Source organism: Haloarcula montana (genome assembly GCF_035666295.1).
Lineage (GTDB): Archaea > Halobacteriota > Halobacteria > Halobacteriales > Haloarculaceae > Haloarcula > Haloarcula montana.
Window position 1 is genome coordinate 1,443,950 of the sequence record NZ_CP142027.1, and the last position, 111,056, is coordinate 1,555,005.

The 111,056-nt window shown below is 65.7% G+C and carries 116 protein-coding genes, 2 tRNA genes and 2 pseudogenes (2 of these 120 running past the window's edge); 45 read left to right on the forward strand and 75 right to left on the reverse strand.

Going from position 1 to position 111,056, the window contains the following annotated elements; translation table 11 throughout:
* The 3 genes from VJ109_RS07470 to VJ109_RS07480 all read right to left on the reverse strand — a co-directional run.
* Window positions 1–916 carry the 5' portion of an MFS transporter gene (locus VJ109_RS07470; protein WP_324760233.1) on the reverse strand. The gene continues 359 nt to the left of window position 1, outside the view, so 916 of the gene's 1,275 nt are visible here — the first part of the coding sequence; the start codon lies at window positions 914–916; its stop codon lies off the left edge, out of view.
* 49 nt (window positions 917–965) lie between these two features.
* Window positions 966–1,358, reverse strand: a complete 393-nt coding sequence (locus VJ109_RS07475) for a DUF7473 family protein (RefSeq protein ID WP_324760235.1) — start codon at window positions 1,356–1,358, stop codon at window positions 966–968.
* A 101-nt stretch (window positions 1,359–1,459) separates the two neighbouring features.
* Window positions 1,460–2,023 (reverse strand): TATA-box-binding protein, encoded by a 564-nt coding sequence (locus VJ109_RS07480; RefSeq protein WP_276178855.1) that lies wholly within the window; start codon window positions 2,021–2,023, stop codon window positions 1,460–1,462.
* A 138-nt stretch (window positions 2,024–2,161) separates the two neighbouring features.
* Between VJ109_RS07480 and VJ109_RS07485 the strand changes: the two genes are divergently transcribed.
* Entirely contained in the window at window positions 2,162–3,223 is a 1,062-nt protein-coding gene (locus VJ109_RS07485; RefSeq protein ID WP_324760238.1) for a methyltransferase domain-containing protein, read from the forward strand.
* Window positions 3,224–3,276: 53 nt separating this feature from the next.
* The gene (locus VJ109_RS07490) at window positions 3,277–3,432 is read left to right on the forward strand and encodes a rubrerythrin-like domain-containing protein (protein ID WP_324760239.1); all 156 of its coding nucleotides are present in this window, start codon (window positions 3,277–3,279) and stop codon (window positions 3,430–3,432) included.
* A gap of 1 nt (window position 3,433) precedes the next feature.
* Here VJ109_RS07490 and VJ109_RS07495 read toward each other — a convergent pair whose 3' ends face one another.
* From VJ109_RS07495 to VJ109_RS07525, 7 genes are all read right to left on the reverse strand, one after another.
* Window positions 3,434–3,970, reverse strand: coding sequence for a GTP-dependent dephospho-CoA kinase family protein (locus tag VJ109_RS07495; RefSeq protein ID WP_324760240.1), 537 nt, complete (start codon window positions 3,968–3,970; stop codon window positions 3,434–3,436).
* Window position 3,971: 1 nt separating this feature from the next.
* Window positions 3,972–4,169: a transcription elongation factor subunit Spt4 gene (spt4, locus tag VJ109_RS07500; protein WP_324760243.1), complete on the reverse strand. Its 198-nt coding sequence runs from the start codon at window positions 4,167–4,169 to the stop codon at window positions 3,972–3,974.
* Window positions 4,169–4,747 carry a DNA-directed RNA polymerase gene (locus VJ109_RS07505; RefSeq protein ID WP_324760245.1) on the reverse strand — a complete coding sequence of 193 codons (579 nt, stop codon included), beginning with the start codon at window positions 4,745–4,747 and terminating at the stop codon, window positions 4,169–4,171. Before VJ109_RS07505 ends, spt4 begins: the two co-directional genes overlap by 1 nt.
* 3 nt (window positions 4,748–4,750) lie before the next feature.
* Window positions 4,751–5,146, reverse strand: a complete 396-nt coding sequence (locus tag VJ109_RS07510) for a PIN domain-containing protein (protein WP_324760247.1) — start codon at window positions 5,144–5,146, stop codon at window positions 4,751–4,753.
* Entirely contained in the window at window positions 5,146–6,375 is a 1,230-nt protein-coding gene (locus VJ109_RS07515; RefSeq protein ID WP_324760249.1) for a translation initiation factor IF-2 subunit gamma, read from the reverse strand. Before VJ109_RS07515 ends, VJ109_RS07510 begins: the two co-directional genes overlap by 1 nt.
* A gap of 109 nt (window positions 6,376–6,484) precedes the next feature.
* On the reverse strand, window positions 6,485–6,805 hold the full coding sequence (locus VJ109_RS07520) for a zinc ribbon domain-containing protein (RefSeq protein ID WP_324760250.1): 321 nt from the start codon (window positions 6,803–6,805) through the stop codon (window positions 6,485–6,487).
* A 61-nt stretch (window positions 6,806–6,866) separates the two neighbouring features.
* Window positions 6,867–7,268 carry a response regulator gene (locus VJ109_RS07525; protein ID WP_324760252.1) on the reverse strand — a complete coding sequence of 134 codons (402 nt, stop codon included), beginning with the start codon at window positions 7,266–7,268 and terminating at the stop codon, window positions 6,867–6,869.
* A gap of 203 nt (window positions 7,269–7,471) precedes the next feature.
* Here VJ109_RS07525 and VJ109_RS07530 point away from each other — a divergent pair, with 203 nt between their 5' ends.
* The gene (locus VJ109_RS07530; RefSeq protein ID WP_324760254.1) at window positions 7,472–8,422 is read left to right on the forward strand and encodes a DUF5787 family protein; all 951 of its coding nucleotides are present in this window, start codon (window positions 7,472–7,474) and stop codon (window positions 8,420–8,422) included.
* Window positions 8,423–8,431: 9 nt separating this feature from the next.
* Here VJ109_RS07530 and VJ109_RS07535 read toward each other — a convergent pair whose 3' ends face one another.
* The 4 genes from VJ109_RS07535 to VJ109_RS07550 form a co-directional block, all read right to left on the reverse strand.
* A complete protein-coding gene (locus VJ109_RS07535; protein WP_324760256.1) occupies window positions 8,432–8,737 on the reverse strand; it encodes a hypothetical protein in 306 nt (101 codons plus the stop codon).
* Between the two features lie 81 nt (window positions 8,738–8,818).
* Window positions 8,819–9,691, reverse strand: a complete 873-nt coding sequence (locus VJ109_RS07540) for an MBL fold metallo-hydrolase (RefSeq protein WP_324760258.1) — start codon at window positions 9,689–9,691, stop codon at window positions 8,819–8,821.
* A gap of 89 nt (window positions 9,692–9,780) precedes the next feature.
* Window positions 9,781–10,056, reverse strand: coding sequence for a hypothetical protein (locus VJ109_RS07545; RefSeq protein WP_324760260.1), 276 nt, complete (start codon window positions 10,054–10,056; stop codon window positions 9,781–9,783).
* A 41-nt stretch (window positions 10,057–10,097) separates the two neighbouring features.
* Entirely contained in the window at window positions 10,098–11,435 is a 1,338-nt protein-coding gene (locus tag VJ109_RS07550; protein ID WP_324760262.1) for an ATP-binding protein, read from the reverse strand.
* Between the two features lie 118 nt (window positions 11,436–11,553).
* Here VJ109_RS07550 and VJ109_RS07555 point away from each other — a divergent pair, with 118 nt between their 5' ends.
* From VJ109_RS07555 to VJ109_RS07565, 3 genes are all read left to right on the forward strand, one after another.
* On the forward strand, window positions 11,554–13,116 hold the full coding sequence (locus tag VJ109_RS07555; RefSeq protein ID WP_324760317.1) for a YegP family protein: 1,563 nt from the start codon (window positions 11,554–11,556) through the stop codon (window positions 13,114–13,116).
* 64 nt (window positions 13,117–13,180) lie between these two features.
* Window positions 13,181–13,648, forward strand: coding sequence for a pyridoxamine 5'-phosphate oxidase family protein (locus tag VJ109_RS07560; RefSeq protein ID WP_324760264.1), 468 nt, complete (start codon window positions 13,181–13,183; stop codon window positions 13,646–13,648).
* Window positions 13,649–13,741: 93 nt separating this feature from the next.
* Entirely contained in the window at window positions 13,742–14,875 is a 1,134-nt protein-coding gene (locus VJ109_RS07565) for a thiolase family protein (RefSeq protein WP_324760266.1), read from the forward strand.
* Between the two features lie 27 nt (window positions 14,876–14,902).
* On the opposite strand, the gene VJ109_RS07570 is transcribed toward VJ109_RS07565, so the two are convergent.
* Window positions 14,903–15,949, reverse strand: coding sequence for a helix-turn-helix domain-containing protein (locus tag VJ109_RS07570; protein ID WP_324760267.1), 1,047 nt, complete (start codon window positions 15,947–15,949; stop codon window positions 14,903–14,905).
* Window positions 15,950–16,075: 126 nt separating this feature from the next.
* Here VJ109_RS07570 and VJ109_RS07575 point away from each other — a divergent pair, with 126 nt between their 5' ends.
* Complete coding sequence (locus VJ109_RS07575; protein ID WP_324760269.1) at window positions 16,076–16,492, forward strand: PaaI family thioesterase; 417 nt, start codon at window positions 16,076–16,078, stop codon at window positions 16,490–16,492.
* Here VJ109_RS07575 and VJ109_RS07580 read toward each other — a convergent pair.
* The 3 genes from VJ109_RS07580 to leuS form a co-directional block, all read right to left on the reverse strand.
* Window positions 16,489–18,435: a cation:proton antiporter domain-containing protein gene (locus tag VJ109_RS07580; protein ID WP_324760271.1), complete on the reverse strand. Its 1,947-nt coding sequence runs from the start codon at window positions 18,433–18,435 to the stop codon at window positions 16,489–16,491. The two genes, VJ109_RS07575 and VJ109_RS07580, sit on opposite strands and share 4 nt — an antisense overlap.
* Before the next feature lie 81 nt (window positions 18,436–18,516).
* On the reverse strand, window positions 18,517–19,422 hold the full coding sequence (locus VJ109_RS07585) for an MBL fold metallo-hydrolase (RefSeq protein ID WP_324760274.1): 906 nt from the start codon (window positions 19,420–19,422) through the stop codon (window positions 18,517–18,519).
* Between the two features lie 44 nt (window positions 19,423–19,466).
* Window positions 19,467–22,163: a leucine--tRNA ligase gene (leuS, locus tag VJ109_RS07590; RefSeq protein WP_324760276.1), complete on the reverse strand. Its 2,697-nt coding sequence runs from the start codon at window positions 22,161–22,163 to the stop codon at window positions 19,467–19,469.
* A 149-nt stretch (window positions 22,164–22,312) separates the two neighbouring features.
* Here leuS and VJ109_RS07595 point away from each other — a divergent pair, with 149 nt between their 5' ends.
* The 4 genes from VJ109_RS07595 to VJ109_RS07610 all read left to right on the forward strand — a co-directional run bounded on the left by VJ109_RS07595 (window position 22,313) and on the right by VJ109_RS07610 (window position 27,500).
* Window positions 22,313–24,691, forward strand: a complete 2,379-nt coding sequence (locus tag VJ109_RS07595; RefSeq protein ID WP_324760278.1) for an ATP-dependent DNA helicase — start codon at window positions 22,313–22,315, stop codon at window positions 24,689–24,691.
* Window positions 24,691–25,179 carry a KEOPS complex subunit Cgi121 gene (gene cgi121 / locus VJ109_RS07600; protein WP_324760280.1) on the forward strand — a complete coding sequence of 163 codons (489 nt, stop codon included), beginning with the start codon at window positions 24,691–24,693 and terminating at the stop codon, window positions 25,177–25,179. The genes VJ109_RS07595 and cgi121 overlap by 1 nt, the downstream gene beginning before the upstream one ends.
* A gap of 99 nt (window positions 25,180–25,278) precedes the next feature.
* Complete coding sequence (locus VJ109_RS07605) at window positions 25,279–26,592, forward strand: oxidoreductase (RefSeq protein ID WP_324760282.1); 1,314 nt, start codon at window positions 25,279–25,281, stop codon at window positions 26,590–26,592.
* Between the two features lie 65 nt (window positions 26,593–26,657).
* A complete protein-coding gene (locus tag VJ109_RS07610; RefSeq protein ID WP_324760284.1) occupies window positions 26,658–27,500 on the forward strand; it encodes an alpha/beta fold hydrolase in 843 nt (280 codons plus the stop codon).
* Here the strand turns inward: VJ109_RS07610 and VJ109_RS07615 are convergent.
* The gene (locus VJ109_RS07615; protein WP_324760318.1) at window positions 27,497–28,051 is read right to left on the reverse strand and encodes a MaoC family dehydratase; all 555 of its coding nucleotides are present in this window, start codon (window positions 28,049–28,051) and stop codon (window positions 27,497–27,499) included. The two genes, VJ109_RS07610 and VJ109_RS07615, sit on opposite strands and share 4 nt — an antisense overlap.
* A gap of 297 nt (window positions 28,052–28,348) precedes the next feature.
* Here VJ109_RS07615 and VJ109_RS07620 point away from each other — a divergent pair, with 297 nt between their 5' ends.
* The 5 genes and pseudogenes from VJ109_RS07620 (at window position 28,349) to VJ109_RS07640 (ending at window position 31,650) form a co-directional block, all read left to right on the forward strand.
* Window positions 28,349–28,645 carry an AbrB/MazE/SpoVT family DNA-binding domain-containing protein gene (locus tag VJ109_RS07620; protein ID WP_324760286.1) on the forward strand — a complete coding sequence of 99 codons (297 nt, stop codon included), beginning with the start codon at window positions 28,349–28,351 and terminating at the stop codon, window positions 28,643–28,645.
* A 5-nt stretch (window positions 28,646–28,650) separates the two neighbouring features.
* Window positions 28,651–29,202 (forward strand): hypothetical protein, encoded by a 552-nt coding sequence (locus tag VJ109_RS07625; protein ID WP_324760289.1) that lies wholly within the window; start codon window positions 28,651–28,653, stop codon window positions 29,200–29,202.
* A 43-nt stretch (window positions 29,203–29,245) separates the two neighbouring features.
* Window positions 29,246–29,797, forward strand: coding sequence for a poly(R)-hydroxyalkanoic acid synthase subunit PhaE (locus VJ109_RS07630; protein WP_324760290.1), 552 nt, complete (start codon window positions 29,246–29,248; stop codon window positions 29,795–29,797).
* A pseudogene (gene phaC / locus VJ109_RS07635) lies at window positions 29,784–31,169 on the forward strand (class III poly(R)-hydroxyalkanoic acid synthase subunit PhaC); the annotation flags it as partial. The gene VJ109_RS07630 and the pseudogene phaC, both read left to right, overlap by 14 nt.
* 40 nt (window positions 31,170–31,209) lie before the next feature.
* Window positions 31,210–31,650, forward strand: coding sequence for a TIGR00725 family protein (locus VJ109_RS07640; RefSeq protein ID WP_324760292.1), 441 nt, complete (start codon window positions 31,210–31,212; stop codon window positions 31,648–31,650).
* Here VJ109_RS07640 and VJ109_RS07645 read toward each other — a convergent pair.
* From VJ109_RS07645 to VJ109_RS07660, 4 genes are all read right to left on the reverse strand, one after another.
* Window positions 31,639–31,863 carry a hypothetical protein gene (locus VJ109_RS07645; RefSeq protein ID WP_324760293.1) on the reverse strand — a complete coding sequence of 75 codons (225 nt, stop codon included), beginning with the start codon at window positions 31,861–31,863 and terminating at the stop codon, window positions 31,639–31,641. The two genes, VJ109_RS07640 and VJ109_RS07645, sit on opposite strands and share 12 nt — an antisense overlap.
* A 48-nt stretch (window positions 31,864–31,911) precedes the next feature.
* A complete protein-coding gene (locus tag VJ109_RS07650; protein WP_324760295.1) occupies window positions 31,912–33,459 on the reverse strand; it encodes a glutamate-cysteine ligase family protein in 1,548 nt (515 codons plus the stop codon).
* 52 nt (window positions 33,460–33,511) lie between these two features.
* Window positions 33,512–34,081, reverse strand: coding sequence for a mechanosensitive ion channel family protein (locus VJ109_RS07655; protein ID WP_324760296.1), 570 nt, complete (start codon window positions 34,079–34,081; stop codon window positions 33,512–33,514).
* A 95-nt stretch (window positions 34,082–34,176) separates the two neighbouring features.
* Window positions 34,177–34,671 (reverse strand): DUF7858 family protein, encoded by a 495-nt coding sequence (locus VJ109_RS07660; RefSeq protein WP_324760299.1) that lies wholly within the window; start codon window positions 34,669–34,671, stop codon window positions 34,177–34,179.
* A 174-nt stretch (window positions 34,672–34,845) separates the two neighbouring features.
* On the opposite strand from VJ109_RS07660, the gene VJ109_RS07665 reads away from it, so the two are divergent.
* The gene (locus VJ109_RS07665) at window positions 34,846–35,706 is read left to right on the forward strand and encodes a transcription initiation factor IIB (RefSeq protein ID WP_324760301.1); all 861 of its coding nucleotides are present in this window, start codon (window positions 34,846–34,848) and stop codon (window positions 35,704–35,706) included.
* On the opposite strand, the gene VJ109_RS07670 is transcribed toward VJ109_RS07665, so the two are convergent.
* From VJ109_RS07670 to VJ109_RS07705, 8 genes are all read right to left on the reverse strand, one after another.
* Window positions 35,685–36,350 (reverse strand): MinD/ParA family ATP-binding protein, encoded by a 666-nt coding sequence (locus VJ109_RS07670; RefSeq protein ID WP_276178786.1) that lies wholly within the window; start codon window positions 36,348–36,350, stop codon window positions 35,685–35,687. The two genes, VJ109_RS07665 and VJ109_RS07670, sit on opposite strands and share 22 nt — an antisense overlap.
* Window positions 36,347–36,979: a DUF7857 domain-containing protein gene (locus VJ109_RS07675; protein ID WP_324760302.1), complete on the reverse strand. Its 633-nt coding sequence runs from the start codon at window positions 36,977–36,979 to the stop codon at window positions 36,347–36,349. Before VJ109_RS07675 ends, VJ109_RS07670 begins: the two co-directional genes overlap by 4 nt.
* A gap of 33 nt (window positions 36,980–37,012) precedes the next feature.
* Window positions 37,013–37,822 (reverse strand): DUF7856 family protein, encoded by an 810-nt coding sequence (locus tag VJ109_RS07680; RefSeq protein ID WP_324760303.1) that lies wholly within the window; start codon window positions 37,820–37,822, stop codon window positions 37,013–37,015.
* On the reverse strand, window positions 37,819–38,154 hold the full coding sequence (locus VJ109_RS07685) for a DUF7855 family protein (protein ID WP_324760305.1): 336 nt from the start codon (window positions 38,152–38,154) through the stop codon (window positions 37,819–37,821). Before VJ109_RS07685 ends, VJ109_RS07680 begins: the two co-directional genes overlap by 4 nt.
* Window positions 38,155–38,199: 45 nt before the next feature.
* Window positions 38,200–38,784 carry a DUF7504 family protein gene (locus VJ109_RS07690; protein WP_324760306.1) on the reverse strand — a complete coding sequence of 195 codons (585 nt, stop codon included), beginning with the start codon at window positions 38,782–38,784 and terminating at the stop codon, window positions 38,200–38,202.
* Between the two features lie 51 nt (window positions 38,785–38,835).
* Complete coding sequence (locus tag VJ109_RS07695; RefSeq protein WP_324760307.1) at window positions 38,836–39,108, reverse strand: DUF7854 family protein; 273 nt, start codon at window positions 39,106–39,108, stop codon at window positions 38,836–38,838.
* Window positions 39,108–41,819 (reverse strand): AAA family ATPase, encoded by a 2,712-nt coding sequence (locus VJ109_RS07700; protein WP_324760309.1) that lies wholly within the window; start codon window positions 41,817–41,819, stop codon window positions 39,108–39,110. Before VJ109_RS07700 ends, VJ109_RS07695 begins: the two co-directional genes overlap by 1 nt.
* Before the next feature lie 133 nt (window positions 41,820–41,952).
* The gene (locus tag VJ109_RS07705) at window positions 41,953–43,131 is read right to left on the reverse strand and encodes an AGE family epimerase/isomerase (RefSeq protein WP_324760311.1); all 1,179 of its coding nucleotides are present in this window, start codon (window positions 43,129–43,131) and stop codon (window positions 41,953–41,955) included.
* Window positions 43,132–43,218: 87 nt separating this feature from the next.
* Between VJ109_RS07705 and VJ109_RS07710 the strand changes: the two genes are divergently transcribed.
* On the forward strand, window positions 43,219–43,746 hold the full coding sequence (locus tag VJ109_RS07710) for a P-loop nucleotide/nucleoside kinase family protein (protein WP_324760312.1): 528 nt from the start codon (window positions 43,219–43,221) through the stop codon (window positions 43,744–43,746).
* Between the two features lie 32 nt (window positions 43,747–43,778).
* On the opposite strand, the gene VJ109_RS07715 is transcribed toward VJ109_RS07710, so the two are convergent.
* From VJ109_RS07715 to VJ109_RS07730, 4 genes are all read right to left on the reverse strand, one after another.
* Window positions 43,779–43,851: transfer RNA gene (locus VJ109_RS07715), tRNA-Pro, on the reverse strand.
* Between the two features lie 56 nt (window positions 43,852–43,907).
* Window positions 43,908–45,767, reverse strand: coding sequence for an SLC13 family permease (locus VJ109_RS07720; RefSeq protein WP_324760319.1), 1,860 nt, complete (start codon window positions 45,765–45,767; stop codon window positions 43,908–43,910).
* 63 nt (window positions 45,768–45,830) lie between these two features.
* Window positions 45,831–47,270, reverse strand: a complete 1,440-nt coding sequence (locus tag VJ109_RS07725) for an ICP22 family protein (protein ID WP_324755773.1) — start codon at window positions 47,268–47,270, stop codon at window positions 45,831–45,833.
* 59 nt (window positions 47,271–47,329) lie between these two features.
* Window positions 47,330–49,426: a DEAD/DEAH box helicase gene (locus VJ109_RS07730; protein WP_324755774.1), complete on the reverse strand. Its 2,097-nt coding sequence runs from the start codon at window positions 49,424–49,426 to the stop codon at window positions 47,330–47,332.
* 86 nt (window positions 49,427–49,512) lie between these two features.
* Here VJ109_RS07730 and VJ109_RS07735 point away from each other — a divergent pair, with 86 nt between their 5' ends.
* Complete coding sequence (locus VJ109_RS07735) at window positions 49,513–50,703, forward strand: CBS domain-containing protein (protein WP_324755775.1); 1,191 nt, start codon at window positions 49,513–49,515, stop codon at window positions 50,701–50,703.
* Here VJ109_RS07735 and VJ109_RS07740 read toward each other — a convergent pair.
* Complete coding sequence (locus tag VJ109_RS07740; RefSeq protein WP_324755776.1) at window positions 50,655–51,560, reverse strand: HNH endonuclease; 906 nt, start codon at window positions 51,558–51,560, stop codon at window positions 50,655–50,657. The genes VJ109_RS07735 and VJ109_RS07740 overlap by 49 nt on opposite strands.
* Window positions 51,561–51,838: 278 nt before the next feature.
* Here VJ109_RS07740 and VJ109_RS07745 point away from each other — a divergent pair, with 278 nt between their 5' ends.
* Window positions 51,839–52,291: a DUF5814 domain-containing protein gene (locus VJ109_RS07745; RefSeq protein ID WP_324755777.1), complete on the forward strand. Its 453-nt coding sequence runs from the start codon at window positions 51,839–51,841 to the stop codon at window positions 52,289–52,291.
* Here the strand turns inward: VJ109_RS07745 and VJ109_RS07750 are convergent.
* Window positions 52,286–52,717 (reverse strand): DUF8146 domain-containing protein, encoded by a 432-nt coding sequence (locus tag VJ109_RS07750; protein ID WP_324755778.1) that lies wholly within the window; start codon window positions 52,715–52,717, stop codon window positions 52,286–52,288. The genes VJ109_RS07745 and VJ109_RS07750 overlap by 6 nt on opposite strands.
* A gap of 119 nt (window positions 52,718–52,836) precedes the next feature.
* Between VJ109_RS07750 and VJ109_RS07755 the strand changes: the two genes are divergently transcribed.
* A complete protein-coding gene (locus VJ109_RS07755; protein WP_324755779.1) occupies window positions 52,837–53,253 on the forward strand; it encodes a VOC family protein in 417 nt (138 codons plus the stop codon).
* 12 nt (window positions 53,254–53,265) lie between these two features.
* Here the strand turns inward: VJ109_RS07755 and VJ109_RS07760 are convergent, their stop codons facing one another.
* Both VJ109_RS07760 and VJ109_RS07765 read right to left on the reverse strand, forming a co-directional pair.
* Window positions 53,266–53,877: an RPA family protein gene (locus tag VJ109_RS07760; RefSeq protein WP_324755780.1), complete on the reverse strand. Its 612-nt coding sequence runs from the start codon at window positions 53,875–53,877 to the stop codon at window positions 53,266–53,268.
* Window positions 53,878–54,816 (reverse strand): replication factor A, encoded by a 939-nt coding sequence (locus VJ109_RS07765; protein WP_324755781.1) that lies wholly within the window; start codon window positions 54,814–54,816, stop codon window positions 53,878–53,880. It lies immediately after the preceding gene.
* Between the two features lie 163 nt (window positions 54,817–54,979).
* Between VJ109_RS07765 and VJ109_RS07770 the strand changes: the two genes are divergently transcribed.
* Genes VJ109_RS07770 through VJ109_RS07780 form a run of 3 tightly spaced genes read left to right on the forward strand, consistent with a single transcriptional unit; the run spans window position 54,980 to window position 56,570 of the window.
* Entirely contained in the window at window positions 54,980–55,270 is a 291-nt protein-coding gene (locus tag VJ109_RS07770) for a DUF7091 family protein (protein WP_276178750.1), read from the forward strand.
* A 38-nt stretch (window positions 55,271–55,308) separates the two neighbouring features.
* A complete protein-coding gene (locus VJ109_RS07775; RefSeq protein ID WP_324755782.1) occupies window positions 55,309–56,301 on the forward strand; it encodes a mannose-1-phosphate guanylyltransferase in 993 nt (330 codons plus the stop codon).
* Window positions 56,302–56,342: 41 nt separating this feature from the next.
* Window positions 56,343–56,570: a hypothetical protein gene (locus tag VJ109_RS07780; RefSeq protein WP_324755783.1), complete on the forward strand. Its 228-nt coding sequence runs from the start codon at window positions 56,343–56,345 to the stop codon at window positions 56,568–56,570.
* On the opposite strand, the gene VJ109_RS07785 is transcribed toward VJ109_RS07780, so the two are convergent.
* Window positions 56,567–57,349 (reverse strand): SDR family oxidoreductase, encoded by a 783-nt coding sequence (locus tag VJ109_RS07785; protein WP_324755784.1) that lies wholly within the window; start codon window positions 57,347–57,349, stop codon window positions 56,567–56,569. The genes VJ109_RS07780 and VJ109_RS07785 overlap by 4 nt on opposite strands.
* Before the next feature lie 47 nt (window positions 57,350–57,396).
* Complete coding sequence (locus tag VJ109_RS07790; protein ID WP_324755785.1) at window positions 57,397–57,849, reverse strand: TRAM domain-containing protein; 453 nt, start codon at window positions 57,847–57,849, stop codon at window positions 57,397–57,399.
* A gap of 166 nt (window positions 57,850–58,015) precedes the next feature.
* Here VJ109_RS07790 and VJ109_RS07795 point away from each other — a divergent pair, with 166 nt between their 5' ends.
* Window positions 58,016–59,398 carry an ABC transporter substrate-binding protein gene (locus tag VJ109_RS07795; RefSeq protein WP_324755786.1) on the forward strand — a complete coding sequence of 461 codons (1,383 nt, stop codon included), beginning with the start codon at window positions 58,016–58,018 and terminating at the stop codon, window positions 59,396–59,398.
* A 207-nt stretch (window positions 59,399–59,605) separates the two neighbouring features.
* Here VJ109_RS07795 and VJ109_RS07800 read toward each other — a convergent pair whose 3' ends face one another.
* The 9 genes and pseudogenes from VJ109_RS07800 to VJ109_RS07835 form a co-directional block, all read right to left on the reverse strand.
* Window positions 59,606–61,321, reverse strand: coding sequence for a type IV pilin N-terminal domain-containing protein (locus VJ109_RS07800; RefSeq protein WP_324755788.1), 1,716 nt, complete (start codon window positions 61,319–61,321; stop codon window positions 59,606–59,608).
* A gap of 411 nt (window positions 61,322–61,732) precedes the next feature.
* A pseudogene (locus VJ109_RS19610) lies at window positions 61,733–61,846 on the reverse strand (hypothetical protein); the annotation flags it as partial.
* 105 nt (window positions 61,847–61,951) lie between these two features.
* Window positions 61,952–62,125, reverse strand: a complete 174-nt coding sequence (locus VJ109_RS07805) for a hypothetical protein (RefSeq protein WP_324755790.1) — start codon at window positions 62,123–62,125, stop codon at window positions 61,952–61,954.
* A gap of 455 nt (window positions 62,126–62,580) precedes the next feature.
* Window positions 62,581–62,841: an HNH endonuclease gene (locus VJ109_RS07810; RefSeq protein ID WP_324755792.1), complete on the reverse strand. Its 261-nt coding sequence runs from the start codon at window positions 62,839–62,841 to the stop codon at window positions 62,581–62,583.
* A gap of 183 nt (window positions 62,842–63,024) precedes the next feature.
* Window positions 63,025–63,128, reverse strand: a tRNA-Arg gene (locus VJ109_RS07815).
* 42 nt (window positions 63,129–63,170) lie between these two features.
* On the reverse strand, window positions 63,171–63,467 hold the full coding sequence (locus VJ109_RS07820) for a hypothetical protein (RefSeq protein WP_324755794.1): 297 nt from the start codon (window positions 63,465–63,467) through the stop codon (window positions 63,171–63,173).
* Window positions 63,467–64,567 carry a DUF373 family protein gene (locus tag VJ109_RS07825; RefSeq protein WP_276178736.1) on the reverse strand — a complete coding sequence of 367 codons (1,101 nt, stop codon included), beginning with the start codon at window positions 64,565–64,567 and terminating at the stop codon, window positions 63,467–63,469. The genes VJ109_RS07820 and VJ109_RS07825 overlap by 1 nt, the downstream gene beginning before the upstream one ends.
* 23 nt (window positions 64,568–64,590) lie before the next feature.
* Entirely contained in the window at window positions 64,591–65,103 is a 513-nt protein-coding gene (locus VJ109_RS07830) for a phosphate-starvation-inducible PsiE family protein (RefSeq protein ID WP_324755795.1), read from the reverse strand.
* A gap of 37 nt (window positions 65,104–65,140) precedes the next feature.
* A complete protein-coding gene (locus VJ109_RS07835; RefSeq protein ID WP_324755796.1) occupies window positions 65,141–66,466 on the reverse strand; it encodes an MFS transporter in 1,326 nt (441 codons plus the stop codon).
* Between the two features lie 104 nt (window positions 66,467–66,570).
* On the opposite strand from VJ109_RS07835, the gene VJ109_RS07840 reads away from it, so the two are divergent.
* On the forward strand, window positions 66,571–67,599 hold the full coding sequence (locus tag VJ109_RS07840; protein ID WP_324755798.1) for a radical SAM protein: 1,029 nt from the start codon (window positions 66,571–66,573) through the stop codon (window positions 67,597–67,599).
* Window positions 67,600–67,652: 53 nt separating this feature from the next.
* Here VJ109_RS07840 and VJ109_RS07845 read toward each other — a convergent pair whose 3' ends face one another.
* From VJ109_RS07845 to VJ109_RS07855, 3 genes are all read right to left on the reverse strand, one after another.
* Complete coding sequence (locus tag VJ109_RS07845; RefSeq protein WP_324755800.1) at window positions 67,653–68,537, reverse strand: winged helix-turn-helix domain-containing protein; 885 nt, start codon at window positions 68,535–68,537, stop codon at window positions 67,653–67,655.
* Between the two features lie 92 nt (window positions 68,538–68,629).
* The gene (locus VJ109_RS07850; protein WP_324755802.1) at window positions 68,630–68,950 is read right to left on the reverse strand and encodes a zinc ribbon domain-containing protein; all 321 of its coding nucleotides are present in this window, start codon (window positions 68,948–68,950) and stop codon (window positions 68,630–68,632) included.
* Between the two features lie 56 nt (window positions 68,951–69,006).
* A complete protein-coding gene (locus VJ109_RS07855; protein ID WP_324755804.1) occupies window positions 69,007–69,378 on the reverse strand; it encodes a YccF domain-containing protein in 372 nt (123 codons plus the stop codon).
* Window positions 69,379–69,493: 115 nt separating this feature from the next.
* Here VJ109_RS07855 and VJ109_RS07860 point away from each other — a divergent pair, with 115 nt between their 5' ends.
* Window positions 69,494–70,222 carry a class I SAM-dependent methyltransferase gene (locus VJ109_RS07860; protein WP_324755806.1) on the forward strand — a complete coding sequence of 243 codons (729 nt, stop codon included), beginning with the start codon at window positions 69,494–69,496 and terminating at the stop codon, window positions 70,220–70,222.
* 62 nt (window positions 70,223–70,284) lie between these two features.
* Here the strand turns inward: VJ109_RS07860 and VJ109_RS07865 are convergent, their stop codons facing one another.
* Together VJ109_RS07865 and VJ109_RS07870 are read right to left on the reverse strand one after the other, a co-directional pair.
* The gene (locus tag VJ109_RS07865) at window positions 70,285–71,373 is read right to left on the reverse strand and encodes an aminopeptidase (protein WP_324755807.1); all 1,089 of its coding nucleotides are present in this window, start codon (window positions 71,371–71,373) and stop codon (window positions 70,285–70,287) included.
* Window positions 71,374–71,412: 39 nt separating this feature from the next.
* Window positions 71,413–71,538, reverse strand: a complete 126-nt coding sequence (locus VJ109_RS07870; protein ID WP_276178717.1) for a DUF7859 family protein — start codon at window positions 71,536–71,538, stop codon at window positions 71,413–71,415.
* Between the two features lie 160 nt (window positions 71,539–71,698).
* On the opposite strand from VJ109_RS07870, the gene VJ109_RS07875 reads away from it, so the two are divergent.
* Window positions 71,699–72,385 (forward strand): ArsR/SmtB family transcription factor, encoded by a 687-nt coding sequence (locus tag VJ109_RS07875; protein ID WP_324755808.1) that lies wholly within the window; start codon window positions 71,699–71,701, stop codon window positions 72,383–72,385.
* Between the two features lie 121 nt (window positions 72,386–72,506).
* Here VJ109_RS07875 and VJ109_RS07880 read toward each other — a convergent pair whose 3' ends face one another.
* On the reverse strand, window positions 72,507–73,016 hold the full coding sequence (locus VJ109_RS07880) for a metallophosphoesterase (protein ID WP_324755810.1): 510 nt from the start codon (window positions 73,014–73,016) through the stop codon (window positions 72,507–72,509).
* 67 nt (window positions 73,017–73,083) lie between these two features.
* On the opposite strand from VJ109_RS07880, the gene VJ109_RS07885 reads away from it, so the two are divergent.
* Window positions 73,084–74,067, forward strand: a complete 984-nt coding sequence (locus VJ109_RS07885) for a cation diffusion facilitator family transporter (RefSeq protein WP_324755811.1) — start codon at window positions 73,084–73,086, stop codon at window positions 74,065–74,067.
* Here the strand turns inward: VJ109_RS07885 and VJ109_RS07890 are convergent.
* On the reverse strand, window positions 74,055–74,801 hold the full coding sequence (locus VJ109_RS07890; protein WP_324755813.1) for a hypothetical protein: 747 nt from the start codon (window positions 74,799–74,801) through the stop codon (window positions 74,055–74,057). The two genes, VJ109_RS07885 and VJ109_RS07890, sit on opposite strands and share 13 nt — an antisense overlap.
* A gap of 76 nt (window positions 74,802–74,877) precedes the next feature.
* Between VJ109_RS07890 and VJ109_RS07895 the strand changes: the two genes are divergently transcribed.
* Window positions 74,878–77,073: an ATP-dependent DNA helicase gene (locus VJ109_RS07895; RefSeq protein WP_324755814.1), complete on the forward strand. Its 2,196-nt coding sequence runs from the start codon at window positions 74,878–74,880 to the stop codon at window positions 77,071–77,073.
* A gap of 59 nt (window positions 77,074–77,132) precedes the next feature.
* Window positions 77,133–77,765, forward strand: coding sequence for an HD domain-containing protein (locus VJ109_RS07900; RefSeq protein WP_324755816.1), 633 nt, complete (start codon window positions 77,133–77,135; stop codon window positions 77,763–77,765).
* Here VJ109_RS07900 and VJ109_RS07905 read toward each other — a convergent pair.
* Entirely contained in the window at window positions 77,762–78,241 is a 480-nt protein-coding gene (locus tag VJ109_RS07905; protein WP_324755817.1) for a cupin domain-containing protein, read from the reverse strand. The genes VJ109_RS07900 and VJ109_RS07905 overlap by 4 nt on opposite strands.
* A gap of 104 nt (window positions 78,242–78,345) precedes the next feature.
* Here VJ109_RS07905 and serB point away from each other — a divergent pair, with 104 nt between their 5' ends.
* On the forward strand, window positions 78,346–78,978 hold the full coding sequence (gene serB, locus VJ109_RS07910) for a phosphoserine phosphatase SerB (protein WP_324755819.1): 633 nt from the start codon (window positions 78,346–78,348) through the stop codon (window positions 78,976–78,978).
* A gap of 11 nt (window positions 78,979–78,989) precedes the next feature.
* Here the strand turns inward: serB and VJ109_RS07915 are convergent, their stop codons facing one another.
* The 4 genes from VJ109_RS07915 to VJ109_RS07930 form a co-directional block, all read right to left on the reverse strand.
* Complete coding sequence (locus VJ109_RS07915) at window positions 78,990–79,175, reverse strand: hypothetical protein (protein WP_324755821.1); 186 nt, start codon at window positions 79,173–79,175, stop codon at window positions 78,990–78,992.
* Between the two features lie 279 nt (window positions 79,176–79,454).
* Window positions 79,455–80,756, reverse strand: coding sequence for an O-acetylhomoserine aminocarboxypropyltransferase/cysteine synthase family protein (locus VJ109_RS07920; protein ID WP_324755823.1), 1,302 nt, complete (start codon window positions 80,754–80,756; stop codon window positions 79,455–79,457).
* A 147-nt stretch (window positions 80,757–80,903) separates the two neighbouring features.
* Complete coding sequence (locus VJ109_RS07925; RefSeq protein WP_324755825.1) at window positions 80,904–82,802, reverse strand: hybrid sensor histidine kinase/response regulator; 1,899 nt, start codon at window positions 82,800–82,802, stop codon at window positions 80,904–80,906.
* Window positions 82,803–82,850: 48 nt separating this feature from the next.
* Window positions 82,851–84,398, reverse strand: coding sequence for a DNA-directed DNA polymerase II small subunit (locus VJ109_RS07930; protein ID WP_324755827.1), 1,548 nt, complete (start codon window positions 84,396–84,398; stop codon window positions 82,851–82,853).
* 81 nt (window positions 84,399–84,479) lie between these two features.
* Between VJ109_RS07930 and VJ109_RS07935 the strand changes: the two genes are divergently transcribed.
* Window positions 84,480–85,100 (forward strand): S26 family signal peptidase, encoded by a 621-nt coding sequence (locus VJ109_RS07935; RefSeq protein ID WP_324755829.1) that lies wholly within the window; start codon window positions 84,480–84,482, stop codon window positions 85,098–85,100.
* 71 nt (window positions 85,101–85,171) lie between these two features.
* Window positions 85,172–85,816 carry a S26 family signal peptidase gene (locus VJ109_RS07940; protein WP_324755830.1) on the forward strand — a complete coding sequence of 215 codons (645 nt, stop codon included), beginning with the start codon at window positions 85,172–85,174 and terminating at the stop codon, window positions 85,814–85,816.
* Window positions 85,817–85,819: 3 nt separating this feature from the next.
* On the opposite strand, the gene VJ109_RS07945 is transcribed toward VJ109_RS07940, so the two are convergent.
* Window positions 85,820–87,394, reverse strand: a complete 1,575-nt coding sequence (locus VJ109_RS07945; RefSeq protein WP_324755832.1) for a Cdc6/Cdc18 family protein — start codon at window positions 87,392–87,394, stop codon at window positions 85,820–85,822.
* A gap of 839 nt (window positions 87,395–88,233) precedes the next feature.
* Between VJ109_RS07945 and VJ109_RS07950 the strand changes: the two genes are divergently transcribed.
* From VJ109_RS07950 to VJ109_RS07965, 4 genes are all read left to right on the forward strand, one after another.
* On the forward strand, window positions 88,234–88,875 hold the full coding sequence (locus VJ109_RS07950) for an Era-like GTP-binding protein (RefSeq protein ID WP_276178682.1): 642 nt from the start codon (window positions 88,234–88,236) through the stop codon (window positions 88,873–88,875).
* A gap of 4 nt (window positions 88,876–88,879) precedes the next feature.
* Window positions 88,880–89,263 (forward strand): DUF2073 domain-containing protein, encoded by a 384-nt coding sequence (locus tag VJ109_RS07955; RefSeq protein ID WP_276178680.1) that lies wholly within the window; start codon window positions 88,880–88,882, stop codon window positions 89,261–89,263.
* The gene (locus tag VJ109_RS07960; RefSeq protein ID WP_324755834.1) at window positions 89,263–89,940 is read left to right on the forward strand and encodes an OapC/ArvC family zinc-ribbon domain-containing protein; all 678 of its coding nucleotides are present in this window, start codon (window positions 89,263–89,265) and stop codon (window positions 89,938–89,940) included. Before VJ109_RS07955 ends, VJ109_RS07960 begins: the two co-directional genes overlap by 1 nt.
* A gap of 83 nt (window positions 89,941–90,023) precedes the next feature.
* On the forward strand, window positions 90,024–90,179 hold the full coding sequence (locus VJ109_RS07965) for a hypothetical protein (protein ID WP_324755836.1): 156 nt from the start codon (window positions 90,024–90,026) through the stop codon (window positions 90,177–90,179).
* 52 nt (window positions 90,180–90,231) lie between these two features.
* On the opposite strand, the gene mdh is transcribed toward VJ109_RS07965, so the two are convergent.
* Window positions 90,232–91,146, reverse strand: coding sequence for a malate dehydrogenase (gene mdh, locus VJ109_RS07970; protein ID WP_324755838.1), 915 nt, complete (start codon window positions 91,144–91,146; stop codon window positions 90,232–90,234).
* A 108-nt stretch (window positions 91,147–91,254) separates the two neighbouring features.
* On the opposite strand from mdh, the gene VJ109_RS07975 reads away from it, so the two are divergent.
* Entirely contained in the window at window positions 91,255–91,989 is a 735-nt protein-coding gene (locus tag VJ109_RS07975) for an Sjogren's syndrome/scleroderma autoantigen 1 family protein (RefSeq protein WP_324755840.1), read from the forward strand.
* Between the two features lie 52 nt (window positions 91,990–92,041).
* Here VJ109_RS07975 and VJ109_RS07980 read toward each other — a convergent pair whose 3' ends face one another.
* From VJ109_RS07980 to VJ109_RS08000, 5 genes are all read right to left on the reverse strand, one after another.
* On the reverse strand, window positions 92,042–92,611 hold the full coding sequence (locus VJ109_RS07980; protein ID WP_324755841.1) for a redoxin domain-containing protein: 570 nt from the start codon (window positions 92,609–92,611) through the stop codon (window positions 92,042–92,044).
* A gap of 186 nt (window positions 92,612–92,797) precedes the next feature.
* Window positions 92,798–95,284, reverse strand: a complete 2,487-nt coding sequence (locus VJ109_RS07985) for a DEAD/DEAH box helicase (protein WP_324755843.1) — start codon at window positions 95,282–95,284, stop codon at window positions 92,798–92,800.
* 81 nt (window positions 95,285–95,365) lie between these two features.
* Complete coding sequence (locus VJ109_RS07990) at window positions 95,366–95,956, reverse strand: dolichol kinase (RefSeq protein WP_324755845.1); 591 nt, start codon at window positions 95,954–95,956, stop codon at window positions 95,366–95,368.
* A gap of 1 nt (window position 95,957) precedes the next feature.
* Window positions 95,958–97,742, reverse strand: coding sequence for a glycine--tRNA ligase (gene glyS / locus VJ109_RS07995; RefSeq protein WP_324755847.1), 1,785 nt, complete (start codon window positions 97,740–97,742; stop codon window positions 95,958–95,960).
* Window positions 97,739–98,584 carry a CBS domain-containing protein gene (locus tag VJ109_RS08000; protein ID WP_324755849.1) on the reverse strand — a complete coding sequence of 282 codons (846 nt, stop codon included), beginning with the start codon at window positions 98,582–98,584 and terminating at the stop codon, window positions 97,739–97,741. Before VJ109_RS08000 ends, glyS begins: the two co-directional genes overlap by 4 nt.
* Window positions 98,585–99,039: 455 nt before the next feature.
* On the opposite strand from VJ109_RS08000, the gene VJ109_RS08005 reads away from it, so the two are divergent.
* Entirely contained in the window at window positions 99,040–99,207 is a 168-nt protein-coding gene (locus tag VJ109_RS08005; RefSeq protein WP_276178660.1) for a DUF7556 family protein, read from the forward strand.
* 53 nt (window positions 99,208–99,260) lie between these two features.
* Here VJ109_RS08005 and VJ109_RS08010 read toward each other — a convergent pair whose 3' ends face one another.
* The gene (locus VJ109_RS08010; protein ID WP_324755850.1) at window positions 99,261–100,121 is read right to left on the reverse strand and encodes an HFX_2341 family transcriptional regulator domain-containing protein; all 861 of its coding nucleotides are present in this window, start codon (window positions 100,119–100,121) and stop codon (window positions 99,261–99,263) included.
* Window positions 100,122–100,254: 133 nt separating this feature from the next.
* Between VJ109_RS08010 and VJ109_RS08015 the strand changes: the two genes are divergently transcribed.
* Both VJ109_RS08015 and serA read left to right on the forward strand, forming a co-directional pair.
* Complete coding sequence (locus VJ109_RS08015; protein WP_324755851.1) at window positions 100,255–100,833, forward strand: hypothetical protein; 579 nt, start codon at window positions 100,255–100,257, stop codon at window positions 100,831–100,833.
* Between the two features lie 94 nt (window positions 100,834–100,927).
* The gene (gene serA, locus VJ109_RS08020; RefSeq protein WP_324755852.1) at window positions 100,928–102,514 is read left to right on the forward strand and encodes a phosphoglycerate dehydrogenase; all 1,587 of its coding nucleotides are present in this window, start codon (window positions 100,928–100,930) and stop codon (window positions 102,512–102,514) included.
* 27 nt (window positions 102,515–102,541) lie between these two features.
* Here serA and VJ109_RS08025 read toward each other — a convergent pair whose 3' ends face one another.
* The 5 genes from VJ109_RS08025 to VJ109_RS08045 form a co-directional block, all read right to left on the reverse strand.
* Window positions 102,542–102,727 carry a hypothetical protein gene (locus VJ109_RS08025; protein ID WP_324755853.1) on the reverse strand — a complete coding sequence of 62 codons (186 nt, stop codon included), beginning with the start codon at window positions 102,725–102,727 and terminating at the stop codon, window positions 102,542–102,544.
* A gap of 58 nt (window positions 102,728–102,785) precedes the next feature.
* Complete coding sequence (locus tag VJ109_RS08030) at window positions 102,786–106,421, reverse strand: DNA polymerase II large subunit (protein ID WP_324755854.1); 3,636 nt, start codon at window positions 106,419–106,421, stop codon at window positions 102,786–102,788.
* 1 nt (window position 106,422) lies between these two features.
* A complete protein-coding gene (locus tag VJ109_RS08035; RefSeq protein WP_324755855.1) occupies window positions 106,423–106,845 on the reverse strand; it encodes a PPC domain-containing DNA-binding protein in 423 nt (140 codons plus the stop codon).
* A gap of 92 nt (window positions 106,846–106,937) precedes the next feature.
* On the reverse strand, window positions 106,938–107,447 hold the full coding sequence (locus VJ109_RS08040) for a 2'-5' RNA ligase family protein (protein WP_324755857.1): 510 nt from the start codon (window positions 107,445–107,447) through the stop codon (window positions 106,938–106,940).
* A gap of 42 nt (window positions 107,448–107,489) precedes the next feature.
* On the reverse strand, window positions 107,490–107,672 hold the full coding sequence (locus VJ109_RS08045; protein WP_324755858.1) for a DUF7554 family protein: 183 nt from the start codon (window positions 107,670–107,672) through the stop codon (window positions 107,490–107,492).
* 322 nt (window positions 107,673–107,994) lie between these two features.
* On the opposite strand from VJ109_RS08045, the gene VJ109_RS08050 reads away from it, so the two are divergent.
* The 3 genes from VJ109_RS08050 to lysW form a co-directional block, all read left to right on the forward strand.
* Window positions 107,995–109,293: an argininosuccinate synthase gene (locus VJ109_RS08050; RefSeq protein WP_324755860.1), complete on the forward strand. Its 1,299-nt coding sequence runs from the start codon at window positions 107,995–107,997 to the stop codon at window positions 109,291–109,293.
* A gap of 4 nt (window positions 109,294–109,297) precedes the next feature.
* A complete protein-coding gene (gene argH / locus VJ109_RS08055; protein ID WP_324755861.1) occupies window positions 109,298–110,809 on the forward strand; it encodes an argininosuccinate lyase in 1,512 nt (503 codons plus the stop codon).
* A 161-nt stretch (window positions 110,810–110,970) separates the two neighbouring features.
* Window positions 110,971–111,056 carry the 5' portion of a lysine biosynthesis protein LysW gene (gene lysW, locus VJ109_RS08060; protein ID WP_276178637.1) on the forward strand. 79 nt of this gene lie beyond the right edge of the window, so only the first 86 of its 165 coding nucleotides appear in the window; its start codon is at window positions 110,971–110,973; the stop codon falls past the right edge of the window.

Consider the following 111,056-nt stretch of genomic DNA (forward strand, 5'->3'; position numbering starts at 1 on the left):
CGAGGCCGGTCGTTACCGGGACCCTGTCGGTGAGCTTCCCCCCGGCGAACTGGCCCCCGATGCCGACCACCAACAGCCCCGTGTAGACGTAAGACGCCAGATCGAACTCCTGGGCCATCGCGCTACCGGGCTCGAACAGGCGCACGTACTCGGTGACGCTGGGGAGATACCCCGAGAGGACGTCCGGCAGAAAGGTGAGCGTGCCCCGGTAGAACAGGCCGTTCATCGCGACGACAGCCAGCGCCAGCGTGAAGCCGGCGGTGAACAGCGCTCGGGAATCCGTGAGAAACGCCGAGATGGACGTCGGCGCACCGTCGGTCTCGGTTCCGTCGTTGCCCGCACCGCCGTCGGTACTGACCGCCGCCGTCGCGTCGAACTCCGCAGTGAACGCGACCGCGACCGCGAGGACGGCCGGGATCGCCAGCAGGCCGGCGACCAGCCGCCAGTCGAAGGCCAGCAACAACAGCGCGGTGAGCAGCGGCCCCAGCGCGATGCCGGCGTTACCGGCCATCCCGTGGTAGGCGAAACCGGTCCCGCGGTCGTGGACGCCCGTCGAGATGAGCGACAGCCCCGCCGGATGATAGACGCTCGCAGCCAGTCCCCACACGGCCAGTGCCAGCGCGATCGTCGGGACGTTCGGTGCGAGGCTCAACAGCAGGAACGACCCCCCCATCCCCAGGAGACAGCCGACGACGAGCCATTTGGGACCGTAGCGATCGGCCAGGACCCCGCCGGGGAGCGCGCCCGCCCCGAACAGGCCGTAGCCGACGGCGACGACCGGACCAAGTATCGCCGTCGTCACGGGAAACTCGGTGAGCCAGACCAACACCAGTATCGGGATCGACAGTTCGTAGGTGTGAACGACGGCGTGTGATAGCCCGGTAAACGCGACGATCGCCCGGTCGTTCTCGCGCATTGGGTACGAGGAGGAAACGGGCGGGCGCGGTTAACGGTTTCCAGACGGGTCAGACGAACCCGAAGATGTTGTTCAGCGCGAACCCGAGCACGGCGGCGAAAGCCAGGTGTAACACGACGAGCGGCGCGGTCGACCGCCCCGAAAGCCGGTAGACGGCACTGATCGCGATGCCGTCCGCGATGAGCGTGATCACGAGGACGACCAGCACACCCAGACTCGGGGAGACGATCCCGCTCTCGACGCCGTAGCGCTGGAGCAACAACGAGACGACGGAGGGGACGATCGCTGCCTTCGCGGCGAGCTGGCTGGGGACCTCACCGATGAAGAACGTCGCCGCCAGGTGGAGCGTGACGGCGTAGAACACCCACGTGACACAGAGCGTGACGACCACCGCCAGCAGTCCACCGCCGAGCAGTCCCGCCGGGCCGGCCTGGAGAACCATGCCGGATGGTGGGGCCGCACGGCGCTTGTGCGTTGTGTTTCAGTGGGGTCATGGGGAACTGTCCCGGGACGCCTGCGGTGCGATCCGGACGGGCGCCCCTCTCAGTCGGTCAGCAGTCCGAGGTCGTCGAGTCGGGAGACGATCTGATCGACCGCCTTCTCGGCGTCTTCGGGTTCCTTCCCGCCTGTGATGACGAGCTTCCCAGATCCGAACAGCAGCGCGACGACATCGGGCTCGTCGAGTCGATAGACCAGCCCGGGGAACTGCTCGGGTTCGTACTCGATGTTCTCCAGTCCCAACCCGACCGCGATGGCGTTGAGGTTGAGGTTCTCGCCCAGATCGGCGCTGGTGACGATGTTCTGGACGACGATCTCGGGTTCCTCGTCGACCTGGATGTTCAGCTCGCGCAGCTTGTCGAAGACGATACGTAGACTCTGGTGGACGTCCTCGGTGGATTTCGCGCCGGTGCAGACGATCTTGCCCGAACGGAAGATCAGCGCCGCGGACTTGGGATCTTGGGTGCGGTAGACCAGGCCAGGGAACTGCTCGGGGTCGTAATCCGCCCCTTCGAGGTCCATCGCCACACTCTGGAGGTCGAGCTCCTGACCGATTCCAGTCGAGGCGACGACGTTTTCGATGTTGATGGTCTCCTTGGGGTCAGCCATATCTCGACTTAAACCTCGTATTTAAGGCTTATAAAGGTTCATGCCATCGATGACAGGTCGGCCAGTGGAAACGTCACCCAGTTGACTCCTGAGCCGGCGATCGGCACGCTCATACGCGCCGGGAGACAGCACACGGGCGTGTACCTCCTCGAACTCGGCGGCCAGGACGACGCCTTCGCGGCCCGGGAAGCGGCGAGTGCCGCGAGCGGCGTCGAACGGCTGGGTCCCGGCCTGGTCACTGCACGGGGGATCACCGACCGCGTCCACCACCTCGCGTTGACCCATCGCGCCAGCGAACTGCTCGGGACCAGTGACCCCGACATCGCCGGCGCGCGGGCGATGCTGGAAGCGGCGACGCTGGAACGGACGGGAACCGTCGCGGTGCGTGCGGTCGACGTTCGCGGCAGCGCCGGCGTCGACACCCAACGCGCCGAGCGGGAACTGGGCGGCGTGCTCACCGACCGTGGCTTCGCCGTCGACCTGGACGACCCCGACAACGTCCTGTACGTCTACTTCACCGACCCCGCCGGCGATGAGGAGTCAGCCGACGGAGAGAGCGATGGCGAGGCCTGCTCGGCCGTCGGATGGCTGGCCGTCGAGAGCCACCGGGATTTCGGCGACCGGCAGCCCACCGACAGACCGTTCTTCCAGCCCGGTAGCATGGCACCGCTGGAGGCCCGTGCGCTCGTCAACATCGCCGGTGCCCGACCGGGTGCGACGGTACTGGACCCAATGTGTGGCACCGGCGGCCTCCTGCTGGAGGCCGGACTCGTCGGCGCTCGTGTCCTCGGTGGGGACGCACAGGCGAAGATGATCACTGGGAGCCGCCGGAACCTCCGGCACGTCCTCGACGGGGACGGCCATCCGGGTCGCGATAGCTACCCCACCTCGGGCCGCTGGGACCTCGTCCGGTCGGACGCGGCCTCGCTCCCGCTGCCGGACGGCACCGCCGACGCCGTCGTCTTCGACGCGCCGTACGGCCGACAGTCCCGGATCGAGGGGGAGTTGGCCCCGCTCGTCTCGGGGGCGCTGACGGAAGCCCACCGGATCGCACCGCGGTGCGTGTTGGTCGCCGACCGCGACTGGTCCGACGCGGCGACGAGCGCCGGCTGGACCGTCACCGACCGCTTCGAACGGCGCGTCCACCGGTCGCTGGTCCGGCACGTCCACGTGCTCTCGCGGTCCACGAACGTCCAGTAATTGTCACACGGTACCAAGGGTTAAGCGTCCGGCCCGTGCACCTACACGCGAAGATGCCACTCTGGTCAGACCCAGCCCCGTGTGACGACGACGAACAACGCTACGAGTGCACGGAGTGTGGGACCCGTATCTGTAGCGAGACGACGCCGACGACCTGCGAGAAGTGTGGTGCCGAGATGCGCAACATCAGCGTTCCACGCCCCGAGTGACCTACACGTTGTCGAGAACGGCAAGCGCCCGGTCGCTGTCGCCGTCCATCCGTTCGAGCAGCGACCGCGCCCGGTCGCGTGCCTCGCCGTCGGGCGTGACCAACACCATCCCTTCCTCCGGTTGGCCGTAGACGACGCTACCGGTTGCTGGTATCGCGAGTACCGCCGGCAGCGCCGCCAGGTCTTCCTCGCCGTCGACGACGATCAGTGTCGTCCCGCCGTCGTCGAGTCCGTCGCGAACCGCGGCGAGCAACGCGTCGGTCAGCGTCGCAGGCGGGTTCTCGACGGTCACCCGGCGGTCGAACCCGCCGACCGCGGCCTCGATCTCCTCGTCGACCGTGCTCCGGTGGGTCCGTCCGTCGACCAGCGCCAGTTCCGGCGTCCGACCGGCTTCGAGCAAGTGGTAGGTGACGATGTCGCCGACGGCGACGATCGGATCGCCGGCGTCGGCAAGCAGCGCCGCTGTGTCGGTGTATATCGGACCCAGGGGCTCTTTGAACGCCGCTCGGAGCGTCTCCGGGAGTTCGAGGGTCGCCACGTTAGCGGACCTTCAGCGCGTACTGGCCCGGCTTGCTCACTTCCATCTCCTTGGCGATGTCGGACTCCTCGGGGTGGGCGATGACCACGTAGCCCGCCCAGTCCTCGGTCAGCGAGGTGCCGCCACAGGCCTCGCACTGGCTCTCGATATCGGCGCCCTGGACGCGGTGACAGTCCCGGCAGACGAGTCGGTCCGCCATCAGCTCTCACCGGCTTCCGCCGTCGCTTCGCGTTGTTCTCGCTCTTCCTGGAGCCAGCCGTGTTTGCCCAGACCGACCTGCTTCGCCGTCAGCCCGATCTTGGAGTCCCGTGGGTTGCGCTCGTCGATGCTCTTTGTGACGATGCGGGCCCGGACGGCGTCGCCCTCGGCCAGGATTCGGTTGGACTCGCGCGAGGCGAGTTGGTTGTTCTCCCCGTCGTAGGCGAGATACTCGTCGGAGATCTGTGAGACGTGCAGCAGGCCGTCGACTGGCCCGATGCCGACGAAGGCACCGAAGTTGACGACTTCGACGACCTCGCCGTCGACGACTTCCTGCATCTGTGGATCGAACGTCAGCGCGTCGAACTCGGCCGTGTAATAGACGCCGGGTTTGTTCGGCAACACCGCACCGTCGCCGATGTCGTGGACGGTGATGACCGAGACGACGCTGCCGACGTCTTCGTCCATCCGTCCTTCGAGTTTGTCCTGCAGGAGTTTCTTGACGAGATCCGGACTAACGTCTGCCAGATGCCGTGGCGGAACTTCGACCGTATCGCGGAGGCGTACCCGTTTGTACATGTGTTATGGTTGAGTGATACCCAGTTTGTTCTTGCCCCGTAAACTAATTACCGGAACGCCCGCGTCGAGCAGGCGGCGTTTCAGGGGGTTGTCGTTCGTGACTGCGTGTGTCGCGTCGTCGCTGCGTGCCAGTTCCAACACCGCGTCGTCCGCGTAGTTGGCGTCGGTCTGGCGGATCGAACACCGGTCGAGCAGGTCCTGTCCGACCGCCGCTGCGGTCGCCTCGGTGCCGGCACCGTCTGCGAGTTTGTCGAGTTCGGCCCGGACGGCCTCGGGGACGGCGTAGGTGACCGTTCCGGCGTCGCCACCGGTCCCTCGTGCGACCCGGTCCAGTTCTTCGAACAGACGGACCTCACACTCGACCGGCATCATGAGCGCATTGGTGTCCAGCACGATCATCAACGAAGCGTCCCGACACCGATGAGCCGCCAGCGCGCGCCGACACGGCGGTTGATGGCGATCTTCGAACCGGATTCGGCACAGACCGGGCGTTTGAGTGCGACCTCACACTCGCCGTCCCGAGCGCTGGTGACCGAGCCGACGGTCGTCGCAGTGCCGATAGTCAGCATGAGCGGTTCCCCGGTCGAAATCTCTTCGACCTCGCCGCCCTCGTCGCCGACGATGCGTTCGAGCAGATCCACGTCCATCGTGAACTGCTCGTGGGTCGGCGGGAGCGTTCCCTCCGGACCGGCGATCTGGCCGGCCAGCGCGTCGCCTTTGGTGATCGCGGGATCGAGTCCGGTCCCGACGCCGAGCAGGCCGCCCGGAGTCACCGTGTCGACGAAGTCGCCGCCCGATTGCAGCGACCGAACGTCGGTAGTCACCGGCCGCCACTCGGTCTTGCCGCCCTCTTCGACCTCTCGGCCGGGCCGGAGTTCGATCTCGTCGTCGACTTCGAGTTCCCCCTGGACGAGCGAGCCGCCAAGCACGCCGCCCATCAGGTCTTCCCAGGTGGTGCCCGGGCGGTTGATGTCGAACGAGCGTGCGACCATCATCCGCGGGTCGGCGTCGGGGTCCCGGTCGGGCGTGGGGATCTCCTCCTCGATAGCGTCGATGAGGAGGTCGATGTTGGCCTCCTGCTGGGCGCTGATCGGGACGATCGGGGCGTCCTCGGCGACGGTTCCCTCGACGAACTCCTGGATCTGTTCGTAGTTGCGCATCGCCTGTTCCTGGTCGACGAGGTCGACCTTGTTCTGGGCGATGACGATGTTGTCGATACCGATGATGTCCAGGGCCATCAGATGTTCTTCGGTCTGTGCCTGCGGGACGGGTTCGGTCGCGGAGACGACCAGTACCGCACCGTCCATGATCGCCGCGCCCGACAGCATCGTGGCCATCAGCGTCTCGTGGCCCGGGGCGTCGACGAACGACACCGTTCGGAGGTAGTCGGTGTCGACGTCGTGGTCCTCGCAGTGTTCCTCGACGGTGAACGCCTCGGGCTCCTCGGCCTCGGGACAGCGACGGAACGTCGCGTCCGCGTAGCCGAGCCGGATGGAGATACCGCGTTTCATCTCCTCGGAGTGTTGGTCGGTCCACTCACCTGACAGGGCCTGTACGAGCGTGGTCTTGCCGTGGTCGACGTGGCCGACGAGTCCGATGTTCACCTCCGGTTGTTTGTTCGATGTCATGTCGGGAGTAATCGTGGTGGGAAGTTCGCCGCCTGCGGGTGATAAACCTACTGTTCTGCGCGCGTGAGGGCTCCGCCCGGCACACGCGGTGACAGCCCACAGTGCGCCATCAGGACGCCAGTGTGTACGCGTCAACAGCAGCGGCGACCGGGACGAGGAAGCTGAGCGGACTGAGTTCGGGGATCGTCAGCCCCAGGATCACGGCGAGACCGATCCCGCCGACGAACCATCCTGCACCGCGGGCGACTGCACCGAGGTAGAGGTGACCGACACCCGTGATCAACAGCGAAAGGAGCGCCGCCAGTCCAGCGCTCTTGGAACTGTCGCCGTCTGTGCGCCGGCCCAGATCGGTTCGGCAGTTCGGACAGCGCACCACCACGCTGTCGAGTTCCTCACCGCAGTGGGGGCAGAAATCGGGGGACCGGCTCATCGTCTGTTGGCGTCGGAATCCGGAGAGAAGTGTTTTCTGCCCGACGAGTGTGCCGGCCCCGTCAGGTCACCTGCTCGCAGACGAGTGTCGCGAGTTCGTCGTACTGGTCAGTCCCAGCCCCCTTCGAGACGAAGATCGCCCCGCGGTCGCGAGCCTGCTGGGCCACGGACTTGTCGTCGACGCCCGAGAAGACGACGAACGCGGCGTCGGTCTCGGCTCGATCGATGAGCGTCAATCCGTCGAGTTGTGGCATCTCGTAGTCAGTCACGACGCAGTCGAACGACCCGTCGAGCCGTTCGAGCGCCGTCGTCGGTGCCGTCGTGTGGACCACCTCCAGTGCGTCGGCGACTGCTTCGAGGTACTCGGCGACAGCGGTCGCTACCATCGGCTCGTCGTCGACGACGAGGACGCGGCGCGTGCGTTCCCCGGCGCCGTTGTCGGCGTCGCAGGTAACCATCCCCATGTGCTCCTCACTTCGGTCCCCCGTGTAATAAACTTCCAACAGCGGCTTCACGGGCTGAAAAAACCGCGAGAGAGGGGGAAACTATCTAGAGAGCCCCGTTCTGTACGGGCTTTCTGGCGGCGGCTGAGATGGCTCTCTCGGCGAGCGACGCGACTGCAGGGACAGGCGGGCTGCTTTTGCCGGCGGCGCCCCTTCCTGTGGCTGTGCGGGAGTTCGACTTCGAACTGGCGCTGTGTGCCCACCTCGAACGCGAGGGACGCCTCGTCAGCCGACAACTGGGTGGCCACGTCCACGGTCGTCGAGTACTCGATACGGTCGTGATCGATCCCGGCCCGGAGTTCCCAGAGCGGGCCGCGATCACGGCCGAGCGGCTCCCGGCAGCCGCCGTCGAGTCCGACGTGGGGCCGGGTGAGGCCCGCTACTGGAAATCGGCCTTCGACTGCCACCCAGATCGTGCCGAGCGAGCCGTCGAGCTGGCCGTCGAGCGGGGCTTCTTCGAGCGGGAGCGCCGCGGCGGCCGGACCTACGTCCGGCAGACGACCCGGTATCCCGACTGGATCGGCGGGATCACCGCGATCGAGAACAAACCCGACCTCGACCGGCCCGGCGATCTACAGCGACAGCTCCGGACCGACGTGTCGCTCGCGCTGGCCGACGAGGTGGTGCTGGCGACGGCCTCCTACGTCACCAGGGCGCACCTCAATCGCATCCCGGACGCGGTCGGCGTCTGGCGGTTCGACCCCGAGACCGGCGACCGGGAGGTGGTTCGGGAGCCGACCACGCTCCGGCCCGACGAGCCCGGCGTCGAACCGCTCGACTCGCACGCCGGCCGGACGGACATCCGGATCGTCGACGCGGGGGCGAAAGCCAGGGCGCGTCGCCGGATCGCCGAACGGGCCTACGCGAAAGGGTGGCGCAGCTTCGACTATCCGGGCTGTACGCAGTGTACCCCCGACGCCGACGGTCGGCCCTACTGTGCCTGGCTGGACCGAGCGGTCCGGGCGAGCGACGACTGTGGAGCCAGTTGCGGGGGGTACGAACCCGCGGACCCGCCCGCCGTCGACGGTGACACGCTGCGCGCCGAGCGAACACCGTGGGACCCGACCCCCGCAGGCCGTGCCCGCCGCCAGTCCGGGCTGGACCGTTTCGGGTGAGCGGCGGGTTCAGTCGTCCCTGTCCGTGGCGCTCCCGTCGGCCGCCCTTTCGAGTGGCTCGCCGTCGTCACCCGCTCTGTCCGGCGCGTGTGCCTCGACTGCCTCCGCGGTCACGTCGGGCGCCTCGCTGGCGACCTGTTCGGCGTGGCCGGTCCGACCACGGTAGTTCGCTGCGGCGGCCAGACTCACGCTCGCGACGAGGCCGATCACGAGCACCCAGTTGATCTCCCCGGCGAACAGTCGGAGTCCCGCGACCGCGATCCCACCGCTGACCAGTGCCGCACCGACGACTTCGGCGATCCCGCGCCTGTCCATGCGTGTCGTTGTGTCCCCATCGCACAAAGGGGTACGGTCCGTGTAGCGGTGTCGTCTCTCGCGAATCGGTCGGACGCTCGTCTACAGCGAGAACCGCTCGCCGTCGAGCGCGATGTCGTCGGCGAACGCCCGGTCGGCCGGAACGTAGTGGGCAGTGTGGACGATGCGGTACTCCCGGGCGCCGATGTCAGCGGCGAACTGTCGGGCACCGGGCAGTGTCATATGTTTGGTTCCGAACGTCCGTGGCACGCCCTCGTCGTCGAAATCCGCCCCGCCTTTCGGGTGGAACTCGCAGGCTTCGGGGTGGACGATCCCCTCGACCAGCGCCAGATCCGCCCCCGAGAGCAGTTCTCGGGACCGTTCGGGGACATCGTAACACGTGTCCCCAGAGATCGAGAGGACGGCTCCGGTCGCCGGCTCCTCGATACGCAGACCGTAACAGACGAGCGGCGGGTGTTCGACAGGGACGAGGGTCACCTCCAGCCCGGCCACCGAGAACGGCTCGTAGGGCGTCTGCGGGTGGACGGAGACGGTATCCAGGTAGTCGTAGCGGCTCCGGACTCCCTCGGCGACACTCTCGCCGGTGACGGGATCGGTCTCGTCGGCGGCGTACACCGGCAGGTCGTCGAACAGACGATACGCGTTGCCCAGCCCGTCGAGGTGATCGAAGTGGATATGCGTGACGAGGGCGGCGTCGGGCAGGCCCACGTCCGCGTCGAGGAACTGCTGGCGGAAGTCGGGACTACAGTCGATCAGCAGCGACTCCCCCGACTCGCTCCGGACGAACACCGAGAACCGGGAGCGCTCGACGCCGTCAGTGGGATCGATGCCGCGCTCGCGGACACGCTCGCGGAGTTCCGCGTCGGGCGCACGCGCTCGCTCACAGGTGTCACAGTCGCAATCGACGGTCGGCGTCCCGGTCGTGTCGCCGGTCCCCAGCAGTGTGACCTCCATCACCTCCCCCTGTGTGAGCGACGGCCCTAAGCCCCCCGCTTCGGATCGGGACGGCGGCGCGGCTGTCGCTCTCTCGAAGTCGGAGCCGGCTACTCCGTCCGGTCGGCGATATCCGCGGGGTCGAGATCCAGTCTATCGACGGTCCGGGCGAGAACTGTCGCGGCCCGTTCCGCAGCAACATCCGCAAGGAGGCACTCGATGAACCCCGACAACAGCGCGGGATCGATCCGCAGGTCCACGTACTCAACCCGGCCGCCAGCGACCACCGCGTCGATGTCCCACTCGCCCTGTTCGGGGTCGGTCATCCGCACGTCGGCCCAGTCCTCGACCGTCTCGCCGGTCTCTGTGAACACGTCGTCTGCCATAGCTGTTGGACGCGGGGCACGTAGATACGTGTTACTGCCGGTCAGTGGTCGTGATCGTGGCCGCCGTCCGCCTCGGAGAAGTCCCCACCGGCAACCAGCGTGTCGTGATCGCCCTCGATCATGTCCATGTTCTTGAGGTTGTCACGCTCCTCGAAGTCGGTGACGGCGTCTTCGAGGTCCTGCTGGGTCAGCGTCGTCCGTTCCTCGGTCAGCGCCTCCAAGACGGCCTCCCGGAGGACGAGCCGGAGATCGCTGCCGGTCAGTCCCTCCGTGAGGTCCGCCAGTGTCGACGGGTCGAAATCCAGGATGTCCATCTCGCGGGTGATGATCCGCAGGATGTCGGCCCGCATGTCGTGGTCGGGTTTGGGGAAGTTGACGATCTCGTCGAACCGCCGCCAGGCGGCGGCGTCGAGTTGGTCGGGATGGTTGGTCGCGCCGATGAGCAACACCTCGTCCTGGATGAGCGAGATCTCGTCGATGCTCTTGAGCAGCGTGTTGACCGCCCGCTTGATCGCGGCGTGTTCGTCCGACGAGCGGGTCTTCGCGACGAAGTCGAACTCGTCCATGAAGAGGATACACGGCGAGAGCCGTTTCGCCACCTCGAAGACCTTCTCGACGTTCTTGGCGGTCTCGCCGAGATACTGCGAGGTGATCATCGATAGCTTCACCTCGACGAATGGGAGGTCCAGGTCGTGGGCCAACGCGCGGGCGACACTGGTCTTGCCGGTTCCGGGCGGGCCGACAAAGAGGAGTTTCCCGATCTCACGCAGCCCGATCTGTGCGAGGTAGTCACGGTGTTCGATTGCCTTGACGATCTTCTGGATCTCGCCCTCCTGATCGGGAGTGAGGACGAGGTCGTTCATCGTCATCTCGACTTCCTCGGGCGCGCGGACATCGACGAGATCCAGCATCTCCTCGTCGTCCTCGTCCTCGGTGTCGAACGCCTCCTCCAGCATGGCGTCGATGAACGCCCGATCAGCCCGTGCCGGACGGTTGTGCTCACGCGCCCGCTCGTAGTCGAGATCGTCGACCTCGTGGTCGAACTCGGCCGCGAGCACAGGGTTCTTCGAGAGGTGGGCAGCGTCGACGCGGTCGAGGAACCACTCTTCGGCCATCTCGCGGTTCGTAAACGACATCGTCCCCGAGAAATCGTCCCGGTCGGTGAACATCAGTCCCGAGACGGCGTTCCAGGGCTGGTCGACACCGGTCGCCTCGCTGGCCGTCGATTCCGTCGCAGACAGCGGTCGTTCGATCGTCCCGTCGCTCCAGAACACCGTCCGGTAGGCCGCCGGGAGGTCGTCCGGTTCGAGGTCCCGTCGGTCGGTGTAGACGGCCGTCGTCAGCAGGAACTCGACGACGTCCAGTTCCGGGTTGCTCATTCCCACTGGTGTTGTGCCGCGACGGTGATAAGTGACACGAAGCGAGGTGGGCACACAAAGAGATATATAGCTTGAATGAGAAGTCAATGATATGTCATCGGGAAGTCCCCTTGTCCGGATGTACCGTGGCCGAATCGGTGAGCCGACAACAGACGACGAAGCCTACGGATACTGGCTGTTCGTGGTCGGCATCCTCCTGGGCATCGCCGGCCTACTGCTGTTTTACTTCTCACCTGATAATTCACTCCCCCGACAGTTGGGATACATCTCGGGGGCGATCGGGTTAGTCGCTCTCATCGTCGGACCGACACTCAGGCTCCCGTTGTCGCGACGGGCGCTGACCCTCTCGTATCTCGGGGCCGTCGTCTGTCTGGCCGGCATCGTCTGGTTCACGATGGTCTACCCGTCGAACTGGACCGGACCGGCCGGTCACACGGGCGTCGTCTCGGTGTATCTGTTCGGACTGTTCCTGACCGCGGTCGGTGCGATCGTCGCGCCGCTGTTGACCGGGCGCCGGGAGGAGTACGAACGGATGAAATCGACCGCAGCGACCGCGACGAAGACGGCCGACGAGGCCACGCAGGCCGCCGAGGAAGCAACCGAAACCGCGGCGGAAGCGACACGTGAACGCGATTCGCTGACCGAGAAACTGGCGACCAGCGAGGCGACCCGCGAGGAGATGACGACGGTCCTGAACGCCACCGAGGCCGAACTGACCGCAGCACAGGAGACCATCGCCGCCGCGATGGATTCGAAGGCGACCTTCGAGGTATACACTGACAAAGCCGGCAAACACCGCTGGCGGCTCCGCCACCGGAACTCCAACGTCATCGCCGACAGCGCACAGGGGTACGCCTCCCGGCAGAAGGCGATGCAGGGCCTCCGAAGCGTCCAGTCCAACGCCGTCGGCGGCGGGGTCGTCGTCCTGCCCGCGGCCACCGAGGACGACACCGCCGAAGACGTTCCCGAGATTCCGGCCGAGGAAAGCCAGGCGACCTACGAGGTCTACGAGGACGCCGGCGGGGACTACCGCTGGCGGCTGCGCCACGACAACGGGAACATCATCGCCGACGGCAGCGAGGGATACGCCTCGAAATCGAACGCACGGCGTGGCCTCGACGGGGTCCGGGCGTACGTACCCGGCGCCCCCTACCTCACGCTCGACCCCGTCGGGTTCGAGGTCTACCCGGACGCTGCCGGCGAGTTCCGCTGGCGGTTGCTCCACCGCAACGGCAACATCCTCGCCGACAGCGGCGAGGGCTACACGACCCGTGCGAGCGCCCGGAACGCGGCCGAGCGTGTCCAACGGACCGCGCCCGACGCCACCACTGACGACGGGTTCGAGGTCTACGAGGACAACGCCGGGAAGTGGCGCTGGCGGCTCGAAGCGGCCAACGGCGAGATCATCGCCGACAGCGGTCAGGGCTACAGCAACCGGAGCAAGGCCATGGACGGTCTCGAACGGGTCCAGAACTACGCGGCCGACGCGGCCCTGCTCCCGGTGGGAAGCACCGTCTTCGAACTGTTCGCGGACGCGGCCGACGAGTGGCGCTGGCGACTGCGCCACCGCAACGGCAACATCCTCGCCGACAGCGGCGAGGGCTACACCGAGCGCAACAAGACCATCGACGCCATCCAGAGCGTGAAACGGCACGCACCGGGCGCCGAAACGACCGAGTAACGGCCGTTCCCCGCTGGGGAGAATCCCCGAACTACTTAACCGGGATTTCGGCGAAGTTGCAGATATGACGGTCGATTCACTCGAAGCGGCCGGGCTGGCACAGATGGACGACGAGGCCGTCGGGGCGTTCGTCGCGAGCCAGCAAGTCGGGGTCCTCGGTCTGCCGGCCGAGGGGGCACCGTACATGGTGCCGATCTCGTATGGCTACGACGACGAGTCGCTGTATTTCACGTTCGTCGGCGGTCCCGACAGCCGGAAACGGCGGCTCATCGACGACACCGAGCAGGCGGGCTTTCTCGTCTACGACGTGCGGTCGATGTTCAACTGGGAGAGTGTCGTCCTGGCAGGACGCCCGGAACGAGTCCGCGAGTCGGCGGTCGAGGGCCTCGAAACGATCCTCGACGGAGCGTGGCGACCCGAACTGTTCGAGCGCCTCGCCGAGTCCGCGGAGATCGTCGTCTATCGGTTCCAGATCGAGGAACGCAGCGGCATCAAACACACCGGGTTGCCGCCGGGTTTTGCCGACGGCTGATCGCGAAGACGCCGCCGTCGCGAGGCGGACAACTCTCCGCACCCGGTTGCGAGTTTGTCAGGGTTTAACACGAGCGGGGGCGTTGACCCGGCCATGCCAACACCGGTTATCGTCGACGCGGTACGGACGCCACAGGGGAAAGAAGACGGCGCGTACGCGGAGGTTCGCAGCGAGGAACTCTCGGTCCCGCTCGTCAACCAGTTGCTCGCCAGTACGGGCGTCGAATCCGACGAGGTCGACGACCTGCTGTGGGGCTGTGCCCAGCAGCGGGGCGAGCAGGGGAACAACCTCGCCCGCGTGATCTCGCTGCTGTCGGATCTGGGCGAGTCGGTCCCCGGATCGACGGTCAACCGCTGGTGTGCCTCCTCGGCGGAGGCGTTGATGCGGGCGGCCGACGCCGTCGCTGCGGGCCAGCGTGAGGTCCTGATCGCCGGCGGCGTCGAGTCGATGTCCCGCGTGAAGATGGGCGAGAACACCCACAACGTCCATCCGCGGCTGGCCGACCTGTACAACATCGGCGAACTCCAGATGGGGATGACCGCCGAGAAGGTCGCCGATGAGAAAGGCGTCGCCCGCCAGGCACAGGACGAGTACGCCCTGCGGAGCCACGAGCGGGCCGCAGCGGCGACCGACGAAGGGCGCTTCGACGACGAGATCGTTCCCATCGAGACCGACGATAGTCGCATCGAGGAAGACGAGGGTATCCGCCGTGACACCTCCCTGGAGAAACTCTCGGGCCTGCCGACGGTGTTCAAATCCGACGGGACAGTCACGCCGGGCAACGCCTCGCAGGTCTCGGACGGAGCGGCTGGCCTCATGGTCACCTCCCGGGCGTTCGCCGAGGATCGTGACCTGGAGGTCTTAGCCGAGATCGGTGCCCACGAGGTCGCCGGCGTCGATCCGACGGTCATGGGGATCGGCCCGGTCCCCGCCGTCCGCAAACTCGGCGAGCGGATCGATCGGGACACCGACGAGTACGATCTGGTCGAACTGAACGAAGCCTTCGCCTCCCAGACGCTGTACTGCCAGCGCGAACTGAGTTTCGACGACGAGATCTTCAACGTCAACGGTGGCGCCATCGCCATCGGCCACCCGCTGGGGGCAAGCGGCGCCCGTCTCCCGGTGACACTCGTCCACGAGATGAACCGCCGGGACGCCGACCTGGGACTGGCGACCGAGTGTGTCGGCTTCGGCCAGGGTGCGGCGATCGAGTTCCACCGGCCCTGAGAGTGTCCCCGCGGGCCGCCTGTCCACCTACTCCCGTTCGCGCACCGAGAGGTGGTCGGCCGCGAACGCCTCGGTGTAGGCACCGCTGCCGCCGACGCTGTGGTGGGTGCCGTCGACGTCCAGCACCAGTCCGTTCTGCCCGGTGAACTCGGCGGTGACGGGGTCGACCAGCCCCTGTTTCGTCTCGACGACCCGCCCGGTCAGCGTCTCCCTGTCCTGGTCGGGGAGGAGGTGGGCGGTCACCGCCAGCGAGTGGGGGTCGTCGTGGGTCGCGATGGCGAACAGTCCGTGTCGGAACGAGACGGTCTCCAGTGGAAGCGAGGGGGAGTCGGCGCGGTAGATCTGCTCGCCGGCCGCCCAGAAGTTCGACCACTGCGAGAGGATCGCAGTGGCGTTTTTGGGACTCTGTTCGATCGCTAGCCCGTACTCACCCTGGCGGTGTTGGCCGTGCAACAGCGAGGAGTCGCTGGTGATCGAGACGCGCCCGTCGGCGGCGGCCAGGCTGGCGACGGTCGCTTCCCACGTCCGGACGACGTGTGTGCCACGAGCGATCCGCTCGACATCGACCGGGCCGTCGACACCGGCCGTCCCCAGCAGGACAGCCACGAACACGCCTCTGCGGACGGCACGCTCCAGCGCGGGCGTGAGACGATCGATCGCCGGCGCGGGGACCGACAGGAACACCTCCTGGCTGGCGTTCCCGACGAGTCGCTCCAGTCGATCGTACAGCGTCTCCCGCGTCCTGACGAGTTCGACCGCCGGGTAGTCCGGTTCGGCTTCGGTGTGGCGCTCGGCCAGATCCGTCGCTAACTCGGATAGCTCCTCGGTCATCGACTCGATGGCCGATTCCGGATCGACCGCCCGGACCTGTGTCGGCGTCCGGTGGTCGTCGACGACGACCAGCCCACGGTCGTCGAGACGCTCGACGAGATCGTAGACGTAGCCCGTCGAGATGTCGGTCGCCGTACTGAGCTCCGCGATGGTCGCGCTGCCCCGTTCCAACACTGCGACGTACGTCCGTGCTTCCGTCTCCGAGAGCCCGAACCGGGCCAACTGTGCTACCGTCTCGGCCATGCGCGCAATGTCGTGGCCGGCGCCTTCAGTCCATCGTCCGAGCCAGAGACTCCGTATACGAGACCACGATAGACACGTTGTACCGGGTTCTCGTGGGCTTATGCCTCTCGCCGCCGTCGTGAGCGTATGGACGTCGAGGGAATCTTCAACGAGTTGCCGTTCGTCGAGGAGTTGGGAATAGTGCTCACTGCCGCCGACGAAGGTCACGCCGAGGGTCGGCTCCCGTTGCAACCCGAACACTCGTCGAACCCGACCCAGCGGATCGCACACGGCGGCGTCACGTACTCGCTCGTCGACACGGTCGGCGGCGCGGCCGTCGTCTCGCTGTCGGAGACGATCTCACCGACGGTGGACATGCGGATCGACTACCTCGCGCCGGCGACGGCGGATATACGCGCCGAGGCCGACGTGATTCGGATGGGCGGTAGCGTCGCCGTCGTCGATATCGACGTGTACGACGCCAACGGCCATCACGTCGCGACGGCTCGTGGAACCTACAAGACGAGCGGCGAAGGCGACGGGTCGCCCTGGCAGCAAGACTAGTCGTCAGCGACGAGTTTCATCCCGTCACGGACCGACTCGTGGCGACCGAGCAGTGTCACCATGTCCCCCTCCTGAAGGACGTAGTCGGCGGTCGGAACCTGTGCGTCCTGGTAGTCTTTGCCGCTGACTAGCGCGATGAGACAGGCATCGGGAAGCATCGGCCCGACCTCACGGACGGATTTGCCGATCAGCTCCCCGTTTTTGACTTCGATCTCCTGGACATCGCCGCTCCGGCCCACGTCGGTCATCCAGTGAGCGATGGCCGGCCGTTCGATCTGGTTGTCGATGGCCCAGGCGGTCGCCATCGCCGAGGAGATGGTCCGGACGCCGAGATCCTCGAAGGCCTCGACGTTGTCGGGGTTGTTCGCGCGGGCGATGATCCGCTCGACGCCGAACTTCGAACTGGCCAGCTGTGAGACCAGCAGGTTCGCGTCGTCGTCGCCGGTCGCAGCGACGACTGTCTTTGCGTTCTCGGCACCGGCGGAGCGTAACACGTCCGTGTCGGTGCCGTCACCGATCTCGACCGCGTACCCCTCGTTACGGGCGCGTTCGACGATCGATTCGTCCTGTTCGATGATGACGATGTTTTCCCCTCGGTCCTCCAGCCGTTCGGCGAGTGCGCGGCCGACCTTGCCGCCGCCGACGATGATGACTCGCATTGGTATCACATTCAGTTTCTCCGCGATCGTACGCGCGAAACCGCCCTCTAGCAGAGCAGTCACGAAGATGACGAGAAAGACGGTCCCCAGCAGTATCTCGGCCTGTGTCCCCAGTAGTTGGGCCTGCTGGAGAAGCGCGTCGGCCTCCGCACCGGTAAGTTCGGCCGCCTCGGTCCGCCGTTCCTCGGCGACAGTATTCAACTCGACTGCAAACAGCGTCGCGACCGACGCCGGAATGATCCCGCGTGGACCGACGAAGCTGACGAACAGTTTCTCGGCCCGGGTAAACCGATCGCCGGTCATCGAGATGAACACGAGCAGCGGACGGATGAGCAAGGCGACGGCGGCGACGACAATAATCCCGGCCAGCCCGACATCGATGAGCGCGTCGAGGCTCAGCTGTGCCGCGAGCGCAATAAAGACGAACGAAAGGACGAGCAGCGTGATGTCGCCTTTGAACTCCTCGATGTCCTCCTCGTATGGGTGGTCGATGTTCCCCAGTGCGACCCCGGCGGTCGCGGCCGCGGCGACGCCGGCCTCGGTGGCGATGGTGTTGGCTGCGGCGTAGGCGACTAGGGCACCGGCGAGCGTCAACAGCCGGGCGTTTCTGGGCGCATCGCTCGGCGAGAGATCGATATACTGTAGCAGGTAGTACAACAGGCCCGCGACGATCAGTCCGACCAGCAACCCGGTCCCCAGTCGGAACGCGAACGCCCGGACCAGCCCCTGGCTGTTCGCAGCGGGGTTGACCGTCTCGAAGACGACGACCGCGATGATCGCCGCGGTGACGTCGTTGACGATCCCCTCCGTCTCCAAGGCGGTCGCAACCCGATCCCGGACCGGGACGACGTTCAGGATCGGCGTGATGACCGTCGGTCCCGTCGCCACCAGCAGGGCGCCGATGAGAAAAGCGAGGTTCCAGGAGACCGCGGGTTCACTGAAGGCGAACTTGACCGCGACGGCGGTCCCGAGCAACGCGATAGCGGCGCCGAGAGTCACGAGCCGGAACGTCGCCGCGGGCGCCTCCCTGATGCGTTCGAACCGTAGGTGATAGGCCCCCTCGAAGACGATGATCGCGACAGCCAGACCGACGATTGCTGACAGCGCACCGCCGAAGGTGCCGCTGCCGATGATCCCCAGTCCCGGTTGCCCGATGATAACCCCGACGAGCAGGTAGAAGATGATACTCGGGATTCTGAGCCGAGCGGCCGCGAGCTGTGCGATCACACCGAGTCCGATGATACCGGCGACGAGAGGGATCAGTAGTGTCGAGCTACCAGCCACTGGTGTCCTCCATCAGTCCGGGCAAACGAGCGGATCACTGATAAACGCGTCTACTCACCGGAGCGCCGGCCGGGGTTCGTATCACTCCGCTCGGCGATCCAGCGCGACCAGTACGCCCCGGACGTTCATCGCGACCTCGGCCCTGGATTTGTGATCGCTCCAGACATCGGCGGTCTCGACGGTCTCGACGAAGTGGTCGACGACGGCGTCGTCGTCGCCGAGATCGGCACGGACTTCGGCCACCTCGGCGACCCACTCGGCGAGTTTGTCGGCGTACACCGCCAACCGGTCGTCGGTCGGGGCCGGCCCGAAGTGCCCGTACAGCAGCGTCTCCGGATCGAGCTGCTGGATGCGTTCGACATCTTCGAGGGCCGTCTCCAGCTCGAAGTTCGCCGGCGGGCTCGTGACGTGGATCTCGTCGGTCGAGGGCGTGTAGATGCCAGCAGCGTCGGCGGTGAACACGCCGTCGATGGCCGGATCGTAGAAGACGACCTGGTGGGGGGCGTGCCCCGGTGCGTGGACGACCTCGAAGCTATGATCGCCTAAGTCGATCTCGTCGCCGTCCTCGATCGTCTCGATGCGGTCCTCGGGGATCGGTTCCGGCTCGACGTAGTACTGGATCTGGTCGCCGACGGCCCGTTTGGTCCCCTCCCAGAGCCGCTCGGGATCGATCAGGTGGCGCGCACCGGAGCCGTGGACGTACACCGTGGCGTTCGGACACGCCTCGACGAGGTGGCCGGCGCCGCCGGCGTGGTCCAGATGGACGTGCGTCAGCGCGATCACGTCGAGGTCAGCGGGGGCGATCCCGACCTCGTCCATCGCGTCGAGGACGTTCTCGTACCGGGTCCCGATACCCGTATCCACGAGTGCGGGCCGCTCGGCGTCGACGATGTACACCGATCCGTACTCCTCGACATCGAACATGCCGGTGTCGACGTAGTAGACGTCCTCGCAGTGCTCGGCCTCGAACACGTCACCGATTGCCATAGCTCGGATGGCGGCCGGCGACGAGAAAACGGTTGCGCTCGGGGTCAGGAGATGTGGATCGCGGGCTTGTTCGGCCGGGCTTTCCGGGCGAGATCGTCGTCGCCGCCACGGCGCACCGCCACGTCGGCGCCGAACTCGTCTTCGAACAGCCAGCGGGCCTGTTCCAGCACCGACAACTCGCGTTCCCCGTCGACGATCGGTTCCAGGCCGGCCCCTTTTTCGGCCAGGTCGGCGGCGTAGTCGGCCGCGTCGTCGCCGTGGTCCCGGATCGTCCCGTCGTCCATGATCGCACCGACGATGGCGTCGTCGGGATCGGCCGCGCGGGCGATCTCGTAGGCGTCGTACTTCCAGGCCGGCGCGACGACGAGTTCGATCGCATCGGGATCGTCGATGTCGACGACCTCGGTGATCTCACGGACGTCGTCGAGCGTTCGGCGGACGAGTTGGCGTTCGATGCGGTAGTGGTCGACTTCGCGGAGCGGTTCAGGCCAGCTAGCGGCCGCGACCGGACCGTCCTCGTCCAGGGTGAGCCACATCTCCTCGGCGAGGTAGGGCGCGATCGGTGCGACCAGTTTCGTCAGCACCCGCAGTGCCCGCCCGTAGGCAAAGCGGTAGGGCTCCTCGTAGCTCGCGTACCGTCGCAACAGGCGGGCGAACCGCTGGAGTTCGCTGACCACGCGGTGGAACCGGAACCGCTCGTACTCCTCGGTGACCGCGGCGATGGTGCGGTCGATCTCCCGTTCGAGGTAGGCGTCGTGATCGGCGGTGTCGGTCCGATCCGCTCCCTCGGCGAAGTCGGTTGCCATCGCGTAGAGGGTCTGCTGGAACTCGTAGGCCGTCGAGACGTCCTTGACCGTCCACTCGAAGTCCTGGGCGGGGTGGGCCGCCGAGAGGACGAACAGCCGCGTGGTCTCGGCGCCGTACTCGTGGGGTGCGATGTCGTTGCCCTTCGATTTGGACATCTTCTCGCCGCTGTGGAGCACCGTCCCCTGGTTGATGAGCCGGTCGACTGGCTCCCGGCGATCGAGCAGGCCCAGGTCGGCGAGCGCCCGCGTGAAAAATCGGATGTACAGCAGGTGGAGGACAGCGTGTTCCTCGCCGCCGACGTAGACATCGACGGGGAGCCACTCGTCGGCAGTCGCCTGATCGAAGGGAGCCTCGTCGAAGTGAGGCGAGAGGTAGCGCAGGAAGTACCACGAGGAGTCGACGAAGGTGTCCATCGTGTCGGTCTCCCGGACGGCGTCGGCCCCGCAGTCGGGACAGGTAGTCCGTTTCCACTCCTCGGCGGCGTCGAGGGGGTTTCCGGTCGTCTGGACGTACTCGGGTAACTCGACCGGCAACTCGTCGTCGGGGACGGGGACGTGGCCGCAGTCGTCGCAGTGGACGATCGGGATGGGCGTTCCCCAGTACCGCTGCCGGGAGATCAGCCAGTCCCGCAGCCGGTAGGTCGTCGCCGCTTCGGCACCGTCGTGGTCCAGCAGTCGGTCGCGGGCGGCCGTACTCGCCAGCCCGTCGTACGCGCCGCTGTCGGTGAGCATCCCGTCCTCGGTGTACGGTTTCCCGGGGAGGTTCGTCTCGGTGCCGTCGACGGGCTCGACGACCTGCTCGACCGGGAGGTCGTGTTCGTCGGCGAAGGCGTGGTCCCGTTCGTTGTGGGCCGGGACGCCCATCACGGCGCCGGTCCCCACGTCGTCTAAGACGTAGGCGGCGACGTACACCGGCAACTCCTCGCCGGTGTATGGGTGGGTCGCCGTGAGATCGGTCTCGACCCCGCTCAGGCCGGCGTCGTCGGCGTCGGCGACCGACTCGACGTAGTCGGCGACGGCGTCGTCGTCCTCGGCTATCGCTCGGGCGATGTCGTGGCCCGGCGAGACCGCGAGATAGGTCGCGCCGTAGACGGTGTCGAGTTGGGTCGTAAACGCCTCGATCGGTCCGCCATCGGTCTCGAAGGCCACGCGAGCGCCCTCCTGGCGCCCGATCCAGTTGCGCTGGCTGTCTCTGACACCCTCCGGCCACCCGTCCAGGTCGTCCAGGCCGTCGTAGAGTTCGTCGGCGTAGTCGGTGATCGTAAAGAACCACTGGTCGAGGTCGCGCTGTTCGACATCGGTGCCACAGCGCCAGCAGACACCCCGGTCGTCGCCGTGTCCCGGACCGTGGCGGTCGGTCCCGTCGGGGCGTTCGACCTGTGCGTCGGCCAGCACCGTCTCGCAGTCGGGACACCAGTTGACCGTCGCGGCGTCGTACTCGACTAACCCCTCGTCGTAGAAACGGGTGAACAGCCACTGGTTCCAGCGGTAGTACGCCGGATCGCAGGTGGTTATCTCCCGCGACCAGTCGTACCCAAAGCCCATCTCTTCGAGATCGTCGCGCATCCGCTCGATGCACGAGCGGGTCCAGGATTCGGGGTCGGTATCCCGCTGGTAGGCGGCGTTCTCGGCGGGCAGGCCGAAGGCGTCCCATCCCATCGGGTGCAGCACGTCGTCCCCGTCCATCCGTCGAAACCGGGCGTATGCGTCGGTGATCGCGTAGTTGCGGATGTGTCCCATATGCAGCGATCCGGAGGTGTAGGGGAACATCCCCAGCACGTAGGTCGGGTCGGCGGCGTCCTCAGGAGCGTCACCGACCGAGGGGTCGCCGGAACTCGTTCCGACGGCGTCGTCGGGACAGTCGTAGACGCCCTCCCGCTCCCAGACGTGTTGCCAGTACTCCTGGACCCGCGTGTGGTCGTAGCGACGAGCCATTCAATACCGTAGGCTCCGCCGGCCGTCCACATGAGTGTTCGGCCGGCGAGGCGGATGGTTCCGTAACCCGTGAACCGAGCCGGTCGTCCACATCAGTGTTCGGCCCCAGTGCAACAGTTTAAATCGCGGCAGGACCCAATCGATCGGTAATGGACGTTGCGGACCTGCCGGGCGTGCCCGACTGGCTGCCCGACCATCTACGTGCCGACGGGATCGAGGAGTTGTACCCACCCCAGGCCGAGGCCGTCGAGGCCGGTGTCACCAGGGGCGAGAACCTCGTCGCTGCCATCCCGACGGCGAGCGGAAAGACTCTCGTGGCGGAGCTGGCGATGCTGTCGTCGGTCGCTCGTGGCGGGACGGCGCTGTATATCGTCCCGCTGCGGGCGCTGGCCAGCGAGAAGCGCGCGGAGTTCGAACAGTTCGAGGAGTACGGGCTGGACGTGGGCGTCTCGACGGGGAACTACGAGTCCGACGGCGGCTGGCTGGCAGACAAGGACATCGTCGTCGCGACCAGCGAGAAGGTCGATTCCCTCGTGCGAAACGACGCGCCCTGGATCGGGGACCTGAGCTGCGTCGTCAGCGACGAGGTCCACCTCGTCGACGACGGCAACCGGGGGCCGACCCTGGAGGTGACCCTGGCGAAGCTCCGCCGGCTCAACCCCGATCTGCAGACGGTCGCGCTGTCCGCGACCATCGGCAACGCCGACGAACTCGCCGGCTGGCTCGACGCCGAACTGGTCGACTCGGACTGGCGCCCAATCGACCTCCAGAAGGGGGTCCACTACGGCCAGGCGTTACATCTCGAAGACGGGAGCCAGCAACGGCTGGCCGTACAGAACAACGAGAAGCCGACCGCCGCCATCGTCCGGGACACGCTGACCGACGACACCGACGAGGACGGCGCCGTCGTCGAGGAGGGCGGCTCGACGCTGGTGTTCGTCAACTCCCGGCGCAACGCCGAGTCGGCCGCCGGACGGTTGGGGAGTACGGTCCGGCCACACCTCACCGACGAGGAACGCGACCAGTTGGCCGACGTGGCCGCCGAGATCCGGGACGTGAGCGACACCGAGACCAGCGACGACCTCGCCGACGCCGTCGCCGACGGGGCGGCGTTCCACCACGCCGGCCTCGCACGGGGCCACCGGGAACTCGTCGAGGACGCGTTCCGGGACCGCCTCGTGAAGGTCGTCTGTGCGACGCCGACGCTGGCTGCGGGGGTGAACACGCCCTCCCGTCGGGTCGTCGTCCGGGACTGGCGCCGCTACGACGGCGAAGCCGGCGGGATGCAACCGCTCTCGGTCCTTGAAGTCCACCAGATGATGGGCCGGGCCGGTCGACCCGGCCTGGACCCCTACGGCGAGGCGGCGCTGATCGCCAACAGCCACGATGAACTGGACGAACTGTTCGAGCGGTACGTCTGGGCCGATCCCGAGCCGGTCCGGTCGAAACTCGCCGCCGAGCCGGCCCTGCGGACCCACATCCTCGCGACGGTCGCCTCCGGGTTCGCCCGCTCTCGTGGCGGCCTGCTGGAGTTCCTCGAACAGACGCTCTACGCCAGCCAGACCGCTGAGAGCGGCCGGCTCGAACGGGTCGTCGACGACGTGCTCACGTATCTGGAACGGAACGGGTTCGTCGAGCGGGACGACGACGAACTCGACGCGACCTCGCTGGGCCACACGGTCTCGCGGCTCTACCTCGATCCGATGAGCGCCGCCGAGATCGTCGACGGGCTCGAACACTGGGAACGCCACGCCGGCGCGGACGACACAACGCCTGCCGAGGACGGGTTCACGACCGCGAACGAACTCGCGGACGGCGAACAGGCGGCCGACACCGATCCCGACGACATCTCGGCGCTCGGCCTCTTCCATCTCGTCTCGCGCACGCCGGACATGTACGAACTGTACCTCCGGTCGGGCGACCGCGAGGAGTACGAGATGGCGGTGTACGAGCGGGAGGCCGAACTCCTGGGACCGACCCCCTCCGAGTTCGAGGACGATCGCTTCGAGGACTGGTTGGCGTCGTTCAAGACCGCTCGCCTGCTCGAAGACTGGGCCTCGGAGGTCGACGAGGAGACGATCACCGAACGCTACGGCGTCGGCCCGGGGGACATCCGCGGGAAAGTCGAGACCGCCCAGTGGCTGCTCGGGGCCGCCGAGTCCCTGGCCAGCGAGGTCGGACTGGACGCCGGGCCGGCGATCAGCGAGGCCCGCCGCCGGGTCGAACACGGCGTCGGCGAGGAACTCATCGACCTCGCGGGCGTGCGCGGTGTGGGTCGTAAACGGGCGCGGCGGCTCTACGACGCCGGGATCACCGACCGTGCCCAGTTGCGTGATGCCCCGAAACCGACCGTCCTCGCGGCGCTCCGGGGCCGGCGAAAGACCGCCGAAAACGTCCTCGAAAGCGCCGGCCACCGCGATCCGTCGATGGACGGCGTCGACCCGGACCCGGACGTGGCAGTCGACGAAGACGACGCCTCGGAACCGGACGAGACCGTCGAGGACCAGTCCAGCCTGGGGGATTTCTGATGGAGGTCGTCGAGGGCACCGCGACGGTCGCGGACGTGGGGGCGTTCGTCGATCGCCTGGACGCGATCGGGACGGACCACGGCGCGACGATCCAGGCGTTCGACGCCCGCTACGTCGTCGATCGGGCACACCTAGAGCGGGCAGTGAAACTCGCGACCCGCGCCCACGACCGCGGTGAGGGGATCGCCGACGACTTCGGCGTCGAGATCCTGCTGTACGCAGCCGGTCGCCGCCAGATCAGCCAAGCGCTGGAGATGGGCCTCAGCGAGGGGACGTGTCCGGTCGTCGCCGTCGTCGTCGGCGGTGACGAACGCGCCGCTGCGGCCGCCGTGGCCGACACGCTCGATCCGGGCGAGACGCTGGGCCAGTACGACCGCGAACGGGTGCAGTCGTTCTTCGACGTGAGTGAGGGGGAACTCACTGCAACCGAGGGGACGCTGGCCGACGCCGTCCGCGAGCGGGTCGCGTTGCTCCCGGTCGAGAAGTAGCGACAGGGTTTTTCGACGCGGTATGCTACCTTCGAACATGGAGCCACAGCGAACCGGCCGAGTGCGCGTCAGTACTCATCCGTGCCGCGACGGAAGACTGTGACCGCCCTGACCGAACCGATCGACATCGGTGGAGTCACGGTCCCGAACCGGCTCTACCGGGCACCGGTCCTGGAGTGTGCGGGCAACGGCCCCGACGCCGTCGACACGCTCGTCGACGAACTCGAACCGACCGCGGAATCCGGCGTCGGGCTGGTCTTCCAGGGGGCGAGCATCGTCACCGACAGGGGCGGCTGTGCGGCCCCGAACATGACCCGGGTCCACGATCAGTCGTTCGTGGCGCGCCTCGAACGGCTGACCGACGCCGTCCACGATCACGGCGGCCGGGCCTTCCTCCAGTTGGCCCACGGCGGCCTGCGGAGCATGGCGACCTGGCACGCTGGCTATCGGAACCGCCATCCGGACCAGCGCCAACTGGCCGTCTCCCGACCGCCCTGGCAGCTCCGGCTGCTCGACCGGGCGGGACTCATCTCGCTCCGTCCGGAGGTGCTCACGACCGAGGACGTGTGGGATCTGGCCGAACAGTTCGGCCGCTGTGCCGGCTACGCCGCCGACGCCGGCTACGACGGGATCCACCTCTCGGCGGCGAACATGAGTCTGGTCCAGCAGTTCCTCTCGCCGTTCTACAACCGCCGGGACGACGAGTTCGCGGACGGTGTTCGGTTCATGGAAGCGATCCACGACGCCGTCCGGGACCACGCCGGGTCGATTCCGCTCGTGACGAAAGTCCCTGCGGAGACCGACGCACCGAAGTTCGTTCGAAGGCACCTTTCGAGAGCGGACGGGCTGGACATCGCCGAACGGGTCGCCGGGATCGGGTACGACGGCGTCGTCCCGGTGGAGGTATCGACGTTCTGGGACATGAGTATCGTTCGCGGTGCCTTCCCGGACCGCGCGTGGGACGCCAGCGACCTCCAGGCTGACTACGCGTCGGTCTTCGGGAGCCGTCTCCGGGCGCGTGCAGTGGAACTGCTGAATCGGTGGCAGGCCCGCCGGTTCGACCACGAACCGGGCTGGAACGCGGAGTTCTGTCGGGCGGTCCGCGAGCGAGTCGGCGTGCCAGTGTTGCTCGAAGGCGGTCTCCGGACGCGGGCGGACTGTGACCGCTATCTGGCTGCCGATGACGATACGCCCGCCGCCGACCTGGTGGGGATGGCCCGGCCGTTCTACGCCGAGCCACGACTGGGGGCGCGTCTGCTGGCCGGCGAGGACGCGCTGTGTGAGAGCTGTAACAACTGTACGATCCCACAGGTGACCGGCGAACCCGGCCGCTGTCGAACGCCGTCGATCGTCCGCGAGCAGGGACGGCTCGCCGAAGCCGGTGCCTACGAGAGAAATAGCGACGGGAAGTGACCGAAGTGGGTGGTCGACGGACAGTGAGAGAAAGGCTGATGCCGCTCCGACACTGAACACCTTCGATGACCAGCGAGATCACGTCGGAATCCGTCGAGTTGAGAGTCGACGGTGACGACGTCGACGTTCACTACCGGACCGGTGGCGAGGGACCGCCACTGGTATTTCTCCACGGGATCGGACTGGACGCCGCAACGGTATCGTGGCGACACGCCTTACCCGCACTCGCGGACGAACGGACCGTCTACGCACCGGATCTGCCGGGTCACGGGGACAGCGACAAGCCCGACCGGGCGTACACGACGGAGTATTACCTGGAGACGGTCGCGGCGTTTCTCGACGCCGTCGAGGTCACCGAACCCGCGATGGCGGGGCTCTCGATGGGCGGCGCGCTGGCGCTGGGACACGCTCTCGACGGCGGCGACGTGGAACGGCTCGTCCTCGTCGACAGCTACGGCCTCGGTTCCGACGCGTACTGGCGGGTCGCCGCCAGCGGTGTCCTCCAGACACCCGTCGTAGGCAATATGCTCTGGCAGGGCGTCAGCACGTCGAAACCGGCGATCCGGGCCGGACTTCGGGGTATGGGCGCGGCCGAACCGCCACAGGAACTAGTCGAGCAGGTCGCGTCGGTCGTCGACCGACGGACGGTCCGAGCGATGCGCCGCTGGCAGCGCAGCGAGTTCCGGGCTACCGGGTTCAAGACGGATTACTCCGGTCGGCTCTCTGAACTGGAGGTCCCGACACTGCTGGTCCACGGTGCCGCGGACCCGCTGCTCCCGAAGTCGTGGACCGAACGAGCGGCCGCGTCGCTCGCGGATAGTGAGCTAAAGATACTGCGGGAGTGCGGTCACTGTCCGCCCCGGGAGCAGCCAGAGCGTTTCAACCGGGCACTGCGAGCCTTCTGTTAGTTCGGGAGATCGTCGATCAGGACGACGGCCTCGCCGTCGATGGCGACTTCACCCTCGTCGACGACGCGGGTCGTGAGACGGTACTGATCGTCACCGAGGTCCTCGACGATCTCGCACTCGGCTGTGAGACGGTCGCCGATCCGGACCGGGTTGTGGAACTCCAGGTCCTGTGAGAGATAGATCGTGAGTCCGGGCAGCCGTGCAAGCGCCGCGCTGATGAGGCTGCCGACCAGCGTTCCGTGGGCGATCCGCCCGCGGAAGCGGGTGTTCTCCGCGAACTCGTCGTCCAGATGCAGCGGGTTCGTGTCGCCGCTGGCGGCGGCGAACTGTCGGACATCGTCCTCGGAGATCGTCTTCGTGAACTCCGCACGGTCGCCGACACCCAGGTAGTCGGGGTGGTCCTCCGAGAGCGAGACGTGCCACTCGGGGAGGTCTTCGTCGGGTTCGATACGATCTACGGGTTCGACGACGTCCTCTGTGTCCGCTCCGTCCTGTTGGACACCGAAGGCGGCGAAGGCTGCCCGGTTGGCCGCGACAACGCTGTTGAACATGTGTGAAGACGTTTCCGTCCACGTGTCTAACAGCGGGTTCCGGTGAGATTCAGAACTCATCGATACTGATATCTAGTCGTCCGGGTATTAAACCTTGGCGTTGTTTCAGCGTCTACAGCCACGAGAAGCCGGCTACCGGCCGGAAACGGGATTTTAATATCATATTTTCAATATATACCACCCGAAAGAGGTGGTTCGAAGGGGGAGACTAGCGATATCCACTCGTTGCCATTGAATGGTAACAGATGGTATTCAGCGGAAGTTTTATATCGTTGAAGGGTGTAGGTGGTAGTACCGATGGCCGACGAGGACGATGGCCTGCTGTGGCCCCCGATGTTCAAAGGGATGCAACAGGCAAGCGAGGACGCGATGGAACAACAGCAGGAGATGATGAAGCAGTTATTCGCCACTGGCGGTATGCCGAGTATGGATATGAACCAACTCGGCGCGATGAGTCAGATGGCGACGTTCAAGACCCGCGTGCAAAGCGGGGGTCGCATCAGCATCCCCGATGCCGAGCGCGAGGCGCTCGACATCGACGAAGGGGATATCGTCCAAGCAGTCGTCCTCCCGGTCAATAACAACACAGAGTGATTCCAATGGTAGACTACACAACCCCCGTCACGACAGCTTTCGAAATGCAGCGCGCGTCGATCGAACAGAGCCAGAAGGCCCTCGAACAGAGCTTCGAGTTCCAGAAGAACGTCAACGAGGCCGTCATCGACAGTCTCGACACCCAGGAGTCGGCACAGCGCCGCGGTGTCGAGCTCTCGAAGACCGCCTTCCACAGCTACCTCGACGCGATCGAGGCGACCGTCCCCGGCGTCGCCGGGAGCGTCGACGAGGTCCGCCAGGCAGTCGACGAGCAGTACGACTTCCTGCTGGAGAACCACGCAGAGGTCTTCGACAACGTCGAGAACGAGATGGTCGAAGGCGCCGACGCCTACGACGATATGACCCAGGAGTACCTCGACGCCGTCACCGAGCAGGTCGAGATGCTCGTCGACGCTCACGAGGAACTGGAGTCCCAGTCCATCGAAGCCGCCGAACAGTTCGGCGACCAGCTCGACGAGGTCCAGGAACAGGTCGAGGAGATGCAGGCCCAGGTCGAGGAAGTGCAGGCGAAGGCCGCTGACGCCGTCGAGGCGTAACGAACCAGCCGTTTTTTGTGCGCGAACGCGCGAGCTACATACTATGAGCAACAACGAGATGCAACAAGAATGGGCGGAGATCGTCGAGGAGATGAACAACGCGGTCGCGGAGTCGATGGAGCAGAACATGAAGGCCCAGTCGGCCTTCGTCGAGTCCTGGGCCGACGCCGTCGAGGACTCGCTCCCCAGTGAAGGCGAGATGAGCGAGGGGATGGAGGGGTACGGCGAGGCCTACGAGACCTGGCTCGACGCCACCGAGCAGATGATGGAACGGTCGGCCGACGCCGCCCAGGGCGAGGACGTCGACCCCGCCGAGTTCCGTGACATCTGGCTCCAGTCGGCCAACGAAGCGTTCAAGAACGTGATGAGCACGTCCGCCTTCGCCGCCGCGAACGGCCAGCTCGTCGAGTCGATGATGGATATGCAACAGGAGGCCGACGAGATGAGCCAGGACGCCATCGCCCAGATGGGGTTCCCGACGCGGGACGACATCGACGAGGTCGGCGAGCGCCTACTGGAAGTCGAGCGCCGCCAGCACGCCGTCGAACAGAAGCTCGACCGCGTCCTCGAACACCTCGAAGAGAACGATGTCTAGCGAGCCCGTCAACCCGTTCGCGGCAGCACTGAACTTCCAGACGAAGACCCTGGAATCGCTGAGCGAGGCCGCCGAACGGAGCCAGATCGCCGACGAACGCCTGGAGCTGATGGAGTCCGTCGAGGTCGGCCAGACGCCCAGCGAGGTCGTCTACGAGGAGAACAAGCTCGAACTGCTCCACTACGACGCCGAAGCCGCCGGGATCGAGGTCGACGAGGCCGACAAGGAGTCGATCCCGATCCTCATCACGTACGCGCTGATCAACCGGCCGTACATCCTGGATCTCCAGGAGGAGCGGTCGGTCGTCCGGCGCCTGCTGGAGGCCGGCCACGACGTCTATCTCATCGACTGGAACGAGCCGTCGCGGCTCGACCAGCACCTGACGCTGGACGACTACGTCAACCGCTACATGGACAACTGCGTCGACGTCGTCCGCGAGCGCTCGGGCCACGACGCGATCAACATCCTGGGCTACTGTATGGGCGGGACGATGTCGGTGATGTACGCCGCGCTCCGCCCCGAGAAGGTCAACACGCTCGGGCTGATGGCCGCGGGCCTGTGTTTCGACCACACCGGCGGCGTCCTCGAAGAGTGGGGCAGCGACGAGTACTACTCCCCCGAAGACGTCACCGAGACGTTCGGTAACGTCCCCGCGGATATGCTCGACATTGGCTTTGCACTGATGGACCCCGTCGAGAACTACGTCTCGAAGTACATCCGCCTCGCGGAGAACATCGAGAGCGAGGGGTTCGTCGAGAACTTCGGCCGGATGGAGAAGTGGCTCGGCGACGGCATCGACGTCGCGGGCGAGGCCTACGTCCAGTTCCTCGAAGACATCTACCAGGACAACAAGCTCTACAAGAACGAACTGGAACTCGACGGCGAGCACGTCGACCTGAACAACATCGACATGCCCGTCCTCCAGTTGATGGGCGAGTACGACCACCTCATCCCGCCGGAGGCCTCCAAGCCGTTCAACGAGGTCATTCCGAGCGAGGACACGAAGACCATCGAGTTCTCGACCGGCCACATCGGCCTGTCGGTGTCCTCGTCGACCCACGCCGACCTCTGGCCCGAGGTCGCACAGTGGTACAAGGACCGCAACGGCGGCGACGAGGTCGACATCGAGGTCGAGTCGCCCGGTGAGACCGAGGAAGACGCCGGCGACGACGCGGTTGCGGCCGAGGAAGGCGGCGTCGAACCCGCCGCCGACGTCGAGACCGTCTCGGGCATCGGTCCGACCTACGCCGACCGCCTCCACGCGGCGGGGATCGAGACCGTCGCGGAACTGAGCGAGTACGACGCGGCCGAGTTGGCCGAGATCGCCGAGACCACTGAGTCCCGCGCCCAGGACTGGCTCGACCAGCTGTAGGCCGGGGGTCCTTTTTGTCGTCGCCGACCGATCGACAGCCATGCGCATCTCCGTCATCGGCGGTTCGACAGTTACCGACGAACAGTACGGTCAGGCACGGGAAGTCGGCCGCCTGCTGGGCGAACGCGGTCACGAAGTCGTCTGTGGCGGTCTGAGTGGCGTCATGGAAGCGGTCTGTAAGGGTGCGAACGAGGCCGGCGGTCACACGATCGGAATCCTGCCGGGCGAGCACCGCGCGGCGGCAAACGACTACGTCGACACCGTCGTCGCGACCGGGATGGGAAATGCACGGAACGTCCTGGTCGTAATGAACGGCGTCGCGGCCGTCGCCGTCGACGGCAGTACGGGGACACTCTCGGAACTGGGTCACGCCCTGGACATGGACCGACCGGTCGCCGGGTTGGGAACGCACGACGTCGACGGCATCGAACACGTCGACGATCCGCAGGCGGCCGTCGAGTACGTCGAGTCAGCGCTGTAGCCGTCGGACGACGGCCGCGAGCGCCAGCAACCCCACCCCCACTGCTCGGACCCGCTTACGGGCACCGCTTCGGGGCCGGAACTCGACTGCGAGTCCCGTCCGGTAGCCGAACCGGGCGGTTCGCAACAGGAGACCGGGCACTAGCAGGTGGATGACTCCCACCAGTGCCGTCCCGAGCCAGAGCAGTCGGCGTTCGGTCGTCGAGAGACGCATGTGGTCGGCTATGGACCGGAGCGGGATAAGCAGCCGACCGGCTCCCTGTTACCGCCGCTCGTCCGTCTCTCCGGGCGAGTCGAACCAGTCGACGAAACTCCCCGACAACAGCGTGTCCCGCTGGTTGCGGATGTACTGGGCTTGCATCCCCCAGATCGCCTCCGCGAGCGGGACGTTCTCCTCGACGCGTCGACGGACGAAGTCGTGTTTCCAGCGGGCGGGGGTCAGCCGGCGGTCGACCCGTTCCCGCAGCGGCCGGATGTACTCGTGGGCTTCCTCCGTCGAGAGCCCCCGCTGTTCGAGGCCGTCCCGGGCGAGTTCGAACAGCTCGCCGTACAGCTCGTCGGTGGCAGTCGTGCTCGCCCCGTTTGCCGTGATCCACTCGATGTCGGCACGCAGACCGTCTTCGACGGCGGCGTAGAAGTTGTCCCTGGCCGTCTCCCAGTCCAGCGACTGGATCGGATGTTCGAACCGCGGGAGACTCGCCATCAGGCCGGCGAAGACCGCCTCGAAGCCGATGGCGTCGGCCAGCGTCGGCTGGGCGGGCAGCGGGCGGAACTCGATGCGGGCGTTGGCCGCAGAGCGGGTCGCCCCCTCGAAGACCGGCCGGACCCACCGCCAGTACGAGCCGTGTTTGTGCCGGAAGTGAACGAAGTCGTCGTCGAACCGACCGCCCGACTGGAGGTCCATGGGGACGATGACGTCGTCGGCGACGATGTCGTCGATGGCCTCCTCGACGGTCTCGAAGTCCGGCGGGAAACACACCTTCGGCGGCGTCGGGTCCTCAGCCGGCGGGTTCAGCACCGATTCGAAGACGCCGATCCGGTTCTCCATGTGGGCCTGGTCGACGATCTCGTGGTCGGGGGCGTCGTCGTAGAGGTCCGGCGGGAAAAACGGCGCGTTGACCCCGAGCGCGAGCAACGGTCCGGCGACCCGGAGCGCGTAGCTGAAATACTCCGGAAGGTCGGGCGCGTGGGGGATCTGATAGTGGGGCTGAATCGACGTGATGAGCGCCTCGGGCATCACCGTCGGCGCCGACAGAGAGACGTTGGGGGCGTCGAGTTCGAACGCGGCGGGATACTCCGTGTTGGCCATCGTGTGGTACCGGACCGAGTCGGACATGTTGGTCCCGATACGTACCCCGTCGTGTTCGACGGCGTCACAGAGGTAGCTCTCGGCAGTCTCGCCGTTGGGTGGGACCGTCCACATCCCGTCGGCGACCAGCCTGATCCCCTCGCTGCCGAGCCGTTGCTCGGCGGGCATCAACGACGCCTTCAACTCGTTGCGCTGTGCCGCCAACCCGTGGGAGTTCAACGGCTGCGGACTGGTCTGCATCTCGGCGTTGTGCAACCCGAGTTCCTTCTCGAAGCCGATGAGCTCCAGCAGCTGACGGGGTACCCGGCGGAGCGCGTCGGTCCGGTCGTCGACGGCGTACAGCTCCAGCTCCATCCCCACGATGGCCTCACTGTTGTCGAACGTTCCCGACCGGACGGCCGACTTCAGCTCTTCGGCCTCCGCCCGGGCACGCTCGTTGAACGCCTCGCCATCGACATCGAGAGCCTGCCGAACCCGCGCTGCCAGTTCCGAAGCCGACATACAACGGGGTTGTCGGAGGGGGGTAATAAGGGTGGTCCAGTGGCCAGCCCGGTCAGCCGGCGCTCTCCTCGCGGCTCGACTCCGTAAGCCGCCAGCGTTTCTCGACCTCCCGGTTCGCTAGGACGACGAGTGACCCGTCCTCGACACGGAGCCTGGTCTTGCGCAACCCGATCGCGGTAATCGTTCCCGTCACCGACGCCGTGTCGACGCGATACCCCTCGTTGAAGTCCGGATCACGGAGCAGGTAGACGCCAGCGACCGTGTCTGCGATCATGTCCTGGAGCGCGAAGGCGACCCCGAGGCCGATAAATCCACTCGCGGTCCCCAGGCTCGCGGCGACGTTCCCGAGCCCGACGATGTTCAACAGGACCAGCGCCGCACCGAACCACAGGAAGATCGCGATCACCGTCACCGTCAGGTCAACGACGAGCCGTTGGCTCGACGGGTAGAGCCGTTCGAACACCGACCGGGCGATCGTGAGGATGATCTTGATACTCACGTAGGCAAGCGCGAGAAACAGCGTCCCGAGGACGATCTTCGGAACCGCGGCCATGATCCCGTCGACTAGCTCCGTCCCGATAGTGGCGAGTTGCTCGCGAAACGACGTAGCCTGGAGCAGCATACGTCTCGGGTTGTCCGTCGAGTTAGTTAGTAACACGTGCTATGGCCCTCCGTGAGGCTGTTGCCAGGACTCGACGATATCGTGTGGCGTGGCAGTTACAACAGTTCGCCGACATCGCTCATCGTCTCCCCGAGCGGGTCTTCACGCTGTGTCGATAGGGCGCCCTCGACGGCGTCCCGAGCCGCCGGCAGCGGGTCGTGGCTCTCACAGTAGACCGCCAGCGCGAACTCGTGGTTCCCCAGTCCGGAGAGTGTCACTGCGTCGGTTCGCGAGAGGTCGCCCGACAGCCAGTCACGGACGACTTCGCGACCCTGTGGCCCGACCGGCGTGACCTGTTCACCGACCAGATGCAACGTCTTCGCGGCGGTGACCGGCGCGACACCGGCCGCGTGGCCACTCGCCCCGACGCCCCGGCCGGCGGCGTACGCCTCGACGATGGTCGCCGCAGTCTCGGGCGGACAGGGCAGCGCGTCCGCGACCGGCCCGAGCCGTTCGGCGAGTGACGTGTCGGTGTCGTCGACAGCGGCGACACCCTGCTCGTGCTGTCGCTCGGTGACTTCGATCCCCGCGGCGATGTCCGACAGCGCCATTTGTCTCAGATTCGCCTGTCTGGAATTTAACCCTGGCGGCTTCCCGCTCCCGGCCGGTGGAATCCTGTCGAACCTACCTACCGGTTACCGGTCGGTTATTTCCGAGATGATCCGTCGGTTCCGGGGCAGTTGATCGGTTTTTTAACCCCTACACGGACCGTAGGAAAAGACAGGATGAGCACGACAGTGTCGAGCTGCCCCGAGTGTGATAGCCCAGTCGAACGAACCGGCTCCGAGAGCGTCTGTTCGCAGTGTGGGTTGGTCGTCGGTGAGGACGCCATCGACCGCGGCCCGGAGTGGCGCTCGTTCGACGACGACGATACCGAACGCGCCCGGACTGGTGCCCCGCTAACCCGATCGCGTCACGACCGCGGGCTCTCGACCGAGATCGGTCGATCGACGCGGCTCAAGGGCCGAAAACGCCGGCAACTCGCCCGATTACGGCGGGAACACACCCGGGCACAGGTCAGTTCAAAGCGCGAGCGCAACCAGATCTACTCCTTTACCGAGATCCGTCGCATCGTCTGTTCGCTCGGTCTCTCGGACGCGCTACGGGATCGGGCATGCGTGCTGTTCGAGTCCGCCCAGCAGGCGGACCTGTTACAGGGTCGGTCGCTAGAGGGCTTCGCTGCGGCGACGGTGTATGCGACCTGTCGGACCGAGGGCGTCGCACGGACCGTCGAGGAACTGTGCCGTGTCGCTAAGGCCGACGCCAACGAGTTGCGTGCGGCCTACGACGCGTTGAACCGGGAGTTGGGGTTGCCAACGGGGCCGATCGACCCCCGGGAGTACGTCCCTCGGTTCGCGACCGAACTCGACGTGCCCGACGCCGTCCGACAGTGCGCGGAAGAACTGGTCTGTGAGGCCCGCGAGCGAAACCTCGTCAGCGGCCGGAACCCGGCCGGCGTCGCAGCCGCCTGCCTGTACACCGCCGCACGCAGACAGGACGTCGATCTCACGCAGGCAGAGGCAGCAGCTGTCGCAGACGTGACGCCGGTGACACTGCGTGGGACCTACAGTGATCTACAGCCGTAGGCAGCCGTCGCGAGCGTCTCGAACGCGTCTGCGGCCGGTGATTCCGGGGCAATCTGCCCGACAGGGCGCCCGTGCCGGTGGGCCGTCGCGAGCCGGTCGCTCTCCGGAACCGTGACGACGGGAGCGCCGAACTGATCGGCTAGCGCTTCGGTCCGATGGGCGTCTCGAACGCGGTTGAGGACGACCCGGCAGAGTCCCGTATCGAGTTCCCTGGCCAGCGCCCGGACGCGGAGCGCGTCGGCGAGCGCCGCCCGATCGGGGACTGTCACGACGAGCGCGGCGTCGGCGACCGACAGCGGGAGCCCCACGTCCGCCTGGAGCCCTGCCGGCGAATCGACGATCACCCACCGGTAGGTACGGTCGAGCGTCTCCAGTACGTCGGTGAGTGTCGCCGGGTCGGACGCCCGCGCGCCCGCCAGCGTTCGTCCACAGGGAACCAGCGTGACCGGGCCGCTCTCGTCGACGGCCGCCATCGGCGCCGCACGGCCGGCCAACACGTCGTGGAGGTCCGGTCCACGTCGCTCCGGGAGGTCCGCCATCGCGAGATCCCCGTCGACGACGACGCCGTCGAGTTCCGCCCCGAGGTTGTACGCAACCGTCGACTTCCCGACACCGCCTTTCCCGCCGGTGACGGTCAGAATCATCCCGATCGGTCCGCCGACTGGTCGATCGTTCCACGGCGGTCCGCGAGCCGGTCGGCTCGCCTGGCGAGTTGCCGGAGCGTCCGTTCGTCGGGGACCCCGCCGTCGCCACTCGGGAAATCAGCGTCGGCCGACTGCTCGACACTGTCGAGGCGCCGTGTAACGGTATCCAGCCAGTCAGTCACCGCTTGCGGAAGCCCTGTCGTTGTTGCCGACTGCTCGTCAGTCGTGTCGGGACCAGCATCGGTCCCGCCGTCGTCGACAGTAGCCTCGGGGACGGCGTCGGCGGGTGGCGACGGGTCACCGAGATCACGGACGATCGCCGCCGGCGTGGTCCGCTCGTCGACGGACTCGGCGTTCGGTGCGGGCGTCACACTGTCGAGTCGTGCCGGTGGATCGGTCGGCGGTGCCTCGACGGCGTACCCCAGCGCGTGTCGACCCGGATCGAGGACGCCGGCGAACCCGTCGTCGGTCCAGCCCGGCGTCGGACGGCCCTCGCGCCGGGGCGGACAGACCGAGCCGTCGAGACAGTTCGTGACGGTGACGTGGGTCGGTTCCGCTGTGACGACGACAGTGGCAGTGACCAGAGTCACGCCCTCGTGGTGTTCCCACGAGCAGTCGATCGAAGCCATAGGTCCCCCTGGTCCCGGCTTCGCTTCTAAACGTTAGCATCGAACGACCGGTGCATCGAGCCACGCCGCGGCCGAATCCGGCGTGGCGAACCGATCGACCGCGACGACGACCGGGGCCGGTGTGTTGGCGAGCCGTAGAACCGCGAGAGCGGCGGTGATCGGACCGGCGTCGAACGGTTCCGTCGGCGTCGGGCCAGGCACCTCGGCGACGGCGGTCTCGAACGACGGACGCAGTCGCTCGACCAGCGTCTCCCGGGCCGCCCGTTGGCGGTTAGCGAGTCGGTCTTCGAGACGACGGCGCTCGGCTAGCCGCTCGCGGTAGGCCCGAAGCTCCTCGCGGCGGCGCTTCCGGCTCTGTTCGGCGGCAGTCCGCGCAGTTCGGCGCTCGGCCAGCGTCGTCGCGGCCGCTCTGAGATCCGCCCGCGCGGCTGCCGCGTCAGCGTCGACTGCCTCGCGGGCCTGGACCCGACCGCGGTGGACGCCGACAGACTCCTGGAGCGCGGCGAGGTCGTTCTCGGTGACGCTGTCAGCGCGGGTCGTCCGGTCGGGGACCGACGGGTCGATCTCGGCGATCCGTTCCCGGAGCGCCTCGATCTCGGTGTCCTCGGGGGTGGTGTGACCAGTCGACCGTGCCGCAGCGGCCAGCGCCGTCCGCGTCCGGAGCCCAAGGTCGGGACGAACGTGGCCAGCGTAGCCGTAGACCGCGGTCGGTTCCGGTGCGTCGACGGCCGGTCGACGCGTCTGGCCACGGATTGCCGCGGCAACGGTCGAACCGTCGACCACGTGCGATCGGAGGTCGACGACACGCCCCTCGTATGTCGTCGGTCCGAGCACGAGTTTCACAGCGGTTCCCCCCGCATCGAGGACGGAGCCGGCAGGTCTCTCCCCGACGCGAACCGCTCGTACGGAACGGCCGGCTCAGAGCGGTCCTCGTAGCGCCGGGCAGCCGACCGGACGTGTTCGGGGACATCGGTCGGTTCGAACGGACGGACTCGCTCGACTTGCACGTCCACCCCGTGTTTCGCCTGGAGACGGAGTGCCTGGAACGCAGCGAACTCGGTAGCTGAGAGCAGCGCAGCCCGGCCGAACCGCTGGACGACACAGGAGCCGTGTGTGCGACAAACGTTCCGGAGGTCTCGGCGAGCCACTCGCGAGTGGGCGACGACCAACAGCACAGCGGTTGTTTCTCATACTTTGGTAAAAAATTTACTTCTCTAGAGCTACAATAATTGTCGAGTCCGGATCTCCCGGTCGCCGTCCCGAACGTGGACGACAGCATCGAACAGTGAGGTCAGCGCGTCGACGGTCTGCCTGTCGTGGGCTGTCGGATCGAGATGGAAGTGTGCCAGTGCGTCGGCAGCGTGGAGCTGGCCGACGACGGCGTGGAGGAACTCGTATAGTGTCTCGAGTTCGACGTACTGGAGGACAGCCGTCAGCGAGTCGAAACAGACGACGACATCCTCACGGCCCGAGAGTGTCTGGCTGAGCGTGATCCCCAATCCGGTAAGGTCACTGGGTGTCGAGACGGTGTCGACGCTGACCGACGAGAGCGATTCGTCGTCTTCCATCGGAGTCTCGCCGACAGCGATGACCGACAGCGATGCCGGTTCGACCGCCGACGTGTGGACGGCCTCGACACACGCCGACGGCGAACGGGTGTACGTAACCCACAGGACGCTAGCAGGCGTCTCTCCCGCGTTGAGTAACTCGGTACAGTGGGTCCCGCCACCCGCGTGGCGGCTCATCGACGGCGCACAGATCAGCGTATTGGTCGCTCCGGCGAGTTCCTCGGGAAGCTCACTCATCGACAATACACACCGATACACTCCCGGGGAGTAAAACCACTTTCACTGCACTCACTCGACAGGAGCGACCTCGAACCGCCCGGGTTCGTCGACGAGCGAGCGAACACGGTCGCGTGCCGTCGTGCCGTCCGACGCAAGGACAACGAGTCCGTCGACCGGACCGTCACCCTGTGCCCGGTAGGCCCGTAACTCGCCCTCGAAATCCGTCGCGTACGTCCGCAGGACCCCCCTGACCTCCCGTTCGAGGTCGGCAAGCGAACACTCGCCCTCTTCGAACGTCGCCAGGGCCTCCTCGACGTTCCGCAGTGCGGAGATACGGTCCATTATGTCGTCCGGAGATGGTCGGTGCGGGGCTCGTACACCTCGCCTTTCTGTTTGAGCTTCTCGATCTCGTGTTCGGCCTTGGACTCGTCGATGTCGACTTCTTCCGCGCGTTCGATGACCACGTCGACCGGCGCGCCCTCGTCGTACTCGTCCTCGATATCGGCGATGATCCCCCGGATGTTCTGGATGCGGTCACGCTGGCTCTTAGAAGTCCCCGTCTCGACCACGTCGGCGTCGAACTCGCCGGTCTCGGGATCGACGCCGATCTCCTTCAGACAGTAGTGGGCGATCTCGACGGCCCAGTCGGCGTCCTCCTCCTCGACGGTATCCGACAGCCGGATTCGCGCGGAAGCCTCCGCCAGCCGGACGAGCGCCTCCAGTTTCCGGGCAGTGACCGGGACGGGAGCGTCCTCGTCCTGGCCTTTCAGCCGTAGATCGACGTAGAACTCCTCGATGACTGTCTTTGCTTCCTCGGTCATCGTCGGGAAGCAGTTGCGCTTGGCGTAGGCGATATACTTCCGGAGGAGGTCCGGTTCGATCGTCGGTGCGACCTCGTCGGTGACCGTCTCGACCTCCTCGGCGGAGTAGTTGGAGGTCGAGGTCTCGACCCGGTGGGTGTTCAACTCGCCGGCGTAGTTGGTCTGGATGATGTGCTGGGCGAGGTTGCGGTCCTTCTCCTCGTCGGGCTGGTCAGTGACGGTGAAGATGAGGTCGAACCGAGAGATCAGCGCCGGCTCCAGATCGATCTGCTCGCCGATGGATTCGTACTGGTCGAAGCGGCCGTACTTGGGGTTTGCCGCACCGAGCAGCGAGCAACGACTTTTCAGTGTCGCGTTGATGCCGGCTTTCGAGACGCTGATCCGTTGTTGTTCCAATGCTTCGTGCATCGCCGAGCGATCCTCGGAGTTGTGGACGACCATCCCGTTAGCGAGGAAGTTGTGTGTGCCATCGACAGTCAGATCGTAGACGCACGGATCCGGTCTAGATTCAGTTTCCGCTGGTACTGTCTCGACCGATTCGACACGCTGGCACGTCACGTCCGCATCGGTCAGTTCTGGACGGTCGGAGATGTGTTCTGCATCTGCATCACCAGCCGAAGGCACCGCCGACGAGTCCGATTCGGTGGTCGGTACTGTTCCGCCGTCGGCGGCCGTATGGCTCACCGACCGCGGAACGTAGACCCAGTCACCGGCTTCCAGATCGGCGGCTGGCTGTTCGACACGCTCGCCGTTTTCGCGGACGAAGAACGGGTGATCCGCCGTCGCGGTGAGTCGTTCGCCCGTCTGGAGTGTCACCCGCGTCAGGTCCTCGGGCGCGTCGTACTCGTGGATGGCCGTCACCGGGCGGGTAACGAGCCGCCCATCGTCGGTCATCGTCCAGACCTGCAGGTCGTCGATGTCACGGATCGTGCGACCGTTCGAGAGCGGTTCGACGGTACCGTCGGTTGCGTGCTCGTACGCGAGGTCACGGATTCTGCTGATCCCGTCTGCCCCGTGAACGAGGGTGTCTCCAGTCACGCAACTCATCTTGTCTAGCTCGTCGACTGCCGCGATACCTTGATCGGCCAGAACGAGTGCACCAGCCTCTAGCGTCCACTGTTGGCCGTCACCGAAGTCGTCCCTCACAGCCGCCGCAGTAAGGCCGGCAGAGCTGGAGCCTTTCCCCGACGTGTACACAGATCGAGGTGCTATCTCTCGGATATATGATAACATCTGCGATTTGCCAGTTCCAGGGTCCCCGATAAGTAGCATATGCAGGTCACCCCGGATGCGCGAGCCGTCGGGGAGTTCCTTCGTGACCCCCGAGAACAACTGGAGCATCATCGCGAGCTTCTCTTTCTCGTAGCCGTAGATCGAGGGGGCGATGGCGCCGACCATCCGGTCGTAGATGTCGGGCTCGTTCGAGAGCTCGATGATCTCTTTCTTGTCGGCGTCGGTGATGTCCATGTCCTCGAACTGCTCGTCCTCGATGACGACGCTGACCCCGTCCATGTAGATGTCGAACATCGGTGACTTGTCCTGGTCCGACCCCTGCTGGTCGAGTTTGAGGACGCCGGTGACCCGGACGTGGTCACCCGCCGTCACCGTCCCCGTGATGTCGTCCTCGACGTTGATGTCGATCGACTGGGGCGTCTCACCGCCACGCAACCCTTCGGGGGACTCCTGGACGCGGATCTTCTGGGCGTCGATGAACTGGGACTGTTCGGTGTTGAGCCGGAACGGACCCTGGCGTTCACACCCCTGGCACTCGTGGGGTTCCTGGAAGTCGCCGGTGTTCTGTGGGATGCGGGTGAGGGTCCCACAGCGCTGGCACTCGAAGGCGGCTTCGACGACCTTCGGACGAACGTCGGTCGCCTTCCGGACGATACCCTGAACGGCGATGAGGTTGCCGTGGTGTTCGTGACGAATCTCGCGGATGTCCTCGGACTCGGGGAGGTTCTGGACGCGGACGTGGGCCTGGCCCAGCGAGACGTCGACGGGGAGGTCGTACAGCCGCAGCGCCTCCTCGGCGTACTCCTGGAGCTGTTCGGGCTTGGTTCGGTAGTCGTCGGCCAGGTCCGGATCGAACCGATAGAGGTCGTCCCAGTCGATATACAGCGACTTCTGGTCGTTGGGGTACTTCTGTGCGAGCTCACCGATCTCGTTGCGGTAGTAGTTGCGGTAGAACTCCTCGAAGCGATCGATGAGTTCGGTGTTGTCGGCGGTCGCCATCTGGTTGGACAACGATTGCGCCCGACGGGCTAAGAATGTTCGTGAACGGGGGTGAGCATAAGACGGTGGTCGACACGACCGAGAGACCGCGGGTCGATCGCTCCCGAGACAACGGGAAACGAACCGCGGGCGGCTACTCGCCGAGGCTCCGCAGGCTCTCGTAGCAGGCTCCGATCGGGTGATAGCCCGGTTCGACCGCCGGCCCGTCGCCGGTCGGATACGGCTCGTTGTCCGCGTCGACCCGCTCGTACCAGTTGCCACTGGGCGCGACCATCGTCTCGACCGCGTACTCCCAGCAGCGGTCGTACCACTCCCGGTACCGGTCCCCGTCGGTCCGCTCGATCAGCGCGGCGGCGGCGCCGATCGCTTCGGCGACCTCCCAACCGTACTTGTCGTCGACGACTGGCTCGTCCGCCCGGTCTAGCGAGTAGTAGAACCCGCCGCGGTCGTCGTCCCAGCCGGTCGTCGCCGCGTCGAACAGTTCCCTGGCGCGGTCGAGCAGCCAGTCGGCCTCGGCGTGGCGGTCCAGAATCGAGAGGAGTTTCGCCCACTCGGCGTGGTGGCCCGGCTGGTACCCCCACGGGCGGAACTGATGGGTCGGGTCGTCGCGGTTGTACGCGAAGTCGTGGGTCCAGTCGTCGGTGTAGTGTTCCCAGATCCGGCCGTCGGTCTCACCGGCCAGATCGACACAGAGCCGCTCGGCGACGGTCATGGCACGGTCGAGATACCGGGTCTCGCCGGTGACCTCGTAGGCGACGATGTTGGCCTCGCAGGCGTGCATGTTGGCGTTTTGTCCGCGGTAGGCTTCGGCCGCGTCCCAGTCGGCGTCGAAGACGCTCCGGTAGAGTCCCTGGTCGGGCTCGTAGAACCGCTCGTCGAGCAGTGTCCAGGCCTCGTCGAGCCGGTCCGCTGCGCCGTCGACCCCGGCATCGGTCGCCCGGGCGTACGCGAGGACGACGAAGGCGTGCCCGTAGCAGACCCGCTGGGAGTCCGTCGGCGTCGTCCCGGAGAGCAGCCAGTGGTACCCTCCGTGTTCGGCGTCGCGAAAGTGCTCGTGGAGGAAGTCGGTGCCACGCTGGGCCGGGCCCAGCCACGGATCGGCACCGAACAGCTCGACAGCCAGCGCGAAGTTCCGGGAGAACCGCGCCGCCGCCACCAAGTGTTTGCTGTCGGGATCGTAGCTCTCGCCGGTCTCGGCGTCCAACTGTGCGACGAACCCACCGTTCCGTTCGTCGACACAGGCCGGGTAGTAGAACGCCAGCACGTCCCCGAGATGACCCCGGAGCCAGTCGGCGTCGGTGTAGGCACTCATGGCACAGCGTGCACACCGAGACGGCAAGGGTCTGTCGCCGGCCGCCCGAATCGTGGAAATTAAGCCTCGACTGTGTGAACGGTCGCTGTGGACAGCCCAGCACTCATCGCCTTCTGTGGTCTCCCGGGCGTCGGGAAGTCGACGGCCTCCGGGTACGCCGCCCGGCAGTGCGGGGCAACGCGATACCGCAGCGACGAGGTGCGAAAGTCGCTGTTCGACGACCCCTCCTACACCGACGCCGAGATCGAACGGACCTACGAAGAACTGCTCTCGCGTGCCCGGACGGAACTGGATCGAGGGGTGCCCGTCGTCGTCGACGCGACGTTTAATTCGGTGCGCTACCGGGAGATGGCCGTCGAGACGGCACGCGAAGCCGGGGCCGAGTTGCTCTTCGTCCGGGTGACCTGTTCTCCCGAGGTCGTCAGAGAGCGGATCGAGAGCCGCGATGGAACCGTCAGCGACGCCGATTTCGCGGTCTACGAACAACACCGGGCGGCGTTCGACCCATTCGAGCGTGACCACGTCGTCGTCGACAACTCCGGCCCGGTCGAGGCGACACGCGACCGGATCGAGGAAGCGGTCGTTCGGCCCGTCTGTCAGGCGGCCCAGCAGTAACTAGCTGTTCGGGTCGAGAGAACCGCGTTGAGTGGGATCGCCCAGATTTGAACTAGGGGCACGGGCACCCAAGGCCCGAAGGTTACCAAGCTACCCCACGATCCCGCAGGTGAGGATGCGTCCGTCACCGAGTAAAGGGTTTCGTTGCTCGCGTCCCCGTGCTACGGCGGCGCGAGACCCCAGAAGAACGCGATCCCCAGGGTCGTCACGACGGCAAACACCGCTTGCAGCGGCGCGCCGACTTTCAGATAGTCACTGAACCGATAGCCACCCGGCCCGTACACCAACAGGTTCGTCTGGTACCCCACGGGCGTCATGAACGCCGTCGACGCCGCGAACGTGACCGCCAAGACGAACGCGAAGGGGTAGGCACCCAGTTGCTGGGCGGCCTCGACAGCGACGGGGATCATCAAGACGACCGAGGCGTTGTTCGAGATGATGTTCGTCAGGACCGCCGTGACGACGTACATCAGCCCGAGGACGACGATCGGTGTAAACCCCGGAGCGAACAGCACGAACAGGTCCGCGAGCAGGTCGGCGCCACCGGTCTCCTGGAGCGCGATCCCCAACGGGATAACGCCGGCCAGCAGGAAGATCACGTCCCACTGGACGGCGTCGTACAGTTCCTGGGGGCGGAGACAGCCGGTCAGCACCATCGCGACGGCGCCGGCGAGCGCCGAGACGACGATGTGAATTGGGGTGAGCGCCGCGGCCCCGACGACCGCCGCGACGATGCCGACGGCCACCGGGATCTTCGAGCGCCGGAAGTCCGGCCGTTCGATCTCCTGGGCGACGATGAAGTCGTTGTTGACGTTGAGTCGCTCGATGCTCTCGGAGGTGGCCTGCACCAGGAGCGTGTCACCGACTTTCAGTCTGATCCGATCCATCCGCTGGCGGAACAGTTCGCGCCCGCGCCGGAGCGCAAGCACCGTCGCGTCGTAGCGCTGTCGGAAGTTCGAGGAGACGAACGTCTCCCCGACCAGCGACGAGCCTGGAGCGATGACGACCTCGACGAGGTTCGTCCGTTCGCTCGCGCTCTCCAGTTCCGCGTCGTCGACCTCGACCTCGGGGATCAGATCCAACCCCTCGGCGTCGAGGAGTTCGACCAGCGTGTCCCGATCGGTCCGGATCGCGAAGACGTCGCCGGCCCGGATCGTCTTCGGACCCAGCGGTTCGAGGAACGTGCGGCCGCCGCGAACGAGTTGGACGATGTCGACGTCGAACTCGGTCTCGGCCAGGGCCGTCTGGACGGTCTGGCCGACGATCGGCGAATCCTCGCGGACGACGACTTCCGTGAGGTACTCCGCCATTTCGAACTCTTCGGTGAGATCCTCACGGGCCTCGATACGGCCCGGGACGAGCCAGCGCCCGACAGTCAGCAGGTAGACGGTGCCGACGACCGAGACGATCAGCCCGAGTTGCGTGAACTCGAACATCCCGAAGGGGTGATCGAGCAGATCCGCGGACAGCTGGGAGGCGAGGATGTTCGTCGAGGTGCCGATCAGCGTGAGCATCCCGCCGAACATCGAGGCGTACGACAGCGGGAGGAGCAGTTTCGAGGGCGAGGTCTTCCCCTTGTGGGCGATGTCGGTAACCATCGGCAGCAGGATCGCCACGGCAGCGGTGTTGTTGATGAACCCGGAGATCGGCGCGACCAGGCCGATCGTCGCACCCAGTTGCCTGGACTCGCTGTCGCCGGTCAGCGAAGCGATCTTCGCCCCCAACAACTGGACGATACCGGTCCGCTGGACGCCGTCCGAGAGAATGAACATCGCCAGGACGGTGATCGTCGCCGTCGAGGCAAAGCCCGACAACCCCGCAGTCAGCGGCGACTCTCCGTCACCGGGCTGGTGGAGCGCGTACACCGGTTCGGCCAGCAGGTCCGCATCGACAGCGACGGTCGTCACCGGCTCGACGAGCATCAGCGCGACCATGACGCTGATCGCGGTCACGTCGACCGGGAGCGCCTCGGTGGCGAACAAGACGAGCGCCACGAGGATCAACGCGAACACGAACGCCATCCCGGGCGTGACTGACTCCAACACACCCCGACTGTGAAGGGAGCGGCCAAAAAGTGTGTGGAGTCAGCCGTCTTCGAGATCCGCGAGCAGGGCCTGGTAGCTCCGCTCGAAGGCAGCGCCGTTGCGGAGCGACCCCATGGCCACGTCGGAGACAGGGACCGCCAGCCTGCCGTCGGTACCCGTCACGACGACGGCAGCCGGGTGGTCGGTCTCGTCGGTCCACTCGGCGTCGAGTTCCCTGACCAGTACCTCGCCGAAGTAACTGCCCAGTTCCTCGACGAGGCTGGTGAACGATCGGTCTTCGAAGCGGTCGGTCTCGCCGTAGGTCGCGTCGGCGAACCGTTCGTCCTCCCACTCGGCGTCGACGAGATCGTCGAGGCGGGCCAGCGATGCCGGCGTGAAGTCGAGGTTGTGCTCCCCCCAGAAGGACGCGAAGTCCGCCGCTCGCTCGGCGTAGTCGGCTCGGAGTCCATCACCGGCGGCGGGGTCGGACGGCTCGGCTTCGTCCTGTGCCAGTTGATCGAGCAGCGATTCGTTCTCTGTGTCCGCTGACCGGGCGGTATCACCGCGGTCGTCGGCCGCTGATGCCGACTCGGCGGCCAGCGACCAAGCGTCCGTGTGGCCTGATCCCTCGTCGCCTGTCTCGGTGTCGGAGGCAGTCACGCCGTCGTCGTCGGTCGTCGTGTCAGTGCCGCCCTCGGCCGCAACGCCCCCTTCGGCGTCCGGGATACGGAACCCGTCGCCTGACTCCGCCACAGTCTCACCCCCGTCATCCTCGTCGAGTTCGTCGGGCGTGTCGGCGACGCTACCGCTGTCGCTCTGGTCGTCCGTCCGGTCGAAGCCGGCTTTCTCCGTCGCCGGTTGCCAGTCACCGGCGTCGGCCCAGTCCTCGACCGTCTCGGAGTCGGTAGTCCCGGTCTGGGATGTCGCCTGATCGGCTGTCGGCTGCCCGGCCCGGTCGGTTTCCCCGGCGTCGTCGGCATCGGACTCGGCGGCGGGTTCGGCCGAAAGCACCAACTCGTCCTCCAGCCGGTCGACGACGGCGGCGAACGCCGGTTCTTCGGCAAACGAGCGAGCGGCGACATCGAAGACCGCGACGGTGCGTTCGTCGTCCGTCCCGGCGACGGTGACGCCCCAGCCGTCGTCCTGGACCCACCTACCGTCGAGATCACGAACCAACACCTCGCCGAGATAACTCCCGAACCGGACGGTGTTGGTGGTGTAGGCCGTATCGTCGCCGTCCTCGACCGTCTCGCCGTCGAACTGCTCGGCGACGGCGGCGTCGAGCCGGGAGAGCGATCCAGTAGTGAGATCGAGCTGTTCGGACCGATCGGCGACCGTCTCGGCCCGCTGGCGGAACTCCGTCGGCGAGAGCGAGGCGCTGTCGGTCACCGTCGGACCGTCAGACGCCGTCTCGGTCGTGGGTTCGGCGCTCGCGGACTCCTCGCCGTCGGTGTCGTCGCCACCGCCGAGCGTCCGGCGGATGGTATCGAACAGCCCCATACCGACCGGATGGGGAGCCCGCTACAAGAATGTACGTCCCCTCGGCGTCGCGCCGCCGACTAGTGCTCGTCGCGCAGTTCCATCCCCGCGACGATCTCGTAGGGGTCCTCGCCCTTCCGGATACCGTCGAGCAACTGGAACGACTCGTCGGGCGCGAGGAAGTGCCGGGTGACGGCCCGGCCCAGCGGCGTCGGCGAGAGCCCGTCGATGAACTCGTACTCCAGGAGCTTCCCCAGGGCGTGTTTGGTCGGGAGCTCACCGATCATCCGGTCGTTGAGCGCCTTCGCGCGTTTGCCCGCGACCGTGACGTTCGCCAGCGTCTCCTCGACGGCCGCGCTCTCGTCGTAGCGGGTGATCACCGGCTCCATCTCGCCTTTGAGGAGCTTGAACGCCACCTCGTCCTCGGTCATCTCCATGCTGTTGTGGTAGGTGCAGTCCGGTTCGACGAGCAGGTAGACGGTCCCCTTGTCGTGGTAGTCCGGCCGGCCCGCGCGCCCGAGCATCTGGCTGAACTCCTGGACAGTGAGCCACTCGATACCCATCGCCAGCGAGTCGAAGATGACCTGTGAGGCCGGGAAATCGACCCCGGCAGCGAGTGCCGCGGTCGTGACCACGGCCGCCAGTTCCTGATCGGCGAACTGTTGTTCGACACGATGGCGACGCTTGTTGTCCAACCCGGCGTGGTAGGGCGCCGAGTCGTAGGTCAGCTTCCGGGAGATCTCGTGACAGCGCCGCCGGGAGTTGGTGAAGATGATCGTCTGTCCCCGGTAGCCCTTGCTCGATTTCGTGTCGAAGGCCCGCTTGACGAGTTTCTTTTCGGTCTCGATCTTCTCCCGGCCGTCGGCGAAGGTGACGTGGCGTTCGATCGGCACCGGCCGCTCCTCGAACTCGATGAGCTGTGCGCGGAGTTTCTCGGCCAGTTGGCCGGGATTGCCGACCGTCGCCGAGAGGTAGATCCACTGCGTGTCCCCCGACGCCGGCGAACCGCCCTGCTCGCGGGCGTCGCCCGCTCGATCATGCCGGGACGCCTCCGTCGTCCCGCGCTCACAGTAGTGTTTCAGCCGCGAGATCAACCCGTCGAGCCGGTGGCCCCGTTCGTCTTCCCCGAGCGTGTGGACCTCGTCGATGACGACCGTCCCGATCGTCCCCAGGTCCTTTCCGGTCCGCAGGGCGTGGTCGATCCCCTCATAGGTGCCGACGATGACATCGGCACCGGGGTCGAAGCGGCCCCCCTCGTCCGCGATCCGGCTGGCCCCGACTCGGAGCGAGACGTCGACCATGTCGCCGTACCGGTCCCGGAACGACTCGTATTTCTGGTTCGCCAACGCGACCAGTGGGACCAGAAACAACATCTTCCCCTTGTTGTTGAGGACGCGATCGAGGCCGGCCATCTCGCCGACCAGCGTCTTCCCGGTCGCCGTCGCCGAGACGATGAGCTGGTCCCGTCCATCGGTCGCCCCGTGTTCGACAGCGAGGCTCTGGACCGGCAACAGCGTGTCGAACCGTGATTCGACGTGGTCCTGGATGCCGGGATGTAACGACAGCGAGTCCGTCGGGACCAACTCGACGTCGTCGACGGTCGCTGAGATCTCGTCGAACTTTGTGAGGTCCGGATCGAGGTTCCCCGACAGCAGGTTCGAGATTCGATCCAAGTCCTGGACCTCGAGCATGAGTTCTTCGAGGCGTTCGCGTGCCTGGCCGGTTATGTTACCCTCGAAGGCGAGTTCCCTGTCCAGCTCCTCGCGGGCGCAGTCCGGGCAGATACTCTCCCCGTCGGTACGGATCTCTGTCTCGCTCGTAATCGGGGAATAGCGCCCGGCGTTGGCACAGTACCGACAGGTCCGGACGACTTTCGCCTCCAGTTGGTAGGCACCGAACATCCGGCGGGCCTGCTCACGGGCTCGTCTCGACGTCTGCTCGGAGATACGCAGTCGCGCCGCCCGACGAGCGAGTTCGACGAACTGATCGGGCGAGCGCAGGTCCTCGTCGGTGCCGTCCTTGATCCGGAGTCGGCGGGGACGAGGCCCCGCATCGGTCTCCTTGATTTCGAGGACACCGTGGAACAGCCGCTCCCCGTCACGTTGGGCGACGACAGTGTACTCTTCGCCGCGCTCGTGGAGGAACAGCGTATCGACCTGTGCAGCCTGCTGTGACACGGACGTGTGTACGACGCGGGACCTACTTCAGTCACTCGGGACGCCGCTACGGGGGGCTTAAGTCGGTCCCCCGACAACACGATCGCATGCGCCGGTTCCGTATCGGCAGCGCGTTCGGTATCCCGATCCAGCTCGATCTGACCTTCCTGTTGGTCCTGCCGCTGTTCGCCTGGATCATCGGGACACGGATCGGCGAGACCACCGAGCTACTGAACGACCTGCTCGGTGCCGGACTGGACCCGTCGGTGCTCACCGTCGGTTCGCTGGTCTGGGTGCTGGGCGTCGCTGCCGCCGTCGGACTGTTCACGGGTGTCGTGTTACACGAACTGGGCCACTCGCTGGTCGCGATGCGGTACGGCTTTCCGATCGACTCGATCACCCTCTGGCTCTTCGGCGGGATCGCACAGCTCACCGAGATGCCCGACGACTGGAAACAGGAACTGGCTATCGCTGTCGCCGGCCCGGTCGTCAGTGTCCTCCTCGGTGTCCTCTCGTACGCCGCGTTCGCAGTCCTGCCGGCGACCGAGTCGACGCTGCTGCAGTCGGCCAGGTTCGTGCTGGCGTATCTCGCGGTGATGAACCTCGCGCTGGCCGCGTTCAACATGCTCCCGGGGTTCCCGATGGACGGCGGCCGCGTCCTCCGGGCGCTGCTTGCCCGAACCCGGACCTACGCCCGGGCGACCGAGATCGCCGCCGAGGTCGGGAAGGTCTTCGCGATCTTCCTGGGGCTGTTCGGCCTGTTCGTCCTCGGGAACATCTTCCTGGCCGGTCTGGCCTTCTTCATCTACATCGGCGCGGCCGGCGAAGCCCGGCAGACCGCCATGGCGGCCGCCTTCGAAGGCGTCACCGTCGGCGACGTGATGACGCCCGCCGACCGCGTGACGACGGTCGGTCCGGACCAGTCGGTCCGGGAACTCATCCAGACGATGTTCGCCGAACGCCACACCGGCTACCCGGTCGAACGCGACGGCGAGGTCGTCGGCCTGGTCGCACTGGAGGACGCCCGTGCCGTCCAGGAGGTCGAACGCGACGCCTACACCGTCGGCGACGTGATGACGACCGATCTCGTGACTGTCACCCCCGAGACCGATGTGATGGACGCGCTAACCCACCTCCAGGACAACTCTGTCGGTCGTCTCCTAGTCATCGACGAGGACGGCGCGTTCGAGGGACTGCTCACCCGTTCGGACATCATGACCGCGCTCTCGATCATCAAATCCAGCGGCGACTACGCGCCCGGTGCAGGCGACCGTGGAACGGCACGGCCCGAGCCCTGACCGTCGAAGTCAGCAGGCCCGCAAGCGCTGACCGCCATCGCCTGCCGGAAAGCGATACCGGCCCGCCAGCGCAACTCCGCCCGCGAGAACTGTCCGAACTCCGCTCGGCGGTGACAGGCCGGACACAGCGAGACCACGTTGTCGAGCGTGTGCGCGTCCCGAACCGCCAGCACCGGCGACGCGGCGAACAACCGGACCGGGACGACGTGATGGACATCGGGGTTCCGACCGATGTTGTCCGCGTCGTCACCACAGACGACACAGGCGTGCCCGTCCCGGTCAAGCGCCCGCTCGCGGACGGCGTTCCATCCCGGCCCGTAGTCGTCGATGCCACCGCCCAGCCAGTTCGGGTGTCCATCGCCGGTGAACGCGTCCGAGAGCCACTCACTGTGGCAGTCACGGCTACAGAGGGTGACTTCGCCCTGAATCTGGCTTGGGTAGCGTTCAACACGGTCACCACACTGATCGCAGGTGAAAGTGAGTTTCCCACCTTTCCAGTTCGGGTTGTCTTCACCCTCGATCTGTCGCTCGTGTCGCCAGTTCGCTGTCTCTACGCACTCCGGACAGAAACAGCCCGGTTTCGCCGAGGGATAGTACTCGAACCTGTTCCCACAGATGTCGCACTCCGTCTCTGTCTTCCCGCCGTCATAATTCGGATTATTCGCTCCTTCGAAGGATACTGCTTCGTCGTGGCAGGAGTCTGAACAGTAGCGTTTCTCGTATTCGCAGTCGAACAGTTCGCCACAGTGATCACACTCTCGATTCGGGAGTATCTCTTCGTGGACGCGACTGTGATGCACAGCCAACCCCCGTCGGGAGTCGAACGCCTCTCCACACGTCGGGCACGTATCGACCATAGTTTGACAATGTCCGGAGGCGGGATAAAATCTACCCAACCACAGTGAAAATAAAGTCTAACGAGAATATTATTTCGGATAAGGAGCTGTGAAAATTCAGTCCGGGCGCGGGAATCGAACCCGCCTCTTAGCCACCACAAGGCTAAAGGATGCCACTACCCCAGCCCGGACACGCGTGCTGAAGCAATCGTAGTTATTCCGCTGTCACAGAAATACGTTACGACTCTGTGGCCGCTTCGAGACGCTTTTACACGGTCGCCCGCTACGGTTTCGTACGCGTGGCTATCACCGACAAGATCTACGTCAAGAACCACCAGCAGCTCGCCTCCCAACTGGAGACGAGCTTCCCGAAAGGGGCGTTCAGCGGTGCGACGCTGGACATCCTCTTCCAGGGGGAGGGACTGGCCAAACTCGACGACGCCACCCGCGATCGGGTGCTGGACTTCGCCGAGGACTTCATGGACTGTGAGTGCCAGGCTGCACCCCACTGTGGCTGCCCGGAGCGGAAGTTCGTCGCGTACCTACTGGAGTTGCGGGAACAGGGGATGGGACCCGACGCCATCGTCGACGTGATGACAGACGACTACATGCTGTATGCCTATCCCGGCGACGTGCTCTCGTTTCTGGACGACTCGGTCAGGACCTTAGAGGCAGTCGAGACGCTGGCCGACGTCGACGGCGAAGAAGAGGTCGCAGCAGAGACGCGTAAGCGGCGCCAGCGGCTGTTATAGGTCCTCGAAGCTTCCGATCCGGTAGGACGCGTCGTCCTCTTCGTCTTCGTCGAGGTCTTCGAGATGGATGACCTCGTCCTGGTCCATCTGGTCGAGTTGCTGGCGGAGTTTCGTGACGTAGCGTTTGTGTTCTTCCAGTTGCTCGCGGAGGTGTTCGGCTTCGAGTTCGAGTCGTTCGTGTTCCCGGACGAAACTCTTCGGGACCTCGACTTTCGGCGGGAAGCTCTCCGTACTGGACTCCTCGGCGGCCTCTTCGAATTCGTGCTCGGGGGCGACTTTCACCTGGCCGTCGTGGGCGACCAGCGTATCGACGTAGTCCCGGAACACCGCGGAAAGCGAGATATCGCGCTCCTCGGCGATCTCGCGGAGCGTCTCGAACTTGTCCTCGCTCACGCGGAAGGAGATCGTCTTGTTTTTGTTGCCCATCGTTGTGTCCTATTCGTCCGTCCTCGTATTTAATCGTTTGTCAGACGCTCGCACGTCACCGACTCGACTGAAAGAAACGCGACCACAGCGGTTTAGCCACCCCACGGTCTGCTGTCGGTATGGACGCGACAGCACACCATTACGCGATCACCGTCACCGACCTCGAACGAGCCGTGGAGTTCTACCGGGACGTGCTGGGATTGGACGTCAGCTCCCGCTTTTCGGTCGGCGGCGACGCCTTCGCGACCGGCGTCGGCGTCGACGGTGCCAGCGCCGAGTTCGCGCATCTGGACGCCGGCGGCAGCCGTCTGGAACTGGTCAGCTACGATCCCGAGGGCGACGAACGCTCCGACCCACAGCTCAACGAACCGAGCGCGACACACCTCGGACTGGAAGTCGACGATCTCGTTTCAGTCTACGAGGAGTTACCCGAGGACATCGAGACGCTCAGCGAGCCACAGACGACCGAGAGCGGGACGACGATCCTCTTCGTCGTCGATCCCGAGGGGAACCTCGTCGAACTCCTTCAGCCCTGAAACGGGGTCTGCTCAGTCAGCGCTGGCCTCGGCCTGCTCGTCCTGCATGCTCTCTAGGGCACCGACGACGGACTGGCGGTACGGCTCGACGTCGTCACCGTACTCCTCGTGGGCCATCGCGACGTACTCGTCGGTCCCTGGGTCGTCGGGGTCGGCTTCGGCGAACCGCTGGATGCGGTCGATCGTCCGCTGGGCGGTCTCAGCGACCCAGCGGTCCCGCGTGGCCTCGTCGACCTCGGAGATCGATTCGGGACGAACGGAGACGTTTACGTCGCCCTCGTCGGTCTCGTAGGTCCGTGGCTTGCCGACGACGGCGACGTAGGCAGGCGGTTCGAGTTCCCGGAGCATCGACGCGGCGTCGGGCTGGTACTGGCCGGCGTACATGAAGAACGTGTCGCCGTTGGGGTCGACGACCCGACCCTGCCAGTACTCGCTGTCCTCGCCGACGTCCTCGGTCTCGGTCAGCGTCCCGACCAGGAACACGCGGTTGGCGCGCTGGCCGGTCGGCAAGAGGACGTACACGGGAGCACGGTCGTCGTCGGACTCTTTGAACGTGTAACTCGCATCGTTGAACTCGCGGGCGAAGACGCGGCGGGCGACTTCGCGGGTGGGTGTACTCGCCATCTAGATCGACCTCGCTTTGATGAGGACTTCGTCCGCATCCACTGAGCCGGTGAGCCGTTCCTGGTCGTCGGCCAGGACGTAGCGGCCGAACGTCGGTCCGGTCACCCGGTAGTAGCGCCCGAGGATGCCCTCGCGCATCTCGTCGGCCACGACGGTGGTATCGAGCGCGTCCATGGCCATCTCCTTGGCTTCTTCGAGGGTGATGCCGGTGAGTTTCTCCGTGGCGTCCTCGTCGAAGATGACCTCGGTGACCTCCTCGCCGTCGTCTAAGACGCCCTTGATGCGGAGATCGAACTCGCCTTCGACCTCGCCGTGTTCGCTACAGCGGCCGTTCTGGAGGACGCGGGTACAGTCGTCCTCCGGGCAGCGTTTGATCAGCCCGGAGCCCGACTGGATGTCGACCAGTGCGCCCTCGACCTCGACACTGTCGTCGCCGACCTCGATAGCCTCGTCGAGTTCCTCGATCGTCGTCGTTCGGTTGAGCTTCACCGAGAACCGGCCCTGGTATTCGTCGGTAACGACGTTTCGGAGGGCGTAGGATGTGCCCTCCGAGAGCTCGGGGAGGTCGGATTTCGACCACTTGGTGAACTTGATCGTGCCCGTCTCGTCGCCCAGCAGACCGACCTGGGCGACGGCGTCGGCACGGGGTTCCCACAGTTCGACGACGGTGACGCGCATGTCGACCCACTCCTCGGGAGCGTCGACATCGGCCACCTGGACCTGTTCGTTCCCGCCGCCGCTGGCGAGTTGGTCCCGCTCCATGCCGGCCTCGTCCAAGTACGTGTTGACGACGCTCCGGCGGGCTTCGCTGATCGGGACCTGATAGTCGTTGACGAGCGTGTCGAGCCGCTCGACGATATCCTCGACGTCGAGGTCCAACTGGTCGGAGAACTGCTCGTGTATCTCTTCGGCTTGGGTACGCAAATCTGTTGCAGTCATTGGCGTTCACTGTCTCCGCCTGGTTTTCGATGGGAGACATTCCAGCGTTGGTCGCCTTCGGATATAAACACTCGCCCGGCGGAGTGAAAGTGAAACCGCCAGATTCCATCGTCGAGCGGTGAGCGCGGGAAGATTGATCTGTGCCCGGCCGCAACCGTCGCGTATGGCCGACAGTGACGACGACCGGATCGCGCGCTTTATCAGCAACACGCTCCGGTCGGCCGGCCAACAACTCTCGGAGGCCAAGCGGGCCTACAGCGACGGGAAGCGGGCCGCACTGGCCGGGCTGCCTCGCGACGAGGACGGCCGGGCGAGGATCGTCTGTCGACGCCACGCCGACCGGCGGGCCGTCTCGCTGGACCCACAGGCCCGCCCGGACTGTTTCGACGCCGACCACCCCGACTGCCAGGGCTGTGTCGAGGACATCCGTGACGGGGCCGTCGAGACGTGGTGATCCCACAGGTTTGAGACGGCCGGACGCCAACGCCGTGCATGGACAGACCTCTCGTCGCGCTCGTTCTCGCGGGCGGGACCGGTACCAGGCTTTATCCGGCGAGTCGCAGCGACCGGCCCAAACAGTTCCAGTCGTTCGGTCACGAACAGTCCCTGTTGGCCCAAACAGTCGAACGAGCCGGCTTCGCCGACGAGACGTACGTCCTCACCCGCGAGGACTACGTCGATGGCGTGCGCGAGCGGGCACCTGGCGCGGCCGTACTGACCGAACCCGAGCCGAAAGACACCGGGCCGGCGCTGGCGTATGCCGCCCACCGAATCCGCGAGCAGGTCGGCGACTGCGTGTTGCTCTGTCTGCCCAGCGACCACCATGTCGAGGGAGAGTTCCGGGCTGTCGCGGAGCGAGCGACACGGACTGCAGCTGAAACAGGGGGGCTCGTGACGGTCGGCATCGAACCCAGCAGGGCGGCAACGGAGTTCGGGTATATCAAGCCTGGAGCGTCGACAGACGGCTACAGCAGCGTCGATCGGTTCCACGAGAAACCGGACGAATCGACCGCCCGAGCGTACGTCGAGGAGGGGTTCTACTGGAACGCCGGGCTGTTCGCCTGGACACCGACGGCGTTTCTGGCGGCGGCCAGCGAGACACCACTGGGACCGCTCGTCGAGCGGTTGGACGACGACCCAGCGGCGGCGTTCGACGCGGTCGAGTCGGTGAGCGTCGATCACGCGGTGCTCGAACGGGCCGAGGACGTCTACGTCGTCCCCACCGACCTCGCGTGGGACGACCTGGGCTCGTGGGACGCGCTCGAACGGGTCCTCGATGACACCGACGGCAACGCAGTCCTCGGTGACGCGCTATCGATCGACGCCGACGGCAACGTCGTCGCGACCGACGGCCACGTCAGCGTCGTCGGCGTCTCGGACCTCGTCGTCGCCTCGTTCGGCGACCGGACGCTCGTCGTCCCGAAGGCACAGGCCCAGCGGGTCCGGGAGGTCGTGGCACGACTCCGGGGCGAGGACACGTTCTAGGCGCCGAAACAGTCATTGTCGCGGGCGGTATCCGGCTCAGTATGGACAGCGTCGCTCGGCGGTTTTGGCTCCTCGTGATCCCGTTTCTCGTGGGGTTCTCGGCCGTCGGACTGCTGGTGATGGGCGCGCTGTTTCCCAAGCAACTCTTCGAGGTCGGTAGTACGGGCTATATCGCCACAGCGGCGGTCGCGCTACTTTCGCTCGGGCTACTGGTCTGGCAGCTTGCGACGAACAACACCGATTCGACCGAGCGACTGGACCGCCCCTAGCTGCGCATCGATCCGCCGTCGACCGGGAGCGCGGTCCCAGTGACGTACGACGACCGGGCCGAGGAGAGATACGCGACCACGTCGCCTAGTTCCTCCGGCTGGCCGACCCGTCCCAGCGGCGCGTCGGACCACTCGGCGATGCCGTCCTCGTAGGAGTCGTACTCGCCGCGTTCGACGGCCGCCTCGACGAGTTCCTCGATGCGCGGCGTCTCGTGAGCGCCGGGGAGAACGGCGTTGACCCGTATCTCGGGAGCGAACTCGCGTGCCTGTGTCTTCACGAGGCCGATCACCGCCCGCCGGACCGCGTTCGAGAGGACCAGATCGTCGATGACCTCCCGGACCGACCGCGAGGTGATGGCGACAACGGTGCCAGCTTCTGACTCCCGGAGATACGGAGCCCCGAATCGGGTGGTCCAGACGTAGCTCATCACGAGCAGGTCATAGGCGGAGTACCACTGGCGTTCGGTCGTCTCCAGGAACGGGCCGGGCGCGGGTCCGCCGGCACTCGTGACGACGTGGTCGAGCCCCCCTAGTTCGTCGACAGTCTCCTCGATGAACGCCTCGACTTCGGTGCGGTCGGTGATGTCGGCCTGGACTGCCAGGACATCCCCCGATCCGGCGTCCCGAAGCTCCTCACGCGCCCGGTCGACGTGTTCGGGCGTGGTCCCACAGACGGCTACGTGGGCACCCTCGCTCGCGAGACGGCGGGCGCTTGCGAGGCCGAGGCCACTCGTTGCGGCGGTACAGAGCGCGACGTTGCCCTCCAGTTCGAGGTCCATACTCGAAAGGCGTTCGCGTCGGTAAAAAGAACCCCCGGTCGCGGGAGTTAACTGCCCCAGAAGTTGTCGCGGCTGCCCAGCCGTCGGTCGCCTTCGTCGTCTGCCTCGGTGTCGGCTTGCGTCTCCTCGTCGTCAGCCTCCTCGTCGTCTTCGGTCTCGTCCTCATCGAGTTCCAGCCGTTCGAGTTCCTCCGCACGGGCGTGGTTCGACCGGACCTTGGTGACTTTCACCTTCGATTTGGCCGGCGGGAGGACGCCGTCGACCATGATGATGAATCCGTCTTCGGTCCGCCCGACGCCGGCACCGCTCTCGTGGATATCCTCGACGGTCACGACGACTTCCTGTCCCGGCTTCACTGGCTGGCTCTTGAGGTCGGAGATAGGCTGGTTGTAGTGATTACACCACTCGGCGCCACCTCTGTCGCCGTAGTGTGTACACCCCATCCCCTCGATGCGTTCGGTGAAGCTGGGGCAGTCGTCGGCGAGCGGGCAGTCGGCCATGGACCTGCGTACAGGAGCCGCGGGCAAAACGCTTGCGACCTGTGGGGTAGCGAGCCGGCGGCTCGCGAGCCCTCGTGACGGGAATCGCGACTCCGCGATATGTGAAGGCGCCCCTGTTGTCATAGAACGGCTTTTACATGATCGACCAGAAGGTAGTACGATACTGATGTCAGACAACGACTCGGACCGGAACCTATCGAGACGGAACGCGCTGCGAATCGCTGGTGCCGCTGGGGCTGCGTCCTTGGCCGGCTGTGGTGGCGACGGCGGGAGCGGTGACGGTGGAAGCGGTGACGGCGGCAGTGGCAGTGACGGGAGCAGCGACGGCGGCAGCGGTGACGGCAGCAGTGGCGACGGCCAGACCGAGACAAATACCCTCGAAATCGCCCACTGGTGGGGCGAAGGCGACGGCCTGGAAGCGATCCAGGCAGTGATGGACGCCTTCCAGGAGGAGTATCCGTTCGTCGACTTCGACGAGAACCTCATCGCCGGCGGCGCCGGGACGAACCTCCAGTCCAACATCCGGACTCGAATCCAGAACGGGAACCACCCGAGTACCTGGCAGAACTGGCCCGGCAAGGCACTGATCCCGTACACGGACGCGAACCTCCTCGAAGACATCGAGGAGTCCGTCTGGGACGAGAACAACATGAAAGAGGCCTACCTGGAGGGCGTCCGGAACGTCGCCCAGCCCTCGGGCAACTACGTGACGGTGCCGCTGAACATCCACCGGCTCAACAATCTCTTCTACAACGTCAGCGCCGTCGAGGACGCCGGCGTGGACCCGACGGACTTCAACACGCCCTCGGACGTCGTCGACGGGCTCGAAGCCGTCGCCGACGCCGGCTACACGGGGATGGCCCACCAGACCAACTCCCCCTGGTCGACGGTCCAACTGTTCGAGACCGTCTTCCTGGCACAACAGGACGGCCAGACCTACTCCGAAGTGTTCGAGGACGGCGCCGTCGAGTCCTACCGGGACGAACTCGGGGCTGCACTGGACATCGTTCGGGACTACAGCGAGTTCTACCCGAGCGACGCCGGTTCGATCTCCTGGACGGAGGCCAACTCCCAGGTCATCAACGGCGACGCCGCGTTCATCCACCAGGGCGACTGGGCCGCGAGCACCTACTACGTCAACGACTTCGCCTACGGCGATGACTGGGACTACGTTCCGTTCCCGGGCAGTGACAGCTACTACTCGCTCGTCATCGACTCGTTCCCGTACCCGATCGACAACCCCTCGCCCGAGGCGACGACGCTGTGGTGTCGCTTCGTCGGAACCACCCAGGCCCAGGAGATCTTCAACCCCGGCAAGGGTGCGATCCCGCCCCGGACCGACGTCTCGACGGACCCGTTCAACGACTTCTCGGCCGACCAGATCAACGACTTCCAGAACAGCAGCGGCCAGCCGGCGTCGGTCGCTCACGGTCTCGCCGCGCCGCCGGAAGCCGCTTCCGGCGTCAATTCCGCGATCTCCTCGTTCATCTCCGGCAACTCCAACGAGGAAGTGATCAACCAACTCGCCAGCGCCTACAGCGGGATGTAGCTACCCGGCGCGTTCGGCGGCGTTACCGGCACAGTACGGTCAATCTTTTTCGTGGATGCAACGTCCCTCGAACGGGATGCCCGAGTGTCTGTCACGCCCTCGTTCGGTTTCGGTGTAGCTCTCGGCGCAGTTGGAGCGTTTTGAGTGACGGTATTGGCTGGTCTTTGCAGCCGCCGCTGTGGTCCAGTTTCTACCGGCAGAGTTGTGTCAGGGGTTTGTCCCATCAGCGGTATCAGTTACCGTCACCTCGTCAACGACAACACCGTCGGTGTCGAGTACACGGATCGTAATCCTGTACCTGTCACCGCTGACACCACCGGTATCGTACTGTAGATTTCCGTTGGTCTTCGAACTGGACTGCGTCTGTGTTGCCCACGAGTTGTCCGTGTTAACGAATATTGCTTCGAGTTGCGAGAAGTCGCCGTTCGGGTCCGAAACCTGATATTGAACCCTGTATTTCCCGGTATCGGTTTGTGTTTTTGTTCTGTCTTTCACCGAGTAGCTCGACAGCGTAGGGCTACTCGCTCGGCGTAAATCGGCGTTCCCTGACGGATCGTCACCATCGGCAACATCTGTCACAACACGATCATCTACAACAACGCCATCGGTGTCGAGGAGTTCTGCCCGGATACGGTACTCATCGCCAGCAGTCCCACCGAAATCCGCTTCGGCGTAGTTGTCAATATTGTGTCGGGGATCAGTACTCGTATACGTCGCATCGGCACCCCCGCTGTCGAAGTTGGTATACTGCACTCTGACCGAACCGAAGTTCGATCGGTCCGGGACGTTATACGAGACCTCGTAGTTTGCTTCGTCACCTCCTAGATCATCAACTACTGTTCCGGCAAAAGACGGACTGTCGTTCTCAGTAAGGTCACCGGACGATTGGAAACTTCCATTGGCCGTGTCAGTGATCGAGACGGTATCCGTGACTGTTCCGTCAGTATTGAACACCCTGATTGTTATCTCATACGTCGCTCCTTGCTGACCACCCTGTGAGAACGTGACCGTTCCCCGTTCTGCCGAGGTTGAACGCGTGGTATCTCCCCAGTCGTTGGCCTGGTTATCGAATGTCACTTCGACACGATCGAAATCCGCAGTCCCGTCAATATCGTACATCAACTCGTAGTTGGTATTCGAATTTGTGGACGTGTCTCGCAGCGTATAGCCGCTTACCGCTGGGCTCGGCGTTGGTGTCGCGGTTGGTGTTGGTGTCGGCGTCGCGGTTGGCGTTGGCGTCGGCGTCGCGGTTGGCGTCAGTGTCGGCGTCGCAGTTGGCGTTGGTGTCGGTGTCGTGGTTGGCGTCAGTGTCGGCGTCGCGGTTGGCGTTGGCGTCGGCGTCGCGGTTGGCGTTGGTGTCGGTGTCGCAGTTGGCGTCGGTGTCGGCGTTGGCGCGACACCATCATCGATTATTCGACCCTGAAAGAGGGTCGCAGAACGACCGTTCGATCTCCAAACGAGATAGATGTCCCCGCTTGTCACTCCCGATATCTGACACTCTGTTCCGGGAGTCACCGTCGAGATCACCGTATCGCAGGCCTGGCGGTCTGTACCGGCGTAATTGCCCAACCAGCCGCGTGACCCGGAAACGATGTGTACGTCTTCTCCAGCAACTGTGTCCCCACCGGCATGGGTCAAAACAACTGTCGTTCTGTTTTGGTTCATGCGAAAGTCTACTAGCGGACTGTCCTGGGCCATGCCACTGGCGAACCCGAATGCGAGCGTCCCGATAAGCGCCGAGAGGAGGACGGTCAGAGCAACCAGCAGGACGGTCCCAATCACCGGCGAAACCCCCCGCTCATCACCGGGTCCGGACAACGGCGGAGCGTCAGCAAGGGACAATTGTTCACCAAACCATTGGACTAAGTAGGTTAAAAAATATCGTATGGATCGCTGGTGCTTCTCCCTCTCGGGTAGTATCATCGAAGAGGCTCATGATCGACAGTATCCGTCCCTATCACTGCTCAAGTCACGTTTCGGTCGGTCTACAAATGATTATTCTTATGCAGGTCAAGGCGATTATCTTTATGAAGAACCTGAGCCTTAATAATTCAAACGTACAGTAAGGACATATTATGAATGGGAATTGGATATATTTAGCATCCGTTATATTATTGCTTGGGATGATAATTTACGGGACTGGGAGGTCGCTGGGGCATATTGCCACCCCGCTGCCGTGGTTTGTCTATTTAATAGTTGGCGTGATTTTATTATCATTTGGGGTGAAGATAACGTTCGAGAAAAGGGACCCGTAACAGAGCAATCCCAATAGCTTGGATTTTGAACTATCATATATCCAGACTATAGTGTATCCAGACTATAGTGTTACTGTGATTAAGCCAAGAAGGCGCAGTGTGACAGTCGCGAAAAGAGCCACTGAATACCGTTATTTCCCCATTTAGGATCTTCATGAGCTGCAAGGTTGTCGACAGATAAGTATACAAACTGGTAGTTGGGGTCAGAGCCGTCGACACGCTCGCAGGCGTCGGGGGGAGACGCCTTTCACTGCATACGAAACAACGTTCGAGGGTGGCGTACCCTCTGGATGCGTGGCTATGAATTCGTTATCCGAACGCGATCACGGTCGCGTTCTGTGAGTGTGCCGTCAATCAACTGGCCGTAGACAAGCAGGTCACGCTCTTCGCTGAGGTCGGCCAAGACGAGAGTGTTACATCTGTCAGCGAGGTCGAGGCCACTGACGTGGCCAAGTGCTTCGACCGAACTCATTAGGAGCTATCAAGAGTAGACGAAACAGTGTTCGACCGCGATCACTCCGTATCGCACCCACGTTCCGGGCCTTTGGCCGGGCTTTCACGTTGGGATTGCCCCCGTGGTTCCGCTGGGGGACGTTCGCTCTCTCGGTCGGTCGACCCCAATGTGAGGGGGTCGCTCCCTCCGCTCGCTCGCTTGTGGCGGTGTTGCGGATAGATTCAGGAAGGTCGTTGAAGCAACTGCGGCAGACAGAATGATCAACGAAGTGGGAGTCGGTCCCGTTGATGCAGGGGTCACCGCAGTCGTCACATTGGTAGTGAGTGTAGGCGGACCACTGAGTCACGCGTGATCACCGTCCTCGACGTGCTGGACAGCTCGACGAACGTCCTTGTCGGTGGCTTCCAGGAGGCGAGAGGCGCGAACGAACTCGTCAGCTGGGAACGGCCAGTCTTCGCGAGACGGCGATCGGCTCACGAAGGGGCACCTCCGTTGAGATGGTAGTCGGTATGATCAGCTGGGGACCGAGCTTCGAGGTTGTCGGGATCGTTGTTCCAGCGATCTTCGTCGACGTGGTGAACGTGCAGCGGAGACCAGAGGTCGTCGAGGTCGCCCTGGGCGTAGGCAGTCAGCCGGTGGAGGTAGAGGTACCTGTCGTGACCGGCCTCTGGGTCCCAAACACGGAGTCGGGGATAGTGGTCGAGATCGAACTCGACGCGTGGCTCGAAAATCACGCAGACCACCCCCTACGCCGTCGGGGAACAATGGAAATCGCCGGACAGCGGAGGGCACCGTTACACGACGATACGAACACCAGATTCTCAGAATAAGATTGATTCTGAGATGGTGCAGTAGAACGTCTATACCTTGTGCTAACTGGCGTTGAGCGGTTCAACAAGCAACCGAAGGTCTTGGGACGGGCACGGTGGGATTCGAACCCACGACCGTCGGATCTCTTCCCCCCTCGCAGTCGCGACGGGGATAGAAGTCCGACGCTCTATCCGGACTGAGCTACGTGCCCTCACTCGAAGGTAGCCCGGCAGTCTCAAAAACAGTGCGGAAGTCAGTCGTCGAACTCGACATCCTCGTCGGTGGCGTCCTCGTGGGTGATCGAGATGGCGTCAGTGGTCTGGACAGCGGCCAGTCCGTCGACGGCACAGATATCGTCGACAGCCAGCTGGGGGACCGTCACGGCAAGGTCGTCGAACTGGAGACGGCGGTCGACGGTGGCGCCTGCGGCCTCGGCGGCCGCGGCGACGGCGTCGGGGTCGGCATCGGGAGCCGTTTCCAGTACCAACCCGATCGATTCCCCCTCGATCGGGTCCGAGCGGATGCTCTCGACGGCACGGGAGACGTACATCACTCCGAGGAGGGACCGCCAGGTCCTTGATTCACTCGATCAGCCGTCTCCAGGCGGGATTCGGCAACGGCGAACGCGAGCGTGCTGGACAGGCCAAGCAGCGTCCCGCCGGTCAGCACCGCGGCGAGATACTGGAGGTCCTGAAAACCGAGGAAAAAGCCGCTGACACCGTGGAGCACCGCCGAGATAGCGAGTACGTAGAACGGCGCGTTGAGGTAGCGCCATTCGAACTTCTCGCGGAGGTATTCGTCGGTGACCCGGCCCAGACTGGAGGTGACGCCCGCGACGGCGAACCACTGGATGGCACCGTAGACCAGCGCCGAAACCACCTCGACGGCCGAGACCGGGTCGGGCAACGACTCCAGCAGCTGGACGCCGTTGACACCACCGATAAACAGCAGGGCAGCGGCGACGACGTAGGTGATGATCGTCACTCGTCCGGCGTACAGTCCGGCAGTCGTCTGCTGGACGAGGTCGTCGAGCAACTGCTCGACGCCGAGCCCGCGGCCGAGCAGGTAGAGCCCGAACAGCCCGGAGATGACACCCAGTGCCGAGCCCGGCCAGCCGAGATAGTCCAGCAGGATCGTCACGGGGTAGATGAGCAGGAGGATGCCGAGCGGAACGAGAATCGTCCCGCGGGTCTCCGGATCGTCCAGCACCTGCTTGATGGTGTAGTACATCGATTCGAGGTCCTGTGCCTGGCGGACGACGACCCGGCGGACGCCGTCGATGTGGACCCGCGAACGGATGACCGGGACGACCGACTCGTCCTGTGCGCCGTCGGTGACCACCAGCGCGCGGACGTCCTCGCGTGCGGTCAGGGAGGCCAGGACCGTGTCGAGTTCCTCGCCGACGGCGCGGTTCGCGGCGACGTCGCTACCGTCGACACCGGTGACTGCAGCGACTTCGACGGGTTCGTCGGTGATCGCGTCGTGGATGTGGACTCCCTCGAAGAGGACGTTAACGTCGGAGTCCTCGGGGTCGGTCTCCGCGAGCGCCACTGCGGCCTCCCCGACAGCGTCGCGGCCGACGACCGGCGTCTCCACGTCGGTCTTGCGACCGAGGTCGTCGTCGAGGTCGACACACAGCACCAGCAGCATGCTCCGGGCTACGAGACCGGTCGTTAATTGCTTTCTGGCGTCGGCGCGGCGTCGTCGACGCGGGTCCGGCGCTCGACGAGGAGCAAGGCGACCAGCCCGAAGATTATGACAGTGTACGACACCGCAGCCAGCAAGGCCAGTCGCTCGTTGGCGTACTCTCCGGTTCGGAAGATGATCGCTTTCCGGACCATCGCGATGACGCCCGTATAGATGACCAACCGGACGATCCGGCGGGTCTCGCTCTCCTGGGTGTAGGCGACGACGGTCTGGTACACCTCGACGATGATGAACAGGAGCAACGCGGTGTCGATGAACCCGACGACGACCAGGGGGTCAGTGATGTCGCCTCTGGCCGCGCTCTGGAAGATCTGGAGGCCGAGATCGAAGACGCCGATCGCAAAGAGCACCACCAACACGAGCGCCGCGACGACCTCGACGTACCGGATGAGTGTCTCACTGACCGCGAGGAGTCGCTCGTCGACGGACTCGCCGGCCGGCAGGGAGCCACCGACCGGATCTCGCTCCTCGTCATCCATACACACACCTGTCACCGGACGTGTATGAAAGGCGTCCCTATCTGATGTGGCCCGGGTCGGCCGGCCGGGGGGTAGGTGGTTCGGGTGGGTCCGACTGACCCCGGAGTCGGACCACGAGCGCGGCCACGGGAACCAAGAGCAGGCTCCCGACGACGAACGGCGACCAGTAGCCGACGACGGCGTACAGGCCGCCCATCACCGGCGGACCGATCGTCCGGGCGAGGCTACCGGCGCCCTGCGTGACCCCGAAGGCACTCCCCTGGAGGTCTGCGCTGGCACGCTGTGAGACGAGCGCTGTCAGCGTGACCGAGAGGATGCCGTTTCCAAGGGGCAGGAGCGTCAGGACGACGAGCAACCCGAGCAGGTCCGGCGTGAGAAACGGGACGACCCTCGTCAGTGAGGGGAGAACGGCCCCCAGTCCCTTCGAGAACGGCAGGGCGCCGACGCCGAGAGCGAGCACTCCGGTTCCGGCCAGCGAGAGCGTAGTGGGGCTGTAGCGGGCGGTCAGCGGCCCGACGAGGACACCCTGTGTCAGGACCGCGAGAGCGCCGATGTAGGTCAACAGCAGCGCGCTCTGTGCGGCGGTGTAGCCGTAGATGTCGGCGACGTAGGGGATGAACATGATCTGGACGCCGGAGAAGGCAAACGAGACCAGAAAGAACGCGGTCAGGAGCTCCCGGAGCCCGGCAGTAGCGAGCGCGCTTCTGAGCTGGGCGACCGAGGAAGTGCGCTCGGTCGTCTCACCGCCCGCCGAGCGGGATTCGGGGAGGAAGAGCACGGCAACGACGACGCCGCCGAGGCTGGCGACAGCGGCGGCGAAACTCGGGAGCGAGAACCGGGTGATCGGGACCGCGGCGGGCAGCGCGGCGTCAACGGCGGCGACGGTGGCGTCGAAGCTCAGCACGGCACCGATCCCGGGACCGAAAATGAACCCCAGGCCGAACGCGGCTCCGATATACCCCAGTGCCGCGGCACGGCGTTCCGGCGGCGTCACGTCGGCGACGTAGGCCTGTGCCGTCGAGAGGTTCCCGCCCATCGCCCCCGCGAGCATCCGCGAGACGAACAGCAACCAGAGGGCCTCGGCGAGCCCGAACACCGTCCAGGCGATCACCGAGCCACACAGCGAGAGGATCAGTACGGGCCGCCGACCGACCCGATCGGACAGCGATCCCAGGAAGGGAGCGAACGCGAACTGCATCGCCGAGTACGACGCGGCTAGCAGGCCGATGACGAACTCGGTCCCGCCGGGAAACGACCGCGTGTAATAGGGGAGGATGGGGATGATGATGCCAAAGCCCAGCAGGTCCAGAAAGACAACGGCGAAGACAATCGCGAGCCCGCGTCGGCGGGCGGTGTCCTGCATACCGCTGCTGGGAGCGCCATCGGCCTAAAGGCATGGGCACGGACCACACGGGCGAGCCGATGCGCACGCTTTTTCCCGCTGGGCGATGTGTCTCTGGACACGCAATGATCTCCGAGGGCTGCGAACAGTGTGCCAAGGGCGGCAAGATGGTACTGTTCGTCTACGGCTACTGTGACCAGCGGGACTGCTTCTACTGTCCGCTCGGGGAGAACCGAAAGAACGTCACCCAGATGTACGCCAACGAGCGGCCCGTCGAGTCCGACGAGGACGTCATCGAGGAGGCAAAACGGATGAGTGCGCTGGGGACCTCGATCACCGGCGGCGAACCCCAGGAGGCGCTCGACCGGACCTGTCACTACCTCGAACTCTTAAAAGACGAGTTCGGCGAGGACCACCACACCCACCTCTATACCGGAATCACCGGCGGCCGCGAGAACATGCGCCGCCTCTCCGAAGCCGGTCTCGACGAGATCCGGTTCCACCCGCCGCTGGAACAGTGGGGTGACCTCCACGGCACCGAGTGGGAGGAAATACTCTACATCGCCCGCGAAGAGGGGCTGACACCGGCCTTCGAGATCCCCGGTATCCGTGCCGAACCGGAGTTCCTGGAGTTCTTAGACGAAGGGGCCGCGGACTTCTGTAACATCAACGAGTTCGAGATGTCCGACGGGAACTACCGCCGGATGCAGGAGGAGGGCTTCGAACTCAAAGACGACCACATGAGCGCCGTCGAGGGGAGCCACGACATCCTCGAACAGATGGGTGACCACGAGAAGGTCTACTTCTGTACGAGCGTCTTCAAGGACGCCGCTCAGCACCGCTCACGGCTGAAACGGATGGCCCGGAACATCCGCCGGCCCTTCGACGAGGTAACCGAGGACGGGACGCTCGTCTACGGGAAAGCCTGGGCCAGCGAGCAGCGCTTCATCGATCTGGGCGTCCCCGAGGAGTTCTACACGATCAAGTCCGACCACGTCGAACTCGCCTGGTGGCTCCTAGAGGAGATGGTCGAGGACGGCGACCTCGAAAAAGGGGAGATCGTCGAACAGTACCCGACCTACGACGCGACAGTCGTCGAGCGTACGCCCGTTTCGAGTGGAACGGCCGGCGGGCAGGCCGCTGCCGGGGACTGAGTCGCCGGCGAGCGGTCGAGTGGACGGCGGTCTGACAGCGACGGGCGACAGTGTTACTCCCGGCGCTCGACATCGGTCACATCCAGGGTGTCGTCGACAACCAGCATCAGTGTCGCATCGTCGACGGTGTACTGGACCCGCGCCCGGAACGGCTCCTCCTGCTCGATCCAGGCCTGGTCGGTATTCCAGGCGCTGAACTCCCAGAACGCGTGGTCGCGGACGTCGACCCCGGCGTCGTAGTAGAAGGCAACGACGGCCGGATGAGTCACCAGCGCGACCCCCAGATCGCCGGTGATCTCCGACCCACAGCGCTCACATTCGTAACGGACCAGCGGGAGGTCTGCTCGGTCGGTCTGCCCGCGTTCGGGGTGGGCGTCGCTCAGCCGCTGGACATCCGTCCGGAGACGCCCCTCACAGTCCCAGCAGAATCCGTTCGAGAGCTGGTCGAAGATGGTCCGGAAGTAGCGACTGGTCACCTCGGGGAACCGCTCGCGGTCGTAACCGGCGAACACGCCCGGCGGGACCATCGTCGTCGCGACCATCTCACAGCGGTCGCACTCGATCCGGACGCGTTCGTCCTGATAGCTGAACGTCCGGGAGCGGCCACAGGACGGGCAGGCGTCGTCGAGGTCGAAGGAGTCGGCGGAACCGTCCATCGTGAACGCGCCCGCGTGGATCGCGCCGTTGACCGCGATCCCGGCCAGCGTCAGTTCGTAGCCGTCGTCGGTCTTCGTGAGAAAGCGGTCTGTGAGTTTGTCGAGGTGGTAGTTGAACTGCCCGGAGTCGGCGACGCCGACGGCGTCGCGCAGCTCCGAGAACGTCAGCGTCTCTCCCTGGTGGTCCCACAGCGCACGGAGGATGTCGACGCGAGTGGCGTCGGCGAGGGCGGCGAAGGCCTCGTCGGGGTCGGCCGTCTCGATGAGCCCTGAGTCGCTCATGGCTGGGGCATGGACCGACCGGGGTTTCAACGTGCCGGCGCTGCCCCATCGTGGCGGCCGTCGGGTCTGTCCCGTGGGGAGCCAAGCGCGTGCTACCCCGAAATATCGCTGAGACAGTCCCGACAGTACGTCACGTCCTCGCAGTTGTAAGTGCCACAGTTGTCACAGGCGACCGTCTCGTCGGGGACCGGGTCGGCCCGCGTGGCCGCCGCCCGGACCGACGCGGAGTCTACGTTCCAGGCGCCGCCGTCTGTGTCCATCGTCTCCGCGCGCTGTTTGGCCCGCTGGACCAACTCGTCGTCGCGCATCGCTTCCAGCCCGTGCCACAGCCCCAGGAAGAGGACGGTGGGGGCAACGATGACGAACAGGCCGGCAGCGACCCGCAACGCCAGCTCTACCTGTCCGACTGCCATAGCCACGTGTTGGGCTGGAGAGGGGAGTATCCTTCGTTCGAGCTAACAGGTACGAGTCAGTAGTCGTACAGGGAGACGACGAAGGGCAGTCTGGCGTGCATCCAGACGGCGACGGGGATACCGACGATCGTCAGCGTCACCGCGTACGCGGCCGCCGTCCAGAGGGCGCTCGCCCACCAGCCGATACAGACGAACCACACCGCACGAACCGGCCACGAATACGCCTCTGTCGTCCGTTCCGCAACCGGTGGGTCCCGGCGCTTGAGCGACACTACCAGCGGGACCCGGTTGATCAGGGCGATCCCCAGCGGGATGCCGACGACGGTGAGGTTCAACAGCCAGGCGGCGGTGAGCCAGAGCCCGGTGAGCCACCACCCGACGAACAGGAACCAGACCGCACGGACGAAGAGAGGTGGCTGGTCGCGCATACTCGTCTCTACCCCGGCAGCGGTCATAAGTCTCCTGTCCGTGGTCGTCTTCGTGGTATGGTACGACACATCGCGGCTACGGAACGTTTTTTCGCCCCGTCGGCGACCACCGCCCATGGACGACCTCCCCGAATCCGACGCCTTCGGCGCGATGTGTCGGGACTACCACGAACAGGGCGACGCCTTCGAGGTCATCGAGCGTGACGACGGGTTCGTCGATAGCCCCGCCGGCCCGGAGATATACTTCTCGACGCCCGAACAGTGGGACGACCGCGAGCACACCGCCGTTGAGTGGGCGGACGGTCACGTCCTTGACGTGGGCTGTGGCCCCGGGCGACACGCGCTGGCACTCCAGGAGCGGGGCCACGACGTGACCGGGATCGATCTCTCTCCGGGGGCGATGGCGGTCGCTCGGGACCGCGGCGTCGGTGACGTGCGCCGCTGTGACGTGGCCGAGGCCGCCGACCTCGACGGGCAGTTCGACTCGGCGACCATGCTGGGCAACAACTTCGGCCTCGTCGGAAACGCCGAGCGAGCGCCGGAGATACTGGGTGCGCTGGCCGACGCGACGACCGACGATGCCACGCTCGTTGCAGAGAGTCTCGATCCGCTCGATACGGACGACCAGGCCCATCTCGACTATCACGAGCGCAACCACGACCGGGGGTGGCTCCCCGGCCGGCTCCGTATCCGGACCCGCTACCGGCGCTACACCGGCGAATGGCACGACTACCTCCACGTAGCTCCGGAGACGATGCGTGAGTTGGTAGCCGACACCGTCTGGTCGGTCGAGGACGTGGACCGCGAGGAGGCGCTGTACGTTGCGAGACTAGAGAAAGCGTAACTCTCGAACCCGCCTCCACGGCTCCCGCCCGTCGCCGTTCCGACACGAGGGCTTCGCTCCCCTCAGACCTCGCCGTCCTCGAAGACGAAGGTCCCGTTCCGCTGGACTACCTCTCCGTCCACCTCGATGTATGAATCCTCGCTCATGTCGACGATCATGTCGACGTGGACGGCCGACTCGTTCTGTTCGTTTGCCTCACCGACGTTCTCTTCGTAGGCGCGCCCGATAGCCATGTGGACGGTGTCGCCCATCTTCTCGTCGAACAGCATGTTGTAGGTGAACCGGTCGATGTCCCGGTTCATCCCGATTCCGAGTTCGCCCAGATAGCGGGCGCCCTCGTCGGTATCGAGCACTTCGGTCAGCAGGTCCTCGTTCTTCTCGGCGCTGTGGGAGACAACCTCGCCGTCTTCGAAGCGAAGGTGGACGCCGGTGACCTCCCGACCCTGGTGGTACAGCGGCTTGTCGAACAGCACTTCCCCCTCAACGCTGTCCCGAACCGGCGCGGTGAATACCTCGCCGCCGGGGAGGTTCTTCTCGCCGTAGTCGTTGAGCGTCTCGTTGCCGGCGATCGACATCGTCACGTCGGTCGTCTCGCCGGAGACGATACGGACCTCCTGGGCGGGATCGAGAATCTCGACCATCTGGGACTGGTGTTCTCGGACCGCGTCCCAGTCTTTCAGGACCGCGTCCCAGACGAAGTTCTCGTAGCCCTCGGTGGACATCTGGGCCAGTTGGGCGTTGGCGGCGGCGGGGAACTGTGTGAGACACCAGGTCTTCGAGAGTCGCTCGTTCAACAGCGGTTGCTGGGCCTGCTGGTAGGCGCTTGTCACCTCGGGGTCGACATCGCTGGTCTCGGTGACGTTGGCGCTGCCACGGATCGCGATGTAGGCGTCCATCTCCTCGTAGAGCGCCTGGACGTGACTCGGGGTCTCGAACTCCTCGCGGTTCCGGAGATACGCCCGACGGAACCGTTCGCCGAGTCGTTCCTGGACGACCAGCGGGTTCGCCCCGCGGTCGGCAGCGGCTTCGTGGAGCGCGACGACGAGGTCCTCCGAGACGGGGTGTGCGTCGATGACGATGTCGTCACCGGCGCTCAGATCGATAGAGTGGTCGACGATGACGTCTGCGTGTTCGCGGATACGCGGGTCCATATCGCTACTGTTAGCGACGGCCACAAACAGTTTTCGCCACTACTTCTCCTTGCTCTGTTGGAACCCCTCTTTGAACCCGAGGAAGGTCCGCCGGAGCATGAGATACATGAAGAAGAAAAACAGCAGTACGGCAGCCAGGATTCCCAGCGTGATGACGTCGACCATATCCGCAGTTGTCAGCGCGTCATCAAAGATGTTTCGCCACCAGCCGGCAGACGGCCCGAGACGGTCGATTTTCGAGAGTGAAATCCGTATTTGAGCGATATGTGCAACGACTGTCTGACCTTGGCAAAGACTCATAACCCGATAGAACATATGTAATCACATGTCGCTGCTTCCCTCTCGGGACCCGGCAACCCCCGACGCCGAACCCCGGGTCATCGGCGTGGACAGCGAGGACGCGGACGACGTGTTGTCCGCACTCTCGGCAGAGACCGCCCGGAACTTACTCGCGGAGCTCAACCGCGAGCCGGCCCCGCCGGGCGAGCTCGCGGACCGTGTCGATACGTCCCTCCAGAACGCGCAGTACCACCTCGACAAACTCGAAAACGCCGGTGCCGTCGAAGTGGTCGACACCGCGTACTCACAGAAGGGCCGCGAGATGGACGTGTTCGCGCCCGCGAACCAGCCGCTCGTCATCTGTGCCGGCGACGAGCAGGAGACCTCCGGGCTGCGCTCGATGCTCTCGAACTTGCTGGGTGGACTCGCCGTCGTCGGGCTCGCCAGCGCGTTCGTCCAGGAGGTGTTCGGGGGCGGACTCTCGGCGCTGTTCGGGCCGACCGTCCGCAGCGGGAGCGCAGATACAGTCGACCCACAGCCGAGTCTCTACGCCGAGAACGGGACCGTCGCCGACGGCGGGTTCACCGACACTGCGGTCGGCGCTATCGACGGGGCGACACAGGGTGGCGCCGAGGCGGCGACGGCGGTCCCGCCGGGAATCGCCTTCTTCGCCGGCGGCGCGGTTGTTCTCGCCGCGATGACGGTCCTGTGGTACTCCCAGCGACGTGTGTAAAACGGGTCTTTGACTCTCCAGTAGCTCCTTTAGCGTGTGTGTCATACACCCACGTGCGCCGGCCCGTGGAATCCAGTCCAACACTCCACCACTGGTATTCCACCGGCACGATCCCGTGTCGTCACTGCTCCCACTGAACCGATTCGAGCGTCTCCCCGTCGGGCGAGCACAGACGGGCTCGGACGCCATCGGCAGTCACGTCGAGTTCGGCGTGGGCTGCCCGGTACCGCCGCGGGTCGGCGTAACTCCCGGGATTGACGAGCAACTGTTCGTCACGTGCCCGCAACTCCGGCCGATGTGAGTGACCGACCACCACCACGTCGGCTCCCTCCTGTCGCGCGAGCATCGTCAGCCCCGTCTCCGTGTGTTCGTGTCCGTGAACGACCAGCACTGTCAGGCCCGCCCATTCACAGGTGGCGACCGACGGGAGACGCTTCCTGATCGGGACCCCGTCGTTGTTCCCGACGACCGCCGTGAGCGAGGGAACCACACGCTCGACGGCGTCGAGAACCCGCTCGGTCGTGAAATCGCCCGCGTGGACGACGTGGTCGGCAGAGTTGACAGCCCGGAGAGTCGCGCCTTCGAGGCGGTGGTCGTCGGTCCCGTGCGTATCGGAGATGACGGTGAGCATACCGGGACGACGGGCGCCAGCTATAAATCCAGAACCACTTTGGGTATGGGGGCGGAGAAGACACCCAATGGCCGGAAGCAGATCAGTCGTCCTCGCCGCCCTCGTCGCCAACGGCGCCATCGCGATCCTGAAGTTCTTCGGGTTCCTCCTGACCGGGAGCGCCGCGATGCTGTCGGAGACGTACCACAGCATCTCCGACACGGGGAACCAGGTGTTCCTGCTCATCGGGCTCCGTTACAGCGGGCGCGAACGCGACCAGAGACATCCCTTCGGCTACGGCAAAGCACAGTTCTTCTACAGCTTCCTCGTCTCGGTGTTCCTCTTCGGGATCGCGGGCTGGGAGAGCCTGAAACACGGGTACAGCGAGATCACGGCCGGCGGCCACGGTTCCGAGGCCGCCCAGGGCAGCGTCGACTTCCTGTTCATCCAGTACACGCCGCCGGCGTGGCTCGATCCACTGTGGGTCAACTACACCGTCTTGCTGGCCGCGTTCGCCTTCGAGACGTGGGCGCTGTGGAAGGCCCGTGCGGAGATGCAACGCCAGATCGAGGCGAACGACTGGAGCGGCTACAAGGAAGCGTTCCGCAAGACCAGCGACGTGACGACGCTGACGGCACTGACCGAGGACACCATCGCGCTGGCCGGCATCGTCATCGCACTCGTTGGGCTCTTTCTCACCCAACAGACGGGCAGCGAGATCTTCGATCAACTCTCGGCGGTGTTCATCGGGATCATGCTGATGGGCTTTGCCCTGGCGCTGGCCTGGGAGAACAAACGGCTCCTGTTGGGCGAGAGTCTCCCCAGGGACGAAGAGCGGAAACTGGAAGACATCATCCGGGCAAACGACGACGTAGCCGACATCATCGACTTCCGGACAGTCTACTTCGGGCCGGGCCGGTTGCTGGTGTCGGCCGACGTGGCCTTCGGTCCCGACCTCGACACCGACGAGATGGACCGGGCGATCACCGAGATCGAGCGGAAACTGTCGGAGGCAAACGAGAGCGTCCGGAAGGTGTACATCGAGCCCGAGACGGACGATCACCCCTCGTAGAGATCGACGTCGTCGAGCCACCAGGGAACGACGATCCGGTCGGTTCCGGTCGTGACACGCATCCGAACCGTCAAGTTCGTTCCGTCGGAGTCCCGCTCGTAGTGTTCGACGTATCTGACGATCCCGGCCCTGTCGACGTACACCCGCGAGCGGACCGCAACCGTCTGGTCCGGGTCGCCGGCGGTGATCGGGACATCCGTGTCGTCGGTCGACAGCACCGCGAGCGATCGGCCGTTCCGGGTGACGGTCCCGGCTAGTTCGTACTCGTAATCGGTCAGAAACGCCCGAAGCAGTGTGACACCGGAGAGCGTGCTGACATAGGGGACCGAGCCGTCGCTGGGCCTCGTGACGTAATCGCGGTCCGGATCGTCGGAAGCGGTTCGATATACCGTCCCGTTGGCGACGACGGCGTCGTCGGCTACTGGCCCGAATGTTCGCCGAACCCGGACGACATCGGTATCACGGTCGACCCAGATATCCCTGGTGTTCTGTGGCCCCTCACGGACCACCTGGCGGTGGAAACTCCGGCCCTCCAGCGCGGTGTGGTGGCGAGCGAGTACACGTCGGAGGTCGATCGAGCCGTTCGATCGTGGCATCGCGACCGGTTGGGCTGTGGATGTCTCCGGGACAGGGGCGGGGGTCACGACCCGGTCCGAGCCACCACCGTCGGTCGCGAGGAACCCCGAACAGCCCGACAGCAGGAGGAGACAGACTACTGCGAGGGGCCGCCACATACCACGAGCGACGGAAGCACAGCGGAAGTAGCTGCCGGGGCGAACCCTTTTGCCCGAGAGCGGCCAATCACCGAGCGTGGCGACGACCGACGACGGCTACCTCCGGTTTTTCCCCTACGAGGAGCCCTACGACCACCAGCGGGAGGCGATGGCCACCATCTCCGAGGCCTTAGAAGACGGGCAGGACGTCCTCTTCGAGGGGGCCTGCGGGACCGGGAAGACGTTGGCCTCGCTGGTCCCGGCGCTGGAACACGCCAGAGAGACCAACAAGACCGTCGTCATCACGACGAACGTCCACCAGCAGATGCGCCAGTTCGTGGCCGACGCCCGGGCGATCACCGACCAGGAGGACCTGCGCGCGGTTGTCTTCCGCGGGAAGGGGTCGATGTGTCACATCGACGTCGACTACGAGGAGTGTCAGGCCCTGCGGGACACGACCCGCGACCTGGTCGAGACCGAACAGGACATCGCCGACCTCGAACAGCGCGAGAGCGAACTGCTGGAGGCCGGCCAGGAGGGCAGCAGCGAGGCGATGGAGGCCCGTGACGCCGTCGTCGACGAGCTCCGACAGCTCCAGGACGACCTGGCGGAACTGGAGTCCGAGCGGTCGACGTGTGACCACTACTACCGGAACCTCACGGTCGACACGGAGGCGTTCTACGCCTGGCTCTACGACGACGTGCGCACACCAGACGACGTCTACGAGTACGCCCACGAGCGGGGGATGTGTGGCTACGAACTGCTGAAAGAGGGGATGGACGGCGTCGACCTCGTGGTGTGTAACTACCACCACCTGCTGGACCCGACGATCCGCGAGCAGTTCTTCCGCTGGCTCGGCCGCGATCCGGAGGACATCATCGCCGTCTTCGACGAGGCCCACAACGTCGAGTCGGCCGCTCGCGACCACGCCCGCCGGACGCTGACCGAGAACACCCTCGACCAGGCCATCGACGAACTCGACGGGGTCGACGACGACCGGGCCGGCGCGGCCGAGAACGTCCTGGCGGCGTTCCGGGACGCGCTGGTCGAGACCTACGAGGACTCCTTCGCTTTCGGTGAGCGCGAACGGGTCGACGACCACTGGGAGGACATCACCGTCGCAAACGACGAGAAACGTGACGACCTGACGCTGGCCTTCCTCCAGGGGTACACCGGCCCCGGCTTCCACGAAGAACTGACGGCGGCGACAGAACTGGGCCGGGACCTGGATGCCCGCTACGAGGAGGAGTTCAAAGAGGGGAAACTCGACACCCGCAAGGAGTGTCAGACCCTCCAGACGGCGGCCTTCCTCGACGCGTGGCTCTCCGAGAGCGACGAGGCCGGCCAGTACCCCGTCGTCAGCGTCCGCCGGGACGAGAGCACTGACGAAGTGTACGGACGGGCGGAACTGTACACCTGTATCCCGGAGGAGGTGACCCGGGAACTGTTCGCGGAACTGCACGCGTCGGTGCTGATGAGCGCCACGTTACGCCCCTTCGACGTGACCGAGGACGTCGTCGGCCTGGACGACCCGGTGACGATGGCCTACGGCGCGCAGTTCCCCGAGGAGCGCCGGCGAACCTACGCCGTCGACGGACCGGCACTGTTTGCCAGCGAGCGCGACGACCCACAGACACAGCAGACGGTCGCCCGAACACTCGAAGACGTGATCCGGTTCACGCCGGGCAACACGCTCGTGTTCTGTCCGTCCTACAGCGAGGCGCGGCGCTACTACGAGATGGTCGCCGTCAGTGGGACCCGCTATCTGGACGAACCCGGTACACAGGCCCGTGACCTCCGGGAGGCGTTCGTCGACGGCGACGACGGCGTCCTCTTTACCTCGCTGTGGGGGACCCTCGGCGAGGGAGTCAGCTACGACGGCGACGACGCCCGGACCGTCGTCGTCGTCGGCGTCCCCTATCCCCACCTCGACGACCGGATGGAGGCCGTCCAGGACGCCTACGGAACCGCCTTCGCCGACAGCGAGGACGACACCCCCTCGGCTGACGAGGCGGGCTGGCGGTACGCCGTCGAGATTCCGACCGTCCGGAAGACCCGACAGGCCCTGGGCCGGGTCGTCCGCTCGCCCGAGGACTTCGGGGCGCGTATCCTCCTGGATAAGCGCTACACCGAGGCCGCAGAGATGGAGATGCACGACTACGCCGTCCGGGGCACGTTCCCCCCGGAGGAGCGCCGGGAGATGGTCGACATCGACCCCGAGAAACTGAAGTTCGCGATGCTGAACTTCTATCAGGACAGAGACGCCTACGACGGGCCACCACCCAAGCCCTGAGTACGGGGTCGAGCGGTCGTTTCGGCACGTCTTTGCTGCGCCGGTCCGAGAGACGGACAATGCCAGACGACTCCCTCCGTACAGTCGCGCGGTCGTACTTCGCGGACTCGATGAACCCCGCCCACGACTGGCACCACGTCCAGCGTGTCGAGGCGCTGGCCGAGCGTCTGACCGCCGAGGACGCCGCCGACGAGCGGACGGTCGAACTCGCGGTGTGGTTCCACGATATCGGTCGTGCGAGGGAGGACGCCGGCGAGATCGACGATCACGCGACGTGGGGTGCTCGGGAGGCCGAGCGGGTGCTGGCCGAGCACGGGATCGCCGACGGACGGATCGAGACCGTGACCCAGGCCATCCGGGCACACCGCTACGCCAACGATACCGAGCCGGCGAGCCGCGAGGCCCAGATCCTCTGTGACGCCGACAACCTGGACGCCCTCGGCGCGGTCGGGATCGCTCGGTGTTTCACCTACGGCGGCGAACTGGGTGAGCCGATCCACGACCCGTCGACGCCGCCGGCGGACGATCCGACGGCCGCTGGGCAGAGTCAGTACAACCATATCCACACGAAGATTCTGGACCTGCCCGGGCGGATGTACACCGACGCCGGCCGGGAACTCGCCGAGGACCGTCGGGCCTTCGTCGAGCGGTTCCTCGACCGCTTCGACACAGAGGTGGCCGGACGCCGTTAGAGATCGGGTTCCAGTTCGGTCCCGCAGTCCGGACAGACCAGCAAGAGTCCTTCCTCGGCCGGTTCGAGCGCGAGGACGTCGCTGTCACAGTCGGGACAGGGCTGTGCGACGCGACCCTCGGTGGTCGCTTTGGGTGCGCCGAGCGCCAGCGCGACGACCTGCTTGTCGCTCTCGTTGCGCCCCTGCTGGTAGTCGCCGGGCGCGAACCGAACCGCTTCGTCCGGACCGACGGTGACCGTCTCGCTCTCGCCGGCGGGGTCCGTTCGGTACTCGAAGGTGGCCGTCCCCTCGATGACGTAGAACAGTTCCTCCTGATCGAGGTGTGCGTGGAGTCCACCCGAGAAGGCCTCGCCCGGATCGAGGACGTAACGGTTGATCGCGACATCCGTCGCGCCCAGCGGTTCGGCGAGCGCTCGTCGGTCGATATCGGCACCCATCGACTGCGGTTCGATCTCGTCCGCGGAGGCGTGCTTCATAGGCGACGGGAGGAACGGGAGGCGGAAAAGGCCGGTCCCAAACAGCCGGTGAGCCCGAGCGGAAACCGGGTAGTTTGAAACCCTGCACCCGAAACGGGCGGGTAATGTTAGTCGCGTTCGACTTCGACGGGACGCTCTCGGACTCCGAGATGACGGTCCTACTGGGCAACCAGAACGGCACCGCCGCCGATATGGAAGCGATCACCGAGCGGGCGATGAACGACGAGATCGAGTACGCGGAGAGCCTCCGCCAGCGGTGTGCGTTGCTGGAGGATCTACCCGACGAACAGGCCCAAGCGGCGTTCGACCAGGTCGAACTCCGTCCCGGCGCGGCCGACGTCATCGCAGCGCTGCGAGCGGCCGGCGTCCACGTGGTCATCCTCACTGGCGGCTTCGAGCGCGGCGTCCAGGCAGCCCTGGACCGGGAGGGCGTCGAGGTCGACGCCATCGTCGCCAACCGCCTGCCCGTCGCCGACGGGAAACTCACCGGCGCGGTCGAGGGGCCGCTCATCGAGGGGACGAAAGACGACGCCATGGAAGTCGCGACGGCGATCCTGGGCGAGGACCGCTCGGCGACCGTCGCGGTCGGCGACGGTGCCAACGACCTGCCGATGCTGGAAGTGGCGGGTCTCGCGATCGGCTTCGAGCCGAAGCCGGCCGTCGAACCGGCGTGTGACGAGGTCGTCTCGACGATGGCACAGCTCCAGGAGCTACTGGAAGCCGAGGGAATCCTGTAACTCGATCGGACTCACCGGTCGGGCTCGATCGTGTTACAGCCACAGGCCGGGCAGTTCGTTCGCTGTTTCTCGAACGACAGGCGACAGAACCGGCAGACGTGACTTTGACTCTTGCTGCGGACGGTGTTCGTGAGGCGCTGGATGATGGACATGGCTGACTCCGTCGCTGGCTGGCCGCTGCCAGCTGACGTTCCCATCTTAGACCGTATCCCACATATTTCTTCGTCTTATACAGATATTTTCGTTCTAGGACATTATACGGGCAGAGGTAGTCCACAATAGTGGACATAGTCGTAAGTAGATGTGAACCGAATGTGTGACAACGATCCTGTCGTTCGTACTGGTGGTGGCGTGCTTTCGTCGGCGTCGCGTTGCCCCGGCCGGGGCTCCAGCCAGCGGGTCAGGACGATCGGGCGCGACCGACCGCTGTCGGTGGCGGTGCTGGTCCCGCTAGTGTCGCTCCGGGACCCTGTAGCTCAGCGGGTCGCCTGCCCGATTGCCTGATCGAGATCCCCTTTGATGTCCGCGACCGATTCGGTCCCGACGGAGAGTCGGACCATGTCGTCGGTGACGCCGGCGGCGGCCTTCTCCTCGTCGGTGAGTTGCTGGTGGGTCGTCGACGCCGGGTGGATGATCAGCGTCTTCGCGTCGCCGACGTTGGCCAGCAGGCTGGCGATCTCGGTGGACTCGACGGTCGTCCGGGCGGCCTCGTAGCCGGCGTCGAGCCCGAACGTGATCATGCCGCCGTAGCCGCCGTCGAGATACTTCGACGCGAGGTCGTGGGTCTCGTGGTCCTCGAGCCCGGGGTAGGTGACCCAGGAGACCTCGGGGTGGTCGTCGAGGAACTCCGCGACCGCCATCGCGTTCTCGCAGTGCCGATCCATCCGTGCCGGCAGCGTCTCTAAGCCCTGCATCGTCTGCCAGGCGTCGAAGGGGGACTGCTGGCAACCCAGGTCACGCAGGCCGCGGGCGATGGCGGCGTAGGTGAACGCGGCCTCGCCGAAGCGCTCCCGGAAGTTCACCCCGTGGTAGGCGGGGTTGTCGCCGGCGACCTCGGGGAACTTCTCGGCGTGTTCGTCCCAGGGGAACGATCCGCCGTCGACCAGGACCCCGCCGACGGTCGTCCCGTGGCCGTGAATCCACTTCGTCGTCGAGTTCCAGACCAGGTCCGCGCCGTGGTCGAGCGGGTTACAGAGGTACGGCGTCGCGAACGTGTTGTCGACGAAGAAAGGGACACCGTGGTCGTGGGCGATCTCGGCCAGGCGCTCGAAGTCCGGCGTAACCAGCGCCGGGTTACCGATCGTCTCACAGTGGACGTAGGCGGTATCCTCGTCGATTGCCTCGGCGTAGGCGTCGTAATCGAGCGTGTCGACGAACCGGGTCTCGACGCCGTTGCGCGGCGCCGTATGGGTGTAGTAGGTGTAGGTCCCGCCGTACAGCGAGGAGGCGGTGACCACGTTGTCGCCGACGTCGGCCAGCAGGAAGGTCGCGAGGTTCAACGACGCCATCCCGGAAGCCGTCGCGACGGCACCGACGCCCCCTTCGAGTTTCGCGAGTCGTTCCTGAAGCATCCCGACGGTGGGGTTCATCAGCCGGGAGTAGATGTGGCCGGGCTTCTCCAGAGCGAACTGCTGTGCCGCGTCTTCGGCGTCCTCGAAGACGTACGACGTGGTCTGATACAGCGGCGGTGCCCGGGATCGGGTCTCGGCGTCCGGTTCCTCCTGGCCGACGTGTAACGCGTCGGTCTCGAATCCGCGCTCGGTCTCGTCGTCGCTCATACGGCCGGATACTCACGTGGAGTCGTCTTAAACCCCGATTCCTCCGGTTACCCCAGCCACTGCTCCGAGGTAGCGGCGAATATTCCGGGGTTGACCGAACCCGTTCGCCGTCGGAACGCCGGTTCCGGCGTGGGACCGCCGACCCGGTCACTCCCCGGACTCGACGCCGGTGATCTCGAACCGCGAGCCGCCGGCGTCGCTCTCGGTGATCGTGACCTCCCAGTCGTGTGCGTCGACCGCGCGACGGACGATCGCCAGTCCGAATCCGGTCCCGTCGTCGGTCGACGAGTAGCCAGTCTCGAAGACCGCCGTCCGCTCGTCTGGTGGGATGCCAGGGCCGTCGTCGGCGACGTAGAAGCCATCCTCGAGGAACCCGACGGTGATCGTGACCCCCTCGCCGCCGTGTCGGACGCTGTTGTCGAACAGGTTCGCGAGGATCCGGTTCAGCCGCGAGGGGGCGGCGACGATCTGCCTGTCACCGTCGATCGAGAGGGCCGCGGCGTCCGCCGAGAGGGTCTTCCAGGTCCGTTCGGCGGCCTCGCGTACCGACACGGGCTCGGTCTTCCGTTCGGTCGTGTCCTGCCGGGCGAACGAGAGCAGATCGTCGATGAGCGTCTCCATCTTCGAAAGTGTGTCCGAGGCCTCGTCGACGTGGCTCTCGTCGCCGGTCTGTCGCCACAGTTCCAGCAGGCTGTCGGCCTTATGCAGCGGGCTCCGGAGGTCGTGGGCGACGACGCTCGCGAACTCGTCGAGTCGCCGGTTCTGTGCCGCGAGCGCGTTGGTCCGGGACCGCAGGAGCGACTCCCGCTCGATCCGGTCGAACGCGGTCGTCGCGTTGGCCGCGAGCAACCGGCCCAGCCAGAGGTCCGTCTCCCCGAAGTCGTCGGGCTGCTTCGAGTTCGCCAGGAGGACTCCGTGCCGGCCAAGCGGGAAGTACAGCCCGCTTCGCATGTCGGTCTCGGGATCGTAGAGTTCCGGGGCCTCCCTGATGTCCGCGTAGCTACGGACCGTCCCGCTCTCGTAGACCTCCCAGGCGATGCCCTGGTCGAAGGTCACGAGCGAGTCCGCGACCTGCTCGGTCCGTTCCGAGACCGCGACGGGCGCGAGGCCGCCGGCCTCCTCGTCGTAGAGGTGGACGCCGTTGAGTTCGAAATCGAGTATCTCCGCGGCCGCCTGGCTGGTGATATCGGCGATTTCCTCGGTCGTGTCGGCGTCGTAGAGGTCTCGGGAGGCCTCGTGTAGCCGTATCAGACGGTCCTCCCGGTAGCGGCGGTCGGTGATGTCGGTGAGCGAGAACACGACGCTGTCGACCGACTCCCCGTCGAACAGCGGCGCGCCGCTGACCGACAGGACCCGTTCGTCTCCCTCGGGCCACTGGATCTTGTGGACGAAGTCGAAGATCGGTTCCCCGGTGTCGACGACCCGTCGGAACGGGAGCTTCTCGTCGGGGATCTCGTCTCCCTCGAGGTCGCGGATCCGCCACTCCGGGTCGTTGTACGTCCGGTCGGTCACCGCCTCGCGTTCGAGGCCCAGCACCTGTTCTGCTCGCTGGTTCGCGAAGACGAACCGGCCATCCGAATCGAGCTGGACGACGCAGCTGGGGACGGTCTTGAGGATCTGTTCGAGGCGGTGTCGCTGCTGGGAGACCGCCGTGGTCGCCTCGCGGGCCGTCACCGCGTCGTCGATCCGGTCGGCCAACAGTCCCCACGTCGACCGCACGTGGTCTCTCCGGTAGTAGTCGGTGACCCCCGCCGAGACCGCCTCTTCCCGGAGCGATTCATCGTCTCTGTCGACGAGCAGGACGAACGGCAGGTCGGGGTCTCGTTCCCGGAGGTCCTCGAGGAAGGCGAGCCCGTCGGTCCCGGGAGCGGCGTGCCCGGAGACGACACAGTCGTACGCTTCGTCTCGAAGCCGGGAGCGCGCGTCGTCGGGGCTCGACGCCGTGTCGACGCGGAGCCGATCGTTCGCGGATTCTAAGGACTCGGTCGCCGCGTGGCGGAACTCGGCGTCGTCGTCGACCAAGAGCAGACGGATGTCCCGGCCCATAGATCACTGTAGGTCCGGACAGTAACAACGTTTCCCCCAGGCGGTCGATCACGCGAACTTCCGGACGGTCATCTCCAGCGTATCCAGATCCAGAATCGGCGCGAAACCGGCGTCGGGGTCGATGTTGACGGACTTCTGGAAATCGGTCTGGGCCTGCCAACACCCGGAGTTCAACGCCAGGACGTTGTGGTACTTCCCCCAGCCCAGCTTGTGGACGTGGCCGGTGTGGAACACGTCGGGAACCTCCTCCATAACCAGATAGTCCCGGTCTTCCGGTGCCAGACGGGTGTGGCCGCCGTACTGGGGGGCGACATGACGTTTCTTCAGGAGCTGGTACATCGCCTTGTGTGGCTCGTCGTAACTGGCTTCCTCGTCGGGGAGTTCGGCGATGACCTCGTCCAGCGAGACGCCGTGGTACATCAGGATGGTGACGCCCTCCACCGTCACCAGCGCCGGGTTCGAGTGGACCTGGGCGTCGTGGGCGGTCATGATCTCCCGGAGTTCCTCGTCGAAGCCCGGCTGTGGTTCGGCCAACCGAACCGCGTCGTGGTTGCCCGGGATCATCCGGATCTCCATGTCGCCCGGCACCTCCTTGAGGTACTCCGAGAACCGCTCGTACTGCTCGTAGACGTCGACGATATCCAGTTCCTCGTCCTGCTCTGGGTAGACACCGACCCCCTCGACCATGTCGCCGGCGATCAGTAGGTACTCGACGTGTTCGGCCTCGGGGGTGTGGAGCCAGTCGGTAAAGCGGTGCCAGGCGTCGGCCATGAACTCCTGGCTCCCGACGTGGACGTCCGAGATCAGCGCCGCCTGGACGTGCCGGTCGGCCGTCGACGGGCTATGTGTCCGTGGGATGTCCGGGAAGTGCAGCGAGTCGACGAAGAGGATCCCACCGTCGTCGGCCAGAGTCCCCTCGACGGCGACGACCTCGTCGAAGAGGAGTTGCTGGACCAGATCGGCGATCGGTCGGTCTTTCATCACCAGACAGGGGAAGGTCCCGTTGGTGTCCTCCAGTTCGACGAGCCAGTGGCCGCTCGCGGTCGTCCGGATGTCCGAGACCATGCCGACGAGTGCAGCTTCGCTTCCCCCGCCCATTCGCTCGATAGCGTCGGTCGGGCGGTGGTTGACTCGGCCACGGAGATGCGCCGAGAGTTTCTCGTAGCGGTCCCGGAACACCTTCACGAAGTCCTGGTACTCCCCGGTCCCCGTCGAGTGGCCGGTCATGTCGTTGGCGACCTCGATCGCACGGAGCGTGGGATCGACGTCGCGAGACCCCCTTGTTTCAGGTGGAGACTGCGCCCCCGCGTCAGTCGGTTTCGACCGCTCGTTTCCAGTCGAAACGGAGGGGTCGCCGACAGCGCCACCAGCCGGTCCCGGGCTCCCCCGGCTATCGACGGGCTGTTCGTCGGTTCGGACCTGGTCGACGTGGTCAGCAGTGAGTTTCAACGCGTCCGATGGCATCGTTTCCAGTGCGCGATCGAGGGTCGCCTGTGGGTCGGCCGTGTCGGCGATTCGGGTGATCGCTTCGCGTTCAGCGTTGTAGCCGCGGCTGGCGAGTTCGCTGACGATACGTGCCGGCGTCTCCAGAGGCACGGTCGACACTCCGTGTCCGAGAGCAAAAGGCTGCCGGACCCGACACAGTATTGATCGCTCGGTACCGAGAACACCCCACGAATGGGAGCTGACGACGGGACCGCCGCCCCTGCCGGCTCACGATCCCGGCGCTACCTGCGTGACATCCTCAGTAGCGTCACTGCCGTCGCTATGGTCGGACTCTTCCTGTTTGCGGTCAGTGGGCTCTGGCCGCCGCTGGTCGCCATCGAGAGCCCCAGCATGGAACCCAACATCGAGACCGGGGACATGGTGTTCGTCATGGCGGAGGATCGGTTCCCCGCCGAAAACGCGAGCCACGGCGTCGTTACGGCGGCGACGGGAGCCAACACCGGATACGACCGCTTCGGGCGCGGCGGTGACGTCATCGTCTACGAGCCAAACGGCAACGAGCGCCGAACCCCCGTCATCCATCGGGCGATGCTGTGGGTCGACGCCGGCGAGAACTGGTACGACCGCGCCGACGAAGACGATCTCGGGGCTGCCGACAGCTGTGCGGACCTCCGGTACTGTCCTGCTCCCCACGCCGGCTTCATCACGAAAGGGGACTACAACGGCGGCTACGATCAACTGGGACAGCGTGCGATCAGCGAACCGGTCCGTCCCGAGTGGGTCATCGGCACCGCTGAAAGGCGGGTCCCGAAACTCGGCTGGGTGAGTCTCAGGTCGAACGCGGACGAGTGATCCTCGGGTCACCCAGAGCGGAAACCGCACAGCGGAAAGTTGATAGCCCGTCTGTGTAAAGCCGCAACTCGATGGACGGCACCGACAGCCACCCCGTGTCGGCAGACACCGACGACCCCGAACGGATCGCCTACGTCCTGGATATCCTCAGTAGCGTGGGCAGCGTCCTGCTCGTCGGTGCGCTGTTGTTCGCGATCAGTGGCGTCTGGCCCCCGCTGGTCGCCGTCGAATCCTCCAGCATGGACCCGAACATCCAACAGAGCGATATGGTGTTCGTGATGTCCGAACAGCGGTTCGCCGGCGAACAGGCGACAAACGGCGTCGTCACCGCCCAGCAGGCCGACCGCTACACCCGCTTTTCCGGAAGCGGCGATGTCATCGTCTACGAGCCCAACGGCAACGAACGCCGGACGCCGGTGATCCACCGCGCACAGTTGTGGGTCGAGGCCGACGAGAACTGGTACGACCGTGCCGACGAGGACGCCGTCGGAACCGCGGACAACTGCCGGGAACTCCGGAACTGCCCTGCTCCCCACGCCGGCTTCATCACGAAAGGCGACAACGAACGGACGAACGGTGCCTACGATCAGGCCAGCGGGATCAGCGGCGTCGTTCGCCCCGAGTGGGTCGTCGGCACCGCCGAGATACGTATCCCTCTGTTAGGGGAGATCCGTCTCCGGTGGAACCAAGCCGGTAGAACCGTCGCGCTGACGTAGCGCTCAGTTGTCGAACCTGGCCTGGACGAACGGCTGGACGTCTTCGATATCACCCAGCCGCGAGTCCGACAGCAACACGGCTTCTGTCTCCTCAGTCGGAACCGACACCGATATCTCCTTGGTCCGTCCGTACCGCCCCTTCGAGACGACGACCGCGTTGACGATCCCGAGCATGTCCAGTTCGGAGATGAGGTCGGTGACCCGCCGCTGTGTCAACACGTCGGCGTCGATCTCCTCACAGAGGTTCTTGTAGATGTTGAACACCTCGCCGGTGTTGATGCTGTGGACGCCGTTTTTCTCCAGGAGGATGATCGCGAAGAGGACGATCTTCGACTGGGTCGGCAGCGTCCGGACGACCTCGACGACCCGATCGAGTTCGATCTTCTCCTGGGCCTGGCGGACGTGAGCCTCCTCGACCTGGTCGGTCTGGCCACGTTCGGCGAGTTCACCGGCGGTCCGCAGGAGATCCAGCGCACGCCGGGCGTCGCCGTGCTCCTGAGCGGCGAAGGCCGCACACAGCGGGATGACGTCGTCCGAGAGCGCGTCGCCTTTGAACGCGACGTCGGACCGGGCCTGGAGGATGTCCCGAAGCTGGTTCGCGTCGTAGGGGGGGAAGACGATCTCCTCCTCGCCGAGGCTGGACTTGACACGGGGGTCGAGGAAGTCGGTGAACTTCAGGTCGTTCGAGATCCCCATGATCGACACCCGGGAGTTCTCCAGTTCGGAGTTCATCCGCGAGAGATTGTACAGCGTGTCGTCGCCCGATTTCTCGACGAGCTTGTCGATCTCGTCGAGCATGATGACTACGACGCGTTCGTGGTAGTCCACGGCGTCGAAAAACGAACTGTAGACGCGGTCGGTCGGCCACCCGGTCATAGGTACCTCCTCGAATCCCGCTTTGTCTTCCTCTAAGGACTCGATCCGCTCGTCGATCCCCTCGACACCGGTGAACTCCGTCCCGTCGAGTGCCGCTTCGTCTTCGCGGGCACGCGAGCGCAGGTCATCGAGTTCCGCGACCCGGTCGTCGATCACCTCGGTGTTCTTGTCGATGAACTTGTTGGCTAACTGAGCCAGTACCCGGTACTGCGTGTCAGTCACCTCACAATTGATGTACTCGACCTCACAGGGGACCTCGTACTTCTGGGAGGTCGTCTCCAGTTCCTCGCTGACGAACTTCGCGCTGGCAGTCTTTCCCGTCCCGGTCTTCCCGTAGATGAGGATGTTCGACGGCGTATCCCCGCGGAGTGCCGTGACCAGGATCGTCGCCATGTTGTTGATCTGCTCTTCCCGATGGGGAAGCTTGTGGGGGGTGTAGGAGGGGCGAAGGACCTCCTTGTTCTCGAATATCGGTTCACCCTCCAGGAGATCGTCGAACAGTCCACGGGAGGCCTCGTCGGAGCCGTCGGACCCGGTATCGAGATTGTCCAAGACAACATCGTCGAGATCAGGGGGGCTCGTCGGGGGCGTCTCCGTATCAGCGTCGGTGTCCTCGTGTTGGTCGGAACCGCCAGACCGGGCGCTGTCTGCCTCCGACGACGAGTCCTGGTCTCCAGTCGATCGATCGATTGGGTCGGTCATTGTGGTCGGTGAACCCCCCCGTTTCGGGTGGAAAGCGTTGTCCGCACCCAGCAAACGGGCAGCAGAGCCCTTGGTAAGCCATTTTTGCCGGTTTTCCACGCTCTCGGGTGCGTCCAGTTGAACCAGATGAAGTGGTGCGTGATTGGATATTAAATATTTCGGTCGATGGCACGGTTCGGGTGGGTGTATCTACCGAGTGGACGGGAAACAAGGGTGGGTCTGCGGTGAGTGGGGTAGGAGTGGGGAAGCCGACGATTTTGGCGACTATTCCGGAGACCGGCGATCGGCGGGCCTGAAACCGCCGTATTCCGTGATCGATGGGTCAGATCAGAGGAGGGGACTAGCCGACGACCCCAACCCCCCCACCCCTTCGTTTCGAGTGGAACGGCGAAACTGACCGGGGGATGGGGGGAGGGGGCCAGCGGTTACGCGTCTAGACTAGGAAGGATTTATATACTATACGTCTAAACCAAAGCCGCACTAGAAAGAAAAGATATTTTTCTAGACCGTCCCTGTACTGTACTAGTGTTTCAGCCGGTCTAAGCTAGATATACTTAGCTTCCCTCCTAGCGCGCGGTCACTCACACTCCCCTCTCTTTCCCCTCCAACCCTGTTTTCACCGGCACCCATCCCACGGGGTGTTGCTGTTCCACTCGAAACGAAGGGGTGGGGGGCTTCGAACGATCGCTTCTGGTCCGGAGACGATCCACAGAGGAATGAGACACCTTCCCAAACCTATCCGAATAGTTATGTTTGTCTGACGTAGGCTTAAGTAAATTCCACTGTCTTCTACAGCCAGAAGCCGCCATACCGGCACGTCCGGGCGGCGGGAGGATAGGATGGGACTGCTAACAAACCTCAAAGACAGCATCTCACGGGCAGCATCGACTCTGTTCTCGGAGGAGGACCCGAAGCGGATCGGTATCTACGGGCCGCCAAACGCCGGGAAGACGACACTCGCGAACCGGATCGCTCGGGACTGGACCGGCGACGCCGTCGGGCCGGAGAGCCACGTCCCACACGAGACACGACGGGCTCGCCGCAAGGAGGACATCGAAATCGAGCGCGACGGCAAGACCGTCACTATCGACATCGTCGACACGCCCGGCGTGACGACGAAAGTCGATTACACGGAGTTTCTCGAACACGACATGGAGAAAGACGACGCCGTCCGCCGGTCCAGAGAGGCTACGGAGGGCGTCGCCGAGGCGATGCACTGGCTCAGGGAAGACGTCGACGGCGTGATCTACGTGCTCGACTCGGCGACAGATCCGTTCACGCAGGTCAACACGATGCTTATCGGTATCATCGAGAGCCAGGACCTCCCGGTGCTGATCCTCGCGAACAAGATCGACCTGGAGGATTCGTCGGTTCAGCGGATCCGCAACGCCTACCCCCAACACGAGACGATCCCGCTTTCGGCGTTGGAAGGCGACAATATGGACGAAGTGTACGACAAGATCGCGGAATACTTCTCGTGATACCATGCCTGAAATAAAAGACCCGGACGACGGCGTGCAGATCGACCTCGTCAGCGGGGAGCGAATGGAGGGGCTCACGACGATGGAGAAGATCCGGACGGTACTCGACGGCGTCCGAGAGGGGAACATCGTCATCCTCGAAGAGGGCCTCTCGCCCGACGAGGAGTCACGCCTCATCGAGGTCACCATGACCGAGATCAGCCCCGACGAGTTCAACGGCATCGAGATCGAGACCTACCCGAAGTCCGAGGCGGCCAATACGGGCCTGCTCGATCGGCTCATGGGGAACGAATCGACACAGAAACTCACGGTCATCGGCCCGGCCAACCAGATCGAGACGCTCCACAAGGACGAAAACCTCATCAGCGCACTCGTCTCCCGGAAATAATGCCTCACCAGTGTACGAACTGTGGCCGCGCGTTCGAGGACGGCTCCAAGGAGATGCTCTCGGGGTGTCCGGACTGTGGCGGCAACAAGTTCCAGTTCAGACCCGACGGCGTCGACTCCTCGACGCCACCCGAGACGGACACGGAGCCACCCGAACCGCCGGAAGCTCCCGGATCGGACAACACCGTCGCCCGCACCGTCGGGAAGACGGCGGCGACAGTTCGTGATTTCGTCGGCAGCGGGCAGGGTGACACCCACGACGCCGGCGTCGACACCACTGGTTCCAGTGGAAGCGACGGGGTAGACCCGGAACCAGAGGCGGAGGCGTCGGCACCCGCAACCGAGGACGCCGCGCAGGCGAGCGCACGCGGCGACGTGGTCGGGCCGGACGAACTCCCGGACGATCCGCCGGCCGAACCACCGGACGAGCCGGCCGTCGAAGCGCAGTCCCCGGAGACACCGACTGATTCTGCCGACGGGAGCGACGACCCGGACGAGCGGCCGGACCTCTCGGAGCTCCGGGAGGAACTCAACGAACAGTTCGAGTCGATCAAGGTTCTGGAACCGGGCCAGTACGAACTGAACCTGATGGAGCTGTACGACCGCGAGGAGTACATTGTCGCACTCGAAGAGGACGGCCGGTACTCGATCCAGGTCCCCGAAACGATCCGGGACTGACGTAGCTAGACCGCGTGGAAACCCGCTATTCTCCGGGTTTATCCGGGAAAAACATTATATTATCGCCACGAGAGTGTTCTCCCATGTCCTCGAACGACCACTCACCGACCGACTCACATCTGGAGGAATGGGCGGCCCTCCTGGGGACCGAGGTCGAGTACGCCGAGTCCGAGGACCCGGAACTCGGCCGACTCGACGAGGACCCGGAACTCGGCCGACTCGACGAGGACCGAACCTGAGCCTCGATCGATTACACATCGGCGCGGGCGGGTCGAAAAAACCGTACGGGCGTTACGCGATCTCGTCGTACTGCTCGGAGAGCTTGTCGGCGGCCTCCGCCATCAGCTCCTCCTCGTAGTCGTCGAGGTCCCACTCGACGATCTCCTCGACGCCGTTGCTCCCGAGACGGACCGGCACGCCGAAGGCGGTGTCTTCGTGGCCGAACTCGCCTTCTAGCTTGACCGACGCCGGCAGCACTTCGCCGGTGTCACGGACGATCGCTTCGACCATGTGGGCGACGCCGCGGGCAGGCCCCCACTCGGTCGCGCCCTTGCGCTCGATGACGTCCATCGCGGACTCCTGGAGGTCACCCAGAATACGTTCGCGCTCGTCGGCGTCGAACTCGGGGTCGGTGCCGTCGACGCGAACCTTCGAGAAGACGGGGACCTGTGTGTCGCCGTGTTCGCCCAGGATCGTCGCCTCGACGTTCTGGGTCGGGGCGTCGAACTCCTCGGAGAGGACGTACCGGAACCGCGCCGAGTCCAGGCGGCCGCCGAAGCCGATGACCTGCTCGCGAGCGCGGTCGCCGGCCTCGTAGAGGTGGCGGTTCAGCAGGTCCACGGGGTTGGAGGTCGTCAGCGAGACGTAGTCGTCGTTGTGCTCGTCCAGCGAGGACTGGATGTCCTCCATGATCGGCGCGTTGTCGCCGGCGAGGTCGATTCGAGTCTGGCCGGGCTGGCGGGGGATACCGGCCGTGATGACGACGACGTCCGAGCCGGCGGTGGCCTCGTAGCCGCCCTGCCGGACCGTCGTGTTCGAGTCGTAGGCGATGCCGTGGTTGGTGTCGGCCGCCTGCCCGATCGTATCTTCTTCCTTGTCGGGAATGTCGACGAGGACGACCTCGTCGGCGATGTCTCGGAGTGCGATGTTGTACCCTGCCGCGGCGCCGACCGTTCCGGCCGCGCCGACTACGCTTACCTTTGTCATACCATCCGAAACGCCTCCCGCGCCGACGTTAAACGTGTCGAAACCCCTGTATCGGGAGGGGCACTCGGACCCGTAAAGGGTTTTCAGCGCGATGGCGTTGTATCGGGTATGAGTGACTTCGATAAGGAAGCCGAACGCGAGAAACTCCGGGAGAAGTTCGAGAAAGAGGAGGCCGAGCGCGAGGCGACCGAACAGATGAGCGAGCTACTGCTGAAGGGGGCGACGATGACGAACGCCCACTGTAGTACGTGTGGTGATCCCGTCTTCCGATACGACGGCCAGGAGTTCTGCCCGACCTGTCAGAAACCGATCACACGTGGGGAGAACGAACAGGACGAAGACGGCGACACGGCTGACGGCGACCACATCGAGGTCGCGGACCCGAGCGAGGAGGCTCGTGTCCAGTTCGGCGACCAGGAGGACGAACCCGAACCGTCGGCGGACGCCGCGGGGACTGCAGGCGAGCAGACTCCGGATGCCTCCGGAGCGGGAGGCGTGGCCGGGAGCACGGACGGCGATACCCGCCTGAACGCCGACGCCGCTCCATCCGAAACAGAGGCTGTGTCGAACCGCCAACCGACAGCTGATACCCAGATTGCGGCGTCTCGATCCACACCGGCTGGCGGGAACGATCCCAGTGATCCGACCCCCTCTGTTTCAACTCGAACTGCGGAGCTTCCCGAGGAAGCCGCGACCGATCTGACGGAGGCAAAGCGCCTGCTCGCACAGACGGCCCGGCAGTTCGCACAACGCGCTGCCGACAGCCAGGACCCACGGGACGCACGAGAACACCTCCAGGCGGCCCGTGAAGCGGGGGCGGCGCTGGACGCGATGGACTTCTGAGAATCGCGATAGCCTGTCGACCCACCGACCGCGATACCGACAAATCGGATCGTCAGTAGTTGAGGTTCACGAGCCCGCCGTCGGAGGTGATCTGTCCGGGCCGGTCGGGGGCCTCGCCGTCGCGGTGGCGGTCGACCCGCTGTATGAGGTCGTCGATGGTCGGGATGTCCTGTGGGTTCGGCCCGCCGTGGCGCGAGACGATCCGGAGTTGCTCCCCCTCACACTCGAACAGTGCGACCCCTGGGAGCCGTGGGATCGTCCGCTGGAACGGGGCGAACGTGTCGAACTCGTCGGGCGCGTCGTCGTCGCCGACGATGTTCGTTTCCGGGTCGGCAAGCATCGGGAACGGAAGGTCGTAGCGCCGGTGCCACAACAGCGCCCGCTCCCTGATGTCCGGTAACACCGGGACGACGGCGACACTGCGGGTCGCGAACTCGTCGTAGCGGTCTGCCAGGTTCCGGACGAGTTCCCGGCACAACGGACAGTAGTGGTTCCGCAACAGCACCGCGAGCACGTAGTCGTGATCGGTTGCCAGGTCCTCGGACGCGAGTGTCTCGCTGCCGGCACCGATGTTGTGTAGCTCGAACTCGAAGTATCTCGTCTCAGACTGTGATTGTTTCACGTCGCTCTCTTCCCCCCAGCGGTTCTATATCTCCCTCTGATATGAACGTTTTTGTCGGAGCGAATCGTGCCCGAACAGCCCGATACGACTGTCGCGTACCGGCATCGATGGATATGTATCCGGGCTGGTATGAGTGGTACCCCCTCGGAGCAACCGGACGGCGCTCCGTGGGCGGTCGTCCCCGGCCTACCCGTCGTGGTAGTCGCCGCCGACGACCTCTCTGATCCGTTCTGCGGTCACCGAGCCGACTCCGTCGACCGCCTGTAGCTCCTCCTCGTCGGCAGTCAGGACGGATTCGACGCTCCCGAAGTGTTCGAGCAGCGACCGAGCGGTGACCGGACCGACCTCGCCGATCGCGGCGACGACGTACTCCTGTTGTTCGGGCAGCGTCCGGGACTGTTTCTCGCCGTGGACGCTGACCTCGCGGTCGGCCTCTTCCTGTTCGCGCTGTGCGATGGTCTCTAAGAGGTCCGCAGTCTCGTCCTCGTCGGCGGTCTGGAGGACGCTGGCACCGAAATCGACCGACAACGACGAGAGCGCCCCCTGGATCGCCTTCCGGTGGACGTTCCGGGCGCCGTAGAGGTCCCCACCCTCGATGACGACGACGGGACGGGCGTAGTGGCGCGTAGCGTCGCCGACCTGCTCGAACATCGAGCGGTCGCCGCCGGTCAGCGTATCGAGGAAGTCCGAGACGGTCTTGCGTTCGACGACCACCCGGTCCGAGAGGACGTAGTCGCCGACGGCGAGCGTCTCCAGGCGGGTCTCGATCCCCTCGCGGGTCGAGAGGTCCCTGGCGATCGTCGCGTCCAGTTCCCGCTGATCGGCCACGATCTCGACGGTCTCCTCGTCGCCGTCGGCCGTCGCGACCGTGCCGTCGTCGGCTCCAGCATCATCGTCCCCGTCGTATCCACCTTCCGGCGTCGCCTCGCCGGCGAACGCGTCCAGACCCGCCTGGCCGTTGCCCTCCGTTTCGGTTGGAGCGTCCGATTCGGAGGCGACCGACTGCCCGCCGTTTCCACTCGACTCACCGTCCCCGTCTCCACCCGAACCGTCGCCGTCACTGCCGGCTGACCCGGAACCGTCGGCATCCTCGTAGTCGTCCAGCCCGGTCTGGTCGAGTTCGGCTTCGAGGTCGCCGGCGACGCTCTTGAGGTCCTGTAGCTCCTGTTGCATCCGTTTCTGATCGTTGCGGGCCTTCCAGAAGTAGGCCTCGTCGCGGGTGTCCTCGGCCAGCAAGACGACCACGCGGCCCTCGGCCTGCCGGCCCGTCCGACCCTTCCGCTGGATGGCTCGGATCGCCGTCGGGACAGGTTCGTAGAACAACACCAGATCGACCTCGGGGACATCTAGCCCCTCCTCGGCGACGGAGGTCGAGACGAGTACCTCGAACTCGCCGGCCCGGAAGCGGTCTAGCGTTTCCTGTTGCTGGGTCTGTGTCATTCCCTCGCTGCCGTCGGTGTCGCTCTGGCCGACGAACTTCTCGGTCTCGAAGTGGTTCGAGAGGAAGTCCACGAGCGTCTCGGCGGTGTCCCGGGACTCGGTGAAGACGATGACCCGCTCGCCGTTCTCGATGCCCAACGTTTCGGCGAGCAACATCCGGGTCCGGCGGAACTTCGGATGGAGGTCGTCGTACTCCCGGGCCTTCCGGATCGCCTCGCGGATCTTTGGCTCGCTGACGAGTCGCTGGTCGGCCTTCGACGCGCCCGAGGAACGGGCGGCCTCTTTCAACCGCTCGAAGTACCGCCGCAGGGACTCGACGCTCTGGGTCTCGATGTAGGTGACTGCGGTCCGGAGCTTCCGGATCTCGGCGAGCAGGCTCATCCCCTGGTAGCCCTCGCTCTGGTCGTTGTCCATCAACTGCCGTAGCTCGGCTTGCATCCCCTGGATCTCCCGCTCGGAGAGGTCCGGCGAGGACTTGTTGGTCACGCCCAGTTCCTTCAGTTGTTCGAGCCGGTCGGCGACGACCTCGTTGATCGCGTCGCGGATCTCGACGACCACCTCGGGGAGTTCGATCCGTTTCCACTCGACGCTGGTGTCGTGGGTGTAGTCGGCGACGTCGGCGTCGTCCTCGGTCATCACCGCGACCTCCGAGAGCCCGAGGTTCTCACACACTTCGAGGATCGCCTCCTCGTCGTCGCCCGGCGAGGCCGACATCCCGGTCACCAGCGGGTCGGTCGCGTCGGCGTGGTAGCGCTCGGCGATGTAGTTGTAGGCGTAGTTGCCGGTGGCGCGGTGGCACTCGTCGAAGGTACAGTGGGTCACGTCGGCAAGCGAGATCCGGTTGCCGACCAGATCGTTCTCGACGACCTGTGGCGTCGCGATGACGACGCGGGCGTTCTCCCAGAGGGCGGCCCGGTCGTCGGGTCTGACCTCGCCGGTGAAGACGACGATCTCGTCGTCGGGGACGGTCAGCGCCTCGCGGTAGAACTCGGCGTGTTGCTGGACGAGCGGTTTCGTCGGCGCCAGCATCAGCGAGGTCCCGCCGACGCTGTGGAGTCGCTGGGCCGTGACGAGCAGCGAGACGGTCGTCTTCCCGAGGCCGGTCGGGAGACAGACGAGCGTGTGGTTCGAGCCGGCGGTCTCGGCCAGTTCGACCTGGTACCGACGGTTCTCCAGGAACCCCTGGGTCACCAGCGGCCGGTCGAGGTACTCCCCGCTTTCGGCGGTCGCCATTTGGCCGGAATAGTCCCCGATAGCGGTTAAGGGTTCAGGTACCACGGTGAAAGTGAACGCGAGGACGGACCGGCCGGACCGTCACACCGGGAGGACGGCCACGCCGACCCACATCGCGGTCGCGCCCAGCACCGGGATCGAGAAGTTGTCGTCGACGACGTAGCCGGCGATCGTCGGTTTGACCCCGTCGGCGAAGGTGGCCGCAGCCCCGCCCAGTACTGCCGCCGCCGGCGGGACGAACGGGGCGGCAAGCAGCGTACAGACCCCGAACATCACGAGCAGGACCCAGGTCTGCTTGACCGCGCTGGCGCTGGCAGAGCCCAGGAGGCCGCTGATGGGATCGCCGATCGCGAGCATCAACATCGCGGGCACGGCGACGTTCGTGGTCATCCCGCCGATCCCGACGGCGAAGGCGACCAGGGCCATCCCGGCGATGTACAGCGCGTACCCCGCCGGATTGTCCTGTTCGTACTCGCGGGTGAGCCGGTCGTAGATCGCCCAGTCCAGGCCGACAGAGAGCCGCAAGTACTCCAGGACGACGACGGCGAGCAGACAGACCGCCAGGAACGCCTGGACGACCCGCCAGGTGACGAGATCGGGGACCAGCAGGTGACAGAGCGGAACCGCCGACCCGGTGGCGTGGACCAGACGCCTGGCGACCTCGTCGGCCATCTTACAACGCGTCGAAACTCGCCTCGCCCTGGCTCAGCGCGACGAGGTGGTCGGCCAGGCTATCGATCGGAACCCGTTTCTGCTCGGTGGTGTCCCGCTCCCGGAGCGTGACCGTCGCTTCTTCGATCGATTCGTAATCGACTGTCACACAGTAGGGGGTCCCGATCTCGTCCTGGCGGCGGTAGCGCCGGCCGATGGCACCGGCGTCGTCGTAGGTGACCGACAGGCCGGCACTCCGGAGGTCGCGCGCGATCTCGCTGGCGAGGTCGTCCATCCCGTCTTTGTCCATCAGCGGGAAGACGCCGACGGTCGTCGGGGCCTGTTCGGCGGGGAGATCGAGGTAGGTCCGCTCCTCGCCGTCGATCTCGTCCGTGCTGTAGGCGTGGGCCAGCACCGTATAGACGAGTCGGCCGACGCCGAAGGAGGGTTCGACGACGTGGGGACGGACGTGTTCGCCGCTCTCGGTAATCTCCTCGACGCTGAAGCCGGTTTTCTCGATCGGGACCGTGTACTCCTCGCCGTCGGCTTCGACGGTCACTTCGCCTTCTCGGGGCTGGTCGCCGCTCGAACTGTCCGCGGAGCGCTGCTCCGCGCTGTCGAACGCTTCGGGCTCACGCTCGGCCAGCGCTTCGAGCGCGTCGGCGACTGCCTGTGCGGCGCCGCCGAACTCCGGGCCGAGGTAGCTCATGTCCGGATCGACTGTCGGCCGCTCGACGGTGATCGGCTCGTCGTACTGCTTGAAGACGGTGTAGTCCTCGCCGGAGTGGTCGGCGTGTTTGTCGAGGTCGTAGCTGCCCCGGTAGGCGAAGCCGGTGATCTCGATCCAGTCGCCGTCGACCTCGGCCTCGGCGTCCCAGCAGTCAGAGGCGTAGTGGGCAAGCTCCCCGGGCAGGTGCTGGCGGAACCGGAACCGGTCCATGTCGACGCCGATGCGCTCGTACCACCCTTTCGCGACGCCGAGATAGTAGGCGACCCAGTCGCTCGTGACGACGCCCTCGTCGACGGCCTCCCGGACGGTCAGGTCCCGCTGGCCGCCGTCCGCGGCCTGCTGGGCCTCCGCCGAGTACAGCGGCAGTTCCACGTCCGCAACCGCCGACAGCGGTGGCTCGTCCTCCTCGGGATCGACGAAGTGTTCGAGTTCGGCCTGAGTAAATTCTCGCACGCGCACGAGGGACTTCCGGGGAGAGATCTCGTTGCGGTAGGCCTTCCCGATCTGGGCGACGCCGAAGGGCAACTGGTTGCGGGCGTACTCCGAGAGCTGCGGGAACTCGACGAAGATGCCCTGTGCGGTCTCCGGGCGCAGATAGCCCGGTGAGGAACTCCCCGGGCCGATGTTCGTCTCGAACATCAGGTTGAAGTTCTCGACGGGTTCGCCGGCCAGGGCGGCCCCACAGGAGGGACACTCGATGTCGTGGTCGGCGATGAGGTCCATGATCTCCTCGTTGGGGAGGGATTCGGCCTCCTCGATGTCGGTGGCGTCCTCGACGACGTGGTCGGCCCGGTGGGTCGCGCCACACTCCGCACACTCGACGATCATGTCGTCGAAGCCGTCGAGGTGGCCCGACGCCTCGAAGACGGGTTCGGGCATCACGTCCGGTGCCGAGATCTCCTGGTGGCCTTCGCGGACGACGAAGCGGTCCCGCCAGGCGTCCTCGATGTTGTCTTTCAGCGCGGCGCCCTGTGGCCCGTAGGTCCAGAAGCCGGCGGCGCCGCCGTAGGAGCCGGCCGCGGGGAAGTAGAACCCGCGGCGTTTGGCCAGTTCGGTCAGGCGCTCGCCCTCGTTCATAGGCCCTCCAGGAGGTCCACGTCCCGGACGATGCCCACGAGTTCGTCGCCGGCGACAAGCGGGATCTGCTCGATGTCGTGTTCGATCATCAGCTGGGCCGCCTCCTCGGCCGTGCGGCGCTTGCTGACGGTGACGACGTCGGGGGTCATGAACTCCCGGACCGGTTCGGCCGGGATCTCGACGTTCCGGGTCGGCATGTAGCGGCCCCCGACGGCTTTGATCCCTTCCCAGGCCCACTCGTCGTCCTGGTTGGCGATCGAGTCGCCGGTGTCGTCCTCGCCTTCGACGACGCGGGCGGCCTCGATGATGTCGACCTCGGTGAGCATCCCGGTCATGTCGCCGTGATCGTCGAGGACGACGCCGTAGGGCACGTCGGCGTAGGAGAGTTCCCGCTCGGCGACCGTCAGCGGGGTCTCGACGTAGACGCTGTTGACGTCCGCGCGGGCGAGGTCGCCGACGGTGGCGCTCCCGTCGACGTCTCCGTTGGCGATAGCGCGGATCACGTCGGTCATCGTGACGATCCCCTCCAGACCGTCACCGACGACCGGAACGCGGCGCTCGCCTTCCGTGAGCATCAACTGGGCTGCTGCCTGGAGGGTGGCGTCGGCGGTGATCGTCGGGACTTCCTCGACGAGCATCGCGAGCTGGTCTTCGTCGGGTCGCTCGATGAGCGCCTCCCGAGTGACGAGTCCCCGGAACTCCTCCCCATCGTCGGTCGGTTTGATGACTGGAACCGAGGAGAAGCCTCGGTCTTGGAGGTACTCGAGGACGTCGTCACGGGTGCCCGGAATCTCCACCGTGACGACCTCCGAGCGCGGCGTCATCGCGTCTGCAACGTTCATACTGCCAGAACTTCCTGCCCGCACCTACTAAGTCCTTAACATCCGCCGGTTTTCCCCGCACGTCCGCCGGTCACCAGCGCCGCTGTGGCCGGCGCCGCAGTCGCTGTTTCGTTCTCCCTGACCCTCGTTGATCGACGTGTGGCGGGCAACCCGTCCACGCTCGGACCGCCTCGCCCTGTTGCCGACGACGATGCTGTCAACTCTTCCGGTGACTGGGGACCGACCTCATCCAGACACTGATGAATGGACGATGGAACTCGGGTAAGACGGGTGTTCTCACTTCGAACGGGCTGACTATACCTGAAAACCGGATAGCGGAGGGAGTACCGACGACCCGAGTTTCTCTCCCGGTAGTGATATATAACGAACATATGTCGGACAGAAGGATGACAGAAATACCGCCACCGTCCGTGGATTCCGCTATGTTTATATACTGGTGTTACATATTGTCATGCATGGAGCCGGACACGGTTGCCCCAGTGGAGGTTGCTGAGGACGCAGAAGTCATGGCTTCCGTCGAGGAAGGCACGACGGACACGCTCGTCATCGCGGATGTCTCGCAGGACGACGCCTATATGACACTCCCACTGGTAGACGCCGCGTCCCTTCCCGAGTGGCGGTAGCTCGGGTACACACCGCTTCGATCCGTTTTTCGGGGCGCTCGATCCAAGAGCCGTCAGTGGGTCTGGACCCACAGTCGTCCCATCTTCGTGAGTCTCGTCTCGTAGCTTCCGCCCACGTCGACCCGTCGGAGGAACCCCTTCGCTTCTAGTTGACGGACGTTGTACTGGACCTTGCTCCGGAGTGACTCGTCGGCGTCCTCGCTGCGCCGGGCGGCTAGTTCCCGGGCCAGCGCCGACGTCGACTCCGTCGGGCCGGACTCACCGAGCACTTCGACCAGTTCCCGTTCGAACTCACGGAGTTCCGCCAGCGGAGCCGGGGGCAACTCGACGTAGCGCTGCCCGTCGATCTCGCGGGCGCCGGTGGTAACGCCCCGCTCCCGGACTGTCTCCAGCAGGTCTTCGATCTCGGCGATGCGGTCGTCCGTATCGCCGCCGTCCCTGAGGAAGGACAGTTCCGCCTCCAGTTCCCGCAGGAGGCTGGTCGTCAGATACGCCTCCGGGGGAACGTAGTAGACGTGGATCTGGTCGCGCAACTCGGGGCGTTCGTTGACCAGGGTGTTCGCCGCCGTCGCGAACCCGAACGAGACCGTTCTGGGCATCGAAGAGATGTTGATCCAGACCTCGTTCTCGGGAACCCGCTCCCGGAGTGCCCGGTATGCGGTCTTGTAGGCGTTCTCGTAGTCGTGGACGCTGTCGATAAAGGCCGTCTCTACGTCCGCGCCCAGCACCCGTTCGAAGGTGTACTCCAAGCGATGGAACATCCGCTCGGCGAGATCGGCGACCTCCCGGTCGTCGCTGTGGCGCCGCGCCCGGTAGAGGACGACGGCGTCGGCCGACAGTTCCCCCTGGGTGATGGGCAAAAACAGTCGCTCGACGTCGATCCCGACCGGGATCAGATGGATCGTCTCGCTCACTGGTCGAGTGCTGTGACCCCGCCCTGAAAGCGTTTCCTCATCTCCCGGTCCCGATCCCTGTGTACAAACAAATTCACACAGTAATGTACTGCGGTCCACAAATTTTAACCAGAACTGCCCCGTTCTCACGGCCATGACTCCGACCCCTCGCTCGGAACCCCACGCGGCCGTGATGAACACGGTCAGCGGACGGGAGTTCAGACCGTTCGACCCACAGCCCGAGGATATCGCACTCGCCGACATCGCGCACGGCCTCTCGAACATCTGTCGGTGCTCGGGACAGACACGGGAGTTCTACAGCGTCGGCCTCCACTCGCTGTACGTGAGCCGCGAGCTGGCTGCGAGCGATGAGTCCGCCCGTATCCAGTTGTACGGCCTACTCCACGATGCTCCCGAGGCGTACGTCTCGGACCTCGTCTCCCCGGTCAAGCGCCACCTGGAGCGGTACCGAGAGATCGAAGGAGCGATCCTTGAGGCCGTCTGGACGGCCTTCGACCTCCCTGCGCCGACCGACGAGGTCTGGGAGCGAGTCCACGAAGCGGACGTACGGTTGCGCCGCTACGAGTTCGATACCTTGCTCCCGGAAGTCGTCGACGGTGAACCGCCGGACCGCTCCTACGACCTCGCGGCCGACAGCCATCGTGATGTCGCCGCGACCTTCGAGTCCCGGGCACGGGATCTGGTCGCCCAGACAGACGCCGAACTACCCTGACCTCCCGGAGCGACCGCCGAGGGTCGGTCGGATACGCGAGTACGCGCGCGGCGAGAAAACAAGCGTTATTGCCCCCGGGGAAATCCACTCCGACATGAAGGTACTCGTCACGGACCCGATCGACGACGCTGGCCTCGAACGACTCCGCGAGGCCGGCCACGAGGTCGAGACAGCCTACGACGTCGAGGGCGACGCGCTGCTGGAAGCGGTCGCGGACGCGAACGCGTTGATCGTCCGCTCCGGCACCGAGGTCACCGAGGCGGTCTTCGCCGCAGCGCCCGACCTGATCATCGTCGGTCGCGCCGGCATCGGCGTGGACAACATCGACATCGACGCTGCCACCGATCACGGGGTCATCGTCGCGAACGCACCCGACGGCAACGTCCGGGCCGCCGCCGAACACTCGGTCGCGATGGCGTTCGCTACCGCCCGGTCGATCCCGCAGGCCCACGACCGCCTCAAGAACGGCGAGTGGGCCAAAAGCGAGTTCCTGGGGACGGAACTCAACAATAAGACTCTGGGTGTCGTCGGCTTCGGCCGCGTCGGCCAGGAGGTCGCCAAACGCCTCGGTGGACTGGGGATGGACATCGTTACGTTCGACCCCTACATCAGCCAGGAGCGGGCCGACCAGTTCGGCGCTGAACTCGTCGACGAACTCGAAACGTGTCTGGAGGCCGCGGACTTCGTGACCATCCACACGCCGCTGACCCCCGAGACCGAGAACATGATCGGCCAGGCGGAACTCGAACTCATCGGGGAGGGCTACGTCGTCAACTGCGCCCGTGGCGGAATCATCGACGAACCGGCACTCGCCGAGGCCGTCGCGGACGGCCCGCTCAAGGGCGCGGCACTGGACGTATTCGGCGAGGAACCGCTGTCGGTCGACAGCCCGCTGCTCGATGTCGAGGACATCATCGTCACCCCGCACCTGGGTGCTTCGACCGAGGCGGCCCAGGAGAACGTTGCGACCTCGACGGCCGACCAGGTCGTCGCCGCGTTCAACGAGGAACCGGTCGCTAACGCACTGAACGCCCCCTCGATCGACGAGACGACGTTCAAGCAGGTCCGGCCGTACCTCGACCTGGCCGACACCGCCGGCCGCATCGCCGTCCAGCTGTTCGACGGCCACATGTCCGAGGTTCAGGTCACGTACGCCGGTGACATCGCCGACCAGGACGTCGAGTACGTCACCGCCTCCGCACTGAAAGGCGTCTTCGCGCCGTCGGAACTCCAGGTCAACGCCGTCAACGCACCCCAGATCGCCGAGGAACGGGGCATCAACGTCACCGAATCCAAGACCAGCTCGGCCGAGGACTACCAGAGTCTGCTCACCGTCACCGTCTCGGACGGCGAGAACTCCGTCTCCGTCTGTGGGACCCAGTTCGCCGGCGAGGAGTCCCGGATCGTCCGTATCGACGATCACCGCATCGAGGCGGTCCCCCACGGGCACATGCTCGTCGTCCGTAACCGCGACGAACCCGGGACCATCGGCTTCATCGGGAGCGTGCTGGGTGAGGCCGACATCAACATCGCCGGCATGTTCAACGGTCGCGAGACCATCGGCGGCGAGGCCCTCTCCGTCTACAACCTGGACGAGAAGCCTACCGCCGAGGTGTTCGACCGACTGGACGACGACGACCGCATCATCGAGACGACTTACGTCGCGCTGGGCGACGAGTAAGGGACGTTCTCGGGGCTCTTTCGCCGTCTACCGCTCCTCCAACAGGCGCTCGTACCGGTCGACGACTGCCTGGCGTTGCTGTCGCTCGGCCTCGACGGCCGACTCCAGTTGAGCGATCCGCTGGTGCAGCAGGGCGATCTCCAGTTCGTAGCGGGCGTTCGGCGTGGCGTCGGCGACGGTGGGCGTCGCCACTGCCGTGTCACGTGCTTCCATACCTCGGTTCTGGATGTCGACGGGCAAAAACACCCGTCGGACGGCCGTCACGCGAGCGTCACATGAAGTCGGCGATGCCCGACTGCTTGTTGTGGTCATTCTCGAAGACGGACTCGATCGACCGTTCGAGGATCTGCAACCGCTGTTTCGTGTAATCCCGGGCGCCGAACTCCTCGGCCACCCGGATCGCGGTGTCGATGTACTTGTTGACCGACCCCTCGTGGACCGTGAGGTTCACGCGGCCGCCACACTCCCGGCAATCCCCGGTCAGGGGAACCCGTCGGAACGATTCCCCGCAGTCCAGACAGCGGGTCTCCTGTCGGGAGAAGGCCCGCAGGTTCCCGATGAGATCAGGCAGGAAGTGGTACTCGATGATCCGCTCGGCGACGTCGCTCTCGACGACGGCCCGGAGTTTCCGCGAGATCGCCAGTTGGGCGTCCATCTTGTCCTCCATCGATCCCAGGGTCTTGTACGCCGAGAGGTCCGGCCCGGCGGCGATGTCGGTGGTGTCGTGAGTGTGCCGGAAGCCGGTGTACTCCCGGTCGGTTCCCAGGGTCTCCTCGGCGATGGTCATGATCTCCTCGACCTCCTCCGGGGGTGTCAGTTCCCGGGTGGCCTCGTAGAACTCGCGGGGATACGACTCCATGATGTCCATGTTGTGGGCCTCGTCGTCGATCTCGCTGGGGTCGATCCGGGAGGACATCACCAGGGGGGCGTCCATCCTGCCGCCCCGCTGGTTGGGCAGGTACGTCCGCGAGAAGTTCAGCAGGCCGTCCATCAACAGCATCACGCAGTCTTCGTCGCCGTCGCAGTTTCGCCGTTTGGCGGCGTGGAAATACGGGTGCGCGTAGCCCACGGCCGCCGAGGTGAAACCGACCACGCGGCCGACGGTCGCCGCGCTGGTGTGTGGCGCCATCCCGAAGACCAGTTCCCCGACGAGGTCCTCGCGGTCGTCGAACTCGTAGTACCGCTCCAGGCCGTAGTACTGCTCCAAGAGGTCGTCGACGAACCGGGCGGTCTTGAGCATGTGTTCGGCGGCACCGTCGGAGAGGACGATGTCCTGGACTTTCAGTTCGACAAGCTGGTCGTCGTGGGTCAACGGGTCGCCGTGGATGTCGGTCTCGTAGCCCAGCGCCCGCAGGCGGTCGGCCCCGACGTCCAGTTCGGCGGGCCGGACCGCCGTCACCGGCAGGTCGGTCATGTCGTAGCGGACGGTGCCGTCCTTGAACGCCGAGACGTCGTGTTTCGCCCGGAGGACCCCCTTCTCCATCGGCTCGGGCAGTTTCTCCTCGGAGGTGAGTCCCTTGACGGCTTTCAGCGTCTCGAAGGCCGTCTCGCGCTCACCGACCGATTCGAGCGCGTCACGGTAGGTCGCCTGGAGATCCAGTTCCGTGTACTGGGTCGGCGAGGCGAGCGTCTCACACCGGGAACACTCTGCGCGGCCGGACTCGTCGGGCTCGACTTCGGCCTCGCAGTCGGGGCAGACGTACACCGTCTCGGCGATGGTGTCACAGTCTGGACAGCGGGCCTCGTGGGTCTCGGTCCCGCAGGCGGGACAGCGCCGCCGGGCGACTTCGACCTCGACGCGGCCCGGCGTCTCGCTCATCGAGTCGGCGTGTTTCGTCGCCTTGGCCACGTCCCGCTGGGCGCCGCCGGCCTCGCCGATGGGCGAGAGGGTGTGGACCGCCGGCGAGAGATCCCGTCGCTCGGACTTCTCCGGGCGGCCCATCCGGTTGCCGACGCGGGTCGGCGCCCGTTCCCGGACGTCGAAGGGGGCGAGCTCGTTGACCGCCTCGATGGCGTTTGCCCCCTCGTCGAGCGTCTCGTCGGCGGCGCCGATGGCCTCGACGGACTCGCCGGTCCCGTAGCGTTGGGCGTGTGCCGAGAGGTCGTCGAGGGTCCAGTCACGCTCCAGCGAGCGGGAGAAGCCCAGCGTCCGGACCAGCGGGAGCCAGTCGGGGACGACCAGCCTGTCGGACTCCTGTATGTGCTCGACGAGCAGGTGCTCCAGCGCGGTCCGGACGGTGTCGGTCCGCGGGAGGACGAGGTCGCCGTCGGCCGCCTGCGCCCCGTCTTCGAGGACGGCGCCGTCGGTCTGTGCGACCTGTCCGTCTTCGATCGCGTCGGCCAGCGCTCCCATCTCCTCGACGCTCACGTCGTGCCAGAGGTAGGTGTAGGCCGGATGCAGCGGCGCGTCGTACTCCGTGGCCCAGGTCAGCGCCTCCTCGGCGGTCGGGTCGGCCAGATCGACCGTCGGGTCGTCCCGCATCGCCTGGACGTCCGCCCCCGCCGCGTCGAGGTCCTGTTCCCACCACTCGACGGTGTAGGAGGCCGGCGCGAGCGGGTGGTTGTTCTCGACGAACTCCCCGTAGTTGACGAGATACTCGCCCAGATCGAGGATCTTCTCGACGCCGTTGCGGACCTCCAGTGCCTCCTCGGCGTCGTCGATGCGGCGAACGTCGCCGTTGGCGAGTCGGACGGTCGGCCCCTCGATGGTGTCGACGGGGACGACCCCGGCGGCTTTCCCCGGCCGCTCGGTCTTGATCTGTGTCCCCGTCGCCAGGAAGTCGTCGACCAGGTGCATCGTCGCCGGGTGGACGCCGGCGGTCGCGAACCCGTGGTTGCGCGCCCGGCCGTACCGCAGCCGGAAGCCGCCGGGTTTGGAGGGATGGGAGAAGACCGGCCGGCCGGCGATGAGGTCCCGGAGGTACTTCGTGGTCGGGTCGACACGGGGTGGCCCGGCCGGTTCGTCGGCCCCCTCGTCGTCCGCGTCGGCGTCGGTCCCGTCGTCCGCATCGCCGCCGTCCTCGGCCGCGTCTTCCTCCTGGTCGCCGCCCTCGCTCCCCTCGTCTTCGCCGATCGTCCCGTCGATGAGGTCCTGGAGCCACGGCCAGTCGACCTCGTCTAAGTTGCGGGTGTACCGCTGGATCTTCGGCGCCTTCAGCGCGATCCCCTCGGCGAGCACCAGACACATTCCGCCCCGCGGGGAGTTCGAGTCGACCCGTTCGAGGTCCCGGTAGCCCGATACCTCCTCGTCGCCGGTTGCCTCCCCGTCGAGCATGATCGGCATGTGCTCGGCGATGAACTTCGTCTCCTTCTCCTTGGGCGAGTACTGGAGGCCGGTGTCCTTGTCGTAGAGGTCGATCTCCTCGGCGTAGCGACCGATCTCGTCGTCGCGGGCCTTGTACTGGTCGATGTCAAGCAGCGCGCGGGCGTAGTCGGCGACCAGCACCGACAGCGCCTGGGCGGTCCCGCCGGCCGAGCGGATCGGCCCGGCGTAGTAGACGTTGATGAACTCCGTCCCGTCGTCGTTCTCCAGCAGTTCGACGCGGTCGATCCCCTCGATCGGGGCGGCGACGACGCCCTCGGTCAGCAGGGCGACGGCGGTCCGGACCGCGCCCTCGACTTTCCCCTCGCGGGTGTCGTAGTCGCCGACGGTCCCCTCGACGAAATCTTCGACGAGTTCCAGGGCGGCCTCCTCGCGGGACATCTCCCCCTCCAGCTCGCGGACCCGTTCGGCGACGCCATCGATGCCGAGGATGTTCTCGACCCGGTCGGCCATGTCCCTGGCGGTCGGGATCTCGACCTCGGGTTTCGGGTCCCCGCCGCGCTCGCGGGCGCGCTCGGCGACGGTCATCGCCCGGTCGAGTTCGGTCTCCAGGGTTTCGAAGTACTGTTCGTCTGCCTCCCGCATCTCAGAGCTCCCAGAGATCGAGGTCCGTCGGCTCGTCGTGGGCGCGTTCGAGGTGGGTGTCGAACGCCCGGACGTACAGTTCGCCGGCGAAGACGGTCGCGCTGTTGAGGTGACCGGCGACGGCCTCGCCGTCGGGTCGCGAGAGGACCGCGTGGGTGTGGGCGAACCGCTCCCCGTCGAGGTGCGATATGTTGCCCATACAGGCGGCCATCTCCAGGGGCTCGGGGAAGGTGACCGCGTCGTACTCCTGGCGCTGCTGGTCGTAGAACCAGATCTCGGCGTCCTCTACCGCGCCCAGTCCGTAGAAGAAGCCGGCGTCGATCGCTCGCTCGTCGGCGAAGGACTCGATCTCTTCCCGCCAGTCCGCGCCGTGGTCCAGTCGGCAGACGTACTCGGACGTGCTGTCGACTTCCCGGTAATCCATACCAGAACGGGAGGGCAGGCGACGGCAAAAACGTTGTCACCACAGTCCGGGACCGTGGACCACCCGACGGCGATGTCGGCGCGGACTCCGTCTCAGGCCGGCAACGACACCGTACTCGCGGAGTGGCCCCGCTCGGCGTCGTAGAACGTCAGGCTGTCGACGGTCCACTCGATAGGGTCGATGGCCCGCTCGGTCAGCCGGCTGGCGGCTGCGGCGTCGCCGCCACGGGCGACCGTCACGTGTGGGACGTAGTCGTCTCTCTCGACGCTCTCGACTGGCTCGAACCGTTCACAGAGCCGCTCGTGCAGCGCGATCAGGCTGGGGCTCTCGACGGCGAGGTAGACGACGGGCGAGGGGCCGGTCGCGGCCGTCTCGAACTGTTCGACGCCGGTGATCCGGGCCTCGAACGCCGGGTGCCCGTGCAGGGCTTCGCGTGCCCGACTCTCCAGGCGGGCGTAGGCGGCGTGGTCGCCCTCGCCGAGGCGCTTGGCGACGAGCGTGTGCTCGCCCCGGGGCCGGGCTCGTGCCGTCGGCAGGTCCCGGGCCAACTCCCCGGCCAGCGAGGTGACCGCCGACGGGAGCGCGACGTTGAGACTGTACACACCGTGGGGGAACGTCCCGAGTCGCTAAAACTGCGTGGTCCCCTACCGCTGCTTGTAGAGCCACAACACCGCCAGCGCGAGGACGGCCAGTCCGACCAGCGGCTGGAGCGGCCCGAGCAGCCAGCCCAAAAGACCCAGTATCTCTTCGACGATCGCCAGCCCGACCCAGACCACCAGCAGGACGAGCAGGAGCTGCAACAGGGTGTCGATATCGGGAAGGTCCATACGTGGTGGTTCCGGAGCCCGGAGAAACGTCTTGTGGCCGCTGGGACGGCGATGCTTCGGCACGTGCCAACTCCCCACGCACTGCGGCGGACACGGAAGCTATTAGTACCAGACTTACAGTACCGTTACGTACATGACTCGGACCGCCACCGCTGGAACGCTTGTGGGCACCAGCGACGGGTCCGACGCTTTCTCCCAGCGACGACGACGGGGCCGTCTCTAGGCCCACTACTACTTCCACTCACACGGTTCGTCTCGTCGCAGATTCCCGCCGTCGACTGTCCGGCCGGTACCCGAACTCGACAGTCACACTATCAAACCAATGCCAGAAGGAAACGGAACCGTCGCGCTCGCTTTCTCCGGTGGGCTCGACACGACAGTCTGTGTATCGCTGCTGAAAGAGGAGTACGGCTACGACGAGGTCATCGGCGTCACCGTCGACGTCGGCCAGCCCGACTACGAGTTCGAGGAGGCCGAGGAGACCGCCGCGGCGCTGGGCGTCGAGCAGTACGTCGTCGACGCCCGCGAGGAGTTCGCCGACCTCTGTCTCCAGGCCGTCAAGGCAAACGCCGACTACCAGGGCTACCCGCTGGGCACCGCGCTCGCCCGCCCGGTCATCGCGAAAGCCATCCTCTCGGTCGCCGAGGAAGAGGGCTGTGACGGCATCGCCCACGGCTGTACCGGGAAGGGCAACGACCAACTGCGTTTCGAGGCCATCTGGCGTGACTCGGACCTGGAGGTCATCGCGCCGGTCCGCGAACTCGGCCTGACCCGCGAGTGGGAAAACGAGTACGCCCAGGAGAAGGGCCTGCCCGTCGAGGGCGGCGACGGCGGCCGCTACTCCATCGACACGAACCTCTGGAGCCGCTCGATCGAGGGATCGGAACTCGAGGACCCCTCGACGATTCCCGACGACGACATCTACAAGTGGACCGACAACCCCTCGGGCAAGGAGTCGGAACTCGTCGAGGTCAGCTTCGAGGAGGGGATCCCGGTCGCCCTCGGCGGCGAGGACCTGGGCTCGGTCGAACTCATCGAACAGCTCAACGAGCAGGCCGGTGCCCACGGCATCGGCCGCACGGACATGATGGAGGACCGCATGCTCGGGCTGAAGGTCCGCGAGAACTACGAACATCCCGCGGCGACCGTGTTGCTGACGGCCCACGACGCTCTGGAGGGACTCGTCCTGACCCAGGAAGAACGCCAGTTCAAGGCCCAGGTCGACCAGGAGTGGTCCCAGAAGGCCTACCAGGGGCTCGTCGACGCGCCCCTGACCGGCGCCCTGGAGGCGTTCATCGAGGACACCAACGAACGCGTCACCGGGACCGTCACGGTGAAACTCGAAGGCGGGCACTGCCGCCCGGTCTCCCGTGAGTCGGACTACGCCGTCTACAGCGAGTCCGCGGCCTCGTTCAACGAGGAGGACGTCACCGGCGGCATCACCCAGCAGGACGCGACTGGCGTCGCGAAGTACCACGGCTTCCAGTCCCGCCTCGCAAACAGGATCCTCGAAGACGCGAGGAAGGGTGCCACGGTGGCCGACGGGGGCAGCGAGGCCGACGACGGGGAAGCCTCGAAGCACGTGAACGCCGACGCCGTGAGCGACGGCTCGGAGGACTAGCCCGATGAGCGAGGAGGAGAGCGAGACCGGAGCGGCCTCGGGGAACGCGGACGGCGCCGACGAGGAGACGGTCGTCCGCCGCGACCGCTTCGCGGGCGGCCCCGCCCGGTCGTTCCTCTCCTCGCTTTCCGATGACGAGCGCATCTTCCCGGCGGACCTGGCTGTCGACCGCGCGCACGTCGTGATGCTGACCGAACAGGGGATCGTCGACCGCGACACCGCCGGCGAGATTCTGGCGGCGCTCGCCGATATCGAATCGGCCGGCCACGCCGCCCTCCCCGACGGCGAGGACGTCCACGAGGCCATCGAGAGTGCGGTCATCGACCGCGTCGGTCCCGAGGGCGGGAAGATGCACACCGCCCGCTCGCGCAACGACGAGGTGGCGGCCTGTATCCGCTATCGACTGCGGGAGGATCTGCTGGAACTGCTCTCGGCGGTCGTGGGTGCCCGCGAGCAACTGCTCGCCGTCGCCCGTGACCACGACGAGACGGTGATGCCGGGCTATACGCACCTCCAGCCCGCCCAGCCGACGACGGTCGCCCACTGGGTGTTGTCCTACGAACAGGCGCTCCAGCGCGACACCGGACGGTTGCTTGACGCGTACGCACGCGTGAACCGGAACCCGTTGGGGGCCGCGGCCTTCGCAGGGACGCCCTTCGACGTCGACCGTGACCGGACGGCGGCACTACTCGGGTTCGAGGGCGTCGTGGAGAACTCGATGGACGCCGCCTCGGCCCGGGATTTCCTCGTCGAGGTGACCGGCGCGGTCGCGGGGCTGGCGACGACGCTCTCACAGTTGGCCGAAGATATCGTCGTGATGGCGAGCAAGGATCACGTCGAACTCGACGACGACTACGCCTCGACGAGTTCGATCATGCCCCAGAAGAAGAACCCCGACACGCTGGAACTGGTCCGGGGCCGCACCGGCGACGCCGTCGCGGGACTGAACGGCCTGTTGACCAACCTCAAGGGCCAGCCGCGTGCGTACAACCGCGACCTCCAGCGGGCCGGCCGGCACGCCTGGGACGCTATCGACAGCGTCACCGAGAGCGTCGAGGTCGCCGCGGGCGCCGTCGCGACGGCCGAGTGGCCCGCCGATCGGCTGGACGCCGCCGCGACCGAGGGCTTCGCGACGGCGACGGGCGTCGCGGACCTGCTGGCGATGGCCGGGGTTCCGTTCCGGACCGCCCACGAGATCGTCGCCGAGGTCGCGGCCGGTCTCGATCCCGACGAGGACGCCCCGGACTACGACGCCATCGCGGCCGTCGCCGAAGACGTGCTGGACGCGCCGCTGTCGGAGTACGTCGACCGCGCGGCCGTCGAATCCGCCCTCGATCCGACGGAAAGCGTCGCGATGCGGGACTCCCGTGGGGGGCCAGCCCCATCGGCGATCGCCGGCCAGCTCTCGACCGCCGAGGAGGCGCTGGCCGTCGACACCGAGGCAGTCGGCGACCACCGGACGACAGTCGAACAGGCGACCGATCGCCTGCGGACGGAGGTCGAACGATATGCCTGAACGACGACCCCCGGCAGGGGAAATTATACCATAATTCTGATACGGGTATCAGTCACGCGGCGTAATCCGGATCGAAACACCGTTAGCGCGTAGTGCAGTTACTATTCTTTGCTGACAAGTTCGAAGTGTTTAAGTGGATCGCTGTTCGAGAGTGAGCTACAATGGCAGACTGCATCGAGTGCGGGGCGGAGGTTTCCCTGCACGACAACCTCGAAGTCGGAGAGATCGTCGACTGTGCCACCTGCGG

Coding starts and splice junctions, on each gene's coding strand:
- VJ109_RS07885 (WP_324755811.1), top strand. CDS start 73,084: ATGGCCGGAAGCAGATCAGTCGTCCTCGCCGCCCTCGTCGCCAACGGC.
- VJ109_RS07490 (WP_324760239.1), top strand. CDS start 3,277: ATGCCACTCTGGTCAGACCCAGCCCCGTGTGACGACGACGAACAACGC.
- VJ109_RS07625 (WP_324760289.1), top strand. CDS start 28,651: ATGGTAGACTACACAACCCCCGTCACGACAGCTTTCGAAATGCAGCGC.
- argH (WP_324755861.1), top strand. CDS start 109,298: ATGAGCGAGGAGGAGAGCGAGACCGGAGCGGCCTCGGGGAACGCGGAC.
- VJ109_RS07570 (WP_324760267.1), bottom strand. CDS start 15,949: ATGGCCGAGACGGTAGCACAGTTGGCCCGGTTCGGGCTCTCGGAGACG.
- VJ109_RS07640 (WP_324760292.1), top strand. CDS start 31,210: ATGCGCATCTCCGTCATCGGCGGTTCGACAGTTACCGACGAACAGTAC.
- VJ109_RS07650 (WP_324760295.1), bottom strand. CDS start 33,459: ATGTCGGCTTCGGAACTGGCAGCGCGGGTTCGGCAGGCTCTCGATGTC.
- VJ109_RS07735 (WP_324755775.1), top strand. CDS start 49,513: ATGCGCCGGTTCCGTATCGGCAGCGCGTTCGGTATCCCGATCCAGCTC.
- VJ109_RS07545 (WP_324760260.1), bottom strand. CDS start 10,056: ATGGCAGACGACGTGTTCACAGAGACCGGCGAGACGGTCGAGGACTGG.
- VJ109_RS07555 (WP_324760317.1), top strand. CDS start 11,554: ATGTACCGTGGCCGAATCGGTGAGCCGACAACAGACGACGAAGCCTAC.
- VJ109_RS07675 (WP_324760302.1), bottom strand. CDS start 36,979: ATGGCTTCGATCGACTGCTCGTGGGAACACCACGAGGGCGTGACTCTG.
- VJ109_RS07920 (WP_324755823.1), bottom strand. CDS start 80,756: ATGAGCGACGACGAGACCGAGCGCGGATTCGAGACCGACGCGTTACAC.
- VJ109_RS08000 (WP_324755849.1), bottom strand. CDS start 98,584: ATGAACGTTGCAGACGCGATGACGCCGCGCTCGGAGGTCGTCACGGTG.
- VJ109_RS07560 (WP_324760264.1), top strand. CDS start 13,181: ATGACGGTCGATTCACTCGAAGCGGCCGGGCTGGCACAGATGGACGAC.
- VJ109_RS07520 (WP_324760250.1), bottom strand. CDS start 6,805: ATGAGCCGGTCCCCCGATTTCTGCCCCCACTGCGGTGAGGAACTCGAC.
- VJ109_RS07915 (WP_324755821.1), bottom strand. CDS start 79,175: ATGGGAACGTCAGCTGGCAGCGGCCAGCCAGCGACGGAGTCAGCCATG.
- VJ109_RS08035 (WP_324755855.1), bottom strand. CDS start 106,845: ATGGATTACCGGGAAGTCGACAGCACGTCCGAGTACGTCTGCCGACTG.
- VJ109_RS07755 (WP_324755779.1), top strand. CDS start 52,837: ATGGACGCGACAGCACACCATTACGCGATCACCGTCACCGACCTCGAA.
- VJ109_RS07770 (WP_276178750.1), top strand. CDS start 54,980: ATGGCCGACAGTGACGACGACCGGATCGCGCGCTTTATCAGCAACACG.
- VJ109_RS07630 (WP_324760290.1), top strand. CDS start 29,246: ATGAGCAACAACGAGATGCAACAAGAATGGGCGGAGATCGTCGAGGAG.
- mdh (WP_324755838.1), bottom strand. CDS start 91,146: ATGACAAAGGTAAGCGTAGTCGGCGCGGCCGGAACGGTCGGCGCCGCG.
- VJ109_RS07800 (WP_324755788.1), bottom strand. CDS start 61,321: ATGATACTACCCGAGAGGGAGAAGCACCAGCGATCCATACGATATTTT.
- VJ109_RS07720 (WP_324760319.1), bottom strand. CDS start 45,767: ATGGCGTTCGTGTTCGCGTTGATCCTCGTGGCGCTCGTCTTGTTCGCC.
- VJ109_RS08005 (WP_276178660.1), top strand. CDS start 99,040: ATGGAGCCGGACACGGTTGCCCCAGTGGAGGTTGCTGAGGACGCAGAA.
- VJ109_RS07900 (WP_324755816.1), top strand. CDS start 77,133: ATGCCAGACGACTCCCTCCGTACAGTCGCGCGGTCGTACTTCGCGGAC.
- VJ109_RS07480 (WP_276178855.1), bottom strand. CDS start 2,023: ATGGCTGACCCCAAGGAGACCATCAACATCGAAAACGTCGTCGCCTCG.
- VJ109_RS07785 (WP_324755784.1), bottom strand. CDS start 57,349: ATGGACCTCGAACTGGAGGGCAACGTCGCGCTCTGTACCGCCGCAACG.
- VJ109_RS07510 (WP_324760247.1), bottom strand. CDS start 5,146: ATGATCGTGCTGGACACCAATGCGCTCATGATGCCGGTCGAGTGTGAG.
- VJ109_RS07875 (WP_324755808.1), top strand. CDS start 71,699: ATGTCGCTGCTTCCCTCTCGGGACCCGGCAACCCCCGACGCCGAACCC.
- VJ109_RS07740 (WP_324755776.1), bottom strand. CDS start 51,560: ATGGTCGATACGTGCCCGACGTGTGGAGAGGCGTTCGACTCCCGACGG.
- VJ109_RS07780 (WP_324755783.1), top strand. CDS start 56,343: ATGGACAGCGTCGCTCGGCGGTTTTGGCTCCTCGTGATCCCGTTTCTC.
- VJ109_RS07830 (WP_324755795.1), bottom strand. CDS start 65,103: ATGGATGACGAGGAGCGAGATCCGGTCGGTGGCTCCCTGCCGGCCGGC.
- VJ109_RS07670 (WP_276178786.1), bottom strand. CDS start 36,350: ATGATTCTGACCGTCACCGGCGGGAAAGGCGGTGTCGGGAAGTCGACG.
- VJ109_RS07615 (WP_324760318.1), bottom strand. CDS start 28,051: ATGTTCAACAGCGTTGTCGCGGCCAACCGGGCAGCCTTCGCCGCCTTC.
- VJ109_RS07505 (WP_324760245.1), bottom strand. CDS start 4,747: ATGTACAAACGGGTACGCCTCCGCGATACGGTCGAAGTTCCGCCACGG.
- VJ109_RS07880 (WP_324755810.1), bottom strand. CDS start 73,016: ATGCTCACCGTCATCTCCGATACGCACGGGACCGACGACCACCGCCTC.
- VJ109_RS07540 (WP_324760258.1), bottom strand. CDS start 9,691: ATGGAGGTCACACTGCTGGGGACCGGCGACACGACCGGGACGCCGACC.
- VJ109_RS07775 (WP_324755782.1), top strand. CDS start 55,309: ATGGACAGACCTCTCGTCGCGCTCGTTCTCGCGGGCGGGACCGGTACC.
- VJ109_RS07955 (WP_276178680.1), top strand. CDS start 88,880: ATGCCTGAAATAAAAGACCCGGACGACGGCGTGCAGATCGACCTCGTC.
- serA (WP_324755852.1), top strand. CDS start 100,928: ATGAAGGTACTCGTCACGGACCCGATCGACGACGCTGGCCTCGAACGA.
- VJ109_RS07925 (WP_324755825.1), bottom strand. CDS start 82,802: ATGGGCCGGGACATCCGTCTGCTCTTGGTCGACGACGACGCCGAGTTC.
- leuS (WP_324760276.1), bottom strand. CDS start 22,163: ATGGCTCGTCGCTACGACCACACGCGGGTCCAGGAGTACTGGCAACAC.
- VJ109_RS07585 (WP_324760274.1), bottom strand. CDS start 19,422: ATGGCAATCGGTGACGTGTTCGAGGCCGAGCACTGCGAGGACGTCTAC.
- VJ109_RS08025 (WP_324755853.1), bottom strand. CDS start 102,727: ATGGAAGCACGTGACACGGCAGTGGCGACGCCCACCGTCGCCGACGCC.
- VJ109_RS07935 (WP_324755829.1), top strand. CDS start 84,480: ATGGGAGCTGACGACGGGACCGCCGCCCCTGCCGGCTCACGATCCCGG.
- glyS (WP_324755847.1), bottom strand. CDS start 97,742: ATGAACGAGGGCGAGCGCCTGACCGAACTGGCCAAACGCCGCGGGTTC.
- VJ109_RS07660 (WP_324760299.1), bottom strand. CDS start 34,671: ATGGCGCTGTCGGACATCGCCGCGGGGATCGAAGTCACCGAGCGACAG.
- VJ109_RS07960 (WP_324755834.1), top strand. CDS start 89,263: ATGCCTCACCAGTGTACGAACTGTGGCCGCGCGTTCGAGGACGGCTCC.
- VJ109_RS07705 (WP_324760311.1), bottom strand. CDS start 43,131: ATGAGTGCCTACACCGACGCCGACTGGCTCCGGGGTCATCTCGGGGAC.
- VJ109_RS07795 (WP_324755786.1), top strand. CDS start 58,016: ATGTCAGACAACGACTCGGACCGGAACCTATCGAGACGGAACGCGCTG.
- VJ109_RS07945 (WP_324755832.1), bottom strand. CDS start 87,394: ATGACCGACCCAATCGATCGATCGACTGGAGACCAGGACTCGTCGTCG.
- VJ109_RS07990 (WP_324755845.1), bottom strand. CDS start 95,956: ATGGCCGACGAGGTCGCCAGGCGTCTGGTCCACGCCACCGGGTCGGCG.
- VJ109_RS07835 (WP_324755796.1), bottom strand. CDS start 66,466: ATGCAGGACACCGCCCGCCGACGCGGGCTCGCGATTGTCTTCGCCGTT.
- VJ109_RS07905 (WP_324755817.1), bottom strand. CDS start 78,241: ATGAAGCACGCCTCCGCGGACGAGATCGAACCGCAGTCGATGGGTGCC.
- VJ109_RS08030 (WP_324755854.1), bottom strand. CDS start 106,421: ATGCGGGAGGCAGACGAACAGTACTTCGAAACCCTGGAGACCGAACTC.
- VJ109_RS07575 (WP_324760269.1), top strand. CDS start 16,076: ATGGACGTCGAGGGAATCTTCAACGAGTTGCCGTTCGTCGAGGAGTTG.
- VJ109_RS07790 (WP_324755785.1), bottom strand. CDS start 57,849: ATGGCCGACTGCCCGCTCGCCGACGACTGCCCCAGCTTCACCGAACGC.
- spt4 (WP_324760243.1), bottom strand. CDS start 4,169: ATGGCGGACCGACTCGTCTGCCGGGACTGTCACCGCGTCCAGGGCGCC.
- VJ109_RS07535 (WP_324760256.1), bottom strand. CDS start 8,737: ATGGACAGGCGCGGGATCGCCGAAGTCGTCGGTGCGGCACTGGTCAGC.
- VJ109_RS08045 (WP_324755858.1), bottom strand. CDS start 107,672: ATGGACCTTCCCGATATCGACACCCTGTTGCAGCTCCTGCTCGTCCTG.
- VJ109_RS07565 (WP_324760266.1), top strand. CDS start 13,742: ATGCCAACACCGGTTATCGTCGACGCGGTACGGACGCCACAGGGGAAA.
- VJ109_RS07965 (WP_324755836.1), top strand. CDS start 90,024: ATGTCCTCGAACGACCACTCACCGACCGACTCACATCTGGAGGAATGG.
- VJ109_RS07610 (WP_324760284.1), top strand. CDS start 26,658: ATGACCAGCGAGATCACGTCGGAATCCGTCGAGTTGAGAGTCGACGGT.
- cgi121 (WP_324760280.1), top strand. CDS start 24,691: ATGGAGGTCGTCGAGGGCACCGCGACGGTCGCGGACGTGGGGGCGTTC.
- VJ109_RS07515 (WP_324760249.1), bottom strand. CDS start 6,375: ATGACATCGAACAAACAACCGGAGGTGAACATCGGACTCGTCGGCCAC.
- VJ109_RS08050 (WP_324755860.1), top strand. CDS start 107,995: ATGCCAGAAGGAAACGGAACCGTCGCGCTCGCTTTCTCCGGTGGGCTC.
- VJ109_RS07645 (WP_324760293.1), bottom strand. CDS start 31,863: ATGCGTCTCTCGACGACCGAACGCCGACTGCTCTGGCTCGGGACGGCA.
- VJ109_RS07845 (WP_324755800.1), bottom strand. CDS start 68,537: ATGAGCGACTCAGGGCTCATCGAGACGGCCGACCCCGACGAGGCCTTC.
- VJ109_RS07765 (WP_324755781.1), bottom strand. CDS start 54,816: ATGACTGCAACAGATTTGCGTACCCAAGCCGAAGAGATACACGAGCAG.
- VJ109_RS07825 (WP_276178736.1), bottom strand. CDS start 64,567: ATGCTGCTGGTGCTGTGTGTCGACCTCGACGACGACCTCGGTCGCAAG.
- VJ109_RS08015 (WP_324755851.1), top strand. CDS start 100,255: ATGACTCCGACCCCTCGCTCGGAACCCCACGCGGCCGTGATGAACACG.
- VJ109_RS07475 (WP_324760235.1), bottom strand. CDS start 1,358: ATGGTTCTCCAGGCCGGCCCGGCGGGACTGCTCGGCGGTGGACTGCTG.
- VJ109_RS07725 (WP_324755773.1), bottom strand. CDS start 47,270: ATGGGGCTGTTCGATACCATCCGCCGGACGCTCGGCGGTGGCGACGAC.
- VJ109_RS07655 (WP_324760296.1), bottom strand. CDS start 34,081: ATGCTGCTCCAGGCTACGTCGTTTCGCGAGCAACTCGCCACTATCGGG.
- VJ109_RS07985 (WP_324755843.1), bottom strand. CDS start 95,284: ATGGCGACCGCCGAAAGCGGGGAGTACCTCGACCGGCCGCTGGTGACC.
- VJ109_RS07805 (WP_324755790.1), bottom strand. CDS start 62,125: ATGAGTTCGGTCGAAGCACTTGGCCACGTCAGTGGCCTCGACCTCGCT.
- VJ109_RS07940 (WP_324755830.1), top strand. CDS start 85,172: ATGGACGGCACCGACAGCCACCCCGTGTCGGCAGACACCGACGACCCC.
- VJ109_RS07860 (WP_324755806.1), top strand. CDS start 69,494: ATGGACGACCTCCCCGAATCCGACGCCTTCGGCGCGATGTGTCGGGAC.
- VJ109_RS07855 (WP_324755804.1), bottom strand. CDS start 69,378: ATGCGCGACCAGCCACCTCTCTTCGTCCGTGCGGTCTGGTTCCTGTTC.
- VJ109_RS07865 (WP_324755807.1), bottom strand. CDS start 71,373: ATGGACCCGCGTATCCGCGAACACGCAGACGTCATCGTCGACCACTCT.
- VJ109_RS07850 (WP_324755802.1), bottom strand. CDS start 68,950: ATGGCAGTCGGACAGGTAGAGCTGGCGTTGCGGGTCGCTGCCGGCCTG.
- VJ109_RS07840 (WP_324755798.1), top strand. CDS start 66,571: ATGATCTCCGAGGGCTGCGAACAGTGTGCCAAGGGCGGCAAGATGGTA.
- VJ109_RS07525 (WP_324760252.1), bottom strand. CDS start 7,268: ATGGGGATGGTTACCTGCGACGCCGACAACGGCGCCGGGGAACGCACG.
- VJ109_RS07700 (WP_324760309.1), bottom strand. CDS start 41,819: ATGGCGACCGCCGACAACACCGAACTCATCGATCGCTTCGAGGAGTTC.
- VJ109_RS07665 (WP_324760301.1), top strand. CDS start 34,846: ATGAGCACGACAGTGTCGAGCTGCCCCGAGTGTGATAGCCCAGTCGAA.
- serB (WP_324755819.1), top strand. CDS start 78,346: ATGTTAGTCGCGTTCGACTTCGACGGGACGCTCTCGGACTCCGAGATG.
- VJ109_RS07750 (WP_324755778.1), bottom strand. CDS start 52,717: ATGGGCAACAAAAACAAGACGATCTCCTTCCGCGTGAGCGAGGACAAG.
- VJ109_RS07870 (WP_276178717.1), bottom strand. CDS start 71,538: ATGGTCGACGTCATCACGCTGGGAATCCTGGCTGCCGTACTGCTGTTT.
- VJ109_RS07620 (WP_324760286.1), top strand. CDS start 28,349: ATGGCCGACGAGGACGATGGCCTGCTGTGGCCCCCGATGTTCAAAGGG.
- VJ109_RS07690 (WP_324760306.1), bottom strand. CDS start 38,784: ATGAGTGAGCTTCCCGAGGAACTCGCCGGAGCGACCAATACGCTGATC.
- VJ109_RS07695 (WP_324760307.1), bottom strand. CDS start 39,108: ATGGACCGTATCTCCGCACTGCGGAACGTCGAGGAGGCCCTGGCGACG.
- VJ109_RS07550 (WP_324760262.1), bottom strand. CDS start 11,435: ATGAGCAACCCGGAACTGGACGTCGTCGAGTTCCTGCTGACGACGGCC.
- VJ109_RS07975 (WP_324755840.1), top strand. CDS start 91,255: ATGAGTGACTTCGATAAGGAAGCCGAACGCGAGAAACTCCGGGAGAAG.
- VJ109_RS07595 (WP_324760278.1), top strand. CDS start 22,313: ATGGACGTTGCGGACCTGCCGGGCGTGCCCGACTGGCTGCCCGACCAT.
- VJ109_RS07890 (WP_324755813.1), bottom strand. CDS start 74,801: ATGTGGCGGCCCCTCGCAGTAGTCTGTCTCCTCCTGCTGTCGGGCTGT.
- VJ109_RS07950 (WP_276178682.1), top strand. CDS start 88,234: ATGGGACTGCTAACAAACCTCAAAGACAGCATCTCACGGGCAGCATCG.
- VJ109_RS07760 (WP_324755780.1), bottom strand. CDS start 53,877: ATGGCGAGTACACCCACCCGCGAAGTCGCCCGCCGCGTCTTCGCCCGC.
- VJ109_RS07820 (WP_324755794.1), bottom strand. CDS start 63,467: ATGTACGTCTCCCGTGCCGTCGAGAGCATCCGCTCGGACCCGATCGAG.